Annotated in this window: 91 protein-coding genes, 1 tRNA gene and 2 pseudogenes (2 of these 94 only partly in view); 27 read left to right on the top strand and 67 right to left on the bottom strand. The window is 68.8% G+C overall.

Annotated elements, in window-relative coordinates; all coding sequences use genetic code 11:
• The 4 genes from ABN034_RS15470 to ABN034_RS15485 form a co-directional block, all read right to left on the bottom strand.
• Positions 1-796, bottom strand: the 5' portion of a protein-coding gene (locus ABN034_RS15470) for an N-acyl-D-amino-acid deacylase family protein (protein ID WP_349691704.1). The gene continues 788 nt to the left of window position 1, outside the view; the window shows 796 of its 1584 coding nt (coding positions 1-796); its start codon is at positions 794-796; its stop codon lies off the left edge, out of view.
• Positions 793-1578, bottom strand: coding sequence for an SDR family NAD(P)-dependent oxidoreductase (locus ABN034_RS15475; RefSeq protein WP_349691705.1), 786 nt, complete (start codon positions 1576-1578; stop codon positions 793-795). Before ABN034_RS15475 ends, ABN034_RS15470 begins: the two co-directional genes overlap by 4 nt.
• A 73-nt stretch (positions 1579-1651) precedes the next feature.
• The gene (locus ABN034_RS15480; protein ID WP_349691706.1) at positions 1652-2134 is read right to left on the bottom strand and encodes a pirin family protein; all 483 of its coding nucleotides are present in this window, start codon (positions 2132-2134) and stop codon (positions 1652-1654) included.
• Positions 2101-2367, bottom strand: coding sequence for a cupin domain-containing protein (locus ABN034_RS15485; protein WP_349691707.1), 267 nt, complete (start codon positions 2365-2367; stop codon positions 2101-2103). Before ABN034_RS15485 ends, ABN034_RS15480 begins: the two co-directional genes overlap by 34 nt.
• Before the next feature lie 110 nt (positions 2368-2477).
• On the opposite strand from ABN034_RS15485, the gene ABN034_RS15490 reads away from it, so the two are divergent.
• Together ABN034_RS15490 and ABN034_RS15495 are read left to right on the top strand one after the other, a co-directional pair.
• On the top strand, positions 2478-3401 hold the full coding sequence (locus ABN034_RS15490; RefSeq protein WP_349691708.1) for a phosphotransferase family protein: 924 nt from the start codon (positions 2478-2480) through the stop codon (positions 3399-3401).
• A gap of 27 nt (positions 3402-3428) precedes the next feature.
• The gene (locus ABN034_RS15495; RefSeq protein WP_349691709.1) at positions 3429-4298 is read left to right on the top strand and encodes an alpha/beta fold hydrolase; all 870 of its coding nucleotides are present in this window, start codon (positions 3429-3431) and stop codon (positions 4296-4298) included.
• On the opposite strand, the gene ABN034_RS15500 is transcribed toward ABN034_RS15495, so the two are convergent.
• On the bottom strand, positions 4180-5583 hold the full coding sequence (locus ABN034_RS15500) for an ABC transporter ATP-binding protein (protein ID WP_349691710.1): 1404 nt from the start codon (positions 5581-5583) through the stop codon (positions 4180-4182). The genes ABN034_RS15495 and ABN034_RS15500 overlap by 119 nt on opposite strands.
• Positions 5584-5605: 22 nt before the next feature.
• Entirely contained in the window at positions 5606-6319 is a 714-nt protein-coding gene (locus ABN034_RS15505; RefSeq protein WP_349691711.1) for a Clp protease N-terminal domain-containing protein, read from the bottom strand.
• Positions 6320-6472: 153 nt separating this feature from the next.
• On the opposite strand from ABN034_RS15505, the gene ABN034_RS15510 reads away from it, so the two are divergent.
• The 3 genes from ABN034_RS15510 to ABN034_RS15520 all read left to right on the top strand — a co-directional run bounded on the left by ABN034_RS15510 (position 6473) and on the right by ABN034_RS15520 (position 9293).
• Positions 6473-7267 (top strand): glycerophosphodiester phosphodiesterase family protein, encoded by a 795-nt coding sequence (locus ABN034_RS15510; RefSeq protein ID WP_349691712.1) that lies wholly within the window; start codon positions 6473-6475, stop codon positions 7265-7267.
• A gap of 8 nt (positions 7268-7275) precedes the next feature.
• The gene (locus ABN034_RS15515) at positions 7276-8655 is read left to right on the top strand and encodes an MFS transporter (RefSeq protein ID WP_349691713.1); all 1380 of its coding nucleotides are present in this window, start codon (positions 7276-7278) and stop codon (positions 8653-8655) included.
• Between the two features lie 224 nt (positions 8656-8879).
• Positions 8880-9293: an RNA polymerase-binding protein RbpA gene (locus ABN034_RS15520; RefSeq protein WP_349328580.1), complete on the top strand. Its 414-nt coding sequence runs from the start codon at positions 8880-8882 to the stop codon at positions 9291-9293.
• 85 nt (positions 9294-9378) lie between these two features.
• Here ABN034_RS15520 and ABN034_RS15525 read toward each other — a convergent pair whose 3' ends face one another.
• The 8 genes from ABN034_RS15525 to kdd form a co-directional block, all read right to left on the bottom strand.
• Positions 9379-9876 carry an FxsA family protein gene (locus ABN034_RS15525; RefSeq protein WP_349691714.1) on the bottom strand — a complete coding sequence of 166 codons (498 nt, stop codon included), beginning with the start codon at positions 9874-9876 and terminating at the stop codon, positions 9379-9381.
• Positions 9876-10661, bottom strand: coding sequence for a polyprenol monophosphomannose synthase (locus ABN034_RS15530; RefSeq protein ID WP_349691715.1), 786 nt, complete (start codon positions 10659-10661; stop codon positions 9876-9878). Before ABN034_RS15530 ends, ABN034_RS15525 begins: the two co-directional genes overlap by 1 nt.
• The gene (gene lnt, locus ABN034_RS15535) at positions 10658-12307 is read right to left on the bottom strand and encodes an apolipoprotein N-acyltransferase (protein WP_349691716.1); all 1650 of its coding nucleotides are present in this window, start codon (positions 12305-12307) and stop codon (positions 10658-10660) included. Before lnt ends, ABN034_RS15530 begins: the two co-directional genes overlap by 4 nt.
• A gap of 688 nt (positions 12308-12995) precedes the next feature.
• Positions 12996-13388 (bottom strand): 3-aminobutyryl-CoA ammonia lyase, encoded by a 393-nt coding sequence (gene kal / locus ABN034_RS15540; protein WP_349691717.1) that lies wholly within the window; start codon positions 13386-13388, stop codon positions 12996-12998.
• Positions 13385-14290: a lysine 5,6-aminomutase subunit beta gene (gene kamE / locus ABN034_RS15545; protein ID WP_349691718.1), complete on the bottom strand. Its 906-nt coding sequence runs from the start codon at positions 14288-14290 to the stop codon at positions 13385-13387. Before kamE ends, kal begins: the two co-directional genes overlap by 4 nt.
• Positions 14287-15870, bottom strand: a complete 1584-nt coding sequence (kamD, locus tag ABN034_RS15550) for a lysine 5,6-aminomutase subunit alpha (RefSeq protein ID WP_349691719.1) — start codon at positions 15868-15870, stop codon at positions 14287-14289. The genes kamE and kamD overlap by 4 nt, the downstream gene beginning before the upstream one ends.
• A complete protein-coding gene (locus ABN034_RS15555) occupies positions 15867-17501 on the bottom strand; it encodes an amidohydrolase (RefSeq protein WP_349691720.1) in 1635 nt (544 codons plus the stop codon). Before ABN034_RS15555 ends, kamD begins: the two co-directional genes overlap by 4 nt.
• On the bottom strand, positions 17498-18550 hold the full coding sequence (kdd, locus tag ABN034_RS15560) for an L-erythro-3,5-diaminohexanoate dehydrogenase (RefSeq protein WP_349691721.1): 1053 nt from the start codon (positions 18548-18550) through the stop codon (positions 17498-17500). The genes ABN034_RS15555 and kdd overlap by 4 nt, the downstream gene beginning before the upstream one ends.
• 116 nt (positions 18551-18666) lie before the next feature.
• Here kdd and ABN034_RS15565 point away from each other — a divergent pair, with 116 nt between their 5' ends.
• On the top strand, positions 18667-20097 hold the full coding sequence (locus ABN034_RS15565) for a KamA family radical SAM protein (RefSeq protein WP_349691722.1): 1431 nt from the start codon (positions 18667-18669) through the stop codon (positions 20095-20097).
• Between the two features lie 51 nt (positions 20098-20148).
• Here the strand turns inward: ABN034_RS15565 and ABN034_RS15570 are convergent, their stop codons facing one another.
• From ABN034_RS15570 to ABN034_RS15580, 3 genes are all read right to left on the bottom strand, one after another.
• Positions 20149-21513: a 6-phospho-beta-glucosidase gene (locus ABN034_RS15570; protein WP_349691723.1), complete on the bottom strand. Its 1365-nt coding sequence runs from the start codon at positions 21511-21513 to the stop codon at positions 20149-20151.
• A gap of 151 nt (positions 21514-21664) precedes the next feature.
• Positions 21665-24088, bottom strand: coding sequence for a beta-xylosidase/alpha-l-arabinosidase (locus tag ABN034_RS15575; RefSeq protein ID WP_349691724.1), 2424 nt, complete (start codon positions 24086-24088; stop codon positions 21665-21667).
• 273 nt (positions 24089-24361) lie between these two features.
• Positions 24362-25456 (bottom strand): endo-1,4-beta-xylanase, encoded by a 1095-nt coding sequence (locus ABN034_RS15580; RefSeq protein WP_349691725.1) that lies wholly within the window; start codon positions 25454-25456, stop codon positions 24362-24364.
• A gap of 210 nt (positions 25457-25666) precedes the next feature.
• Here ABN034_RS15580 and ABN034_RS15585 point away from each other — a divergent pair, with 210 nt between their 5' ends.
• The 3 genes from ABN034_RS15585 (at position 25667) to ABN034_RS15595 (ending at position 29386) form a co-directional block, all read left to right on the top strand.
• Positions 25667-26689, top strand: a complete 1023-nt coding sequence (locus ABN034_RS15585; protein ID WP_349328564.1) for a LacI family DNA-binding transcriptional regulator — start codon at positions 25667-25669, stop codon at positions 26687-26689.
• Positions 26690-26832: 143 nt separating this feature from the next.
• Complete coding sequence (locus ABN034_RS15590) at positions 26833-28875, top strand: GTP-binding protein (protein WP_349691726.1); 2043 nt, start codon at positions 26833-26835, stop codon at positions 28873-28875.
• Positions 28876-28963: 88 nt separating this feature from the next.
• Positions 28964-29386, top strand: a complete 423-nt coding sequence (locus ABN034_RS15595) for an acyl-CoA thioesterase (RefSeq protein ID WP_349691727.1) — start codon at positions 28964-28966, stop codon at positions 29384-29386.
• A gap of 113 nt (positions 29387-29499) precedes the next feature.
• Here ABN034_RS15595 and ABN034_RS15600 read toward each other — a convergent pair whose 3' ends face one another.
• From ABN034_RS15600 to ABN034_RS15620, 5 genes are all read right to left on the bottom strand, one after another.
• Positions 29500-30531, bottom strand: coding sequence for a trypsin-like serine peptidase (locus ABN034_RS15600; protein WP_349691728.1), 1032 nt, complete (start codon positions 30529-30531; stop codon positions 29500-29502).
• Positions 30532-30713: 182 nt separating this feature from the next.
• Positions 30714-31721: a non-homologous end-joining DNA ligase gene (ligD, locus tag ABN034_RS15605; RefSeq protein WP_349691729.1), complete on the bottom strand. Its 1008-nt coding sequence runs from the start codon at positions 31719-31721 to the stop codon at positions 30714-30716.
• Between the two features lie 5 nt (positions 31722-31726).
• Positions 31727-32884: a TRM11 family SAM-dependent methyltransferase gene (locus tag ABN034_RS15610; RefSeq protein WP_349691730.1), complete on the bottom strand. Its 1158-nt coding sequence runs from the start codon at positions 32882-32884 to the stop codon at positions 31727-31729.
• Positions 32885-32964: 80 nt separating this feature from the next.
• Positions 32965-33459, bottom strand: coding sequence for an Lrp/AsnC family transcriptional regulator (locus ABN034_RS15615; RefSeq protein WP_502879050.1), 495 nt, complete (start codon positions 33457-33459; stop codon positions 32965-32967).
• A 142-nt stretch (positions 33460-33601) separates the two neighbouring features.
• A complete protein-coding gene (locus tag ABN034_RS15620; protein WP_349691731.1) occupies positions 33602-34726 on the bottom strand; it encodes a M24 family metallopeptidase in 1125 nt (374 codons plus the stop codon).
• A gap of 86 nt (positions 34727-34812) precedes the next feature.
• Between ABN034_RS15620 and ABN034_RS15625 the strand changes: the two genes are divergently transcribed.
• Both ABN034_RS15625 and ABN034_RS15630 read left to right on the top strand, forming a co-directional pair.
• On the top strand, positions 34813-35730 hold the full coding sequence (locus ABN034_RS15625) for a 5'-3' exonuclease (RefSeq protein ID WP_349691793.1): 918 nt from the start codon (positions 34813-34815) through the stop codon (positions 35728-35730).
• A 79-nt stretch (positions 35731-35809) separates the two neighbouring features.
• The gene (locus ABN034_RS15630) at positions 35810-36277 is read left to right on the top strand and encodes a YbaK/EbsC family protein (protein ID WP_349691732.1); all 468 of its coding nucleotides are present in this window, start codon (positions 35810-35812) and stop codon (positions 36275-36277) included.
• Positions 36278-36321: 44 nt separating this feature from the next.
• On the opposite strand, the gene ABN034_RS15635 is transcribed toward ABN034_RS15630, so the two are convergent.
• The 16 genes from ABN034_RS15635 to ABN034_RS15710 form a co-directional block, all read right to left on the bottom strand.
• Positions 36322-39063 carry a DEAD/DEAH box helicase gene (locus ABN034_RS15635; RefSeq protein ID WP_349691733.1) on the bottom strand — a complete coding sequence of 914 codons (2742 nt, stop codon included), beginning with the start codon at positions 39061-39063 and terminating at the stop codon, positions 36322-36324.
• Positions 39064-39147: 84 nt separating this feature from the next.
• Positions 39148-40089 (bottom strand): diacylglycerol kinase, encoded by a 942-nt coding sequence (locus tag ABN034_RS15640; RefSeq protein WP_349691734.1) that lies wholly within the window; start codon positions 40087-40089, stop codon positions 39148-39150.
• Between the two features lie 120 nt (positions 40090-40209).
• The gene (gene tatC, locus ABN034_RS15645) at positions 40210-41085 is read right to left on the bottom strand and encodes a twin-arginine translocase subunit TatC (protein ID WP_349691735.1); all 876 of its coding nucleotides are present in this window, start codon (positions 41083-41085) and stop codon (positions 40210-40212) included.
• A 55-nt stretch (positions 41086-41140) separates the two neighbouring features.
• Complete coding sequence (tatA, locus tag ABN034_RS15650) at positions 41141-41401, bottom strand: twin-arginine translocase TatA/TatE family subunit (protein ID WP_349691736.1); 261 nt, start codon at positions 41399-41401, stop codon at positions 41141-41143.
• 10 nt (positions 41402-41411) lie between these two features.
• Entirely contained in the window at positions 41412-41711 is a 300-nt protein-coding gene (locus ABN034_RS15655) for a hypothetical protein (protein WP_349691737.1), read from the bottom strand.
• Positions 41712-41810: 99 nt separating this feature from the next.
• Complete coding sequence (locus tag ABN034_RS15660) at positions 41811-42809, bottom strand: helix-turn-helix transcriptional regulator (RefSeq protein WP_349691738.1); 999 nt, start codon at positions 42807-42809, stop codon at positions 41811-41813.
• A 46-nt stretch (positions 42810-42855) separates the two neighbouring features.
• Complete coding sequence (locus ABN034_RS15665) at positions 42856-43824, bottom strand: helix-turn-helix transcriptional regulator (RefSeq protein WP_349691739.1); 969 nt, start codon at positions 43822-43824, stop codon at positions 42856-42858.
• Positions 43825-44098: 274 nt separating this feature from the next.
• The gene (locus ABN034_RS15670; protein WP_349691740.1) at positions 44099-45034 is read right to left on the bottom strand and encodes an FKBP-type peptidyl-prolyl cis-trans isomerase; all 936 of its coding nucleotides are present in this window, start codon (positions 45032-45034) and stop codon (positions 44099-44101) included.
• A gap of 150 nt (positions 45035-45184) precedes the next feature.
• A complete protein-coding gene (gene pafA / locus ABN034_RS15675) occupies positions 45185-46546 on the bottom strand; it encodes a Pup--protein ligase (RefSeq protein WP_349328546.1) in 1362 nt (453 codons plus the stop codon).
• Between the two features lie 69 nt (positions 46547-46615).
• The gene (gene prcA / locus ABN034_RS15680; protein WP_349691741.1) at positions 46616-47470 is read right to left on the bottom strand and encodes a proteasome subunit alpha; all 855 of its coding nucleotides are present in this window, start codon (positions 47468-47470) and stop codon (positions 46616-46618) included.
• Positions 47467-48336 (bottom strand): proteasome subunit beta, encoded by an 870-nt coding sequence (prcB, locus tag ABN034_RS15685; protein ID WP_349691742.1) that lies wholly within the window; start codon positions 48334-48336, stop codon positions 47467-47469. Before prcB ends, prcA begins: the two co-directional genes overlap by 4 nt.
• A gap of 219 nt (positions 48337-48555) precedes the next feature.
• Entirely contained in the window at positions 48556-48768 is a 213-nt protein-coding gene (locus ABN034_RS15690; protein ID WP_349328543.1) for a ubiquitin-like protein Pup, read from the bottom strand.
• Between the two features lie 203 nt (positions 48769-48971).
• Complete coding sequence (dop, locus tag ABN034_RS15695; protein WP_349691743.1) at positions 48972-50483, bottom strand: depupylase/deamidase Dop; 1512 nt, start codon at positions 50481-50483, stop codon at positions 48972-48974.
• A gap of 215 nt (positions 50484-50698) precedes the next feature.
• The gene (gene arc, locus ABN034_RS15700; protein WP_349328541.1) at positions 50699-52450 is read right to left on the bottom strand and encodes a proteasome ATPase; all 1752 of its coding nucleotides are present in this window, start codon (positions 52448-52450) and stop codon (positions 50699-50701) included.
• A 198-nt stretch (positions 52451-52648) separates the two neighbouring features.
• Complete coding sequence (locus ABN034_RS15705) at positions 52649-53716, bottom strand: tRNA (adenine-N1)-methyltransferase (RefSeq protein ID WP_349691744.1); 1068 nt, start codon at positions 53714-53716, stop codon at positions 52649-52651.
• Between the two features lie 32 nt (positions 53717-53748).
• Complete coding sequence (locus ABN034_RS15710; RefSeq protein ID WP_349691745.1) at positions 53749-54906, bottom strand: site-2 protease family protein; 1158 nt, start codon at positions 54904-54906, stop codon at positions 53749-53751.
• A 271-nt stretch (positions 54907-55177) separates the two neighbouring features.
• On the opposite strand from ABN034_RS15710, the gene ABN034_RS15715 reads away from it, so the two are divergent.
• From ABN034_RS15715 to ABN034_RS15730, 4 genes are all read left to right on the top strand, one after another.
• Complete coding sequence (locus ABN034_RS15715) at positions 55178-56158, top strand: RecB family exonuclease (protein WP_349691746.1); 981 nt, start codon at positions 55178-55180, stop codon at positions 56156-56158.
• 123 nt (positions 56159-56281) lie between these two features.
• Positions 56282-57520 carry a sensor histidine kinase gene (locus ABN034_RS15720; RefSeq protein WP_349691747.1) on the top strand — a complete coding sequence of 413 codons (1239 nt, stop codon included), beginning with the start codon at positions 56282-56284 and terminating at the stop codon, positions 57518-57520.
• Entirely contained in the window at positions 57517-58218 is a 702-nt protein-coding gene (locus tag ABN034_RS15725; protein WP_349691748.1) for a response regulator, read from the top strand. Before ABN034_RS15720 ends, ABN034_RS15725 begins: the two co-directional genes overlap by 4 nt.
• Before the next feature lie 98 nt (positions 58219-58316).
• Positions 58317-59552 carry an epoxide hydrolase family protein gene (locus tag ABN034_RS15730; RefSeq protein WP_349691749.1) on the top strand — a complete coding sequence of 412 codons (1236 nt, stop codon included), beginning with the start codon at positions 58317-58319 and terminating at the stop codon, positions 59550-59552.
• 71 nt (positions 59553-59623) lie between these two features.
• Here the strand turns inward: ABN034_RS15730 and ABN034_RS15735 are convergent, their stop codons facing one another.
• The 8 genes from ABN034_RS15735 to metH form a co-directional block, all read right to left on the bottom strand.
• Positions 59624-60865 carry an MFS transporter gene (locus tag ABN034_RS15735; protein WP_349691750.1) on the bottom strand — a complete coding sequence of 414 codons (1242 nt, stop codon included), beginning with the start codon at positions 60863-60865 and terminating at the stop codon, positions 59624-59626.
• Between the two features lie 140 nt (positions 60866-61005).
• Complete coding sequence (locus tag ABN034_RS15740; RefSeq protein WP_349691751.1) at positions 61006-62307, bottom strand: ABC transporter ATP-binding protein; 1302 nt, start codon at positions 62305-62307, stop codon at positions 61006-61008.
• Positions 62291-63334, bottom strand: coding sequence for an ABC transporter ATP-binding protein (locus tag ABN034_RS15745; protein WP_349691752.1), 1044 nt, complete (start codon positions 63332-63334; stop codon positions 62291-62293). Before ABN034_RS15745 ends, ABN034_RS15740 begins: the two co-directional genes overlap by 17 nt.
• On the bottom strand, positions 63331-64380 hold the full coding sequence (locus ABN034_RS15750) for an ABC transporter permease (protein ID WP_349691753.1): 1050 nt from the start codon (positions 64378-64380) through the stop codon (positions 63331-63333). Before ABN034_RS15750 ends, ABN034_RS15745 begins: the two co-directional genes overlap by 4 nt.
• 4 nt (positions 64381-64384) lie before the next feature.
• Positions 64385-65413 (bottom strand): ABC transporter permease, encoded by a 1029-nt coding sequence (locus tag ABN034_RS15755; protein WP_349691754.1) that lies wholly within the window; start codon positions 65411-65413, stop codon positions 64385-64387.
• Positions 65414-65544: 131 nt separating this feature from the next.
• Positions 65545-67164: an ABC transporter substrate-binding protein gene (locus ABN034_RS15760; RefSeq protein ID WP_349691755.1), complete on the bottom strand. Its 1620-nt coding sequence runs from the start codon at positions 67162-67164 to the stop codon at positions 65545-65547.
• Positions 67165-67354: 190 nt separating this feature from the next.
• Positions 67355-67951 (bottom strand): TetR/AcrR family transcriptional regulator, encoded by a 597-nt coding sequence (locus tag ABN034_RS15765; protein WP_349691756.1) that lies wholly within the window; start codon positions 67949-67951, stop codon positions 67355-67357.
• A 44-nt stretch (positions 67952-67995) separates the two neighbouring features.
• The gene (gene metH, locus ABN034_RS15770; protein ID WP_349691757.1) at positions 67996-71502 is read right to left on the bottom strand and encodes a methionine synthase; all 3507 of its coding nucleotides are present in this window, start codon (positions 71500-71502) and stop codon (positions 67996-67998) included.
• A gap of 206 nt (positions 71503-71708) precedes the next feature.
• On the opposite strand from metH, the gene ABN034_RS15775 reads away from it, so the two are divergent.
• Positions 71709-72560, top strand: a complete 852-nt coding sequence (locus ABN034_RS15775; RefSeq protein WP_349328526.1) for a PAC2 family protein — start codon at positions 71709-71711, stop codon at positions 72558-72560.
• A gap of 95 nt (positions 72561-72655) precedes the next feature.
• Here ABN034_RS15775 and mshC read toward each other — a convergent pair whose 3' ends face one another.
• The 6 genes from mshC to ABN034_RS15805 form a co-directional block, all read right to left on the bottom strand.
• Positions 72656-73882, bottom strand: coding sequence for a cysteine--1-D-myo-inosityl 2-amino-2-deoxy-alpha-D-glucopyranoside ligase (gene mshC / locus ABN034_RS15780; RefSeq protein ID WP_349691758.1), 1227 nt, complete (start codon positions 73880-73882; stop codon positions 72656-72658).
• A gap of 34 nt (positions 73883-73916) precedes the next feature.
• On the bottom strand, positions 73917-74717 hold the full coding sequence (locus tag ABN034_RS15785; protein WP_349691759.1) for an SCO1664 family protein: 801 nt from the start codon (positions 74715-74717) through the stop codon (positions 73917-73919).
• Positions 74718-74745: 28 nt separating this feature from the next.
• Positions 74746-75318, bottom strand: coding sequence for a DUF3090 family protein (locus ABN034_RS15790; protein ID WP_349328523.1), 573 nt, complete (start codon positions 75316-75318; stop codon positions 74746-74748).
• 99 nt (positions 75319-75417) lie between these two features.
• Positions 75418-76143, bottom strand: a complete 726-nt coding sequence (locus ABN034_RS15795; RefSeq protein WP_349691760.1) for a histidine phosphatase family protein — start codon at positions 76141-76143, stop codon at positions 75418-75420.
• A 31-nt stretch (positions 76144-76174) separates the two neighbouring features.
• Entirely contained in the window at positions 76175-77020 is an 846-nt protein-coding gene (locus ABN034_RS15800; protein ID WP_349328521.1) for an undecaprenyl-diphosphate phosphatase, read from the bottom strand.
• 4 nt (positions 77021-77024) lie between these two features.
• On the bottom strand, positions 77025-78155 hold the full coding sequence (locus ABN034_RS15805) for an LLM class F420-dependent oxidoreductase (RefSeq protein ID WP_349691761.1): 1131 nt from the start codon (positions 78153-78155) through the stop codon (positions 77025-77027).
• 137 nt (positions 78156-78292) lie between these two features.
• On the opposite strand from ABN034_RS15805, the gene ABN034_RS15810 reads away from it, so the two are divergent.
• Both ABN034_RS15810 and ABN034_RS15815 read left to right on the top strand, forming a co-directional pair.
• The gene (locus ABN034_RS15810) at positions 78293-79276 is read left to right on the top strand and encodes an aldo/keto reductase (RefSeq protein WP_349691762.1); all 984 of its coding nucleotides are present in this window, start codon (positions 78293-78295) and stop codon (positions 79274-79276) included.
• A 91-nt stretch (positions 79277-79367) separates the two neighbouring features.
• Positions 79368-79577 (top strand): DUF5703 family protein, encoded by a 210-nt coding sequence (locus ABN034_RS15815; protein ID WP_349328518.1) that lies wholly within the window; start codon positions 79368-79370, stop codon positions 79575-79577.
• Between the two features lie 53 nt (positions 79578-79630).
• Here ABN034_RS15815 and ABN034_RS15820 read toward each other — a convergent pair whose 3' ends face one another.
• The gene (locus ABN034_RS15820) at positions 79631-80986 is read right to left on the bottom strand and encodes a M20/M25/M40 family metallo-hydrolase (RefSeq protein ID WP_349691763.1); all 1356 of its coding nucleotides are present in this window, start codon (positions 80984-80986) and stop codon (positions 79631-79633) included.
• Between the two features lie 158 nt (positions 80987-81144).
• Between ABN034_RS15820 and ABN034_RS15825 the strand changes: the two genes are divergently transcribed.
• The 3 genes from ABN034_RS15825 to ABN034_RS15835 all read left to right on the top strand — a co-directional run bounded on the left by ABN034_RS15825 (position 81145) and on the right by ABN034_RS15835 (position 83270).
• Positions 81145-81229: transfer RNA gene (locus ABN034_RS15825), tRNA-Leu, on the top strand.
• A 365-nt stretch (positions 81230-81594) separates the two neighbouring features.
• The gene (locus ABN034_RS15830) at positions 81595-82359 is read left to right on the top strand and encodes an ATP-binding cassette domain-containing protein (RefSeq protein ID WP_349691764.1); all 765 of its coding nucleotides are present in this window, start codon (positions 81595-81597) and stop codon (positions 82357-82359) included.
• An 11-nt stretch (positions 82360-82370) separates the two neighbouring features.
• On the top strand, positions 82371-83270 hold the full coding sequence (locus ABN034_RS15835) for an ABC transporter permease (RefSeq protein ID WP_349691765.1): 900 nt from the start codon (positions 82371-82373) through the stop codon (positions 83268-83270).
• 135 nt (positions 83271-83405) lie between these two features.
• On the opposite strand, the gene ABN034_RS15840 is transcribed toward ABN034_RS15835, so the two are convergent.
• The 8 genes and pseudogenes from ABN034_RS15840 to ABN034_RS15870 all read right to left on the bottom strand — a co-directional run bounded on the left by ABN034_RS15840 (position 83406) and on the right by ABN034_RS15870 (position 98106).
• The gene (locus ABN034_RS15840; protein ID WP_349691766.1) at positions 83406-84437 is read right to left on the bottom strand and encodes a sugar ABC transporter substrate-binding protein; all 1032 of its coding nucleotides are present in this window, start codon (positions 84435-84437) and stop codon (positions 83406-83408) included.
• A gap of 398 nt (positions 84438-84835) precedes the next feature.
• Positions 84836-90364 (bottom strand): ATP-binding protein, encoded by a 5529-nt coding sequence (locus ABN034_RS15845; RefSeq protein WP_349691767.1) that lies wholly within the window; start codon positions 90362-90364, stop codon positions 84836-84838.
• Between the two features lie 120 nt (positions 90365-90484).
• Positions 90485-92845 carry a protein kinase family protein gene (locus ABN034_RS15850; RefSeq protein WP_349691768.1) on the bottom strand — a complete coding sequence of 787 codons (2361 nt, stop codon included), beginning with the start codon at positions 92843-92845 and terminating at the stop codon, positions 90485-90487.
• Positions 92842-93870, bottom strand: coding sequence for a patatin-like phospholipase family protein (locus ABN034_RS15855; protein ID WP_349691769.1), 1029 nt, complete (start codon positions 93868-93870; stop codon positions 92842-92844). The genes ABN034_RS15850 and ABN034_RS15855 overlap by 4 nt, the downstream gene beginning before the upstream one ends.
• Positions 93871-93900: 30 nt before the next feature.
• The gene (locus ABN034_RS15860; protein ID WP_349691770.1) at positions 93901-95712 is read right to left on the bottom strand and encodes an ABC transporter ATP-binding protein; all 1812 of its coding nucleotides are present in this window, start codon (positions 95710-95712) and stop codon (positions 93901-93903) included.
• A pseudogene (locus ABN034_RS34430) lies at positions 95709-95888 on the bottom strand (hypothetical protein); the annotation flags it as partial. The gene ABN034_RS15860 and the pseudogene ABN034_RS34430, both read right to left, overlap by 4 nt.
• Positions 95889-96035: 147 nt before the next feature.
• Positions 96036-97664, bottom strand: a pseudogene (locus tag ABN034_RS15865) (ATP-binding cassette domain-containing protein); the annotation flags it as partial.
• Between the two features lie 61 nt (positions 97665-97725).
• Positions 97726-98106, bottom strand: a complete 381-nt coding sequence (locus ABN034_RS15870) for a MerR family transcriptional regulator (protein WP_349691772.1) — start codon at positions 98104-98106, stop codon at positions 97726-97728.
• Positions 98107-98170: 64 nt separating this feature from the next.
• Here ABN034_RS15870 and ABN034_RS15875 point away from each other — a divergent pair, with 64 nt between their 5' ends.
• Positions 98171-99403, top strand: a complete 1233-nt coding sequence (locus ABN034_RS15875) for an MFS transporter (RefSeq protein WP_349691773.1) — start codon at positions 98171-98173, stop codon at positions 99401-99403.
• Between the two features lie 54 nt (positions 99404-99457).
• On the opposite strand, the gene ABN034_RS15880 is transcribed toward ABN034_RS15875, so the two are convergent.
• On the bottom strand, positions 99458-100351 hold the full coding sequence (locus ABN034_RS15880) for a pentapeptide repeat-containing protein (protein WP_349691774.1): 894 nt from the start codon (positions 100349-100351) through the stop codon (positions 99458-99460).
• Between the two features lie 46 nt (positions 100352-100397).
• Positions 100398-103511, bottom strand: coding sequence for a discoidin domain-containing protein (locus ABN034_RS15885; protein WP_349691775.1), 3114 nt, complete (start codon positions 103509-103511; stop codon positions 100398-100400).
• Positions 103512-103674: 163 nt separating this feature from the next.
• Between ABN034_RS15885 and ABN034_RS15890 the strand changes: the two genes are divergently transcribed.
• From ABN034_RS15890 to ABN034_RS15900, 3 genes are read left to right on the top strand one after another with little or no spacing between them, the layout of a single operon-like run.
• A complete protein-coding gene (locus ABN034_RS15890) occupies positions 103675-104994 on the top strand; it encodes an ABC transporter substrate-binding protein (RefSeq protein ID WP_349691776.1) in 1320 nt (439 codons plus the stop codon).
• Positions 104995-104998: 4 nt separating this feature from the next.
• Complete coding sequence (locus ABN034_RS15895; RefSeq protein ID WP_349691777.1) at positions 104999-105994, top strand: carbohydrate ABC transporter permease; 996 nt, start codon at positions 104999-105001, stop codon at positions 105992-105994.
• Positions 105991-106914: a carbohydrate ABC transporter permease gene (locus tag ABN034_RS15900; RefSeq protein ID WP_349691778.1), complete on the top strand. Its 924-nt coding sequence runs from the start codon at positions 105991-105993 to the stop codon at positions 106912-106914. The genes ABN034_RS15895 and ABN034_RS15900 overlap by 4 nt, the downstream gene beginning before the upstream one ends.
• A 19-nt stretch (positions 106915-106933) precedes the next feature.
• Here ABN034_RS15900 and ABN034_RS15905 read toward each other — a convergent pair whose 3' ends face one another.
• A complete protein-coding gene (locus tag ABN034_RS15905) occupies positions 106934-107263 on the bottom strand; it encodes a hypothetical protein (RefSeq protein WP_349691779.1) in 330 nt (109 codons plus the stop codon).
• Positions 107260-107502, bottom strand: a complete 243-nt coding sequence (locus ABN034_RS15910; protein ID WP_349691780.1) for a hypothetical protein — start codon at positions 107500-107502, stop codon at positions 107260-107262. The genes ABN034_RS15905 and ABN034_RS15910 overlap by 4 nt, the downstream gene beginning before the upstream one ends.
• Positions 107503-107618: 116 nt before the next feature.
• Here ABN034_RS15910 and eno point away from each other — a divergent pair, with 116 nt between their 5' ends.
• Entirely contained in the window at positions 107619-108962 is a 1344-nt protein-coding gene (gene eno / locus ABN034_RS15915; protein ID WP_349691781.1) for a phosphopyruvate hydratase, read from the top strand.
• On the opposite strand, the gene ABN034_RS15920 is transcribed toward eno, so the two are convergent.
• Positions 108950-109852: a LysR family transcriptional regulator gene (locus ABN034_RS15920; RefSeq protein WP_349691782.1), complete on the bottom strand. Its 903-nt coding sequence runs from the start codon at positions 109850-109852 to the stop codon at positions 108950-108952. The two genes, eno and ABN034_RS15920, sit on opposite strands and share 13 nt — an antisense overlap.
• Before the next feature lie 213 nt (positions 109853-110065).
• Here ABN034_RS15920 and ABN034_RS15925 point away from each other — a divergent pair, with 213 nt between their 5' ends.
• Positions 110066-110989 (top strand): DMT family transporter, encoded by a 924-nt coding sequence (locus ABN034_RS15925; RefSeq protein ID WP_349691783.1) that lies wholly within the window; start codon positions 110066-110068, stop codon positions 110987-110989.
• 62 nt (positions 110990-111051) lie between these two features.
• Here the strand turns inward: ABN034_RS15925 and ABN034_RS15930 are convergent, their stop codons facing one another.
• Positions 111052-115343, bottom strand: partial view of a cation-translocating P-type ATPase gene (locus ABN034_RS15930; RefSeq protein WP_349691784.1) — the 3' portion only. The gene runs 139 nt beyond the window's last position; only the last 4292 of its 4431 coding nucleotides appear in the window; its start codon lies off the right edge, out of view — the gene reads right to left on this strand; its stop codon occupies positions 111052-111054.

Here is a 115343-nt window from a genome sequence, read left to right on the forward strand (position 1 = left end):
CGAGGAGGGGTTCGGCAAGGCCGCGGTAGTGCGACACGTGGACGGGTACGCCGGTCGCCTGGCCGAGGGCTCGTGCCTCCACCATGCCGGGGGCGCGGCCGCCGTCGTAGCTGCGGAGGTGGCTGACGTAGGGGGCGTCGACCGCGGCCGCCGGCCGGCACAGCGCGGTCAGCTCGTCGAGGTCGGCGAAGACACCGGGTACGTACTCCAGGCCCGTCGAGACACCGACGGCACCCTCGTCGAGTCCCTGCTCCACGAGGCGGAGCAGGTCCGCGAGCTTCTCCCCCGCCGGGCGGTCCTCCGCACCCAGAACCTCGTGGCGGACGGTGCCGAGGGGCACGAGGTAGGCGACGTTCAGCGGCGTACGCCGGTCATAGAAGTCCAGCAGCCCGGCGACGGTGCACCCGCCCGCGAGCTCCACCGGTGGCGTGCCGTCCACGGCGGCGAAGTAGCGGGCAACGTAGTCGACCGTGCCGCTCGACGCCGGCGCGAACGAGAGCCCGTCCTGGCCGAGGACCACCGACGTCACGCCCTGGCGGAGCATGGCCTCCTGGACGTCTGCCCGGCCAAGGACGGCGTCGGCGTGGACGTGGGTGTCGACGAACCCGGGCATGAGGAACCTCGCGTGGGCGTCGATCACGCTCGCGGCACTCGCACCGGCAAGGTCGCCGATCGCAGCGACGGTGCCGTCCCGCACGCCGAGGTCGGCGGCATAGGGCGACCCGCCCGTGCCGTCGACGATCGTGCCGCCGGTCAGCAGGATGTCGTAGTCGCGCACGCGGGTTCGCTCGCTCACTCGAACACCTCACGCAGGAAGCCGGTATGGCCGGCGAGGACGCCGCCATCGACGCGGAGCACCGTGCCGGTGACCCAGGCCGCATCGGCGGAGGCGAGGAACGCGATCGCGGCCGCGATGTCCTCCGGCTCGCCGATCCGGCCGAGCGGATAGAGCGAGGTCATCCGTTCCAGGACGCTCGGGTCCTTGGCGAGTCGGCGTTCCCAGATCCTGGTGCGGACGGTCCCGGGGGCCACGAGGTTGAACCGCACTCCCCGTCGGGCGTAGCGCATCGCGAGGTTCTGTGTGAGGCTGACCAGCCCGGCCTTCGCCGCGGAGTAGGCCTCGTTGCCGAAGGCGGCAAGCGCGTTGATCGATCCGACCGAGACGACGGCACCGCCGCCCGGTGCGGCCAGCAGGTGCGGTAGGGCCGCCTGGATGCAGCGGACCGCGCCGCCCAGGGTGGGGTCGACCTGGCGTTGCCACTCTTCCTCGCCGAGATCCTCGAACGCCGTGTCCGTGGCGACACCGACGTTGTTGACGAGGACGTCCAGCCGGCCGAATCGGTCGACGGCGGCGGCGATGGCCGCCTCCACCTGGTCCGGCCGGGCGACGTCGCAGCAAAGTGCGAGGGCCCTTGATCCGTCGCCGGCCAGAGCCGAGGCGACCTTGTCGGCGGCGTCGGCCTCGATGTCGCTGACGACGACCGACGCTCCCTCGCTGGCGAGCCGCTGGGCGGTGGCCCGACCGATGCCGTGCGCCGCGCCGGTGATGAAGGCGACGCGATCCTCGAACCGACGCATCCGTCCCCTTCCACCTCGCCTGACCCGGACCTGACCACGGCGGACCTCGTCGGAGGCTAGCGGACGAATGGTCTCACTGGTCCAGGGCGTCGTCAGCGGCAGTCTGGTGGGGCACCTGATCCGGTTCGACGACACCGAGCCGACCGGCCTGGTAGTCCTCGAACGCCTGAAGGATCTCGGCCTTGGTGTTCATGACGAACGGCCCGTACCGGGCGATCGGCTCGCGGATCGGCAGTCCGCCGATGAGGAGCACCTCCCAGCCCGTACGACCGTGGTAGTCCTGACGGTGCGCCGCCCGGAGGGTCAGTGCGTCGCCTGGGCCGAAGACGGCGAGCTGCCCCTCGTCAACCGGGCGGCTCTCCGGGCCGACGGTGCCGCGACCAGCCAGGACGTACGCCAGGGCGTTGAAGTCGGCCGGCCACGACGTGGTCACCTCGGAGCCGGGCGCCAGGGTGGCGTGGACGTAGCTGATCGGCGTCCAGGTCACGCCCGGGCCCTTGTGGTCACCGAACTCGCCGGCGATCACGCGGAGTCGAAGCCACGGTGTGGGTGCCACGGCGCCCCCTTGGCCTCCCCCGGCCCGTACTCCACCGCTCCCATATGGTCGAGGAGCAGGAACGGATCCGCCAGAGACAGGTCCATACCCGGGAACGGCCGGCGTACGACGAACCCCTCGCCCTCGGTCTGGCGGTGCGCGGTGATGATCTTGCGGACCGCCCGGATCCGCGCCCCGGCCGGCGGCAGGGCCAGTCGCGGAAGGGTCAGGGTGTCAGCGGTGACAGCAGGCATGACCGGGGCTCCTTACCATCGCGTGGCCGATGCGTCCCGATGCGTACGGTGTAGCCGCCCCGGCCGGGGCGATATTCCGAACCGGTCCGTCGGTAGTCTTGCCGGACAGAATGAGTGCTGACCAGCGGCAGGACGGCGCCGCCCCACCGTCCGAGGCGACGCTCCAGTGGGTGCGGGAGGTCGTGGGACCGGGAAGCATCGTCGCGTCCGTACGCCTGATGAGCGTCGATTCGACGACCCTCCATGCCCTGGATGTGATGAGCGCGACCGGCGTCCTGCATCACCTGACGCTCCGGCGATTCCATCACCTCGACCGCCTCCGCAGCGACCCGTGGTATCTCCCTCCGAACGAAGCCACCGTTCTGGGACTTCTGGGCAGCACCGACGTCCCGGCACCTCGCCTGCTCGGCGCGGACACCGGGCCGACCATGTGCGACGTGCCCACCCTGCTGACCACCCGGCTGCCGGGCGTACCTCCCCAGAGCTCGAAGGATCCCGCGGTGCTCGCCGGCCTCGCGGAGACCCTTACCGCCATCCACCGCGTCGACCTGCCGGTCGTGAAGGCACTGCCGCCGTACCGGCCGTACTACGACCCGCAGCTGGACGGGCACCGCCGACCGCCGGTCTGGTCGCGGAATTTCCAGCTGTGGGACCGGGTGTTCGGCGTGCTGGCCAGTGGACCTCCGCCGGCGACGATGGGCTTCATCCATCGCGACTACCACCCTGGGCAGACCCTGTGGGATGGTGAGCGGCTGGTGGGCGTGGTCGACTGGACGACCGGCTGCCTCGGCCCGCGTGGCATCGACCTGGCCCGGATGCGACTGAACCTCGCCGGTCGCTACGGCGCGGAGGTGGCCGACCACTTCCTTTCGACCTACCACGCGGCCGGCGGAGTCGACGGGCACCATCCGTACTGGGACCTCCTCGACGCCGCCGACGGGATCCTCAACCTGCCCGAGCCCACGAACCCCGAGACCCGGATGAAGTACGCCCGCTTCGAAGAATGGGTCGAGCGCACCGTCGCCTACCTGTGAGTTCCGCGTACCTGTCAGCCTGTCGGTATGGATCTCTCACGCACGTTTTGCTGGCGGGGACGCACCATCGCCTGGGACTGCCTCGGTTCGGGCCCGGCGGTCGTGATGTGCCATGGAACTCCGTGGTCGTCGAAACTCTGGGCCCCCTTCGCCCACGCCCTCAGCCGGGAGTTCACGGTCTACCTCTGGGACATGCCCGGCTACGGGCAATCGTCGATGCGGCTGGAGCATGACGTTGACCTCGGAACCCAAGCCGCATTGTTGTCCGATCTTCTGCGGCACTGGGAACTCCAGGCGCCTCACCTGGTCGCTCACGACTACGGCGGCGCGGTGTCGTTGCGGGCGCACCTCGTCCATGCTGCCGCGTTGGCCTCGCTGGCTCTGGTCGATGTCGTCGCGCTGCGACCATGGGGATCGGAGTTCTTCCAGCTCGTCGCGCAGAACGCGGAGATCTTCGCCGCCCAGCCGGACGCCGTCCACCAGGGTGCGCTGGAGGCGTACATCTCCGGCGCCAGCCACCGGGGGCTGACCGCGGAGCAGCTGGACACCCTGACCTCACCCTGGTTGTCGGCCGACGGCAAGCGTGCGTTCTACGGGCAGATCGCCCAGGCTGATGAGCGCTTCACCGACGAGATCCAGGACCGCTACTCCGAGATCGACTTTCCGGTCAAGATCATCTGGGGACGCGAGGACGCCTGGATACCGGTCGACCGGGCGCGGCGACTGGCCCAGCTGATCCCAGACTCGGATCTGGAGATCATCGAGGGAGCAGGGCATCTCATCCAGTACGACGCTCCGGTGCACCTCGCTGTCGCACTGCATCGCTGGCTTGTCGACGTAAGCGGAGCATCTGATCACGCTTTGGACGGAGCCTTAGAGCGCCCGAACATCCCCTGACGTGAGCACCTGGGTCGGAAGGGCCAACGAGTGCCGTCATGGTCCCGGCAGATAGGCCGATACTGACGTCCCGGAGCGCCCAGGACTCGGGCTCGACCGCGCGGGCACCGCTCGCCGGAGCCTCGGGCTCCTCCGAGACCAGTGACTGGACAAGGATGGCGCGCCGTCCCGCGTGCCGGAACCACAGGCCGTCGATCTCCACCGCGCCTTGGACCACGTCAGGCCCGTTCCCTACGTGCGGACGCTCGGTGATCTCGAGCGGTGCGTCGACCACCTCGAAAACCCGCTCGAAGGACACCAGGGCGCTCTGGAGGTTCATGCGGGCCGACGCAAGATCCATCAATGGTGCATACGCACGTTGGGCATAGGCCGCAAGCGCTACGACCGTCCCGATCGTCAGCGGGCCGGACACCGCCAGCAGCGAGCCTGACCAGTAGACAGCCGCGACACCGAGGAACCCGACGAGTGCGACTCCGGTGCCGACGAGGAGCGCCAGCATGTTGACGCGGATGTTGTTGCGCCGAAGCGCCGCCGTCCGCGCCGCGAAGCGCGCCGACTCCCGGTCGTACCCCCCGAACAGCTTTATGAGTAGGGCACCACCCACGTTCAGGCGCTCCGCCGCGAAGGCGTTCATACCGCCGAACAGGTCCATCTGCTCGCGCACCAGCGATCGCATCCGAGGCCCGATCCGCCTCGACGCCACGAGGAACAACGGCATGAGGACCAGCGCGGCCAGCGTGACTTGCCAGCTCAGCACCACCATCGCGCCAAGCGTGAATGCGATGATGAGCACGTCCGCGGCGATCGATCCGACGCTGCCCGTGTAGAGGTGTCCGGTGAACATCTGTTGGGCGTTCAGGACATCGGTGTTGAGCCGGCTCTGCACCGCCCCGGTCTTCGCGTGCACGAAGAACGACAACGGCAGTCGCTGGAGATGGTCGAAGAGCACCTGGCGGAGGTCACGGATGATGTCTGTGCCGATGAGGGTGCCCAGGTAGCCACCAAGGAGGAGCATTCCCGCGGAGGCGAGATACGCGAGGATTGCGAGGCCGACCAGCAGGTTGACCAACGGCACGTCGCGCCGTGGGATGGCCGCGTCGAGAAGTTCCCTGAAGATCAGCGGTGGGATCATGCCCGCGGCCGCCGAGGCGGCGAGCAGGAGTGCGTACGTCCCGAGGCGCCACCGGTACGGTCGGACGAAGCGCATCACCCGCCGGAGCGTGCCCGTGGTGTCGCCTGGCCCGCCCGCCAGGTGGTAGCCGCTCGCGAGCTTGGTGAGGGACATCAGTCGGGACTGCCCTTCAGCCCTACTTCTTCTGGAAGTCGGTCAGCGCCTCGACGACCTTGTTGCGCGCAGCCTCGGCGTCGAGTCCGCGGGCGAGCAGGATCTGCTGGGCGATGGCATCGGGCTGGTCGTACATCGCGAGCAGCAGGTGCTCCGTGCCGATGTAGTTGTGGCCCAGCTTCAGAGCTTCGGCGAGTGAGGCCGCCAGGGCGCCTTTGGCCCGGGGCGTCCACGGCGGATCCATGTCGGTCGAACCCTGTCCGCGGCCGGTGCGAGCGATGATCTCCGCCTCCACGTCGTCGCGGCTGATTCCCGCGTCGAGGAGGAGCTTGCCCGCGATGCCCTCCGGCTCGGCGTAGAACGCCAGGAGCAGGTGTTCGGTGCCGATATAGGAATGACCGAGCGCCACTGCGGCCGGCCGTGTGGCGTCGACTGTCCGTCGAGCCCTGACCGTGAACCGCTCGAACGTCGGAGCGCCCTCGCCGATGAAGAGGTTCGCGCCGGCGAAGCGCTTGTGGACGGCTTGTTTGGTGACGCCGAGGACGTTGCTGATCTCGGTCCACGACCGGCCGCTGCCCCGCGCCCGGTCGACGAAGTGGCCGAGGACCGCGTCTCCTGTCTCGCTGAGTTCGGCCACCACCCCACGGGCGGCGGCGAGTTGGTCGAGCACGTCGTCGCTGGCGGCGTCCGTGCGTACGGTCTCGATGAGTTCGTGGAGGCTGGGTGCAGGCGCCATAGGGTCAACCCTAGGTTGACTCACTCCGGGCGTCAACCTTAGGTTGATGATTGAGTGATCGTGAAACGCTCCGCGCAAAGGGAAACAACCGCGAAACACAACCCGATCTTGAAAGGAGGGACAGGGCGGCGACGAACCGGCATACTTCCGCCCGTGCCAGTGACGCCCCCCCGCCGCCACTACCCGTTTCTCGACCATCCGGGCCCGCTTGCGTTCGCTCACCGTGGCGGCGCGCGCTATGCCCCCAATGTCGGTATCGAGAACTCCATGGCCGCGTTCGCCAACGCCATCGAACTCGGCTACCGGTACCTCGAGACCGACGTCCACGCGACCGCCGACGGAGTCCTCGTCGCCTTCCACGACGACACTCTCGACCGCGTCACGGACCGCGCCGGAAAGATCGCCGACCTTCCGTACGCAGAGGTGGCGAAGGCGCGGATCGGGGGCCGCGAACCCATCCCCACCCTCGAGGAGGTCCTCGGCACCTGGCCCGAGATCCGCGTCAACGTCGACGTCAAGGAGGAGAACGCGATCCGGCCCCTGGCCGAGGCGGTCGTCAAGACGGTCGCCCACGACCGGGTGTGTGTCTCGTCCTTCTCCGGTCACCGCGTCAACGCCGTACACCGCCTGCTGGGCCCCCGCGTCGTGACCGGGATGACCCCGATCGGCGTGGCACTGCTCGCTTTGCCGCTCCCGCACCCCCTCGGCCGGATGCTGATCTCGCGTGCTCCCTGCGTCCAGGTCCCGGTCGGCTACGCCGGCATCCGCCTCGTGACACCTGCCTTCGTCGAGCGCGCACACGCCCTCGGCAAGCAGGTCCACGTCTGGACGATCGACAACGCCGACCAGATGAACGCCCTCCTCGACATCGGCGTCGACGGGCTCATCACCGACCGGATCGACACCTTGCGTGAGGTTCTCACCAGTCGCGGGCAATGGGCGGGATGAGCGATCCCATGACGACCACACCGGTGTCCTACCCGGACGAGGTGGAGCGGCGCCGCGAGCAGCGGGCGTGGTACTTCTACGACTGGGCCAACTCCGCCTACGTCACGACGGTGCTGACGGTGCTGTTCAGCCCGTACCTCGCATCCGTCGCGGAGACCGCCGCCTGTGGCGCCGCCGGCACACCCGAGCGCCCGTGCACGGTGGACCTCCGCCTCCTCGGCATCCCGATTTCGCCCGGGTCGTTACCGCTGTACGTCATCACGGCCACCACGCTGTTGTCCGCCCTGGCGCTCCCGATCGTCGGTGCCATCACTGACCGGTCACACCACAAGAAGCGGATCCTCGGCGCCTTCGCCTGGCTCGGCGCGGGTGCAGCGGCGTCGATGGTGTTCGTCGCCGGTACGAACTGGCAGCTCGGCGTTCTCCTGCTCTTCGTCGGCAACCTCTGTCTCGCCTCGTCGATCGTCGTGTACGACGCGATCCTGTGCGACATCGCCACCCCCGACGAACGCGACCGGGTGTCCTCGCGCGGATGGGCGCTCGGCTACCTCGGGGGCGGTCTGCTCCTCGTGATCAACCTGGCCCTGGTACAAGGACACACGCTTCTCGGGCTCTCCACCACGTCGGCCGTCCGCCTCAGCTTGTTGTCGGCCGGGCTGTGGTGGGCGGGTTTCACCTTCGTACCCTTCCTCCGGTTGCGGGACCGGCCGCCGATCGCGGTCGTTCCCGAACCCGGTGGTGTCGCCCGGCAGAGCCTGGGGCAGCTCTTCACCACCCTGCGCGAGGCGCGGGCCTATCCCATGACGCTGCTGTTCCTCGTGGCGTACCTCTTCTTCAACGACGGCGTCCAGACCGTCATCTACGCGTCGTCCATCTACAGCGCCAGCCAGCTCGGCCTCGGGCAGAGCGTGCTCATCGCCACGATCCTGCTCGTGCAGTTCGTGGCATTCGGTGGGGCGCTGCTGTTCGGGCGCCTGGCCGCCCGCTGGGGCAGCCGTCGTTGCATCCTCGCGGCCCTGTGGGTGTGGGTCGGTGTCGTGGTCGCCGCGTACTTCCTGCCGGTGCGACAGGTCGCCCCCGTACTGGTTCTGGGCGTGTTCATCGGCATCGTGCTCGGCGGCACCCAGGCCCTGTCCCGCTCGCTCTACAGCCAGTTCGTCCCGAAGGGCAGGGAGGCGGAGTACTTCAGCCTGTACCAAGCCGCAGAACGCGGGACCAGCTGGTTCGGCACCCTGGTCTTCGGGCTCGTCCACCAGCTCACCCATTCGTACCGGCCGGCGATCATCGCGCTGGTGTTCTTCTTCGTCGTCGGTTTCGTCCTGCTGCTCCGGGTCGATCCACGGCGGGCGATCAGGGACGCCGGCAACGAACTCCCGAAGGTCATCTGAGGAGAACTCTGCGTGCCGATGTGGGCGTCTTGGGCTAGTCACGCTACGGTCATAGACGCTACTAGCAGTGAGGCACGGGAGACGCTGCGGTTCGCCGGAACAGGAGCGGGGAATCCTGGCCGGGGGCCCAGACGTTATGCCCACTGAGCCCGCAGAGCGATGGAATTGCCGTGCCCTGGCTGCGGCGCTCGGCCCGAACAACGATGGAGGGGGATGGAGAGCTTATGTCGGAGCGTGCACTACGAGGCTCCCGGCTCGGTGCGGCGAGCTATGAGGATGATCGGGAGATTGCCCCAGCGCCACGCCAGCTGGTCGCGTATGACTGCCCACATTCCCACCACTTCGAGTTGCCACTCGCCGCTGACGCCGAGGTCCCTCCGGTGTGGGAGTGCCCACGCTGCGGGGGCGAGGCCATCCGGGTCGACGGTGATCGACCCGAACCCAAGCACGTGAAGCCACCCCGGACGCACTGGGACATGCTGCTCGAACGCCGCAGCATCGACGAGCTCGAGGTTCTTCTGTCCGAGCGGCTCGAACTCCTACGCTCGGGCCAGATCGGGCCCGACCACCTGCACCGGGAAGAAGCCGACAAGTCCTCGAAGCCCAAGGCGCCGCGTCAACGCCGTCGCACCGCCTGACTTGATCCCCTGGTACGAGCCGCGTCGCCTCCGGGTGACGCGGCTCGGCCATGTCCGGCCACGCGTGGAGCTTGGCCCGTCGGTGTCAGCTCCGATCGTCGCGGTCGACGACCTCGCCCGGGATGGTCACTCCCCGGTCCCTCGGCCTCGGCTGCCCGGGTGGATTGTGCATTCCGGGCATCCCACCGAGATGGCCACCGCGTTGCACCTGACGGGCGAGCTGGCGACCCAGGAGCCAGGTGGCCGCTCGTCGGGCGAGTGGGCGGGTGGGCGGCATGATCAGGAAGAGGCCGGCGATGTCGGAGACGAACCCGGGAGTCACCATCAGGACACCGCCCACGAGCACCAGTCCGCCGTCGAGCAGCTCACGGTCGGGAAGCCGGCCGGCCGCCGTCGCGGCCGTCAAGGCCCGCCACACTCGCCGACCTTCCCTGCGGATCAGCCAGGAACCGAGCACGCTGACGGCGATCAGCAGCGCGATCGTCCACCAGGCGCCGATGACCTGGCCGACCTGGATGAGGATGTAGATCTCCAACAGCGGCACGGCGATGAACGCCGCGAGCAGCAGCAGGCGGAGTCGCATCAGATGCCCGCCTTCCGCTTGCCCGAGACCAGCTCTCGGACCTGACGCACGCGGTGCCGGACACCCCACACAGTGACCCGGCGGAACGACTCGACCAAGACATTGCGGTCCATCTTGCTCGTTCCGTACTCACGCTCGCTGAACACGATCGGCACCTCGCTCACCCGGAAGCCGGCCAGGTAGGCCCGCCAGGCCAGATCGATCTGGAAGCAGTAGCCCTGTGACGCGACCTTGTCGAGATCGATTCCCTGCAGCGTAGCTCGGCGGAAGACCCGGAATCCCGACGTCGCGTCGCGGAGCCGCAGTCCCAGCGCCATCCGTGCGTAGACGTTGCCGGACCGCGACAGCAGCTGGCGGCCTCGCGACCAGTTCTCGATCCGGCCGCCCGGCACCCACCGGGACCCGATCACCAGATCGGCCTCGTGCAGTGCCCGTAGCAGGTTCGGAAGCGCCTCGGGGTGATGGGAGCCGTCGGAGTCCATCTCACAGAGCACGTCGTAGCCGTGGTCGAGTCCCCAGCGAAAGCTCTCCAGGTAGGCGATGCCAAGGCCCTCCTTACGGGCACGGTGCAGCACCCGTAGGTGATCATCGGTCTCGGCGAGGCGGTCGGCGAGTTGACCGGTGCCGTCGGGCGAGGCGTCGTCGGCGATCAGCACTTCCACCTCGGGCGCGGCCGCGCGGAGGCGCTTCACCATCCGTTCGAGATTGTCGATCTCGTTGTAGGTCGGCAGGACGACCAGGATCCGACCGAGATCGGTGTACGGCTTGTCCCCCGCGTCGCTCATCGGCCCCCCTCGGCGTCGCCCTCTGAGCCGGCACCGCCGGCTGCCGTTTCCACCCGCCGCGTCCTGCGACTGCGGGCAACGGCGACCACCACGGCCCCAAGGCCGACGATAGCGGCCAGGCGCTCGGGTGCAGGGCCCAAGCGCGCAGCAAGGGTCGGGCTGGTCCGCAGCGGGACCCGCTCGACGTAGGTCTGCCGGGTCGCCTCCCGCGACTTCGCGACCACCGTGCCGTCGGGCGAGATCACCCCGCTGATGCCGCTCGGCGAGGCGACCAGAGTCGCTTTGCCGTATTCGATCGATCGCAGCCGGGTGATCGCGAACTGCTGCTGTGGCTGCCCCGTCCCGAGGTAGGTGGAGTTGTTGGTCTGGACGACCAGCAGCTGGGAGTCGGCCCGCGCGACCTCGCCCACGATTCCGTCGTACGCGATCTCGAAGCAGATCACCTCGGCGATGTCGTAGCCGGCGATCGTCATCAGACCTGGATCGCTGCCGGCGAAGGTGTCGCGGCCGACCATCTGGAGGCGGTCGATGTAGGGCAGGAGGAGCTGACGGAAGGGGATGTACTCCCCGAACGGCACCGGATGCTGCTTGACGTAGGTCTCCCCCGGGCCGGTGTCTGGATCCCACACCACGCCGGTCGTCCGTCGGTAGTCATCGCCCGGTCCATTGAGGATCGCGCCGACGAGGACCGGTACGCCCGCGGCCGCGACGGCCTGCTCCACGATCGCGCCGGTGGTCGGGTCGGCGAAGGGGTCGATGTCGGTGGAGTTCTCCGGCCACACGACAAACTCCGGCTTCGGTACCTTTCCGGCCGCCACGTCGCGCATGAGCTCTTCGGTGGCCGCGAGGTGATTTCGGGTGACCGTGCGAGCCCGGCCGAGGAACTCCATCCCACGCGCCGGCACATTGCCCTGAACGACCGCGACGGTGGCCGTGCCCTGGCCGGAAGTCGGAAGGGGTGCGAGAAGGCCGCCCAGCGCCAACGCCACCACAGCGAGGCCCGCTCCGGCCCGGGTGAGAACCCGGCTCGAGCGCGCCAGGACCGCCCAGGCCAGCAGGTTTCCGGCCAATGCCACGACGAACGACACGAAGGCGACGCCGCCGAGACTCGCATAGGCCGCCATCGGAGTGCTGTCCAGGGCGAACGCCAGACGTCCCCAGGGGAAGCCACCCAGGGGAATGGACCCCCGGGCCAGCTCGACCGCCACCCACAGGGCAGCAACCCACACGGGCCAGCCGCGCAGCCGGGTCACCAGGGCGATGCCGGCACCGAGCGCGGCGACGAAAACCGCCTCGATCAGGCTGAGAGCAACCCATCCGTCGAGGCCGATCACCCGGATCCACTGGAGCAGGACGGCGAAGAATCCCACACCGAACCCGAGACCCACCAGCGCGGCCGGCCGCAACCGGAGCCCCTTGCAGGCCAGCGTGAGTGCGCCCACGGCGAGGGGGGTGATCCACGCCCAGCCGAGCGGCGGGAACGCGACAGCGAGAGCGACACCGGATCCGGTGGCGAGCAGGAAGCGGAGCCAGGTCGGCACCACGGTGGCCGTGTCACTTTGTGGAGTGCTCGCGGCAGCGACCGGAGGTGCGGCGCCACCGCTCGCCGAAGGCTCGACGAGTCCGTCCTCGACCCTCAACGCCACCGTCCCTTTCGTGAGGTGTGCCCGCGGTCCGTACAACGCACGGGTGCACACGCTGGTGCCCGCTCTGGTGACGGTCCGCCGTGACTTCTACGGTCGTCTTGCCCGGGCTCGGCGTCCAATGATCGCACCAACCCGGGAAACCTCGATCAACTGAGGGCGGCGGTGGCGCCCACCTTGGCTCCACACACGCTCTGGTCAGACTCCGGAGCGGTGGAGGGTTCCAGGACGAAAAGTCCACAAAAGACGGAACGGCCCGCTCACCCTTCGGACCGACCCGCGACGCGTAGGCTGCGCGCCATGAGCCGTTGTCTACTGGGCAGCGGACCGTTCCGTGGCCACCCCACCGCACGAGACGGAGGCCCCGAGCATTCACGTGGTACGAGAACTGGCTACGGACTCCTCACGCGAGAGCCAAGGCGACGCCCCGAGCCGAGTTGACCTGCGGTGGACACCATGACGATGGCGAGACCCGCGCCTTGGTGTCAACTGGGGACTGACCTGCACAAATAGCGAATATGTGCAGGTCACGGCCATCTTCTGGCCACCCACACGATGCCGAGATTTTGTGCAATCGACGGCGTGTCGTGGTCCGGCGTGTCGAGGTGCGTACGCCCTTGTGGGTAAGGGCTCCGGGCTTGCTCAACCCTCCGGAAGGTCGACCTTGCGGAGCGTATCGCAGACCTTCCGATCATGGAACCGTCGGGATCACCACGGTCGCGCGGGCGGTGGTCGCGACCAGGGGTTCGTCGAGCAGCTGAGCAGCCGACTCGCTCCGCTCCGGTCGGCCCCGGGCGAGCACCTTCGCCTCCAGCGCGAGGTCGCGGCTACGGGTGCCGACGCGGGTGACGGTGGCCGTGACCTCCAGGACGTCACCAGCCCGGACCGGCGCGAGGAACTGCACGTCGGCGTACGACGCGAGCAGGCCCTCGTCGCCGTCAGTTCGAATGCACACCTCCGTGGCCACGTCGCCGAACAGGCCGAGGACATAGCCGCCCGCGACCAGGCTGCCGGCGTAGTGCGCATCGGCGTACGACACGTACCTGCGGTGCGAGACGGTGAGACCGAGGCGGTGGTCGTTCATGCGGTCCTTTCCCGCTGCTGGGTTCGGTCCTGGGTTCGGTGCTGCTGGGTTCGGTGCTGCTGGGTTCGGTGCTGCTGGGTTCGGTCCTGGGGCGCTGTGGCGGTCACGAGGGCGTGCACCAGGTAGCTCGCCACCTCGCCCGGTGTGGTCCCGCGGCCGAACACCCGGTCGACGCCGAGGTCGGCCGCCATCGACTCGTGGAAGCGGGGACCGCCGACGACGAGCAGCGGGCGTTCGATCTTTGCGTCGCAGGCCTCCCGAAGTGCGGCCGCGAGCTCCTGGGTGCCACGAATGTGGGCGTCCCGCTGCGTCACGACCTGTGAGACGAGAATCGCGTCGGCGTGTTCGGCGCGCGCCCGGGCGACGAGGTCCGGTACCGCGACCTGCGCGCCCAGGTTGATCACCTTGAGCTCGCGGTAGTACTCGAGGCCCTTTTCGCCCGCGAATCCCTTGATGCTGAGGATGGCGTCGATGCCGACGGTGTGCGCGTCCGTGCCGATGCAGGCCCCGACGACGACGAGCCGGCGGCGCAGCCCGCGCCGGATCGCGAGGTTGACCTCCTTGGGCGTGAGGAGTGGGTACTCACGCTCGATCACCTCGACCTGCGAGAGGTCGACGAGATGCCCGACCCGACCGTAGACGATGAAGAACGTGAAGGAAGGGCCGTCGCCTGCGCCGATGGCCTTCGCGTGGACGACCATGGCGGGGTCGAGGCCCATCTTCGCCGCCAGCTGCAGGGCCGCTCCCTCGGCCCGTCGGTCGTGCGGGATCGGCAGCGTGAACGACACCTGCACCATCCCGTCGCCGGTGGTGTCACCGTAGGGCCGGACGATCGTCCCGGCGCTGTGGTGGTTCATGACCTCACTGCCCCCGGTGAGGGGGCCCACTTCGTCCCGGATCACTGGTCCTCCTCGAGGATCTCCGCGGCCGGGTTGTAGTAGTCCGGCGCCTTCGCGGCCACCCCGTCGAGGCCCCTGCCACCGTCGGCCGGCCGGCGCATCAGGCCGAACGTGCCGTCGGCGATGGCGTCGAGCAGGCCGCCCGACCCGTGGGCACAGATCCGTTCGAGCAGGTCGATCGCCTCGGCGAGCACCTGCCGGGCCCGTTGCGCGAGGAACCCGTCGGGCGCCGGACGGAAGTCCTCGTGCAGGTTGCCGCACGCGTTGAGTACGTAGCGGACGTTCTGCAGCGCGAGATCGCGGTCGGACAGCCACGGCGTCACGACGGCCTCGGTCATCATGCCGACAAGGAGGATCTGCTGCCCGGTCAGCACACCGGCGAGGTTGAAGAACGCGTCCAGCAGATAGCCCCGGAACACGTCGCCGTTCATGTGCCGGGTCGGCGGCATCCACTTCAGCGGCGCCTTCGGGAACAGCTCCCTCGCCAGCAACGCATGCGCCAGCTCGAGCCGGAACGACTCGGGCCGCGCCGGATCGATCTCGAACGCATGACCCAACCCGAGTTGACCGTCGACGAGACCGGCCTCCTTCGCGAAGTACTCGTTCAGCAGCTGCGACACCGTGACGGTGTGCGCGTGCTCGACCGCGTCGGCATTCGTGAGGTAGTTGTCCTCGCCGGTGTTGATGACGATGCCCGCTCGCGCGTGGACCTGACGGCTGAAGCGCTGGTCGACGAAGGTCCGGATCGGGTTGATGTCGCGGAAGAGGATGCCGTACATCGAGTCGTTCAGCATCATGTCGAGGCGTTCGAGTCCCGCGAGGGTGGCGATCTCGGGCATGCAGAGGCCGCTCGCGTAGTTGGTCAGCCGGACGTATCGGCGCAGTTCCCTGCTCACCTCGTCGAGGGCCGTACGCATCAGCCGGAAGTTCTCCTGCGTGGCGTACGTTCCGGCGAAGCCTTCCCGGGTGGCCCCCTCGGGCACGTAGTCGAGCAACGACTGCCCGGTGGATCGGATCACCGCCACGATGTCGGCGCCCTCGCGGGCCGCCGCCTGGGCCTGCGGGATGTCCTCGTAGATGTCGCCGGTCGCGACGATGAGGTAGATCCACGGACGCTGGGGCGGGTCGCCGAGGCGGGTGATGAGCCGGTCGCGTTCCCTGCGGCGGGTGTCGATCTTCCGGACGCCGGCAGCGGTAGCCCGACGCGCGGAGCGCGCTGCCTTGCGTGCGGCCGCACCTTCGGGGATCCGGAAGCTCACGGAGCCGGCAGCGGCCTTCTGGGCGAGGCCCGGGAGATCGTCGGCGGCGCCGCGGGCCATTGCGTCCCACACCGGCAGGGCGGCGCCGTGCTCGAGGCCTACGTCGTTGCGTACGGCGTCGACGAGGCGGTTGACCCAGGGCGTCCCGTCGGGGTCGGCACCCTGCAGTCCCGCGAGGCGCAGCACCGCGCGTTCGACGGAGACGGTCGTGTGGGCCTTCGCCAGGGTGACGATCGGCCGCCCGGCCCGGCGGGCGAGTGTGCGCGCCTTGCGGACCGTCGCGGGATCGAGGTCGAGGTGGCGCCGGAACGCAGTCGTGCTCATCGGGAGTCCCTCCCGCGAGCTGCATGGGTGTCTTCACCGCGATGCGCTTGGGTGGCAGGGCCAGGGAGGTCGGCGGTGTCGTGGACGGTCCGGCCGGTGACGACGGTACGCAGGCAGCGAGGGGTGGGACCGCCTGGACCGAGGTCGGGAAGCCCGGGTCCCTCGACGTCCCAGACCGCGAAGGTGGCGGGCGCACCGGCCCGCAGCTCACCGCTCTCGGCCCGACCTGCGGCGTACCACCCACCACGGGTGTGGGCGGCGAACGCCTCGCCGACCGACAGGCGGGCGGCTTCGTTGTGGTGGGACGCGGCCGCACGCACACCGCCCCATGGGTCGAACGGCGTGACCGGCGAGTCGGATCCGAACGCCAGCGTCACGCCGGCCCGCCGGAAGGTCGACCACGGGTTGGTCGTCAGCGCCCGCGTGGGACCCAGGCGGGTGGCGTACATACCGCTCCTCCCACCCCACTCCGCGTCGAACGCCGGCTGGCCGCTCACCACGACGCCGTACGCCGCGAGCAGGCCGACCAGCGCGGGGTCGATCAGTTCCACGTGTTCGAGCCGGTGCCGCGATCGGATGAGTTCCTCCGTGCCGACGGCCTTCTCGGCCAACTGAAGCCCCTCGACGACCGCTGCGGTGGCGGCGTCACCGATGCAGTGGAACCCGCCCTGCAGGCCGGCACGCGTGCAGGCGACCAGATGGTCGGCAATGTCTTCGGCGTCGAGATAGCGGTGGCCCGCATGGCCCGCCTTGTCGTCGTACGCCGCATCCAGTGCGGCCGTGCGTGATCCGAACGCACCGTCGGCGCACAGGTCGCCCGCGGCACCCGCACAACCCAGGGCTCGCGCGCGTTCGACACCCCCGGCGGACTCGTGCTCGCCCCAGTACCGCACGACCTCCACGCCGGGACGCAACGTCGCCAGCTCCTCGATGAGCAGGAGATCGTCGGCCGCATTGACGTGCGGAGCCGCCATCTCGTGGACGCAGCCGATGCCGGCCGCCGCGGCAGCGGCGAGTGCGGCCTCGATCGCCTCGCGGCGTCGTGCCCTCGTGACAAGGGACTGGGCGGCGTCCCGGGCCCGGTGATGGGCGTCCCTCTCGACCCGGCCCGTTCCATCCCACCCGGCCGCGCGGGTCATCGCCGGATCCCGGGCGGCGAGCGCGCCGGAGACCAGTCCGGAGTGGACGTCGACCCGCGCGAGATAGACCGCACGCCCTGGGGCCGACCGGTCCAGCTCCTCCCCCGACGGTAGGCGCGGATCGGCCCACGACGTCTCGTCCCACCCGAAACCGAGGACGACCGGGCTGGAGTCCTTCCTGGCATGAGCCGACAGCGCGTCGAGCAGGTCGTTCCGTCCGGTCACGCAGGACAGGTCGAGCCCGTCCAGCCTGAGTCCGGTTTGCGACAGGTGGACGTGCGCGTCGACGAAGGCCGGTGTGACCAGCCGACCGGCCAGGTCGACGATCTCGTCGGCGCCGTCGAGATAGGGCGCGAGCCCAATGTCCGGGCCGGCGTAGACGATCCGGCCGTGCTCGACGCACAGCGCGGTCGCTCCCTTGACCGGGGACAGGACCGGGCCGCGGCGGAAGATGATTTTTCGCCCAGCAGCCTCGGGGTTCGTGGCAGTCATGCGCCCATCCTCGCCTCGAAGAGCGTCCGTACGCCGGATTCGGCACGGACCAGGCTGAGCGCATACTCCGCGTGGCCGGGCACGTAACCGTTGCCGATCAGCATGGTGACGTCCGCCGCCAGCCCTTCGGCGCCCAGGGCCGCGGCACTGAACGACGTCGCCATCGAGAAGAAGACCACGGTCCCACCGGCGGCCGTGGCGAGGATCGCACCGCCTTCGCACCCGGGGACGTCGACGCAGACGACCGTGACGTCGGCGGGCCCACCGGCCTTCGCGACGGCGTCGGACAGGGCCACCGGGTCGCGGGCGTCGGCGAGGACGACCGTGTCGGCGAGACCGGCATCTTCGAGGGCGTATGCCTCGGCATCGATCGGTACGACACCGATCGTGCGGGCCGCGCCGGCCCGCCGAGCCGCCGCGAGCGCCAGTGAGCCCGACTTGCCGGCCGCACCGATGACGCTCACCGTGGGCGAGGCGTAGCCCGCGACCACCCGCGCGGTGAGTGCGGGAGCGCCGCAGACGTCCATGACGGCAAGTGCCAACTGGGCCGGCAGGTCGTCAGGCAGCTTCGCCGCGATCGAACGCCCGAACAGGATCGCGTACCCCTCGCACGGCACCTGCTCGCTGCCGCCGTCCCACCGCGCGAGGTCGTCGGAGATGACCAGCGGTGTGAGGGTCAGTGAGACCAGCGTCGCGATCCTGTCACCGGGTCGGAGTCCCAGCGGGGAGTCCGATCCCACCTCCTCGACCGTGCCGACCAGCATTCCGCCGGAGCCGGTGACCGGGTTCTGCATCTTCCCGCGCTCCCGGACGATCTCCAGCACTGCACGACGCACGGCGTCGCCGTCTCCGCCGTGGGCCTCCCGGAGCTGGCGGAAGGAGGCCGCATCGAGATTGAGCCGGTCGACCCGCACGCGCACCTCGTCGGGCCAGAGCTCGGCCTGCGTGTCCAGGCGTGTGGCCGCCTGCGGGAGGACTCCGGACGGTTCAAGCACCCGGTGGAGCCCGACCGGGGATCCGGCGCGGCGGGAAGGTGTCAGCACGGGCACCGTGACCTCCCGGAGATCCTTTGGACTATGGTGGCAACCACAGAAAATCTTTCTGTAACGTGTAGATCTGACGGTACGACATTCATGATCTGGCGGTCCAGGTCGGAGGTGTTCCTGTGGCGGAGATACCCCAGGGTCAGCCGTACGACTACCGCTTCCGCCCTCTGTGCGAGCCCGACTGGCACCGTCTCCCCGGATGGCGGGACGTCGATGTCGCGGAGTGGGAGTCCGCCCAGTGGCAGCGGGCACACTGCGTCAAGAACCTCAAGCAGCTCCGCGCCGTCATGGGTGATCGCCTCGACGACGCGTTCTACGCCGACCTCGAGCGCGACCAAGCCGAGCGGGCCACGATGTCGATGCTGCTGCCGCCGCAGATGCTCAACACGATGGTCCCGGACGAAGTGCCCTCAACCGGGGCGTTCTACGCGGACCCGCTCCGGCGGTACATGCTGCCCGTCTTCTCCGACCGGCGTACCGACTGGCCGTCGCATCCCCGTGCGACGCGCGACTCGCTGCACGAGCACGAGATGTGGGTGGCCGAAGGGCTGACCCACCGCTACCCGACCAAGGTGCTGGCCGAGATCCTGCCGACCTGTCCGCAGTACTGCGGCCACTGCACCCGGATGGATCTCGTGGGCAACTCCACGGCACAGGTGGACAAGCTGAAGTTCGGCCTCAAGCCGCAGAACCGGCTCGACGCGATGCTCGACTACCTCCGGACACATCCGGGCGTCCGGGACGTCGTCGTCTCCGGCGGAGATGTCGCCAACATGCCCTGGCCCCGGCTGGAGGCGTTCGTCGCGGCGCTGCTCGAGATCGAGAACATCCGCGACATCCGGCTCGCCACCAAGGCGTTGATGGGGCTGCCCCAGCACTGGCTGCAGGACGACATCCGTGCGGGCATGGAGCGGCTGGCGGCGATCGCGAACGCGCGCGGGGTGATGATCGCGATCCACACCCACGTGAACGCCGCGCAGTCGGTGACCCCGCTGGTCGCCCGGGCGGCGAAGGCGATGCTCGCCACCGGCATCCGCGACGTCCGCAACCAGGGTGTGCTCATGCGTGGTGTCAACGACTCGCAGGAGCAGCTGCTCGACCTGTGCTTCGCACTGCTCGACGGTGCGACGATCACGCCGTACTACTTCTACATGTGCGACATGATCCCGTTCAGCGAGCACTGGCGGGTGTCGGTGCGCGAGGCGCAGGCGTTGCAGCACGGGATCCTCGGCTACCTGCCCGGATTCGCGACACCGCGGATCGTGTGCGACGTGCCGTACGTCGGCAAGCGGTGGGTCCACCAGGTCGCGGCGTACGACGAGAGGCTCGGGATCAGCTACTGGCGCAAGAACTATCGCACCGGCATCGAACACGCCGGCGACGACGCGCTCCAGCGGACCTATGAGTACTACGACCCGATCGACACCCTGCCGGCAGAGGGTCAGGCCTGGTGGCACGAGCACGCGGGCGACCATCTGGCCGCGGCGGAGCAGCGAGCCGCCGACTCACGCGCCGCTTCCACACGTCAACTCCTCCTTGACGCCCCCTGACATCCGCGCCACCCTGCCCCCGGCCGCGCAGCCGGGCCGAGGAGCCCGAGCTCAGGCCTGGCCGAGGAGGCGGGCGATCTCGGGGAACGCCTTGGCGTAGCCGCGGAGCAGATCACGGGCGACGGTGACCGAGTCCACGAGTGGATGCAGGGCGAACGCCTTCCACGCGGCATCTGGTGAGCCGGTCGTCGCGGCTTCGATGGTGAGCCGTTCGACCGCCTTGACCTGCTGGATGAGTCCACACTGGTGCATGTCGGGCGGGGATGCTGGCAGCGGATGTGCGCCGCTCGCGTCGACCCGCGCAGGAACTTCGATGACGGCATCATCGTCGAGACCGGCGAGCGTCGATCCGTTGCGTACGTCGAGGATCATGGTCGACGGCTCGTCCCGGGCGAGTGCGGCCATCACGGCGAGAGCCACGCCTTCGTAGCCGGAGGGCGGTCGGGTCTCAACGTCTCCTGGCGCGGGCGTCGGTGCTTCGCGGGTTCCGTGCTTGGCCTCGGCCATGTAGAGGGCTTCGCGTTCGGCGATCGTCCGCCGCCACAGGTCCAGTGCCCGATCCGGCTCTCGCCCCGCCTCGGTGTAGAACTCCGCCTGCTGCCGGGCGAGAAACTCCCCCCGCGTCGACGGCTGGTCCACGATCGACCGGATTGCTTCGCGGGTGAACGAGTAGTAGTAGAGGTACTCGTTCGGGATGGCACCAAGTGTGCGCAGCCAGTCCGGCCCGAAGAGGGCACCCTCCTCGAGCGCCGACAGTGCCCGTTCGTCGCCAAGCAGGTCCGGCAACCGGTCCCGGCCGTCGCCGTCGCGCAGCCCGCGCAGCCAGCCCAGGTGGTTGAGCCCCACGTAGTCGGCGTGGACGTTCGACGTGTCGAGCCCCAGAGAGGCAGCGCAGCGGTACACGAGGTTGCCGGGCGTGTCGCAGATCCCGACGACCCGCTCCCCCAGGACGGCCTGCATCGCCTCGGTGATCATGCCGGCCGGGTTGGTGAAGTTGATGACGTACGCCAGCGGTGCCACCGCCCGGACCCGCTCGGCGATGCGTACCGCCTCAGGAATCGTCCGCAGCCCGTAGGCGACGCCACCGGGACCGGTCGTCTCCTGGCCGAGCACACCGAGGTCCAGGGCGATGCGTTCGTCCCGGATTCGCCCGGCCAGGCCACCGACCCGGATCGCGGAGAAGACGAACGCCGCACCTTCGAGGGCGGGGTCGAGATCGGTGGTCAGCTTCACCCGCGGTGGGTCCGCGTGCGAGGCGCCGAGCCGGGCAAGGACCGCGCCGATGACGGACAGGCGCTGCGCGGAAGGGTCATAGAGCGCCACCTCGTCGACCCGGGGTGTGCCGGTGTCACGCAGCAGGGCACCGTAGACGAGCGGTACGCGGAATCCCCCGCCGCCGAGAATGGCCAACTTCACGATGCGTGTCCCTCCCGTCAGGTGCCGGTGCTTTCGCATCGTTCCACGAGGCACGAACCCCTCGACGGGCGGCGGCAGAGTCTGATTTCGTCCTACCGGAACGAGTTCGGACCTCCGGCGTCCGGCAACCACCCGGAGCTGACGGGCGCCGTCAAGTAGCGTCGACCGGAGCGGTGAGGGAGACCTCGCTGAAGGAGACCTCTGCGCAGAGGTGCCGGTGATGATCGACGATCCGCTCGTCGCCGGTGAGAGTGACCGGGACGACCAGCTCAGGCACCGAGCTCGACCGGCTGAGGCGGAGTTCGAGGTCCCCCGGCTCCACCACGCGCCGCAGGTCCCGCCCGGTGAACGCACTCAGGTCCGCATGGACCCCGAACACCACCCGCCGGGCACCCCCCGGCTCGAGCGGTACCCGGGCATAGCCCACCAGGCGTACGACCGGGCGGGTCACCTGCGCGACGGGATCGTGGAGGTACAGCTGGACGACATCCGTACCCTCGCGGTCTCCGGTGTTCTCGACGACGAGCGACACCGACACGCACCCGTCGGTTGGCATGCGTAGGCGCCCATCGGCGGCGACGCTCGCCTCGCCGACCCGCAGGTCGCTCCATCGGAACCGGGTGTAGGAGAGGCCGTGCCCGAACGGATAGAGCGGCGTGGGATCGAGGTTGCTCACCTTGGTCCGACGGCCGAGCTTCGGCGCGAGATAGGTCGTGGGCTGGCCGCCCTGCGTCCGTGGAACGCTCACCGGCAGGCGCCCGGACGGACACACCCGACCGGACAGGACGCCGGCGACGGCAGCCCCGCCTTCGGCACCGGGGAAGAACGCCTGGACGACGGCGGCGGCCCGGTCGGCGAAGGCACCGAGTGCGTACGGACGGCCGGCCAGGACCACGACGACCACCGGAGTCGCCGTGGCGAGCAGAGCCTCCAGCAGCTCCGCCTGGACGCCTGGCAGCCGGAGATCCTCGGCGTCGCAGCCTTCCCCTGAGGTGCCACGCCCGAACAGTCCTGCCCGGTCGCCGACGACCGCGACGCACACGTCGGCACGGCTGGCCACTTCCACCGCCGCGGCGATCCCACTCACGTCGGGGTCGGAGACAGTGCATCCGGCCATGTGATCCACCGTGGCCCGCGGCAGCTCCTTCCGGATCGCGTCGAGGACGGACGGGATCTCGACGCCCAGCGACAGGTCCGGGTGCTTGGACCCCACGTGCGAGGGGAACGAGTAGCAACCGACCATCGCCATCGGATCGGCCGCGAGTGGGCCGACCAGTGCGAGCCTCGGCTCGGGTGGGAGCGGCAACGTACCTGAGTTCGCGAGCAGCACCACCGACTCCTCGGCGAGGGTCCGCGCTGTCGCCCGCGCTTCGGGAGGATCGAGATCGATGTCGTCGGGGTTTGCCGGCGGGACGGGATCCCAGTCCGCGTCGAGCAGACCGAGTTCACACTTCTGCCGCAGGACGCGGGCCGCGGCGAGGTCGACGAGCTCCTCGCGGACCTCGCCGGAGCGGACCGCATCGAGCAGCGGCTCGCGGTAGCAGCGGACGGTCGGCAGCTCCACGTCCACACCCGCCGCGAGCGCAAGGCCCGCCGCCTCGGCCGGGGACCTCGCGACGCCGTGGAGGAGTTCCAGGAACGAGACACCGAAGTAGTCCGCCACGACAGTGCCGTCGAAACCCCATGTCGTGCGGAGCAAGTCGGTGAGCAGGCTCGCGTCGGCCGCCGACGGCACACCGTCGATCTCGGTGTAGGAGTGCATGACCGACCTGACTCCGCCGTCGCGTACGGCCATCTCGAACGGCACGAGCAGGTCGTCGGCCAACTCGCGGGGGCCGGCCGCGACGGGGCCGAAGTTGCGGCCGGCCTTCGATGCCGAGTAGCCGACGAAGTGCTTCAACGTCGCGATGATGCCGGTGGACTGCAGGCCCCGGACATAGGCGGTGCCGATGGTGCCGACGAGGTAGGGATCCTCGCCGATGGTCTCCTCCGTCCGACCCCAGCGCGGGTCCCGCGTCACGTCGAGAACGGGTGCGAGCCCCTGGTGCACTCCGACGCTGCGCATGGCTGCACCGATCTCGGTCGCCATCCTCTCGACCAAGGCAGGGTCGAAACTCGCTCCCCAGGCCAGAGCTGTCGGGTAGACGGTCGCGCCCCAGGTCATGAAGCCGGCGAGGCACTCCTCGTGGGCGACCGCCGGGATCCGGAACCGACCTGCCGCCATGATCTCGTGTTGCGTGGCGGCCAGCGACCGAGCGCCGATGGCGGGTGCGATGGGAGCGGTGCCGAACGGGCGCGTGAGCTGGCCGAGGCCGGCGGCGATCAACTCCCGTAGGTCGAGGTCCGGATCGGCGAGGTCGTGCTGGTGGGGAGCTACCCCGCCGCCCGAAGCGTCGGCACCGACCCAGACTCCGTAGAGCTGGGCGACCTTCTCCTCGAGTGTCATCCGGGCCAGCAGGTCAGCCACCCGCGCAGGTACCGGCCGGGCAGGATCCTGCCACGTCGGCACGTCCGTACCGGGTGGCCGGCCGTCGCGGCCGGCGACGTCCTGGGCTGGCGGGTCGTCGATCGGCATCGGTCTTCGTCCTCCGTCGTGTCGACCACGTGCAGGTGTCGGCCTTGCTCCAGTGGTGGCTCGCGGCTCTCACCGCACTCCACCGCAACGATCGACGATATTGCAGGCATCCTTCCGGAAGGCTCGCACTCGTGTCGAGTGGCCACCACCTGGCCGTCAGCGGGAGGTGCTGGTGTCACCACTCACACCAGCACCTCCCGCCTGGGCCGAGAGCAGGTTGTCGAGCCCGAAAATTTCGTTCTCAGGCTCGTCACTGTCCGGCAGCGGCCGTCGCTACCGTCCGGCTCGCGCGAGGTCATCCTGGACGGCGTAGTACGCCGGCTTGGGCTGGAAGTCCTCGGCCAGGAGGTTCGCCGCGCCCTGGCCGGTGAAAGTGCCCGGAACCCAGGAGTACTTGTCGGTGAATCCCCAGACGGTGAACGACCTGCAACGCTTGGCCATCAGGCAGCCCTGGACCAACGTGCTGTAGCCACGTGCCTGCGCGGCCAGCTTGTCCTCATCGGGCGGCATGATCATCCGGACATCTGCCTCGGTGACCGCCGTCTCCAGGCCGAGTGCCTCGAAGCGCTTCATGTTGTCGGCCACCGCACTCGCGGGCCAGAAGCCGAACTGCACACCGAGGTGGCCCTGGATTCCGAAGCCGTGCACCGGCACGTCATCGGCGAGTAGCTGCTTGACCAGGGCGTAGTACGCATCGGCCTTGGCGTTCGGACCCTCGACGTTGTAGTCGTTCAGGTAGAGGGCGGCGTCCGGGTCGGCCTTGCGAGCCCACCGGAACGCGTCCGCGATGTAGCTCGGACCCAGGTTCTGCAGCCAGATCGTGTTGCGCAGGTTGCCGCTGTCGTCGATGACCTCGTTGGCGACATCCCACTGGTGGATCTTGCCCTTGAAGTGGCGCATCACCGTGAAGATGTGGTTCTTCAGGAGCTGCCGAAGCTCGTCCGGTGTGATCTCACCGGAGGCGACTCCGTTGGTAAGCCAGGTGGGCAGCTGGTTGTGCCAGATGAGCGTGTGCCCGCGCACCTTCTGGCCGTTCTCGTTGGCTACGCGCACGAGCTGATCGGCCGGACCCCAGTTGTAGACCCCTCGTTGCGGCTCGAGGAGCTGCCACTTCATGACGTTCTCGGCCGTGACGCTCGAGAACTCCTGGCCGATGAGCTCACGGTAGGTCGTGTCGTTGTTGTACGCGTCCATGTTGACCGCGGTACCGAACGCGATCCCGGCTTTGGCTGCCAGGACGCGCAACGGCTGATCCGTCGACGTGTTCTCGCTGGTTGGTTCATCCTCAGCCGACGCGGTCGACGTGCCGATCGTGATGAGGACCGCTGCGGCGACAATGCCCGCTACAGCTGTTCGGGTCACCTTCATCAGGAGATCTCCCGTCACAGTGATGTATTTCCGGAAAGCTTCCGTAAGATGCCGTGAACGGTAAAGACGCCCAGAAGTAACGTCAAGCCTGTGGATCAGGCAGGATGACGGCAGCTGCCGAGGGAACGTCTAGTCGGGGCGGTCCCGCAAACTTTCAGTCGTCTCCCGTCCGCAGTCCCGATCGCCGACCTCCGAACGAAGGAGAAGCTCGTGGCCGCTGACACCGGATCCCGCGTCACCATCACCGCGATCGCCCGCGAGGCCGGTGTCTCGGTGCCCACCGTTTCCCGAGTCGTCAACGGACGTTCTGACGTGTCCCCACAGACACGCGAACGAGTCGAGGAACTCCTCCGCCGGCGCGGGTACCGCCGCCGCCAACCCCGACCGCGCGATCACGCGAGCCTGATCGACCTGGTCTTCGACGACCTCGACAGCCCGTGGGCCGTCGAGATCATCCGCGGCATCGAGGATGTCGCGCACACGTCACACATCGGGACCGTGATCTCGGCGATCCACGGCAAGGCCGCATCGGCGCGTCAGTGGATGCAGAACGTCCGGACCCGGGCCACCGACGGCGTGATCCTCGTCGGTTCCGGCCTGGAGGCGCCGCTGCAGGCGGAGCTGGACCGGCTCGACGTCCCGACCGTCATGGTCGACACGGCGGGGGTACCGCCTCTGGAGGTACCGACCATCGGTGCCACCAACTGGGCGGGCGGGCTCGCCGCCACCGAGCACCTCCTCGCGCTCGGTCACGAACGGATCGGCTTCATCGCCGGACCGCCCCGGCTGCGGTGCAGCCGCGCACGGTTGGACGGTTACCGCGCCGGACTCGCTGCGGCCGAGCTTTCGGCGGATGACGAGTTGGTCTGGCAGGGCGACTTCTATCCACAGTCCGGCTTCGAGGCCGGCAACGCTCTACTTGATCACAAGGCGCGGCCGTCGGCCATCTTCGCCTCCAACGACCAGATGGCCTTCGGGCTCTACGAAGCGATCCGGCAACGCGGCCTCCGGGTTCCCGACGACATCAGTGTCGTCGGCTTCGACGACCTGCCCGAGGCCCGCTGGTCCTCGCCACCGCTGACGACCGTACGCCAGCCGCTGTCCGAGATGGGCACCCTCGCGGCACGCACCGTCCTCCGTCTTGCGAGGGGTGAGCAGATAGAGAACCCGCGGATCGAGCTCGCGACGGATCTGGTCATCCGCAACAGCACCGCGCAGCCGGCGGCTGCCTGAGCCCCTGACAAACCGGTTGCCTGCCCTGACGGCGGTCTGCTTCACTCCCGGCAAGAGTTGACTCTCCAAGGAGCGTGAAATGCGTCGTTCGTCTGTGTCCATCCAGAAGGGTTCTGTCACCTATCTCGAGGACATGACGCGTCGTGAGCACGTTGAACTTGGGGATCCTGGCGCATGTTGACGCCGGTAAGACCAGCCTGACAGAGCGGTTGCTCTTCGCCGCCGGTGTCATCGACGAGGTCGGTCGAGTCGACGACGGCAGTACGCAAACCGACTCCCTTGCACTGGAACGCCAGCGCGGCATCACCATCAAGTCCGCGGTGGTGTCGTTCGTTCTCGACGATGTCACGGTCAACCTGATCGACACGCCCGGACACCCGGACTTCATCGCCGAGGTGGAACGGGTCCTGTGCGCGCTCGACGGCGCCGTGCTGGTGATCTCTGCCGTCGAGGGGGTGCAGGCGCAGACCCGCGTGTTGATGCGGACTCTTCAGCGGCTGCGGATCCCGACCCTCATCTTCGTCAACAAGATCGACCGCGACGGCGCCAGGTACGAAGGGGTGCTGAAGGACATCGCGGCAAAGCTCACGCCGTCGATCATCGCGATGGGTTCGGCCGACGACCTCGGCACACGTTCCGGCCGTTTCACGGCGTACGGGTCGACGGATCCGGTCTTCACCGCGGGGTTGGTCGAGCTGCTCGCCGACCACGACGACGCCTTCCTGGCCGCCTACGTGGCCGACGAGTCGGCCGTGTCGTACTCCCACCTTCGTCGGGAGCTTGCGGCGCAGACGAGCCGATGCGTGGTGCATCCGGTCTACTTCGGCTCGGCGATCACCGGTGCCGGTATGGACCCGCTGATCTCGGGCCTGACCGAGTTGCTGCCCGCGTCCGACGGTGGGGCTGACGGCCCTGCTTCCGGCACGGTGTTCAAGGTCGAACGCGGTCCCGCCGGGGAGAAGATCGCCTACGTACGCATGTTCGCAGGAACGCTGCGTACCCGCGATCGCCTGCACTTCGGCGATGATCGCAAGGGAAAGGTCACCCGAATCAGCGTTTTCGAGCACGGCGCGGCCACCTCGCGGAGTTCGGTGGCCGCCGGGCAGATCGCCAAGCTCTGGGGCCTTGCCGAGGTCCGGATCGGTGACGACGTCGGCTCCTCGTCCGCAGCCTCGGACCCGACCTCGAAAGCCACCTCGGAACCGACCCCGGAGGCGACCGAGACCGCCGTCGGCCGTCGTTCCGCGAACGGCGGGGGCTACTTCTCGCCGCCCACGCTGGAATCGGTGGTGTCGGCATCCCGACCTGCTGACAAGGGCGTCTTGCATGCCGCACTCACCGAACTGGCCGAGCAGGATCCGTTGATCAACCTGCGACAGGACGACATCCGCCAGGAGATCCATGTCTCGCTCTACGGCGAGGTGCAGAAGGAGGTCATCCAGGCCACACTGGCGGGTGACTACGGTGTCGACGTCACCTTCCGTGAGACCACCACGATCTGCATCGAACGCCCCGTCGGCACCGGCGCCGCCGCTGAGTTCATGGGCCAGGAGACCAACCCGTTCCGCGCCACGGTCGGGTTGCGGGTCGAGCCGGCGCCGGTCGGGACCGGCGTGGAGTTCCGGCTGGGGATCGAGCTCGGTTCCCTGCCGTTCTCCTTCCTGCGCGCGGTCGAGGAGACCGTGCGCGAGACGCTGCTGCAAGGAATCCACGGTTGGCAGGTCACGGACTGCACGGTCACCATCACGCACTCCGGCTACACGCCACCGCCGCCGTACGGCTGGAGCAAGGCGTCGAGTTCTGCCGGCGACTTCCGCCGGCTGACCCCACTGGTTCTGATGAGCGCGCTGCAGCAGGCTGGAACGCAGGTGTTCGAACCGATGCACCACTTTCGCCTCGAGTTTCCCGCCGACGCGCTCGGATCGATCCTGCCCAACCTCGCGAGGATGCGTGCCGCGCCGCACTCGCCCTCGACGCGGGGCTCCGCATCAGTGCTGGAGGGTGAGATCCCGGCGGCCCAGGTACATGAGCTGCAGCAGCGGCTGCCAGCTCTCACCCGTGGTGAGGGTGTCCTCGAGTGCGCCTTCGACCGGTACGAACCCGTCCGCGGGCCTGTGCCGGCCCGCCCTCGGACCGACCACAATCCGCTCAACCGCAAGGAGTACCTGCAGAACATCGGGCGATGAGCGAGGACACCAACGGCGGGCCGTCAGTGGAGCACAGAGTCCAGGGCTGAGAGGTGTTCGCCAGCGGGCGAGCGGCATGATGAAGGGCATGACGGAGGCGTTTGCGGTGCCCATCACCGTCCGAGGGTACGAGCTGGACACGCAGGGACATCTGAACCAGGCCGAGTATCTCCACTACGCCGAGCACGCCCGCTGGGAGTTCCTGCGTTCGATGGGGATTCAGCAGGACAAGCTGCTGGCAACCGGAGTCGGTCCGGTCACGATGGAGACCACGATCCGCTTCCTGCGCGAGTTGCGTGGTGGAGACCTGGTGGACGTGACGTGTGCGTTCGAGTGGGGAGCGGGAAAGTCGTTCCGGCTCGTTCAGCGGTTCGTCCTGAGCGATGGCACGCTGGCGGCCGAGCTGACGGCGGTGTGCGGCCTGCTCGACCTGGCGGAGCGGCGGTTGGTCCCCGATCCGAGGGCGCGGTTGAGCGCGCTGGCCGACAACCCGGACCCGCTCGACGGCTGACCGGTCCCGCATCGCCAGCCGTTACCGACTGAGGCGGCCAGCACCGCCGGGAGCGTCGAAGGGTGTCGTGGTCCGCAGACCACGACACCCTCAGATCGCTGCGAGCCCCACCCTCACCGGGCGGCGGCCGCGTTGTAGAGCGCCTGCGCCTCGCTACCGAAGTAGGGCCCGAACATCACGTCCGGCAGGAAGACGTAGCCGAAACTGTTGACGGAGTTCTGTACCCCGGCACCGGATGCCTCGTCGAACTGCAGGAACCACGGTCCTCCGCTCGAGCCCCCGGTCATGTCGCAGTTGAGACCGTGGTCGGTACTGAAGAGCGGGTCGTCGAACGTCGTGCCGCTGCAGTAGATGAGGCTCTCGCCGTCGTACGGATCGGCGGCCGGGTAGCCGAAGCTGTACATCGTCTGGCCGCGGTCCTGGTTGAACGCGATGCCCTGGCCGCCCACGGCATCGGTGAGACGTCGACCGTTCAACGGGTCGACGACAGCGGCACCCACGTCATAGCTCAGGTCCTCACTCGCCTCCCACTGCGATGTGGTCAGCGTCGTGTTGGCCGTCCACGTCCCGTGCGGGCGGTCGCCGTCGTCGTAGCCGGGTACGAAGACCCAGGAGGTGTGCCAGGTCCCTTCGTACTTCACGCAGTGGCCGGCAGTGATGACAACGCTCCTGTTCCCGCTCGTGACTGCGTCGCCGGAGCACGAGGCGTCAGCGCCGTTGAAGTTGAAGAACACCCGGCCCGCGGTCTTGGTGACAGCGCCGCCCCCCGACCACGCGCCACCGGTCTCCGGAAGCGCCAACGGGATCAGGTCGGACACTGCTTGCCTGGTGGGCTGGATGAGTGCGGGCAACCCGCGCTTGACAGTGCTCGCCGGTGACGCGAGCGCCGTGGTGCGGTCGAGCAGTCGGTGCATGGGTGTCGCCGAGCGCATCCGCTGTTCGCTCCAGGACGCCTGGGCGTCCTGCCGCGCCGAGGCGTCGACCCGGTGGACCGCCACCTGGTCGGAGTCCGTCGCCTGGAACTGCTGCGAGGCGACGCCTGAGGCGGCTGCCGCTGGCACCAACAGGCCCACGCCGACGAGCGCCGCCGCGAGCAGGCTGGTGAGACTGAGGACGATCGTTGATCGAGATCGACGAAGTCGCATGATGGGCCTCGCTTCTGGCATGAACCGTCGGGATCTTCGGGTGCCCCGTGCCAAACGAAAGTATCTGCCCCAGATGTCAGGGACGTGACGATTGCCAGGGTTAGGGCAAAAGTTACGACTCCGGCGAGAACGGGTGCCAGGCCTTGGCACGTTGTGCGACCAGTGCCGGGGCGACCGAGAGGTCAGGACTCCCGCACGACGTCCCGGGGATCCCGGTCGTCGCGGAGCCCACGCCAGGAGGGATGCCAGAGCCGGCCGTCGCGGGTCCACTGTGCGAACGCCACCTCGCCGACCAGCACCGGCTCGACCCACCGCGCGTCCCTGGCATCGGCGGCCGGCACGGACTCGTCGAACGGTGAAGCGTCGCGCGCCAGCGGGGCAAGGCGTTCCGTGAGCGCCTTCAGGCGTGCCTGCGTGAACCCGGTACCCACCCTGCCGGCATAGACCAGGCGGTCGCCCTCGTAGACCCCGCACAGCAGGGACCCGAAGGTGCCGGCCCGAGAGCCCGCTCCGATCCGCCAGCCGCCGATCACGACGTCCTGGGTGCGTACGTGCTTGATCTTGATCCACGCGGGGCTGCGACGTCCCGGTTCGTACGCCCAGTCCAGGCGTTTCGCGACGATCCCCTCCAACTGCTGCCGGTGACTCGTCTCCAGTGCTGCCGCACCCATCCCCTCGAACGCCGGCGGCACCTGCCAGGCAGGTGCGGGAAGGGCGAGGTCGCGCAGGAGTGCCCTGCGCACGTGGTACGGCTCGCCGACGAGCGAACGCCCTCGGAGGTAGAGCAGGTCGAAGACGAGGTAGCAGACCGGCGCGGTCCCGGCCTGTCTCGTCGGGCCGGCCTGTCGTGACCGCCCGCGCGGCGGGCCGTGCATGCGCGACTGCAGTCGTTCGAAGCTCGGCCTGCCCTGGTCGTCGAACGCGACGACCTCACCGTCGACGACCAGGCCCTCCGCGCCCGCTACCTCGTCCATGGTGGCCCCGGAGAGTTCGGGGTAGGTGGAGGTGAAGTCGCGCCCCGAGCGCCCGAGCAGGACCACCTGGTCACGGGCGGCGTAGGCAACCGTGCGTACGCCGTCCCATTTCATCTCGAACGCCCAACGCTCCTGGTCGGCCGGCGGTGGCATCGTGCCCGGTGTGGCCAGCATGGGGGCGATGTAGGGCAACCCCAGCACCTCGGCGGCAGTCACTGAGGTCACCGCCGGTCGTAGACCCAGATGGCCGTCCGCGCACCGAGCAGCCTGAGGTCGTACCGGTCGCGGAACCGCAGCGCGGACGGCACGCTCGCCTTCGGGATGTCCGGCGCCAGCAGGACGATCCGCCCGCCGGCACGGGTGACCCGGGCCATCTCGGTGAGGACGTCGCGCAGCCATGCCCGTGGCTCGCCCTGCACGGTGTACTGCCGCCCGAACGGAAGGTTCGACACGCACCCGTCGACCGACGTGTCGTCGAGGTCCAGCTCCCGGGCGTCTCCGTCAGCCACGACCACCGCCCGCCCGTCGCGGTCGTCACGGACGTTGCGGCGGGTGGCCGAGGCGGCGCTGGGGTCGATGTCGCGGCCCTGCACGCTCCATCCGGCCGCCTTCGCCTCGGCGAGGATCGTGCCGGAGCCACAGCACGGGTCGAGCAACGTGCCCTGTCCGGCGGTTTCCGGTGGCGTGCCGGCGAGCCCGACCATCGCCGCGGCGACCGTGGGACGCAGGGCACCCGTCCGCTCGGTGGCCCGTCCGCCGTGCTGGCGAAGCTGGGCGGTCGTGAGGCGTACACCGGCGACGAAGCGTCCGCGGGTGTACTCCACGGTCCACAGCTCCACCTGGGCCGGATCGGCGGTGCGCCATCGGGGTTCGGCCGCGGCCACTGCATCGCTGAGTGCACGGCGCAGCTGGGTGCGCTGCCACGTGCGCTCCTCGAGGACACGGACCACGACCCGATAGGTCAGCGGGCCGCGTTTGCCCTTCCCCCGCGTCGAACGTGCCTCCCCCTGGCTACGCCAGAGCTGGACACCGTTGTCGAGCCGGGATGTATGAAGTAGCCGCCGCGCGATCCAGGGCGGTCGATCCCCCTCCGAACGCAACGTCCGCCCGAACTCGGCGAACACGTCCTCCACGCTCGCGAGGCGAAGCAGGCGCCGTTCGGCGCCGGAGGCGACCTCGCAGAGCAGGACATCGGAGCGCCCGTCGTTGCCGACGTCGGTGACGCGTACGCCGGTCAGCCCGGCGAGTTCGCGCCTGACGAGTGGCGCGAGGCCGGGAACCGCGAGTACGAACATCCGCCGCGTCGAGTCGGCCGTCCTGCGGGGAACCCGGCCCGCCCGCTCGGCCCGGTTGGCTGGGGGTGCCGGTCGATGCGCCATAGCGTCGCCAGCCTAGAGGACTTCCGTGCACCGGCCGCGCGGGCGTGCAGGTGTACCGGCGTGTGGGTCCCGGATCAGCCTCAGACGGCAGGCGGTCGCTGTTCGTACGGCGTCGACAGGACGACGATCGACCGGGTGGAGACGTTGGCCTTGGCGCGAATCCTCGCGAGGAGCTCTTCGAGCGCGCTTGGGCTCGCGACGCGCACCTTGAGCATGTAGTTCTCGTCGCCAGCGACCGAATGGCAGTCTTCGATCTCTGGCACGTCGATCAGTAGGTCCGGTGAATCGTCGGGCTGGCTCGGGTCGATCGGCCGGATCGAGATGAACGCCGTGAGCGGCAGACCCAGGGCTTCGTAGTCGACGACAGCGGCGTATCCCTTGATGACGCCCCGCTGCTCCAGCCGGCGTACGCGCTGGTGGACGGCGGAGGTGGACAGGCCCGTCACCTTGCCCAGGTCGGTGTAAGACATCCGGCCATGGGAGGCGAGCAGCCGGACGATCTGCTGATCGATCTGCTCCACGCCGCACACCGTACCGCGCCAGGAACCCCCACCCTGCAGCCTGCCCGTGATCATGATCGTGATCATGGAGGATTTGTCAGCGTATCCACCGCTTTCCTTCATGATCAGAAGGCGAGGCGCTCGGCGGCACGTCGGCCCCTGTGGCGTCGCGGGTATTCACCACCGAAGAGGCACACACACGGTCCGGCGGGTACGTTCAGGCGTCGATGACCTCGAGCTCGCGGGGACGCAGGTTGAGCGAGTCGTACCCGTCGTCCGTCACCACCACGATGTCCTCGATCCGCGCACCGTGCCGCCGCTCGAGGTAGATCCCCGGCTCCACCGAAAACGCCATCCCCGGCTCCAGGACGACCGTGTTGCCGGCAACGATGTAGGGGTCCTCGTGGCCCTGCATCCCGATGCCATGCCCCGTCCGATGGATGAACGCAGAACCGTAGCCGGCCGCTGTGATGATGTCGCGCGCCACGACGTCGACAGACTCGGCGGTGACGCCGGGCCGGACGTGGGCGCACGCAGCCGCCTGGGCACGTTGCAGGACGTCGTAGTAGTCCCGGAACTCCTCGGGCGCCTCTCCTCCGGCGATGTAGGTGCGCGTCTCGTCAGAGCAGTAACCGGCCTGCGTGGTCCCACCGATGTCGACCACCACGGGGTCGCCGCGCTCGATCACCCGGTCGGAGAGCTCGTGGTGTGGTGATGCGCTGTTGGGCCCACTGCCGACGATGACGAAGTCGACCTGGACGTGGCCCTCGGCGAGGATCGCATCATAGATGTCGCGGCCGACCTGGCGTTCGGTACGTCCCGGGCGCAGCCACTCCGCGATCCGGGCGTGAACCCGGTCGATCGCGGCACCTGCCGCTCGCAGCGCCTCGACCTCTGCAGCCGATTTGCGCATCCGCAGCTCGCGCAGAATCTCGCCGGCGAGCGACTGTTCGACTCCAGGGAGCGCGACGCGGAACGCGAGTACCTTCTCCGCCCACATGTGGTCATCCACGGCGACCCGGTTGACGCCCGGCAGCAGCTTGGCCACCAGGGCGTAGGCATCCTCGGTCTCCTGCCAGGGCACGAGGTCGAGGCCGAGATCAGAGGCGCTCGAGGCCTCTGCCGCCGGGTGTTCGAGGGCAGGGACGACGAGCGTGGGCGTGCCTTCGACGGGCAGGACAAGGCAGGTGAGCCGCTCGAGAGCCTTCGCGTCGTAGCCGGTCAGGTAGCGCAGATCCGGGCCCGGTGAGATGAGGAGCGCGTCGACGCCGGCCGACGCGGCCGCGCCGCGGGCGCGGGAGAGCCGGGCTTCGAGGTCGGCTGCAGGTGGAGTCACAGTCACCCCGTCACTGTAGAACGTCGGCAGGTCATGCCACGATCTGACACGTGACGAACTCCCGTACCTCCGGTTCCGGCTCGGCGCGCCTGATGTTGCTCGACACGGCTGCGCTGTATTTCCGCGCGTTCTTCGGCGTACCCGACTCGGTGCGGGCACCCGACGGCACACCGGTCAACGCCGTCCGCGGCCTGCTCGACTTCATCACCCGGCTGGTCGGCGACCACCGTCCGACCCACCTCGTCGCCTGCTGGGACGACGACTGGCGCCCAGCCTGGCGGGTCGATCTGGTGCCGACGTACAAGTCCCACCGGGTCGCGGAGATCGTGCCCGGCGGGCCTGACGTCGAGGAGGCACCCGACGCCCTGGAGACACAGGTGCCGATCATCCGCGAGGTCCTCGCGGCGCTCGGGATCGCCGTCGTCGGTGCGCCCGAGTGCGAGGCCGACGACGTGATCGGAACGCTGGTCGCCCGGGCGAGGATGCCGGTCGACGTCGTGACCGGCGACCGCGACCTGTTCCAACTCGTCGACGATGCGCGTGGGGTGCGCGTCCTCTACACCGCACGCGGCATGAGCAGACTGGAGCTCGTCGACGAGGCGTGGGTGGAGAAGAAGTACGGCATTCCAGGCCGGTTGTACGCCGACTTCGCGGTCCTGCGCGGCGACCCGTCCGACGGGCTGCCGGGACTTCCCGGCGTGGGCGACAAGACCGCGGCGTCCCTGGTCAAGGGCTACGGCGACCTCGACGCGATCATCGCCGCGGCGGCTGACGACTCAGGTCCGATGGCGCCAGGTGTACGCCTGAAGATCCGGGAGGCGGCTGGCTATCTCGAGGCTGCTCGGAAGGTGGTCGTGGTCGCTCCCGACGCCGCCATGCCGGACTTCCCCGACCCGGTGCTCCCCTCCGAGCCGGTCGACCCGGCCGCGTGGGCCGACCTCCGCGAGCGATGGGGGCTTGGCTCGTCAGCGGAGCGGGTGGTGACCGCGCTCGCCCAGTCGGCCAGTTGAACGAGCAGCATCCGGGTGGCCCGGTGGGCCCCCTGAAACTGGCGTGCCGGACGGCACCTGCTGGCGCTAGGTTGCGGACATGAGTGCAGAATCCGACCGCGTCGCCATCGCCCTGCAAGAGCTGGGTGCGGCGGGTCGCGTACACACGTTCTCCCAGGAGGTCCCCACCGCCGCCGCCGCTGCCGCCCTGCTCGGCTGCGAGGTCGGCGCGATCGCCAACAGCCTGGTATTCGCGGCTGGTGACGAACCCCTGCTGGTGTTGACCAGTGGCGCTCATCGCGTGGACACGAAGTGGCTGGCCCGGTCGCTCGACGTCCCGAAGATCAGCCGGGCGACGCCCGAGTTCGTCCTCGCGGCGACAGGACAGCGCGTGGGCGGCGTGGCACCGGTGGGCCACCCCGCCCCCATCCGCACGTTGGTCGACGTCTGGCTCGGGAAGTACGACGTCGTCTGGGCGGGCGCCGGCGACCACCTGAGCATGTTCCCCACCAGCTTCGACGAGCTCCTACGGCTGACCGGCGGGCAAGCCACGGAGGTCTGTCCGTAGCTCCGCACGTCAACAGCTCGGCCACTCCCAGGGCGAATGCGAACTTAGGGTGAGTCGGAGCCGACCGACGCGTACGCCACAACCCCCCTGCGGAGTGCGCCGACGCTGGCGCGGGCGGTCGGACGCAGCGGACCCTCCCCCGCCGCGTCGGCGATCTGGTCGGCGAGGTCGAGGATCTGCTTGACCCAGCGGACGAAGTCGCCAGCTGCCAGGCCGGACTCGTCCAGGACGTCGGTGAGCGACGCACCGGAGGCCCACCGGTAGGCCGCCCAGGCGAAGCCCAGGTCGGGTTCGCGCAGGAAGTCCAGCCGGAAGTCGGACTCGAGGGCATCGAGGTCGCCCCAGATACGAACGAGGGTGCCCAGCGCCTCCCGAGCCGTACCACCGGGCAGCTTGGGCGGGCCGACGTCGTCCGGGGACCGCGATTCGTAGACCAGGGCCGAGAGGCACGCCGCCAGCTCGGCGGGGTTCAGATCGTCCCAGGTTCCCTGGCGTAGGCACTCGGCGGCCACGAGGTCGAGCTCGCTGTAGATCCGGGCCAACCGGTCGCCGGCCGGCGTGGTGCGGTCGTCTTCGAGGTAGGACAGCTCGTCCAGGACCTCGCAGACCCGGTCGAACTGGCGCGCGATCGTGTTGGACCGCTGTTCCACCCGGCGCTTCAGACCCTCGGTCTCGCGTTCGAGGCGGATGAACCGCTCCGCCCAGCGGGCGTGGTCTTCGCGGTCGGCGCAGCCGTGGCAGGGGTGGGCCCTCATCGACCTTCGCAGCTGATGCAGCGTTGAGTCATCGTCGGCCGGAGACCCGGTACGGCGAGCGACGCCCACCTCGTCTGGAGCCTTTTGCCGCAACGTGGAGGCCAGGTCACGCCGGTGCTGGGCGCTGCGAGGATTGAACGAACGGGGCACCCGCATCCGGGTGAGCGACTCCACCGGCAGTGGGAAGTCGACGAGTGAGAGCCGCCGAACCCTCCGATCTGCGGTCAGAACGGTGGGCCGTGGACCGTCACCACCGGCGGCGTGCCCGGGATCGAGGACGACGGCCACCCCAGCGCGTCGGCCGGCCGGGACCGAGATGATGTCGCCGGGGCGAAGTCGGCCGAGCGAGTCCACGACCTCCGCACGCTGGTCGGCCTTGCGCCGGCGGGCCAGCGAGTTCTCCCGGTCCTTGATCGCCCTGCGGATCGCGGCGTACTCCAAGAAGTCGCCCTGATCGCACTGCATCGCCTCGCGATAGCCGTCGAGCGCCTCCTCGTTGCGGCGTACCTGGCGGGCGAGCCCGACGACTGCACGGTCGGCCTGGAACTGTGCGAACGACGACTCGAGCAGCTCCCGGGCACGCTCCCGGCCGACCTGCCGGACGAGGTTGACCGCCATGTTGTACGACGGCCGGAAGCTCGACCGCAGCGGATAGGTACGGGTCGACGCGAGTCCGGCGACGCTCGCGGGCTCGAGGTCGGGCTGCCAGAGCACGACGGCGTGCCCTTCGACATCGATGCCGCGACGGCCTGCCCGCCCGGTCAGCTGGGTGTACTCCCCCGGAGTGATGTCGGCGTGGCTCTGGCCGTTCCACTTCACCAGGCGTTCGAGTACGACCGACCTGGCGGGCATGTTGATGCCGAGGGCGAGGGTCTCGGTGGCGAAGACGAGTTTCACCAGCCCTCGGGCGAACAGCACCTCCACACATTCCTTGAACGTCGGCAGCATTCCGGCGTGGTGTGCTGCGAGGCCACGGGCGAGGCCGTCGAGCCACTCGGCGTAGCCGAGAACCGCGAGGTCCTCCTGGGGAAGGTCGGCGCATCGCGCTTCGACGTAGCTCCTGATCTCGTCGGCCTCGTCAGGTGTGGTGAGCCGGATGCCGGCGTAGAGGCACTGGAGAACCGCGGCGTCGCAACCCTGCCGGCTGAAGATGAACATGATCGCCGGGAGGAGCCCCTCCGCCTCGAGGTTCTCGGCGACCTGGTGGCGCGTCGGGGTGAACGCGATCCGGCTGCCCCCTCGCGTTCCCCGCCCACCACCCCTTCCCCGCGGGCCGCGATCGTCGCGGCGGGAGAACCGCCAGTGGTCACGGATGACCCTGGCCAGCTGCGGATTGACCTGCGGCCGGGCATCGGGCTTGCCGGTGTCGGCGAACAGGTCGTACATCCGGCGGCCGACCATGACGTGCTGGAACAGCGGCACCGGTCGGCGTTCCTCGACGACGATCTCGGTGTCGCCGCGTACGGTGGCGAGCCACTCGCCGAACTCCTCGGCGTTCGAGACCGTCGCGGACAACGACACGACCTGTACCGACTCCGGCAGGTGGATGATCACCTCTTCCCAGGTGGCTCCACGGAAGGGATCGGCGAGGTAGTGCACCTCGTCCATGACGACGTAGGACAGTCCGGTGAGCGTGGACGACCCGGCGTAGAGCATGTTGCGCAACACTTCGGTCGTCATGACGACCACCGGTGCCTCACCGTTGATCGTGTTGTCGCCGGTGAGCAGACCCACCCGCTCGGGTCCGTACCGGTTGACCAGCTCGGTGTACTTCTGGTTCGACAGCGCCTTGATCGGCGTCGTGTAGAAGCACTTGCGACCGGATTCCAGGGCGAGGTGAATGGCGAACTCGCCCACCACCGTCTTGCCCGAGCCGGTAGGGGCGGCCACGAGGACGCCCTTGCCGGCCTCGAGCGCCTGACATGCGGTGACCTGGAACGGGTCGAATGTGAAGGTGTAGAGCTGTCGAAACGACCGGACTTGCGGGCTGTCGGCGCGGAATCGGGCATACCGCTCCGCCGGGGAGCTCATGCCCTAAAGGCTACGGCCCCCTTCGCCGACGGGCCCAGGGCGTCCCCGAAACGCCGCGCGGCCACCCGAGGGCTGCGGTGCGCGTCAGCGGGGCGGTGGGGCGAAGACCGTCAGTGCACCGGGAACGCACTCGACGGTCACGGGGAGCGGCCCCATCCGTTCACCGTCGGCGAACGACACCAGGTCCGCCGAGGCCAGGCTCAACCGCTTGGCGCGGTACACCGTCACCGCAGGGTGGCCGACGTGGGTGCCCTTGGCGAGCTTGGGAAAGACGCGCACCAGATCGCGGCGGGGCACCGCACCCACAACGGTGATGTCGAGGAGACCGTCGGTGGGATCGGCACCTTCACAGATGCGGAGCCCGCCGCCGTAGGAGTTGGTGACTCCCGCCGCGACAAGCAGCGCGTCGATGTTCTCGGCCTCGCCGTCGAACTCGAGCCCGAAGTGCTGCGGCCTGAACGCGCCCAACTCGGCAATCGTCGCGAGGTCGTAGCGGAGCCGCCCATGCGGCCAGGTCATCCGGTTGACGCGTTCGGCGACCCGCGAGTCGAAGCCCGCGCAGAGGACCGTCGCGAACCAGCCGGACGCACTGTGCCTGGCAGCGGGGTGGCTGGCATCGTCTGCCGGTTCCGCATCCACTCTCACTACTCGGCCGAGGTCCTGGGACCGGGTGTGGCCGGCCACCACGATGTCGGCCGCTGCCAGCGGGTCACGGACGGGAATGCCGAGGCTCCGGGCCAGGTCGTTGCCGGTGCCGGCGGGGATCACCGCGAGTGGTGTGTCGGTCTCGGCCACCGCGTCGAGGGCGAGATGGATCATCCCGTCACCGCCGATGATCACCAGGCCGTCGACTCCGCGGGCGACAGCGCGCCGGGCGAGGTCAACCGACTCGGCGGCGTCGCGGCCGGCCTCCCACCGCGCGTTGAGCCCTGCCTCACGCAGCCGCTCGGTGACCGGATCAGCCAGTCGGGCACCTCGCCCACGACCGGAGGTGGGGTTGACGAGAACGACGATCTCACGATCCACGCGGCGAGCGTAGCGTGATCGGCTGGGTGCTGGTGATGCAGTCCGGACAAGCGTCACCCGATGGTTGTCGTCGACCTACGACAATCCCGACGTTCCGACGTTCAGGCCTGGCTGGCGCGGTCAGTCGTCGTCGAGCCGGCCGGCGCGTTCGATCGCGTCGATGTCGATGCCCTGCGCGATGAGCCTCGCCCTTCGCCGTCGCTCGATGAAGCGTGCGATCAGCTCCGAGGCCAGGAAGAGGATCGTCATCGGGGTGGCGAGTAGAAGCATGGTGATCGGGTCCGTCGAGGGCGTCGCGACCGCGGCGAACACGAAGATCCCGAAGATGATCCACGCGCGAGCCTTGCTGAGCCGGGCAACGGTGAGGACGCCGACGAGGTTCAGCATCACGACGAAGATCGGGATCTCGAACGCCAGCCCGAAGACGAGCAACAGCCTGATAACGAACGACAGGTACCGATCCACGGTCGGCAGGTTCAGCACGTCGACAGGCGTGAAATCGATCAGGACGTTCAGCCCTTTGGGCATGGCGAGATAACCGACCACGATACCGGTGATGAACAACGGCGCCGCGGTGCCCACGAACACCATGGTCCACTTGCGTTCGTTCCTGTGCAGCCCAGGAACGATGAACGCCCAGATCTGATAGAGCCAGACAGGCGTCGTCGCGACCAGCCCGGCGATGAGCGAGATCTTGAGCTGCATCATGAGCGGACCGGCGACATCGTTGAAGGTGAGGCTCGCGTTGATCTTCTCGCCAGCCGGGCGCGACTCGTTGATCCTGTCGATTGCGTCTCGGAGCGGATCCGCGAGCAGGTGGAAGAGCTCTTCGTAGAAGAACCAGCCCACGATCGCACCGAGGACGATCGCACCGACCGCCTTCATGAGGCGCGAACGCAACTCGCGAAGGTGCTCGACGAGCGTCATCCGCCCTTCGGGGTCAGGCTCCGGCTTGGGGGTACGCCAACCCCGCAGCCGGCCGAGAGAGAGGCTCACGACACCCCCAGGTAGGCCCGGCGCAGCTCAGAGTGATGCGGTGGAGGTGACGCTGTCACCGCGTGGTGCGTTCGGAGTCCTCGACCGGCTGGGCGGCGGCCTGGCCAGTACCGTTCGCGCTGGCCGCGTTCGCAGTCTGGTCGATCGGCTGCGGGGGCGCGTCGGCCTGCGGCTTGTCCTCGTCGCGGATCTCCTTCTTGAAGATCTTCAACGCCTGACCGAGACCCTTGGCGGTCTGCGGCAGCCGGGTCGCACCGAAGAGCAGCACGAGGACGACTCCGATGATGATGAGTTCGGTGGGTCCAAGGTTTGGCATGACGGGCCTCTCAGTCGGCAGTTCTCGATCGATGGTACGCCCTGTTCCCCGCCGAGGGTCCAGGCACGGGTCTCCTGCCCTGACCGTCCCCGGCAGGCTCGCGCGAGACCTCGCCCGCGGCAGCCGGCGACCCGTCTTCGTCGTCGGCTTCGAGCTCACCGTCGGCCGGGTAGGCAGCCTGCAGCTTACGCTCGGACTCCTCGAGCTCGAGGATCAGCGCCTTTGCCCGCCGCCAGAACCACAACCCGAGCAGGGCGTAGAAAATCACAGCGAATAGGGCAATACCCCCGAACAGCCACACCCACTTCACCTGCTGCACCCTAGCGGGCGGTGCGGCGCGACGCACCGCCCGGTGGCCGGTCCCTTACCCGCCCGGCTCTACCCCTCCGGCGCCTCACCAGGTCTCCGTTCAGGTCGTCTCGTACGCCGCCAGAGCCTCCACGGCGTCCGCGCGGACAGCTTCGGCCAGGTCAGCCGGCTCCACGATCCTGGCCGCGCCGCCGAGGCGCAGCGCCAGGCGGCGGAGCCAGCCCGGATCGGCCACCCGCAACCGGACCCGCAGCGAACCGTCCGCGGCCTCGGTCACCTCTTCGCACGGGTAGTACTCCGAGACCCAGGCGGCCTGCGGGTCCAGCTCGATCGTGGCGAGCGCATCGTCGGGCGAGGGTTGGAACAGCCCGGCGGACAGGTCACGGGGCCGGGCCTGCGGCGGGGGTGCCGCCACGGCGTCGAGCAGGTCCACGCTCGCCACCCGGTCGAGCCGGAAGAGACGGACGTCCTCCGCCCGGTGACACCAGCCCTCGAGATAGGTCCACCCGTCCGAGAGGACAAGACGCATCGGGTCGACGTCGCGCTCCGTGGTCTCGTCGCGGGTGGGCACCCAGTAACGCAGGTGAAGGCGTCGCCGCTGCTCGAGGCCCTGCCGTACGGTGGCACGGACCTGCGGGTCCTCCCAGGTGTCCACGCGTACGGCCACCTTGTCGACCGCTCCGGTCGCCTGGCCCGCGGCTTCCTCCAGTCGGGTGATCACGCGGTCGATGAGCTCGCGTTCGGTCACCTGGCCGGTCTCGCGGAGCACCCGCAACGCGACCAGCAGCCCCAGCGCCTCGTCGGTGGACAGGCGCAGCGGCCGAGCGAGGAAGTCGGCGTTGGACACATGGATGACGCCCTCTCCTTCCACCGTGTCCATGTCGACCTCGATGTAGTCGCCCGGCATCATGCCCGGGAGCCCACAGAACCACAGCACGCCGAGGTCGGCGACGAGTTGCTTCTCGGTGATGCCGAAAACGCGAGCCACGTCGGCGACCCGGGCGCCGGGATGGGCGAGGAGATACGGCAGCAGGGCAAGCAGCCGGCGTACCTGCTCCTTCGCCCCGCCACCGGACGAGCGGGTGGATGCGTACGTCACCGGACCACCTGGTTCCCTCGGGTCGGGCAGTGCACCTGCGTCTCGCTCATCGCACGACCTCCACCAGCAGGCCCTTCAGATGCCGGATCACGGCCTCGCGGACGTCGGGCGGGTCCAACGCCACCACGTCGGCGGCATATCCCGCGATCTCGTCCGCCAGTGCCCCCAGGTCGTGGAACGCCACCTCGGCGACATCCCATCCCGGAGCGTCGGGAGTGATCGACGACGCCCGTCGGCGGAGCCCGTTGCCGGCACCGGAACGAACTCTGACCCGAGCCGTACGGCGATGGTCCTCAGGGGACGAGAGCCGGGCGGCCTCGGCGCGGATGTCGACGCCCTCCGGGACGCTGAACGCCCGCGGGCCACTCATGACCTGGACGCTGCCGACGATCCGGGAGAGCCGGAACATCCGGGTCGCACCGCGGTCCTGGTCGTGGCCTACGACGTACCAGCGCCCTCGCCAGTTGAGGATCCCCCACGGTTCGAACAGCCGGTGCTGAGGACCGGCGGCACCTGGCCGGCGATAGTCGAACGACACCACGGTGCGCGCCTGCACGGCTCGCCACAACGGCTCGAACGCCGGCTCGCCGGCCGGTAGCCGGGGCTCCAGCGCCGCCAGCGGCGTCGTGTCGGTGTCGAGCCCATCGGCACCGAGCTTCAGGACCGCCCTCGAGGTGGCCTCCGCGAGGCTGGCGTGCTGCCAGACCCGCGCCGCCAGACCGAGGACCGCCGCCTCCTGGGCCGTGAAGGTCAGCGGCGGAAGCTCGAACTCGCTTCGCCGGATCCGGTAACCCACCTCGTCGTCGAAGCCGGAGGCCACCGAGCCGATCTCGATCGGGATGCCGAGGTCGCGAAGCTCTTCCTTGTCGCGCTCGAACATCTTCTCGAACGCCTCAGGCGCCTGCTCGCGGTAGTCCTCCACGAGCTGGCGGAGCTTTGCCTTGGGCACGAAGTGCCGCGAGACGAGCAGGCAGATGACAAGGTTCATCAGCCGCTCGGACTTGCGGGGCGTCATGCGCGCTCACCCCCCTTCGATGCGGCCGGCCGGCGTTCGGTGTGGGGTCCGGCCCCCAACGAGCTCCGCTCGTCGAAGCCCGCCCCCACTACCGCCCAGTCGAACACATTAGCGACCACCTGGGCGACGGTACCGCACCCAGGTGATCGACAGTGGTGGGAGTGGCGGGTGAATTCGCGTGTCCTTGCCGACTTTCACCCGCGCCGGCAAGGACCGACTCTCGAAGGCCCGATCCTCGCGCTGTCCGATCGTCACGAGGCCTGGCGCCTGCGGCCTACGTGGGGCCGAGGATGTCGACAACGAAGACCACGGTGTCGGTCTTCTTCACGTCCGTGTTCTGCAGGTCACGGCCGAAACCCTTGTCCGGGGGGACGACCAGGAGGACGCGACTACCCGCCGTCTGGCCGACAAGACCCTCGCGGAGACCGGTGACCGTGGTCTGGCCGAGCGGAAGGTTTTCGTACTGGCCGCGCTTCCAGGAGGAGTCGAACTCCTTGCCGGTACGCCAGTTGACCGCGGTGTAGTGGAAGTTGACGGTCGTCTTCGCGTCGACCTTCGGCCCGTCGCCGGTGATGAGTGGCTGGGCGGTCAGCTTCGTCGGGGCCTTGGCGCCCTTGGGCACAGTGACCGACTCCGGGACTCCCTTGTCGGTCACCTTGACCGTCGGGAGGCCTTCCGGCGGCGACACCGCCTCGCCCTTCGCCAGCGGCAGCGGGGTGTAGGCGTCCTTCACGTCGATGACGAACACGAGCGAGTCCGTGCCCTTGATGCCGGCGTTGGGCTGGCCCTGCTGGCCGTAACCGTCCTTGGGCGGCATGGTCACGAGCACCCGGTCGCCGACCGACTTGCCGACCAGACCGTTGAAGAAGCCGTTGATCAGCCGGCCCTTCTGCAGGCCGAAGGTCACCGACTGGCCCTGCTTCCAGGACGAGTCGAACTCCTTGCTGTCACGACCGTTGACGCCCACGTAGTCGACGATCACCTCCTGGCCCTCGGTGACCTTGCTCCCCTTGCCTTCCTTGAGCACCTTCGACTGGGTCTTGGTCGTCTTGAACGGTTTCTCGAACGTCACCGAAGGTTTCTTGCCAGCTTCGCCCTCGACGCTCACGAGGTCGATGCCCTTGGGGGCGGCCTCGGGTGAGGAAGCACAGGCTGCTGCCACAACGACCAGGAAGGACGTCAACACAAGGGCAAGGAAACGATGACGCACGAGTGACACCTCAAGTGGACGGAGACAGGGACGAGGGACGGACAACGGCTCACCCTAGACCCCGAAACTGAGAACAGCCGGGGCACCCCGTTACGCCGGTGACAACCCGCGCAGCGGACCTGGGTCAGGCGCTGACAGATACCTACCCACCTACATGCTCTGGATAAGTTTCTCGACGCGTTCGTCAACACTGCGGAACGGGTCTTTGCACAAAACGGTGCGTTGCGCCTGATCGTTCAGTTTCAGATGCACCCAGTCGACGGTGAAGTCGCGCCGACGCTCCTGAGCGCGCTTGATGAACTCGCCACGCAGCCGCGCCCGGGTCGTCTGCGGCGGGACCGACTTCGCCTCGAACACCTCGAGGTCGCTGGTCAGCCGCGTCACGGCGCCCCGGCGTTCGAGCAGGTAGTAGAGGCCGCGGTCGCGGTGGATGTCGTGGTAGGCAAGGTCGAGTTGAGCGACCCGCGGGCTGTTGAGCGACAGCCCGTGCTTCTCGCGGTACTGGGAGATCAGGCGGTATTTCACCACCCAGTCGATCTCGCGGTCGACCAGCGTCAGGTCACCGGAGTCGACCGCCTTCAACGTGCGTTCCCACAGGTCGAGCACGCGGGTGACGGTCGGCGTGGCGAGTTCGCGGCGTTCGACGAAGTCGCGCGCCTTGGTGAAGTACTCCTCCTGGATCTCCAGGGCGCTCGCCTCACGGCCGTTCGCCAGGCGGACCTTGCGACGACCGGTGATGTCGTGCGAAATCTCGCGGATCGCACGGATCGGGTTCTCCAGTGTCAGGTCGCGAAGGACCAGCCCGGACTCCACCATGCGGAGCACCAGGTCGGTGGCGCCGAGCTTCAGCAGCGTCGTCGCCTCACACATGTTCGAGTCACCGACGATCACGTGCAGCCGCCGGTAGCGCTCGGCGTCGGCGTGCGGCTCGTCGCGGGTGTTGATGATCGGGCGGGACCGCGTGGTCGCCGACGAGACGCCCTCCCAGATGTGCTCAGCCCGCTGGCTGACCGCGTAGACCGCACCACGAGGGGTCTGCAGCACCTTGCCGGCGCCGCAGACGATCTGCCGGGAGACGAGGAAGGGGATCAACACGTCGGCAAGACGGGAGAACTCGCCGTGTCTGCTGACGAGGTAGTTTTCGTGGCAGCCATAGGAATTGCCGGCCGAGTCGGTGTTGTTCTTGAAGAGGTAGACATCGCCGGCGATGCCCTCTTCGCGCAACCGACGCTCCGCATCGACCAGGAGCCCTTCGAGGATCCGCTCCCCCGCCTTGTCGTGCGTCACCAGGTCGGTGATGGAGTCACACTCGGGGGTGGCGTACTCAGGATGGCTTCCCACGTCGAGATAGAGCCGTGCACCGTTGCGGAGAAAGACGTTGCTGCTCCGCCCCCACGACACCACCCGACGAAACAGGTAACGGGCCACCTCGTCGGGCGAAAGCCGGCGCTGGCCTCGAAACGTGCAGGTAACGCCGTACTCGTTCTCGAGGCCGAAGATGCGCCGATCCATGGTCACCACACTATGTCGTCGGGGCGCGTGGGGCGGCTGCTGCGCGAAGTCCGCCCGGTCACGATGCGGCTACGGGCCGGCGTTGCCACCACCGCCTCCACCAGTGGGTGGCTCGTCGGCGGGAGGCACTGTTCCGCCACCTTGGTCGGAGCTGGCGCCGCCGGTCTCGGTTCCCTGCCCGGAGGCGGTGTCTGACGCGCCGTTACCTGTGGACCCGGTCGTCGTTGGACGGGCCGCGAGAAGGCGCTCGAGCGCGGGTCCGACCAGCCGCCGGAACTTCCGCTTCTGGGGACGGGCGCGATCGAGGACGGCCACCTCGAGCTGGTTGGCGTCGAGTGTGCGTGGGCCGTCGCCGTCGTGACCGAGCGCGTCGACCCCGACCGCCAGGGCGGCCCCGAGCGACGCCCCGGGCTGGTAGTGCTGCTCGAGATGGGCGCCGATCTGCTCGGCCGAACCGCCCATGACGGCATAGCCGTGCTCGTCGTCGACGGACCCGTCGTAGGTGAGGCGGTAGATCTGGTCACCCTCGGCGGACTCCCCGACCTCGGCGACGAACAGCTCCACTTCGTAGGGCTTCTCGCCGACGCTGGAGAAGATCCCGCCGAGGACCTGCGCGTAGAAGTTCGCGAGCCCCCGCGCGGTGACGTCGCGCCGGTCGTAGGTGTAGCCGCGGACGTCGGCACTGCGCAGGCCGGCGACGCGGAGGTTCTCGAACTCGTTGTAACGCCCCACCGCGGCGAACGCGATCCGGTCGTAGATCTCGCTGATCTTGTGCAGGGCCCGGGAGCGGTTCTCGGCGACGAGGACGATCCCGTTGTCGTACTGCAGGACAGCGACACCACGACCGCGGGCGATGTTCTTCCGGGCGAAGTCCGCCCGGTCCTTCATCTGCTGTTCGGGCGAGACGTAGAACGGCATCGTCATGATGCGTCACCGCTTTCCTGCACCTGGCGGCCGGCGACCGGCCCGTCCGGCCGGCGCGACCGGCCCTCGAGCATCCGGTCGACGTGGCCGGCGACGTCCTCGTCACTGATCCAGTCGAAGCCCTCGTCACTGACGGCGGCGACCAAGGGGTAGATCTTGCGCATGACGTCGGGCCCGCCGGTCGCCGAGTCGTCGTCGGCCGCGTCGTAGAGCGCCTCGAGGCACGCCCGGACAGCCGAGTCGCGATCAGCGTCTTCTCGGTAGAGCTTCTTCAGCGCCCCACGCGCGAACAGCGAACCGGAGCCGATCGAGTGGAAGTCCCGCTCCTTGTAGCGCCCGCCGGTGACGTCGTAGGAAAAGATCCGGCCGCTGTTCGTCTCCAGATCGAAGCCGGCGAACAACGGGACGACTGCCAGCCCCTGCATCGCCATACCGAGGTTGGAACGCAACAGCATGCCGAGCTTGTTGGCCTTTCCCTCCATCGACAGGACGGTCAACTCGAGCTTTTCGTAATGCTCGAGCTCGACCTGGAAGAGTCGGATCAACTCCGCACCGATGCCCGCGCTGCCGGCGTAGCCGACGACGGAGTACTCATCGGCCTGGAAGACCTTCTCCGCCTCACGAACCGCGATCAGGTTGCCCGCGGTCGCCCGCCGGTCGCCGGCCATCACGACGCCGCCGGCGTAGGACGAGGCCACGATGGTGGTGCCGTGCGGGATGTCGTCTCCGGCATGGACCTCCGGCGTGCCACCGCGGCCAGGCATGAGCTCAGGTGCGTACGAACTGAGGAAGTCGACGAACGACGAACTCCCTGGGGTCAGGAAGGCAGCAGCCAGACGCCCGGCGTCTGCTCGATCGGTGCCCACACATCTCCTTCCAGATAGAACGCGGCCCGGCGCAAGATCGCCGGGTCAGCATGAAACTTACCGAGGGCACGGCGACCGGTGCCCCCGAGGAGGCCCGATCCGTGCCGGGTGCTGTGGATGGTGTCCAGTCGCGGCGGTGCTGGCTTCGCCTCACCGCGACTGGATGACGGGTCGAGGCGACCTCAGGTGGACGCCCGGAGGAAGCCCGGACAATACCCCCTATTGTCCGCCTTTCTGGACAAAAGACCGGACGAAGTCCTCGGCGTTCTCCTCGAGCACCTCGTCGATCTCGTCGAGGATCGAGTCGACATCCTCGTCGATCTGGTCCTTGCGCTCCTGGGTCGCCTCGTCTGGCTGGACTTCGGTGACGTCCTCTTCGTCGGAGGACTTTCGGGTCGTCCTGTGCTGCTGTCCGCCACTGTCTGGTGCCATGGTGACCACACCCTCCCCGAGCCGCTCCCACACCGGGCCGCGGTCGTCTGCCTACTAGGACCCTACAAGCGCATACCGACGTCAGGCAGGTACCCGGTGGACACAGATCGATACCCCTTGCCCGGATCCTGCCAGGCGTACGGGCAGATGCGCCGATGGAAGCGGAAACAGCCTGGCCGCCGGGTGGCTTCGACCCGCCGGTACTAGCCGCCGGTGATCGCCTTGACCAGATCCTCGGCCGTACGGCAACGGTCGAGCAGGTCACCTACATGGGCCTTCGTGCCACGCAACGGCTCCAGGGTGGGTACCCGCTGCAGTGACTCGTGGTCGGGCAGGTCGAAGATCACCGAGTCCCACGATGCGGCCGCTACGTGCTCGGCGTACTGCCCGAGGCAACGTCCGCGGAAATAGGCCCGGGTGTCCTCCGGAGGGTCCTGCACCGCTGCCACGATGTCGGCCTCGGTCAGGAGTCGTTCCATCCGTCCGCGCTCGACGAACCGGGGGTAGAGGCCGCGCTCGGGGCGGAGGTCGGCGTACTGCAGGTCGACCAGTTGGAGCTTGGGGTGGCTCCAGTCCAGGCCGTCGCGCTCGCGGTACTGCTGCAGGACCGACAGCTTGGCCACCCAGTCGAGCTCCCGGTCAAGCGTCATCGGGTCGGTCTCCAGCCGGGTGAGTACCGACTCCCACCGGTCGAGCACGTCGCGGGTCTGCGGATCGGTGTCGGCACCGGTGCGGTCCTCGACGTACTTGCGGGCGTTCTCGAGATACTCCATCTGCAGTTGGATCGCGGTGAGCTTGCGTCCGCTCTTCATGGTCAGCAGGTGCTTGAGGCTCGGGTCGTGGGAGACCTCGTGCAGCGAGGTGACCGGGTGCTCGAGGGTGAGGTCGACGGTGAGGAAGTCGTCCTCGATCATCGACAGCACCAGAGCGGTCGTGCCGGCCTTGAGGTACGTGGCGATCTCGGAGAGATTGGCATCGCCGATGATGACGTGGAGCCGGCGGTACTTGTCGGCGTCGGCATGGGGCTCGTCGCGGGTGTTGATGATCGGCCGCTTGAGGGTTGTCTCGAGACCGACCTCGACCTCGAAGAAGTCGGCGCGCTGGCTCAGCTGGAAGCCGTGCCTGCTGCCGTCCTGGCCGAGGCCGACCCGGCCGGCGCCACACACGACCTGCCGGGTGACGAAGAACGGTGTCAGGTTGCGCACGATGTCTGCGAACGCCGTGGATCGCGACATCAGATAGTTTTCGTGGCAGCCGTAGGACGCGCCCTTGTTGTCGGTGTTGTTCTTGTACAACAGGATCGTGGTCGACAGCGGCGGCTCGGTCGCCCGGCGGGAGGCCTCGAGCATGACCCGCTCCCCCGCCTTGTCCCACAGAACGAGATCGCGGGGGTTGGTCACCTCAGGCGAGGAATACTCCGGGTGCGCGTGGTCGACATAAAGACGGGCGCCGTTGGTGAGGATCGCGTTGGCGAGGCCGACCTCCTCGTCGGTGAGCGAGCCCTCGTCGGCCAGTTCGCGCGCCAAGTCGAAGCCGCGCGCGTCGCGGAGCGGGTTCTCCTCCTCGAAGTCCCAACGCGCCCGCCGGGACCGGATGACCTTGCCGGCGTAGGCGTTGACCACCTGTGACGACGAGAGCATCGGGTTGACGGTGGGCTGGCCAGCGACCGAGATGCCGTATTCGGTCTCGATGCCCATAACCCGGTGCACGCTCATGTGTCGAGGCTACCCGGCCACAGTGCGCGACCACCGGCGCATCCGTACGCCGACTGAAGATCGCGTCCGGTCGTTACCAGGCCCGGGACACTACTGCTGGCACTTCGCCGAATCCGAGGGGTCGGTGACGGACCGAACCGCAGAAACACGTCGGGCCCGTGAGAACGCCGTGACGCGTCCGCACAGGCCCGACGAAAGGTTCGCCAGAGACCGATCTACAGATACTGGCCCGTGTTGGCGACCGTGTCGATCGAACGACCGGCCTCGGATCCTTCCTTGCCCTGGATGAGGGTACGGATGAAGACGATCCGCTCGCCCTTCTTGCCCGAGATCCGCGCCCAGTCGTCTGGGTTGGTGGTGTTGGGCAGGTCCTCGTTCTCCTTGAACTCGTCGACGCAGGCCTGCAGGAGGTGCTGGATCCGGATCCCCTTCTGCTGCAGCTCGAGGAAGTCCTTGATCGCCATCTTCTTGGCCCGGTTGACGATGTTCTCGATCATGGCGCCGGAGTTGAAGTCCTTGAAGTACAGGACCTCCTTGTCGCCGTTCGCGTAGGTGACCTCGAGGAACCGGTTGTCCTCGAGTTCTGCATACATCCTTTCGACGGCACGCTGGATCATGCCCTGGGTGCAGGCCGCCGGGTTGCCACCGAACTCCCCCACGTCGTCGGGGTGCAACGGCAGCCCTGGCGTGAGGTACTTGGCGAAGATGTCGCGCGCGGCCTCTGCGTCCGGGCGCTCGATCTTGATCTTGACGTCGAGCCGGCCCGGCCGCAGGATCGCCGGGTCGATCATGTCCTCGCGGTTGGAGGCGCCGATGACGATGACGTTCTCCAGCCCTTCGACACCGTCGATCTCGCTCAGCAGCTGCGGGACGATGGTGTTCTCCACATCGGAGCTCACACCGGAACCGCGGGTGCGGAACAGCGAGTCCATCTCGTCGAAGAACACGATCACCGGCGTGCCCTCGCTGGCCTTCTCCCGCGCCCGTTGGAACACGAGGCGGATGTGCCGCTCGGTCTCACCGACGTACTTGTTGAGCAGCTCGGGGCCCTTGATGTTGAGGAAGTAGCTCTTGCCCTCGGTCTTGGCGTCACGGACGGCCACCTGCTTGGCGAGCGAGTTGGCCACCGCCTTCGCGATGAGGGTCTTGCCGCATCCTGGCGGGCCGTAGAGCAGCACGCCCTTGGGTGCCTTGAGCTCGTGCTCCTTGAACAGGTCGGCATGGAGGTACGGAAGCTCGACGGCATCGCGGATCTGCTCGATCTGGCCGCGGAGTCCGCCGATGTCTTCGTACTGGATGTCGGGGACCTCTTCGAGGATCAGCTCCTCGACCTCGGTCTTGGGGATGCGCTCGTAGACGTATCCGGAACGCGGCTCGAACAACAGCGAGTCGCCGGCCCGGATGGGGGTGTCGCGCAGCGGCTCGGCGAGCCGGGCGATGCGTTCGTCGTCGGTGTGACCGATGACGAGGGCGCGTTCGCCGTCCTCGAGCAGCTCCTTGAGCATGACGACCTCGCCGACCTGCTCGTAGCTGAGCGCGCGGACGACGTTGAACGACTCGTTGAGCATGACCTCCTGGCCGGGGCGCAGCTTGTCGAGGTCGATGCTGGGGCTCACGGTGACGCGGAGCTTCCGGCCACCGGTGTAGACGTCGACACTGTCGTCGTCGTTGGGGCTGATGAAGATCCCGAAGCTCGCGGGCGGCTGGGCGAGCCGGTCGACTTCTTCCTTCAGCGTGACGATCTGTTCCCGGGCCTCGCGAAGCGTCGCGGCCAGACGTTCGTTCTGGGCCGTGACGTTGGCGAGCATGGCTTGGGCCTCGGCGAGCCGCTGCTCCAGCTGGCGGCTCTCCCTCGGCTGCTCCGCGAGGCGACGCCGAAGGGCGGCAACCTCCTCCTCGAGGTAGGTAATCTGGCTGGCGAGCTCGTCCGGCGAGCGCGCCGCACGTCGGTCATCGTGTGCAGGCACGTCCCTCACCTCCCCAGTCCGGTGGCCATGGGCGTCCATGGTCCAAGTCTCGCCGGTGGTTCAACGCCGAACCACCGCGCCGACTTCATTGACCCTATATCCGGGGTGCCGACAGGTCATGCCCGTCGGGGTCTAGGTCATGATCCGATGGCGAATTGTGGCCGTTCAGCGGGTGGCGAAACACCTCTGTCACATGCCCTATGGCCGTTTGCTCCCGGGATCCACCTCAGTGCTGGCGTCGGGACCTCCCGCGTCCTCACCGGGTCGATCCTCACCGACTCGATCCTCACCGACTCGATCCTCACCGACTCGATCCTCACCGGTGGGCCGGGGTCCGGCGTAGTCCTCACCGTACGCCCCTGGCGCGGGACGCCGCCTCCGGCGCGGAACGGTCACGCCGGGCGCGAGACGTCGCGTGGTCACCAGGAACCCGGTGTGCCCGATCATCCGGTGGTCAGGTCGGACGGAGAGCCCCTCGACATGCCAGGTACGCAGCAGAGTCTCGCTGGCGGACGGCTCGGTGAAGCCGCCATGGGCACGCGCAGTCTCCACCACACGGGCGAGCTGCGTCGTCGTCGCGACGTAGCAACACAACACACCACCGGGCCGGAGCGTGCCAGCCGCCCACGTGAGGCACTCCCACGGGGCTACCAGGTCCAGGACGATCCGGTCGGCGGGAGGGGTGGTCGGCGCGTCCACGACGTCGCCGACGGTGAGGTCCCAGGTGGCTTGCGGCCCGCCCAGGAACCGTTCGACGTTGCGGCGGGCGATCGCGGCGAAATCCTCCCGACGTTCGTACGACGAAACTCGCCCGTCCGGACCCACCGCCCGCAGTAGTGCGCAGGTGAGGGCACCCGAACCCGCTCCGGCCTCGATGACGCGGGCGCCTGGGAAGATGTCGGCCTGTATCAGGATCTGTGCGGCGTCCTTGGGATAGACGACTGTCGCGCCGCGGGGCATGGAGAGTACGTAGTCGGCAAGTAGGGGACGCAGCGCGAGGTAGGGCACGCCGCCGGTCGACTTCACGACGACCCCCTCGGGCTGGCCGATCAGCTCGTCCAGGGCAAGCCCTCCGCGGTGGGTGTGGAAGACCTTTCCGGGCTCCAGCGTCACGAGGTGGCGGCGACCCTTCTGGTCCTCCAGGCGCACCTGGTCGCCGGCCTCGAGGAGGCGGCCGGTGGAGGCATCCGGGTCAGGCACGGCGGCCGTCTCAGGGGCCTTCGGACGGGACGAGGTCTCTGGATCGGCAGGGTCGTTCGACGGCATGGCGGGCAAGCGTAGTCAGAGCTGTGCCGGTCTCAGGCGCGGGCCAGCGCGGCGTCGACGTCGGCGGTGGACAGGACGCCGTAGATGCCCCCGTCGGGCTCGACGAGGAGGTACTCGGTCGCGGGCATGCCACCCATGGCGCGGACCAGCTCCTCGCCGCGGAGTTCCACACTGAGCACCAGCGCGGGCTCGAGCCGACGGGCGACGTCACCGATCGAGATCCACGGCCGCCGGTGCTCGGGAGTGGCGAGAACGGCGGCTTCACTGACCAGTCCGGTCGGCTTGCCTTCGCTGTCGACCACGACGAGTGAACCCGCGTGCGAGTCCTGCGCCCGCCGGATCGCCTCCGACAGCGGCAGCTCGGACGGAACCGGGACGCCACGGCGGGCCAGATCCCGGGCATGCAGTGCGGGCAGCTTGCCGCGGATCCGCGCCGACATCAGTGCCTGGGTGGATCCGGCCCACAGGAACATCGCCAGGATGACGCTCCACACGATGGTCACCGGGTCCGGCCCTCCGCCGGCGCCCGCGAGGTAGATCCAGGGCAGGGCGAGGACGAGCACGGCGACGGCCCGCCCGGCCCAGCCGGCGACCTTGGTGCCCAGGTGCGGGCGCTTCGTCACGGCCCACACGCCGGCCCGCAGCATCCGGCCGCCGTCGAGCGGGAGGCCCGGCAGAAGGTTGAAGAGCCCCACGAGCAGGTTGGCCCAGGCCAGCTGGAAGAGCGCGAGCTCGAGCAACGGAGGCTCGGCCACCTGGGTCACGGCGAGCCCGAACGCACCGCCGAGAGCGAGGGAGGTCAACGGTCCCACCACGGCGACCGCGAACTCGCGCCATGGCGACTCAGGCTCCCGCTCGATCTCGGAAAGGCCACCGAGGAACTGCAGCGTGATCGCCCGGACGGGGAGGCCGAACCTCTTCGCGACGAGGACGTGGGCGATCTCGTGGACCAGCACCGACGCGTAGAGCAGGACGGCGAAGCCGAACGCGGCGACGAACGACCACTGGCCGAGGCCCGGCACCTGCTGGTCGATCCACGGACGGAAGAGGAACGCGATGAGCAGCGCGACGAAGACCCAGGAAACGTTGACATAGATGGGTACGCCGACGACCCGCGCGATCTGCAGCGCACCCGGGCGCCGCCGCGGCTCGCGGTCCTTGTCGCGCGAGCCCAGCTGCTGACTCACCATCGGCCCCCGTCCACTCCACCTGGTCGGCGCGTCCACGCCGGGTTGTCGGGATGTCCCGCGGCCCTCTTCCCTTCATCCTGCGCCATCGGCTGACTCATGCCTGCTCTCATCGGAAGGTCAAGGCGTTCGTTTCGCGAACGAGCAGGTCATGGCGGGATGTTCCCGGTGGTACGTTTCGCGCTGCTCGTACGGGCCACGCTATCGCTCCGGACGGCGAGCCGGCGGGGCGCATCCCGGGCGATGTCGATGGCCTGCCCTACGCTGAAGGACCATGATCGCAGGAGAGTCGAGCCCCGGACTGAGCACCGTCGCGGATACCTCGCCGAGTGTCGATACCGGCGCCGGTCCGCGCACCGACAGCGATCCGGACCCCTCGCCGCCCCCGCTCGGCGTTTTGTCCCCTTCGCGGGCGAGCGACTTCCTCACCTGCCCGCTGCGCTACCGGTTCCGGGTGATCGACCGGATCCCGGAGCGACCGAGCCCGGAGGCTGCCCGCGGCACCGTCGTCCATTCCGTGCTGGAGCGGTTGTTCGACCTGCCGGCGGAAAACCGCACGATCGAGCAGGCCAGCACCCTGGTCGAACCGCAGTGGTCCGCCCTTGTCGAGGCCGAACCCGACCTCGCTGAGCTCTTCGGGGGTCCCGACGGCGAGATGGTGCCCGATCGGCTCGACGAGTTCTTCACCGAGGCCCGTGGGCTGCTCGACCGCTACTTCACACTGGAGGACCCCACCCGCCTCGAACCCGTCGAGCGCGAGATGTACGTCGAGTGCCGGCTCGAGTCCGGACTCATGCTGCGCGGATACGTCGACCGGCTCGACGAGGCGCCCGATGGCGCGTTGCGGGTGGTCGACTACAAGACAGGCAAGGCACCGGGACCGGGTTACGAGCAGCGCGCGATGTTCCAGATGCGGTTCTATGCGCTGGTTTTGTGGCGGCTGCGCGGGGTCGTGCCCAGGCTGCTCCAGTTGGTCTATCTGGGCAGCGGCGACGTTCTCCGGTATGCGCCGGACGAGCACGACCTGCGTGCGACCGAGCGGAAGCTGGGGGCGTTGTGGGCGGCGATCGAGCGCGCTCGCACGACCGGCGAGTGGAAGCCGAGCCCCGGCCCACTCTGCAACTGGTGCGACCACAAGGTCCGCTGTCCCGCCTGGGGAGGCACCCTTCCCCCGCTCCCGTCCACCGATGACACCGCAACCGACGCCAACGGGTCCGAGGCCCCCTCACCCCATACCTCGCTGGTCGATCTCTGAGGGCGTGGCGGTCGATCCGCGGCTGATGGACACGGTGCGTCCACCCTCCGGTGGAGGGCAGCTGTACCGATCTCGGTAGATGGGAGGAGAGGACGGGCCGACCGGACCCTTACCCTCAAGACCGTGCAGTACCGCACCGGGGTCCTGGAGTGGATCCGGACTCACCCTCGCCACTTCGACGCGACCATCGCGGTCGTGCTTCTCGTGGCGAACCTCGCCGGCATGAGCAGCCGCGGCTATGCCGGCATGACCTTCCGCGAGCCGGATCTTGCAAGCTTCGTCCTCAATGTCCTGTGCGCGGCTCCGTTGGCCTTTCGCCGGCAGAGTCCGGTCCTGGTGGCGATCGTCTCGATCACGTCGTACATGGCGTTGGGATTCTTCGACTACAACTCGTTCGGCGGCTCGGTGGCGATGCCGATCGCGATCTACACCCTGGGTACGAGCGCCGCGACCGTCCCCGGGCTGGCGATCACTCTCGCCAGCGGGACTGCGTCGGTGGTCTATCTCGCGGTCAACCGCGAGCAGTTGGCAGCCGCCGGGGTCGAGCCGAACGTCTGGTACTTCGGATCCCAGTTCGTGATCACCACCGGGCTCTGGATCATCGGCCGGACTGTGCGAGCTCGCCGTCTCTATCTCAATGACCTCGAGGACCGTGCGGACCGGCTGGAACGTACGGCCACCGCGGAGCTCCGTGCGGCGCTCGCCGAGGAGCGGACCCGGATGGCGCGCGAGCTCCATGACGTCGTCGCGCATCACGTCAGCGTGATGACTGTCCAGGCCGCAGCCGCCCGTCGGATGATCGACCGATCGCCCGAACGCAGTGCCGAGGCGATGCTGGCCGTGGAGGAGACCGGCCGCGCCGCCCTCGTCGAGATGCGGCGCATCGTGGGCGCCTTGCGCAGCGTCGATGCCGATGAGGCCGCGGCGGGCGGCCAGCCCGACCTCACCCCGCAGTCGGGGGTTGCGGAGTTGGAACCGCTCGTGACTCGCGCCAAGGAGGCCGGGCTCGAGGTCGATCTCACCGTCGTCGGCGAGCCACGGCAGCTGCCGTCCGGTGTCGACCTCGCGATCTTCCGGGTGGTGCAGGAGTCCCTGACCAATACGCTCACCCATGCCGGGCCCACGCGTGCCGCGGTCCTCCTGCGCTATGAACCCGATGCGGTCGTGGTCGGGGTGACCGACGACGGTGTCAGGCGTCGGGGCGGGTCGGCGCGGGCGATACCGTCGGACCGGCCGGGACACGGCCTGGTGGGTATGCGCGAACGCGTCACCCTCAACGGAGGAACCCTGCGGACCGGGCCGCGTTCGGTCGGTGGCTTCGAAGTGCAGGCCCGACTTCCCCTGGAGGAGGCCAGCCAGTGAGCCTGCCGGAAGAACGCCGCCCTGACAGCCCGACACGGGTGTTGCTGGTCGACGACCAGCCGCTGCTACGCACCGGGTTCCGGATGATTCTCGAGTCCGAGCCCGACATCGCGGTTGTCGGCGAGGCGGGTGACGGGGAGAAGGGGGTCGACGAGGCCCGCGTTCTCCAGCCTGACGTCGTGTTGATGGACATTCGGATGCCGCGGATGGACGGCGTGGAAGCGACCCGGACCATCACCGGGGCTGATCGGGCGAGCCGGGTCAAGGTGCTGATACTCACGACGTTCGACCTCGACGAGTACATCGTCGAGGGGCTGCGTGCCGGCGCCTCGGGCTTCCTGCTCAAGGACGTCCCGCCGGAGGAACTGGTAGCGGCGATCCGGATCGTGGCGCGTGGCGACGCCGTGGTCGCACCTACGGTGACGCGTCGGTTGCTCGACAAGTTCGCGGAGAACGTCGCCCCGGGCGACAAGCAGTCCGAAGCCCTGCTGGAGCGACTGACCGACCGCGAGCAGGGGGTGCTCCGCCTCATGTCCCGGGGAATGTCGAACGCCGAGATCGCCCACGAGCTGTACGTCTCCGAGACCACGATCAAGACCCATGTCGGGAACGTGCTGGGCAAGCTCGGCCTCCGCGACCGGGTGCAGGCCGTGGTCTTCGCGTACGAAAGTGGCCTCATCCGTCCTGGCGCCCGGTAGGCCCGCTGGACCGCTCAGGTCGACGACGACCCGCCGATTCCACGCGCTCGAAGTCGCCGCTCAGACCCCGCTTCCCCGACCCAGTAAGGAACCACGCCATGACCACCCCGCACGCTTTCCCGCTGGAGCCCACCCCCATCCATGTGCCCGACGAGGTCCTCGATGACCTGCGCGCCCGTCTCGCACTGACCCGGCCACCGCTGGACGAGGGGAATGAGGACTGGTCCTACGGCGTACCGGACAAGTATCTCCGTGACCTGGTCGCCTACTGGCGGGGTGCCTACGACTGGCGAAAGGCCGAGTCCGCCATCAACGCCTACGAGCACTACCAGGTGAGCGTCGCCGGAGTCCCAGTGCACTTCATGCGCAAGCCTGGCCGCGGCCCTCGCCCGATCCCGTTGATCCTCACCCACGGCTGGCCGTGGACGTTCTGGCACTGGTCGAAGGTGATCGACCCGCTCGCCGACCCGGCCGCGTTCGGCGGTGACCCCGCCGACGCGTTCGACGTCATCGCGCCGTCCATGCCCGGCTTCGGTTTCCCGGGGCCGCTCACCGGCTTCTCGGACGTCAACTTCTGGAAGGTCTCCGACCTCTGGCACACCCTGATGACCGAGACCCTGGGATTTGAGAAGTACGCCGCGGGGGGCTGCGACATCGGCGGGATCGTCTCCAGCCAACTCGGCCACAAGTACGCCGACGAGCTGTACGGCATCCACATCGGTTCCGGGCTGCCGCTCGACTTCTTCACCGGCGCCCGCGCCTGGGACTTCGCCCGGAACCGGCCCCTCACCGACGACCAGCCCGCCGACGTCCGCGCCCGCATCATCGACCTGGACCGCCGCTTCGCGTCCCATCTCACCGTGCACATGCTGGACGGCGCCACCCTGGCCCACGCACTCAGCGACTCACCCGCCGGACTGCTCGCCTGGCTGCTGGAGCGTTGGAACGCCTGGAGCGACAACGGCGGCGACGTCGAGTCCGTCTTCACCAAAGACGACCTGCTCACCCACGCCACGATCTACTGGGTGAACAACTCCATCGCCACGTCGATGCGGTACTACGCCAACGCCAACCGCTATCCCTGGACCCCCGCCCACGACCGCGCCCCGGCTGTGGAGGCCCCGGTCGGCCTCACCTTCGTCACGTACGAGAACCCGCCCGGCATCCACACCGCCACCGAGCGCGTACGAGCATTCAAGACCGGCCCACAAGCCGATTGGTTCAACCACGTCAACGTCAACGCCCACGACCATGGCGGCCACTTCATCCCCTGGGAGAACCCCGACGCCTGGGTGAGCGACCTGCGCCGCACCTTTCACGGCCGCAGACCCTGAACGACCCTGCGGACTGTCTGGTTCGCCTTCGCCTCGGCTTCCCCCGACCTACTTTGCGGCTGGTGTCTGAGCTAGGACTCCCGGGCCGGCGCCGGGTGGCCGCGGCGGAGCACGGCGAGAACCACCAGCGGCGTGGTGGCGAGCAGCCCTGCGAGCACCGCGAGGACGGAGTAGCTGCCGCCGGCGAAGATCGCGCCAGCGGACAGGCTCGCGAAGGCCCCTGACCCCCACACGATGGCGTCGACGAGTCCCTGCAGTTGGGTCCGCACGTCCTCGGGCAGATCGCGACTCAGCAGCGCACTCCCGCCGACGAAACAGAGGTTCCAGCCGTACCCCAGCAGGAACAATGCGAGTGGGAGTCCGACCGTGTGTGACGTCGGCGCAGCGGTCGCCAGGGCGGCTGATGCGATGAGCACTCCCGCACCACAGGAGATCGTCATCCGGCCGCCGAGGCGGTCGGCGAGCCGGCCGGACAGCGGCGAGAGGGCGAACATCCCCACCAGATGGGCCGACAGGACCCAGCCGACCACGCCCAGGCCGTGTCCGTGTTCGTGGAGTTGCAGCGGGGTCATGGTCATCACCGCCACCATGGCGAGTTGCGCAGCCACCATCCCGCTCAGCGCGATCCTGACGGTCGGCAGCCGGAGCGCCCGGCCGATGCCGCGCTCGAAAAGCCGCGTTGCGCCCTGCGGTCGCTGCGGTCGCGACCGCGGAAGCATGAGATTGACCGCGGCGGCGACGCCGGTCGCCAGCATGGCCAGCAGATAGGTCCCCGTGTACGGCGGGAGTCCGGCCCGCTCGGAGAGGCCCGCGGCCGGAGCGATCATGCTCGGCCCCAGGACGGCACCGATCGTTCCGCCCCAGACGACCAGGCTCAGGACGAAGCCCTTTCGATCGGGTGGGTAGAAGTCCGCCGCGGCGTACCGGGAGAGTTGAGCGCTGCTGTTGCCGACACCGAGAAGAACGATGCCGACGGTGAGCAGCAGCACACCGCCACGGAGGACAGCGACCGTGGCGAGCGCCCCACCGAACGCGGCGAGGACATAGCCCAGGAGGACCCCGGCACGCCGGCCGCGGTTGCGCATCAGGGTCGCCGAGCCCAACGCACCGAGCGCGGTCCCCACCACGCCGGCGGCGGTGGGCACTCCGCTCCAGGCGCGACCAGCGATGTCCGACGCAATCAGCGTGGCGACGGCACTCGCCGGGACCAACGCGATGTTCATCAGCGCGACCCCGACGATCAGCGCCCCGGTCGCACGTCGGCGGGAACCGACCGTGATGACGGACGGAGCTGAGCTCTGGGTCTGGGCCATGGTCTCGAATGCTAACCAGGCCCACCCACACCGCTCAGCACCTCGTTGGCCGGTTCACGGGTGAGGACGGACGTCAGCAGCGTAGATCACCACCGGACCGCCCCTGCCTGACCGACGCCGCGCAGGATGCTCCTCCGGGATCAGTACAGGTGGCACGCCACGTCGACGTTGCCCGTCCGACGCAGGTGCGGGTCCTCGCCGGGGTGGAAGTCCACGGCCAGCGTGCCCTCATCCGCCTCGACCCGCGCGACGCCCCGCCACAGCGGCTCCTCCGGATCGTTCGCCCGAACGCGTTCCACCAGGGCCGTCAGGTCGGCCTGCCCACGACCCCGACCGGGGGTGAGACGCGCCCGATGCGCGGCGACCTCCAGGCTGTCGAGGTTGCCGATCGCCGCGCGCTCGGCGGTGTAGGTCTCCTCGTCGAGGTCCAGCCAGTGCTGTTCGAGCAGTGCCCGCAGGTCGCGGGTCTCCCAGCCACACTTCTCGAACGCCACCGGGCATCGCGGATGGAACGCACAACCGAGTGGCGGCGCCGCGGCGTCGGGGATCTCGCCCCGGGGAAGGTCGCGGGGGATGGACTGGCTCGGGTCAGGTTCGGGGACCGCGCGGAGTAGCGCCTTGGTGTAGGGATGTTTCGGATCGGCGAAGATCTCCTCGACCGCGCCGATCTCGACGATCCGGCCGAGATACATGATCGCCACCCGGTCACAGAAGAACTTCGCTGTCGCCAGGTCGTGGGTGATGTAGACGTAGGTGAGGTCGAGGTCCCGCTTGAGGTCGAGCATCAGCTCGAGAATCTTCGCGCGCACACTCATGTCCAGCATCGAGACCGGCTCGTCGGCGACGAGCAACTCGGGACCGAGGATGATGGCACGGGCCAGGACGGCTCGCTGCTTCTGACCACCAGACAGGTCGCTCGGGTACTTGTGGAGGAACCTCTCGACGGGTGCGAGCCCGACGCGTTCGAGAGCCTCGACCACCTTCGCCCGACGTTCGCTCCGGGACGCCGCGAGCCGGTGGATCTGCAGCGGGTGCCCCACCGCGGTCTCGATGTCCATGGAGGGGTTCAACGCCGCACTCGGGTCCTGGAACACCATCTGCAGCTGCCGCCGCATCGGGCGGAGCTGACGTTCGGACAACCTGCCGAGCTCACGGTCGCGGTAGTGGATCTCTCCCCCGGTGGGACGAACCAGCCCGAGTAGCGCTCGGCCGAGCGTCGTCTTACCGCTGCCGGACTCTCCCACCAGGCCGAGCACCTCGCCCTTGTGGAGTTGGAACGTCACACCGTCGACGGCCCTGACCACACCGGAGCCCGCGCCGACGAGCCGGCCGAGCGAGCTGCCCCGCAGGTCGTAGTGGACCTCGAGGTCGCGGACGTCGAGCATCGTCCCGCCGCCGGCCGGCGGAGCAGGCAGGCGAGGTGCGTCAGGCTTCGTCGGCAACGCTGATCTCCTCCCGCACCAGGGGTTGGGTCCCGCCGTCCGGCACCTTCTCGGCGGGTCCGTGCAGCCAGCACGCGACTCTCGAGCCCACCGGCGTCCGCACCTCCTCGGGCTCCTGGTCCCGGCACATCCGCATAGCGTCGGGGCAGCGCGGATGGAACCGGCAGCCCGTCGGTGGATCCACGCAGTCCGGCGGCGCACCGGGAATGTAGTGCAGTCCGGTCGTACGCAGGGAGATCGTCGAACGCAGGAGCTCCCGGGTGTAGGGATGCCGCGGCGTGGTGAACACCTCCCGGGCGTCACCCTCCTCGGCCAACTTGCCGGCGTACATCACGGCAACGCGGTCGCAGGCCTCGGCGACGATGCCGAGGTTGTGGGTGATGAGCAGCAGCGCGGTGTCGAAGTTGCGGCGCAGGTCGGCGAGGATTCCGATGATCTGTGCCTCGACGAGGACGTCGAGTGCGGTGGTCGGCTCGTCGGCGACCACGAAGGCCGGGCGCAGGACCAGTGCCAGGGCGATCATGATCCGTTGCCGCATCCCGCCGGAGAACTCGTGCGGGTAGGAGCGGTAACGCGTCGGCGGGATGCCCATCCGGCGCAGCGTGTCGATCGACCGCTTCCGGATCTCGTCGCGGCTGATCCGCGGGGCGTGGGTTCGCAGGGTCTCCTCGAAGTGCTCCGATATCCGCATCAGGGGATTCAGTCGGGTCAGCGGCTCCTGGAAGATCATGCCGAGCTCGGGCCCGCGCAGGCTTTCCAGCTCGCGACGTCCGGTCGTCAGCAGGTCCTGCCCGCGGAACCGGATCTCGCCGTCGCAGGCGGCACTCTCGGGGAGCAGGCCGAGCAGCGCCCGGCCGATCGTCGACTTGCCGCAGCCGGACTCGCCGACGAGCCCGAGCGTCTCCCCCGGCCGCAGGTCGAAGGACACTCCGTCGACGGCCCGCACCGGACCACGGTCCGTGCCGTACCACACCCGCATGTCGCGGACATCGAGCACGGGTTCGGCGCCACCACCTGTCGCCGTCACGCCGCGCCTCCCTTCCTCGCATCCGCATCGGAGGGCTCCACTTCCGCCCCGGCCGCCTGCCGCGGGGGCAGGACCACGGGAAGCAGGCGCCGGACGCGAAGCGTCGGGTTCAGAGTCTCGTTCAGCCCCTCGCCGACCAGGGTGAGTGCCATGACGAGTAGGACGATCGCCGTTCCCGGGAAGACCGCCGTCCACCAGATCCCCGACGTGGCGTCGTCGATGGCACGGTTGAGGTCATATCCCCACTCGGCGGCCTCCGTCGGTTGGATGCCGTAACCCAGGAATCCCAACGCGGCAAGGGTTCCCACCGCGTCCGCGGCATTGAGGGTCGCGATGACGGGAACGCTCTGCACGACGTTGGTGAACAGGTAGCGGGACATGATGACGTGCGGCGGCGCGCCCAGCGCCCGGGCCGCTTCCACGTAGGTCGCCTGCTTCGCACTCACCGTGCTGTTGCGTACGACCCGGAAGTACTGCGGGATGTAGACGGCCGTGATGGCGACGGCCGCGGTGGTCACTCCCCCGCCGAGCTTGTCCGCGAGCAGGAACGCCACGACGATCGCCAGCAGGAGGTAAGGGAAGCAGAACAGCGCGTCCATCACCAGGACGAGGATCCGGTCGAGCCAGCCGCCGACGAAACCGGACACCAGGCCGAGCACCACCCCGATGGCGATCGTCAACACCAGCGAGAGGACGACGACCTTCAGCTCCGTCCGGGCGCCCCACACGACGCGGGAGAACACGTCGAACGTCTGGACGCTCGTGCCGAACAAGTGCTCACCCGACGGCGCCTCCTGCTTGGGGAACCGTTCCCCGTCGGCGCCTGCCACCTGATCGAACCGGAACGGTGCGATCAGCGGCGCGAACACCGCCAGCACCACCATCAGGCCGGTGACGAAGGTCCCGGCGACCAACATGCCGCGGGCGATTCCCGCCGACTGGCGGTAGGGGGTCGCGATGACGAACGCGGTCCGGGACAGCAGGTTCCGCCGTCCACCGGAGTCACGTAGTGGCTCGCCTGCCTGCACGGTAGGGGTGATGGCCATCGGCTCAGTACCTCACCCTCGGGTCGATGAACGCGTTGACGACATCGATGACCACGCTGATCCCCACCACCAGCAAGGCGAAGACGGTCATGATGCCCTGGACGGCGACGTAGTCGCGGGCGTTGATGTAGCGGACCAGCTCCGAGCCGATCCCAGGCCAGCTGAACGTCGTCTCGGTGAGGATCGCCCCACCAAGCAGCAGCGCGACCTGCAGCCCGAGGACGGTGATGAAGGGCACCATCGCATTGCGGAACGCATGGTGGAGGACGACCCGCCGCTCCGCGATGCCACGTGCCCTCGCCGCCTCCACGTAGTCGTCGCGCAGCGTCTGCGCGACATTGACCCGGATCAGGCGTACGAAGACACCCATCAGCAGAAGTCCGAGCGTCACGGCCGGTAAGACGATGTGGAGGAGCCCGTCGACAAATGCCTCCGAGTCACCGGCCAGAGCCGCGTCGAGGAGGAAGATGTTCGTCACCGGTTCGATCGTCGCCTGTGCCAGCGGACCGGCCTGGCGCCCGGACGGCAACAACCCCAGCTTCCCCGTGAACACGATGATGGCGACGATCCCGACGAAGAACACCGGTGCGGCATAGGTGAGGATCCCGAAGAGGCGGATCACCACGTCCAGCCAGGAGTTCCGATAGCGGGCGGCCAGCAGGCCGAGCGGGATGCCGACCACGAGCGCGAAGAGTACGGCCGCGACGGTGAGGCTCAACGTGGCCGCGCCGTTGACCAGCAGGATGGTGCTGACGGCCCGGTTGTCGCTCACCGTCGTGCCGAAGTCGCCTTGCAGGACCTGGCTGATGTAGTCGGCGTACTGGACGATGAGCGGCCGGTCGTATCCGGCGGCCTCGCGACGGCGGGCAAGCTCCTCAGGAGGGAGGCGACCGCCCAACGCCGCCGAGATCGGGTCACCCGGCGCCACCCGCAACAGCAGGAACACCATCGTCAACAGCACCAGCACGTTGGGGATCACCAGGAGCAGGCGTACGACGAGGTAGTTCCGCAGGGAGCCCGATCGGGCCGCCATCGTCATGCCACCTTTCTCGTCAGCAGGAGCGATCTCGTCTGCTGTGGCCTCAGTTGCCCAGCACCGGGCACACCGAGGGCTCCATCACCGAAGTGCCGAGACACGTGGTGACGGAGCCCAGGGTGAGCCGACTACTCGGCCTTGCTCGTGTCGACCAGCCAGAACCGGAAGGTGTAGAGCGGGTCGAACGTGTCCTCGACACCGGTGACACCGTCACGGACAGCGGCGATCATGCTGTCCTGCCAGAGCGGGATCACCGGTGCGTCCTCGGCGGCGATGGTCTGCAGTTCCTTGAACAGCGCCTCGCGTTCGGTCTGGTCGGCGGTGGACTTCTCCTGTGTCAGCAGGTCGTCCACCTTCGGGTTGGAGTAGCCGTAGCCGTCGCCGATGAAGTTCTCCGTGGCGTAGAACGGCGAGAGGTAGTTGTCGGTGTCAGGGAAGTCCGGGTACCAGCCCAGCTGCCAGCCGTCGTAGGCGCCGGCGGCGTAGTCGGTCTTGTACTGCTCCCAGGCCGCCGACTTCAGCGAGATCTCGAACAGTCCGCCGGCTTCGAGCTGTCGCTCGATCTCGGAGAACATGTCCGCCGATGCCTCGCCGTAGTGGTCCGGGCTGTACCACAGCGTCGCCTTGACCGGAGTCGTCGCACCGGCGTCCTCGAGCAGGCTCTTGGCCTTGGCGGCATCGGGCTCCTCGCCGAACGAGGTCTTGAACGCCTCGTCGTGTCCGGGCAGCCCCTCGGGGACCATCGTGTAGAGCGGGGTCACAGTGTCGTTGTAGACCTGCGTGGCGATGGTCTGCCGGTCGAGCAGGGCCGCGGCCGCCTGGCGTACTTCCTTCTTGGCGAACGGGCCCTTCTTGGTGTTGAAGGTGAGGTACTGGATTCCCGTGCCGTCGCCCTTCACGACACTGACGCCCTTGTCGGCGCCGTTGGTCTCCAGGTCCTTCAGCAGGGTCGGGGCGAGTGACCGGTAGGCCACCTGCACCTCATTACTCTCGACCGCGCTCTTGAGGCTCGCTTCGTCCTTGTAGATCTGGACGAGGACCTTGCCGTTGGCGAGCTTCTTGTCGCCGGAGTAGTTCTCGTTGGGTTCGAGGACGATCTGCTGCGAGGGGTCGAACTTCGTGACCTTGTAGACGCCCGAGCCGATGATGGTGTCGTTGCCCATCTCCTGCAGCTTGTCGCCGGGGTACTTCTCGTCCGGCACGATCGACGCGGCGCCGGTGGTCAGCCGGAACGGCCAGGTGGAGTCGGCGAACTTGAGGTGGAACACCACGGTCTGCGGGTCCTTGACCTCGGTCGAGTCGAGCTGGTCGGCGAAGATGCTCGACGGGCCGTTGGGATCGGCGATCTTCAGCATCCGGTCGAAGGTGAACTTCACGTCCTCGGCGGTCAGTGGGCTGCCATCGGAGAAGGTGAGGTCCTTCTTCAGCGTGCAGGTGTAGGTCTTCGGATCACTGAAGTCGCATTTCTGCGCCGCGTCCGGCTCTGGTGTCGTCCCGCCCGGAGGAATGGACAGGAGGGTTTGCGCGGTGTTGTAGAGGATTTCCCAACCCGGGTTGTCGTACGAACCCGCCGGGTCGACCGTGCCGAAGGCATCGGTTGTCCCAAACACCAAGGGGGCTTTGTCTTCGGCCGACTCGCTGCCTGAATCGGTGCCCCCGTCGTCGCCACCACCACACGCGGCAAGGGCGAGCAGCAGGGTGCTGCCCGCCGCCAGCGCCTTGACCCTACGGCTGGTGCTTGGTCGCATATTCCACCTCAGTCGTCAACGGATTGGCCGGGTTGCGGTCCGCCCCGCACGATAGCTGTACGTGGCCGGGACCGGAATGTCCGGACCGTGCGGGCAGAGTCGCAATTGGGCAACGAATCGCGGCGGACCGCTGCCGAGGGCCGCCATCCTGCGCAACGGCTCCGCAGCGCAGTCGTGTAGTCGCTGACCGCTATCGGTTGGTGCTGAGGGCGCGGACGACCAGCTCCACCAGCTGCCGCACCCTGGACTGCCTGACGACCGCCGCGGCGGACTCCCGCTCGATGCCGGTCACGGCGTCGAGGAGGATGACCGCCACGTCATGTGCGGTGATCCCCACCCCGTCGAAGTCGAGCCCCTCGGTCGCCGTGGCGAGCAACTCCTCCACGATCGCGACCAACCGCAGGTGGAACGACGCCATGAGGTCGCCGGCCACGCTCGCGGTCTCCGCCAGCAGCTCACGGTGGGCCTCGTCGTCCCCGCCGAGCTGGCCGACCAGGTCGAGCCGCACCATGAGGATGGCTGACAACCGCTCGCCCACCGGGGCGGCCGACCCGCGGGCGCGCTCGGCACCGGTGAGGGCGGAATCGAGCAGGCGTACGCCCATCGCCCGGAAGACCTCCTCCTTGCCGGTGAAGTACTGGTACAACGCAGGACGGGACAACCGTGCCGTCCGGGCGATCGTGTCCATGGACGTACGCCGATAGCCGTAGCGGGCGAAGCAGCGGAGAGCGGAGTCGAGGATCTGCTCCCGTCGGGCGGTGGCGACAGAGCCGTGGGGCGCGGACACAGCTGACAATCCTGGCACAAAGTGTCAGCTTGTTGCATCAGGGCTCAGGTGTTGAAGTAGTTGGCCTCAGGGTGGTGGACGACGATCGCGTCGGTCGACTGCTCGGGATCGAGTTGGAACTCCTCCGACAAGCTGACGCCGATCCGCACCGGCCCGAGCAGGTCGACGATCTTCGCTCGGTCCTCCAGATCCGGACACGCGCCGTAGCCAAGGGAGAAGCGCGCCCCCCGATAGCCGAGCTTGTGGATCATCTCCTGCACGTCGTCGCGCTTGTCCTCCTCGGCGTAGCCGAGTTCGCTCCGGATCCGCGCGTGCCAGTACTCCGCCAGGGCCTCGGCGAGCTGCACGGACAGCCCATGCAACTCGAGGTACTCGCGGTAGTGGTTGGCCTCGAACAGCTTCGCCGTCTCCTCGCTGATCCGCGAGCCGATGGTCACCACGGTGAAGCCGACGACGTCCCGCTCTCCCGACTCCTCCGGACGGAAGTAGTCCGCCAGGCACAGGTGCCGGTCCCTGCGCTGCCGCGGAAAGGTGAACCGGCAACGCTCGGACCCGTCGTCGTCGAAGACCACCAGGTCGTCACCCTTGCTCGCGCAGGGGTAGTAGCCGTAGACGACCGCCGCCTCGAGCAGGTTGTCGGTCTGGACGCGGTCCAGCAGGGCGCGCATCCGGGGACGACCTTCGGTCTCCACCAGTTCGTCGTAGGACAGGCCATCCTTGCCACGGCCGGGCTTGAGGCCCCACTGGCCGAGGAAGAGGGCACGTTCGTCGATCATCGAGGCGTAGTCGGCGAGCGGGATGCCCTTCACCACCCGGTCCCCCCAGAACGGCGGAACCGGCACCGGGTTGCTCACCGAGACATCGGAGCGGGCCGGCATCTCCTCTGGCGGCGTCTCCTTCAACTGCCCGCTCCTGACCCGTCGCTGCCGAAGGGCCGGGAGAGCCGCGCCGGGGACGCCGCGCTTGACGCCCATCACGGCGTCCATCAGGCGCAGCCCTTCGAAGGCGTCGCGGGCATAGCGGACCTCACCGTCGTACATGCCGGCGAGGTCCTCCTCGACGTAGGCCCGGGTCAGCGCGGCACCACCCAGCAGCACCGGCCAGTCGTCACCCCTACCCCGAGTGTTGATCTCCTGGAGGTTCTCCTTCATGATCACCGTGCTCTTCACGAGCAGGCCGGACATCCCGATCGCGTCCGCGCGGTGTTCCTCCGCGGCGTCGAGGATGTGGTTGATCGGCTGCTTGATACCGAGGTTGACCACGGTGTAGCCGTTGTTGGTGAGGATGATGTCGACGAGGTTCTTGCCGATGTCATGGACATCACCCTTGACGGTGGCGAGCACGATAGTGCCCTTGCCTTCGTCGTCGGTCTTCTCCATGTGGGGTTCGAGAAACGCGACAGCTGCCTTCATGACCTCTGCCGACTGGAGGACGAACGGCAGCTGCATCTCGCCCTTGCCGAACAGCTCGCCGACGACCTTCATGCCGGCGAGCAACTCGTCGTTGACGATCTCCAGGGCGGCGCGACCACTGTCAAGTGCGGCTTGCAGGTCGTCTTCGAGGCCGTTCGCCTCACCGTCGATGATGCGCCGCTGCAGCCGTTCGCCGAGCGGCAGGGAGGCGAGTTCCTCGGCCCGGCTCGCCTTGGCGTCCGACGCCTTCACGCCGGAGAAGAGCTCCAGCAGCTTCTGCAGTGGGTCGTAACCCTCGGAGCGCTTGTCGTAGACGAGGTCGAGAGCGACCTGACGTTGCTCTTCAGGGATCCGGGAGATGGGAAGGATCTTGCTCGCGTGCACGATCGCGGAGTCGAGCCCGGCCTTCACACACTCGTGCAGGAAGACCGAGTTGAGCACCTGGCGAGCCGCGGCGTTGAGTCCGAACGAGATGTTGGACAGGCCGAGCACGGTCTGCACGTCAGGGTGCGCCTCCTTCAGCCGACGGATCGCCTCTATGGTCTCGATGCCGTCCTTGCGACTGTCCTCCTGCCCGGTGGCCAGGGTGAACGTCAGGCAGTCGACGAGGATGTCACTCTCGGCCATCCCCCACTTCTGCGTGAGTGTCTCGATCAGCCGCTCGGCGATGGCGAGCTTCGTGTCCGCCGTGCGGGCCTGTCCCTCCTCGTCGATCGTCAGGGCCACGACGGCGGCACCGTGCTCCCGCACCAGCGGCATGACCTGCGCGAACCGGCTCTCCGGGCCCTCACCGTCTTCGAAGTTGACCGAGTTGATCGCGCAGCGGCCGCCGAACATCTCCAGGCCGGCCTCGATCACCGCGGGCTCGGTGGAGTCGAGCATGATCGGCAGGGTCGACGCCGTGGCGAGCCGCGCTCCGGCCTGGCGCATGTCGGCCACGCCGTCGCGTCCCACGTAGTCGACGCAGAGGTCGAGCACGTGGGAACCGTCGCGGATCTGTGCCCGGGCGATGTCGACACAGTCGTCCCAGCGGCCGTCGATCATCGCCTCGCGGAACGCCTTGCTGCCGTTGGCGTTCGTACGTTCACCGATCGCGAGGTAGGACGTGTCCTGGCTGAACGGCACGTGCTGGTAGAGGCTCGACATCCCCGGCTCGGACCGTGGTTCGCGAGACGTCACCGCTCTTCCTCGGACCCGCTCGACGAGCTGGCGGATGTGCTCCGGCGTCGTACCGCAGCAGCCGCCCACGAGGGCCAGTCCGTAGTCCTTCGTGAACTGTTCGTGGGCGTCGGCGAGTTCGGGCGCCGTCAGCGGGTACGCCGCACCGTCGGCGGTGAGCTCGGGTAGTCCGGCGTTGGGCATGCAGGACAAGGGAGTCCGGGCGTGTTGGGCGAGGTAGCGCAGGTGCTCGCTCATCTCCGCCGGCCCGGTCGCACAGTTGAGGCCGATCACGTCGATGCCCAGCGGTTCCAACGCGGTCAGGGCCGCGCCGATCTCGGAGCCGAGGAGCATGGCGCCGGTCGTCTCGACGGTCACCGAGACGATGATCGGTACGTCGACCGCTTCGTCGGCACGAGCGGAGGCCGCCGCGATGGCCCGCTTCGCACCAAGGATCGCCGCCTTGGCCTGCAGGAGGTCCTGGCACGTCTCCACGATCAACGCGTCGGCACCGCCGTCGATCAGGCCGGCGGCGTTCTGCTGGTAGGCGTCACGCAGCGTGGCGAACGCCACATGCCCCAGGCTCGGGAGCTTGGTGCCGGGTCCGAGCGAGCCGAGCACCCACCGGGGGTACTCCGGCGTCGCGTGTGCGTCCGCTGACTCCCGGGCCAGCCGGGCGCCGGCCTGGGAAAGTTCGTACGTACGGTGCGGGATGTCGTATTCGTTCAGAGCGGCGAAGTTGGCACCGAACGTGTTGGTCTCCACACAGTCAGCACCTGCAGAGAAGTACGCGTCATGGACGGATCGGACGATGTCGGGTCGGGTGACGTTCAGGATCTCGTTGCAGCCCTCGAGCCCTTCGAAGTCGTCCAGGGTGGGCTCATGGGCCTGCAACATCGTGCCCATCGCGCCATCCGCCACAAGGACGCGTTCTGCGAGCGCCAGGCGGAAAGGGCGGATACTGCGGGCGGTGCCGGTCACCAGGAAGCTCCTCGGGGTGCGGGGACGAAAATCTTCAGCGCACCCAGCGGGTCCACCTTCTGGACCGCTCTCTTGCGCTCCGAGACGAGTGTCCAGTTCCGGGTACGGCAGGTTGCGGCCGGCGGCACAGGGCGTACACGTAGGCTTGCGGAGGTGGCACGCGGTCGAGCGGGCGAGGGCGCCCGGCGCGGAGGAGGACGATCTACGTGACCGAGCTCGAAGGCTCGCTCCAGCTGCAGGATCCTGTCTTGCTCGCCGCCTTCGAGGGATGGAACGACGCCGCCGACGCCGCGAGTGCCACCCTCGACCATCTCGCGAGGGTGTGGAAGGCACGGACCATCGCCACGCTCGACGCCGACGACTACTACGACTTCCAGGTCAACCGGCCGACGGTCCACCTCGACAACGGCGTACGCACCATCACCTGGCCGACCACGCGCGTCCTCGTGGCCACGCCGCCTGACGCGCCGCGTGACCTGGTCCTCGTCCGCGGTATCGAGCCGAACATGCGGTGGCGGCAGTTCTGCGACGAGATCCTGGCAGTCGCGGACACGGTGGGGGTCGAGATGTGTGTCCTCCTCGGCGCTCTGCTGGCCGACAGCCCGCACACCCGCCCCATTCCGGTCACCGCCAGCGCCACCGATCCCGAGTTGGCCGACGCGCTTGGGCTCACGATCTCGAAGTACGAGGGTCCGACCGGCGTCCTTGGCGTCCTCCAGGACGGTTGCCTGCGTGCGTCCATGCCGGCGGTGTCGTTCTGGGCAGCGGTACCGCACTATGTCGCACAGCCACCGTGCCCCAAGGCGACGCTTGCCCTCCTGCGCAAGGTGGAGGACCTCCTCGACGTGGCGGTGCCCCTCGGTGACCTGCCCGAAGATGCCCGGGCGTGGGAACGCGGAGTCGACGACCTCGCCCGTGATGACACCGAGGTGTCGGAGTACGTCCGCTCGTTGGAGCAGGCCCGCGACGCCGCCGACCTGCCGGAGGCCACCGGCGAGGCGATCGCCAAGGAGTTCGAACGGTACCTGCGCCGCCGCCCCGAACGCGGCGCCGAGTAGGCCCGGATCCACGGCACAGGCCGGATCCGCAGCCCACTCCGCGGACACGCAGGTACGCCGGTCCCGCCGGGCTCGCCGGGCTCGCCGGGCTCGGGTCAGAGCCGCACGCCCAGAAGGGCATCCACAGCGTCCCGGACGAGATCCGGCGCCCCGGTGTCAGGGCCGGCGTCGGCCAGGGTGGCGTCGGCCCACGCGTCGACCACGGCGAGAGCGGCCGGCGCGTCAAGGTCGGCCGCCAACGCCTCGCGGAGCCCATCCACCACCTTGCCGGCGTCGGCGCCGCTCGCCCGGTCCACCGCGGTCCGCCACCGGTCGAGGCGTTGCTCGGCCGCGCTCAGTCCCTCGGGAGTCCACTCCCAGTCGTCGCGGTAGTGGTGGGACAGAACGGTGAGCCGGATCGCCATCGGGTCGACGCCTTCGGCCCGCAGCCGCGAGGAGAACACGAGGTTTCCCTTGGACTTCGACATCTTCTCGCCGTCGAGCCCGACCATGCCCTGGTAGGCGTACACCTGGGCGAAGGGCACACGGCCCGTGAGCACCTGGGCCTCAGAGGCGCACATCTCATGGTGCGGGAAGATCAGGTCGGAGCCACCGCCCTGGACGTCGAAGCCCGTCCCCAGGTGCTCCAGCGCGATGGCCGCGCATTCGACGTGCCAGCCCGGTCGCCCGCGGCCCAGACCGGAGTCCCACGCCGGTTCGCCCGGGCGTTCGTGGCGCCAGAGCAGGCAGTCGAGAGGATCACGCTTGCCGGGCCGATCCGGATCGCCACCCCGCTCGGCCGAGAGCGAACGCATCTCCTCGCGCGAAAGGTGCGACACCTGACCGAACCTCGGGTCGGCGCCCACCTCGAAGTAGAGGTCTCCGTCCACGTCGTAGGCCACGCCACTGTCCCGCAGCCGTTCGACGGTGGCCGCCACGAGAGGGATCGACTCCACCGCGCCGACGAACTCCGCCGGCGGGATCACCCGGAGCGCCGTCAGGTCCTCGCGGAACAGGTCCGTCTGCCGGGCGGCAAGGTCCCGCCAGTCCTCGCCGGTCTGTTCCGCACGTTCGAGCAGGGGATCGTCGATGTCGGTGACGTTCTGGACGTATCTGACCGTGAGACCCGCGTCGCGCCAGGCCCGCCCCAGCAGGTCGAACGCGACGTAGGTGGCGGTGTGACCGACGTGGGTGGAGTCGTACGGCGTGATGCCGCAGACGTACATCCGCGCTCGGTCGCCGCTGGCGCTGATCCGCCGCTCGCCGCTCCCCTGGTCGTGGAGGAGCGGAATCTGACCCGCTCCAGGTAGTCGACGCACCTCCGGCGCGGCCCAGGCCTTCATGAGATCCGAGCCTAGCGGTCGCTGCCAAGTCGGCTCAGAACACCGGCCAGGGGACGGACGGCCACCCGTCGCCGGGTTGGGGCAGGCGACCCTGCCGGTGCAGCCGGGCCAGCCGGGCCCGAAGGGCGGCGATCTCGTGGGCCTCCAGGAGCTCTGACAGGGAGCGACCCACCTGCCCGTCGAGTTCGCAGCCGAGGCGTTCGAGAACGTCGAGATCGGCCTGAGGCAGTGGCTCGCCCGCCCACCCCCACAGCACCGTGCGCAGCTTGTCGTCCTCGTGGAAACACAGACCGTGGTCGATACCGAACACGTGCCCGTCCTCGGCCAGCAGGACGTGCCCGCCCTTGCGGTCGGCGTTGTTGACGATCGTGTCGACGATCGCGATCCGCCGGAGCTGGTCGTGGTCGGCGTGGATGAGGAGTACTTCGTCGCCGTCGCCGTCGTACGCCTCCAGCACCGTCCTCCAGCCGTCGGGGACCGCTCCGCGGGGGACGATGTCGACCACGCCATGGTCAGGGTCGTGCTCGATCCACAGCTGGCACATGCCCTCGCCGAACGGCCCGTCCCGCAGCACGGTGGGTGGCACGAGGTCCCAGCCGGAGGCGGCCGAGAAGAGGTAGGTCGCCACCTCGCGGCGCGCCAGGCTGCCGTGGGCGAAATCCCAGAGCGGACGCTCACCACGGACAGGTTTGTAGACCCCCGCGACCGTGACGCCGTCAAGGCTGATCGAGCAGTAGAACGTCGCATTGGACGCCGACACCAGCCGACCCTCGACCTCGATCCGGCCACGACGAAGCAACTGGAGGGTGTCGGTGCTCTCTGGCAGGAGGTCCACGTCGGTCAGTCCGGATCCGGTCCGCGTTTCAGGCCGAACGCCGGAAGCCGTTGAGCCGCGGGCACAGATGGCCCTCGGGGTCGAGCGGGTTGCCGCAGAACGGGCACGGCGGCCGGCCCTGCGACACCACGGCCATCGCCCGCTGGACGAACGCCCGAGCCTGCGCACCGGTGATGCGTACGACAAGGGTCTCGGGGCCTTCGGCCTCCGGCTCCTCGTCGACCGGGGGCGGCGGGTCGGCCTCCTCCTCGGTCACTTCGTACGCCTCGATGATGACGCGTTCCTGCTCGCTGTCCCAGGCCAGACGCAGGGTGCCCACCCGGAACTCCTCGACGATCGGTTGCTCCAACGGCTCGTCATCAGACAGCTCCTGCGGGGCGACCGCCGGGATGACGGCGCTGCCACCGGTGAGGCGCAGGACCTCGTCCAGCATCGCGTCGACGCGCTCGGCGAGGACGGTGACCTGTTCCTTCTCCACCGCGACGGTGGTGAGGAGGTCCTCCGAACGCGCCTGCAGGAAGAAGGTCCGTTGGCCGGGCTGTCCGACGGTGCCGGCGACGAACCGATGAGGAGCGTCGTGAAGGTGAACGACACGGGCCATACCTAGAAACCCTACGCGGTTCGTGTGTCGACCGTGTTCAGGGTCTACGCAGTCGAGTCAGCGGCCACGCCGTTGCCCGAAATCGCGGGCGTCCGCCCGTCAGCTGCCGCCACTTCCCGCGCCACCACCGACGGCCGCGTCGCTGTCGCCCGCCCCGCGTCGGGAGCGACGCCGGCGACGACGCGGAGGCACCAGTGCGGCAAGGTCACTTCCGGTGTCGTTGACGCGGACGACGAAGGTCTGGAGTGGCGCATAACGTACGACGCTGACCGAACAGGGATCGATCACGATCCGCTGGAACTGGTCGAGATGGACGCCCAACGCATCGGCGACGATCGCCTTGATCACGTCGCCGTGGCTCACCGCCACCCAGATGGCGTCGGGACCGTGCTCGGCTTCGATCCGGGCGTCCCATTCCCGCACTGCGGACACCGCGCGGTCGGCCATCGAACGCAGCGATTCGCCCCCCTCGCCCGGGAACGTCACACCACTCGGGTGCTGCTGGACGACCTTCCACAGCGGGTCCTTCGCCAACTTCTTCAGCGGCTGCCCCTGCCAGTCGCCGTAGCGGACCTCGCCCAGGCGCTCGTCGACGACCGCCTCCGGGCGCCCGTCCAGCGCGGTCACGGCCTCGGCGGTCTGTTGGCAGCGATCGAGAGGGCTCGTGACAAGGCCTCTCACGGGGATCGTCCCGAACCGGCCGCCGAGATTCTCAGCCTGCTTGCGTCCGACGTCGTCGAGGCCGACGCCGGCGGTCCAGCCGGCGAGGACACCGTCGGCGTTGGCTTGGGTGCGTCCGTGCCGGACGAGGAACAACGTGGCCATGACTCCCGAGCCTACGAGGTCGCTGCGCCGATCAGCCGTACGGCATGAGGACGCCGAACGCCAGCAGGGTGAGCACCCCGGCGCCGAGCAGCGCTCGGTAGACCACGAACGGCCGGAAGTCGTGGGTGGAGATGTAGCGCATGAGGAACGCGATCACGAAGTAGCCGACCGCGAAGCTGACCACGGTCGCCAGGATCGTCGGACCCCACGCCGGCGCCGTCTCGCCGCCGATGTCGAGGACCTCGAGGAACCCGGAGGCGAAGACCGCGGGGATCGCGAGCAGGAAGGAGTATTTCAGCGCGGCCTCCCGGGTGAAGCCCATGAGCAGCCCGGCCGTGATCGTGCCGCCGGACCGGGAGACGCCGGGGATCAGCGCCAGCGCCTGTGCGCACCCGAAGAGAAGGGCCTGCGGGAACGTCAGCCGGGTCAGCGGCTTGCGGTTGGCGGCCTTGGCGTCCACGATCCCGAGAATGAGGCCGAACGCGATCAACGTGATCCCGACATAGACCAGGGACCGCAACGCCGTCTCGATGGTGTCCTGGAACAGATAGCCCATGATCCCGATCGGCAGCGTGCCGACGATGATGTACCACCCCATCCGGGCGTCGGGGTGCCGTCGCAGCGCCGGCTGGAACAGCGCCACGGTCCAGGTGCGGATGATCGCCCAGATCTCCCGGCGGAAGTAGACGACGACGGCGGTCTCCGTGCCGAGTTGGATCACCGCCGTGAACGCCGCACCTGGGTCGCCCCAACCGGGCACCAACGCGCCGGCGATCCGAAGGTGCGCGCTCGACGAGATCGGCAGGAACTCAGTCAGCCCCTGCAGGAGCCCGAAGACCAGGGCGCCCAGCCAGCCGACCGTGTGGACCTGTTCCACGCTCTTACTCCCCCACGCCGGATGCCACCAGGGCGCCGGCCATCGTCTGCAGTGTGGTGATCCGCTGCTCGACGGTCGCGCCGAACGGCAGGACGGACAGTGTGCTCACACCTGCCTCGGCGTAGCGGCGGAGGCGCGCCGCGATCCGCTCGGCGGGACCCAGGAGTGAGGTGTCGTCGACGAAGGCGAGCGGTACCGCGGCCGCCGCGTCACGATGCTGGCGGGCGAGGTACAGGTCTTGTACCCGGGCCGCCTCCTTTTCGTAACCCATGCGTACGGCCAGGGCGTTGTAGAAGTTCTTGTCACGGCTTCCCATGCCGCCGAGGTAGAGCGCGGCGTAGTGGCGCACCGGGTCCGCGCACGCTGCCACGTCGTCGCCGACGACGGCTGGTACGCAGGCCACGACGTCGAACTGCTCGGTGTCGTCGCGCCCGCCCCGGGTCCGGCCCGTACGAATGTGGGTCAACGACTCCGGAAGGTGGTCCGGTGCGACGAAAACGCCCAGCCACCCGTCGGCGATCTCTCCGGCGAGCGCCAGATTGGCCGGGCCCACGGCCGCGAGGTAGAGCGGGATACGGTCACGCACCGGCCGGACCGACAGGCGCAGCGCCTTCCCCGGACCATCCGGCAGTGGCAGGGTGAAGTACTCGCCGGTCCGGTCGAGCCGCTCCCGGTCAAGGACCGTCCGGACGACCTCGACGTACTCCCGCGTGCGGTGGAGGGGCTTTCCGAACCGGACGCCGTACCACCCTTCGGAGACCTGCGGACCCGAGACGCCCAGCCCCAGCCGGAGCCTGCCGTGGGACAGCGCGTCGAGGGTCACGGCCGTCATCGCGGTCATCGCCGGAGTGCGGGCCGGGATCTGGAAGACCGCGGAGCCGACGTCCATCCGCGCCGTGCGCGCCGCCACGGTGGCGAGGATCGTCGCCGCGTCGAAGCCGTAGGCCTCGGCCGCCCAGCAGACGGCGTAGCCGAGCCGGTCCGCCTCCTCCGCGAGTGCCAGGTTGGCCGTCAGGTCAGCCGTGTCCCAGGCGCTGAGGGTCACTCCCAGACGCACGAAGGGTCCCTCCTTGTCCCGGTTGGACGTACGCAGGATCCTGCTCTCCGCGTGCTGCATGATCCTGGCGAGCGGCACGGTCCGGCGAGCCTACTTGTCGCTGCTGGGGGCCGCGCCGGCAGTGCGGGTCGACTAATGTCCCATACGCACTGCCGCCGGAACGGTCCCGCCGGCTCGGGGCGGCTGGCGTGTCGGGGACTGATTGGGGATCGTCGATGGAGCAGCGGTACCTCGGGCGGACCGGACTCAGGGTCTCCCGGCTCGCGCTCGGCACCATGACCTGGGGTCGCGACACCGACCGGCACGAGGCCCGCGACCAGCTGACGGCGTTCGTCGAGGCCGGCGGGACACTCGTCGACACGGCGGCCACCTACGCCGATGGTGACAGTGAACGGGTGCTCGGCACCCTGATCGGTGACCTGGTCCAGCGCGAGGAGCTGGTCCTGGCGACGAAGGCTGGTGTCTCCCAGCACACCGGCCAGCGACTCGTCGACGCCTCCAGGCGTACCCTCCTCGACGAGCTCGACGGCTCGCTGCGACGGCTCGAGGTCGACACCATCGACCTGTGGCAGGTCCACGCGTGGAGCGACGCCGCTCCGCTCGAGGAAACACTTGCCGCGCTGGACTTCGCGGTCTCCAGCGGGCGGGTCCGCTACGTCGGGGTGTCCAACTACACCGGGTGGCAGACCGGTGTCGCCGCGAGCCACCAGACCTCCTGGCCGGGGCGCTCACCCTTGGCATCGACCCAGGTGGAGTACTCCCTGCTCCAGCGGGGCATCGAACGCGAGGTCCTGCCCGCCGCGCGGGCGCTCGGCCTCGGCGTCCTCCCCTGGTCACCGCTCGGCAGGGGGGTGCTGACCGGGAAGTACCGCACCGGGACGCCCGCGGACTCCCGGGCCGCCTCCCCGCACTTCGAACGTTTCGTCGGCGTCTACCTCGACAAGCGCGGACACCGCGTCGTCGACGCGGTGTGCCGGGCGGCCGACGGGCTCGGACTGGCGCCGCTCGAGGTGGCTCTGGCGTGGGTCAGGGACCGGCCTGGCGTCACCGCGCCCGTGGTCGGCGCCCGGACGGCCGCCCAGCTGCGGGGCTCGTTGACTGTGGAGGACGTCGAACTCCCCACGGAGATCGTCGCCGCGTTGGACGACGTGTCGGAGATACCGCTCGGCTATCCCGAACGGACGATGTCCGAGCGGTGACCCCCGCCGCACCGGTGGCCGCAGACTGCTGCCACCCGGCTGTGCCGGTGTCGGTCCGCCACATGTCCGAATCGCGTGCCACCATGGAGCGATGGCGGAGTACGAAACGCATCAGCTGAAGCTGCCGCGCACGCTCTCCCGACGAGTGGTGCGGCAGTTGCTTGTTGAACGCGCGGAGTACGGCGGCTGGGAGCTGGCACGGGTGCGGGTCTATCCCGACGGCCGGCGCACCGTCACCCTCCGGCGCCGGATCATCAGGGTCCACAAGACCCTGCCCACGGGGGCGACCGCGGTCGCCTGACCTCGTGGCGTGTCCGGCCGCTGCGCCTGTCCGGCTGCCGGTCGGTGACAGGCTCAGGCGAGGTCGAGGAACCGGTCGAGGACGCGCGCACCGAACTCCAGCGACTCGGTGGGGACGCGTTCGTCCACGCCGTGGAACATACCGACGAAGTCGAGGTCCGGCGGCAGCCGTAGCGGCGCGAAACCGAAGCAGCGGATGCCGAGCCGGTCCCACGCCTTGGCATCCGTACCGCCCGACATGAGGTAGGGCACCGCGCGTGCCGCCGGGTCCTCCGCCGCGAGCGAGGTCTTCATCGCCTCGACCAGGGCGCCCGCGAACTCTGTCTCAGGCGCACTGTCGAAGTTGATCATCTCCCGGGTGACGTGGTCGCCGATCAGCTCGTCGATGGTGTCGAGGAACTCCTCCTGCGCCCCGGGGACGAACCTCCCGTCGACCGTCGCCGTGGCCTCTCCGGGTATGACGTTGGCCTTGTACCCAGCGTCGAGCATCGTCGGGTTGGCCGTGTTCCGCAGCGTCGCGCCGATCATCCGCGCGACGGTGCCGAGCCGCGACAGCGCCGCCTCGACGTCGTCGGTGTCCGGGTCGAGGTCGATCCCGAGCGCGTCCGAGATCTCACTCAGAAACGCCCGCGCGCTCGGTGTGATCCGGGTCGGGAACTCGTGGCGACCGATCCGGGCGACCGCCTCGGCGACTTCGGTCACGGCGTTGTGGTCGTTACGCATCGACCCGTGCCCGGCCGTGCCCCTGGCCCGCAGGCGCATCCAGGCCATGCCCTTCTCGGCCGTCTGGATGAGGTAGAGACGAAGATCGTCGCGCACCGTCAGGGAGAAGCCGCCGACCTCGCCGATCGCCTCGGTACATCCGTCGAGGAGGTGCGGGTGGTGTTCGACCAGCCAGTGGGCGCCTTTGTGGCCGCCGGCCTCCTCGTCTGCCGTGAACGCCAGGACGATCGGCCGACGCGGTGGCCGGTTGGTAAGCGCCCTGGCCCGCAGTACCGACAGGACCATTGCGTCGAAGTCCTTCATGTCGACCGCGCCCCGGCCCCACAGGCAGCCGTCGCGGATCTCCCCCGCGAGCGGGTCCACGCTCCAGTCCGCCGCCATCGCCGGCACCACGTCGAGGTGGCCGTGCACGAGCAGCGGCGACGCGGTGGGGTCGGCACCCTCCCAGCGGGCGACCAGAGTGGTACGGCCCGGCTCGGATTCGTACAACTCGGGCTCCAGGCCGGCCTCGGCGACCTTGGCCGCGACGTACTCGGCGGCCTTGCGCTCCCCCGGCCCATCGTCGTTGCCGAAGTTCGTGGTGTCGATGCGGATCAGGTCGCGGCAGAGTTGCACGACCTCGGCATCGGGGCCGGGTCCGCGGCCGAGGTTCTGGCCGGACGGGGTGACTGTCGGCTCGTCGGTCATACGTCACATCCTGCCGCGTACGGCTGGCGACGTCGCCGGTTGGGCCCGGTGACTTCGCTCCCAGCCGGGGAGCGATGGCAGGGCCTCCTGTCGTACGGTGCCTTCCGGACAGTTTGCTACAGTGAGCGCCGCGCACCGCGGCAGGTGGGTGCGACCTTGTCCGGGTGGCGGAATTTGGTAGACGCGCTAGCTTGAGGTGCTAGTGCCCGCAAGGGCATGGGGGTTCGAGTCCCCCCTCGGACACGACCACTACGCCCATCGGTGGCGTGGGTGGAGTCGGCTCCGGCTTCCAGGGCCGCGCGACGGCTGGCTGGTGTCCCCCGGCTGAGCGCCTTGATGATTTCTTCCGCGAAGATCGTAGTTCGCCATCGACGGATATCACCGCGGACCCAGCGCAATTTCATGTCTGAACTTGACGAACAAAATCTTGAAGTCAACGCATTTAGGCGCCCGCCTAGAACGTCGGCCACTTCCCGCGACCAATCAGCGAGAGTCTTGCCGACGCCACGATGGTGAGGGCGAAGGTGCCGTTGCTGTCCTCCATTTCCTGAGCGTTAACATTGAACCTTGATTGCGCGTCGATCACGATCGAGCCCTGAGAGCTGGATATGTACGCGAATCCGCCCCTAGTCGAACTTGTCGACATCTGGAAGAACTTCGGCGCGGTTCAGGCGCTACGAGGCGTCAGCTTGAACGTCAGGCCCGGCGAGACCCACGCACTCGTTGGCGACAACGGTGCTGGCAAGACGGTCCTGATGAAGATATTGGCGGGTGTTTATCAGCCGGATTCCGGAACGATCGCTGTCGATGGTTCGGTGAGGCACTTCTCGTCGCCGCGTGAGTCTCGTCAACATGGCATCGAGATGATCTATCAGGACTTTGCGCTGGCCGAGAACCTCGACGTTCGGTCCAACATCTTCCTCGGGCGGGAGGTGCGAAGGAAAACAATCGGCAAGCTTCTTCGCATTCTGGACCGCCCATACATGGACAAGGAGGCATGTCGGGTCCTGGCCTCGCTCGACGTCGAACTTGATCCGCGCCTCAAGGTCAGCCACCTATCTGGCGGTCAACGTCAAGTTGTCGCCATCGGGCGTGCGCTTGCCTTCAACGCCAGGCTCGTGATCATGGATGAGCCAACAGCGAACTTGGCCGTCGGAAAGGTCAAGAAGCTGTTCGAATTGACCAGACGGCTACACGATCTAGGAATTGCAGTGATCGTCGTGTCCCACAGGATAGACGAGACCTTATGTGTAGCTGATCGCCTCACCGTCCTTCGCCAGGGTCAAGTAATCGGGCGATTTCGATCGGGCCAGCTGTCCGAGGCACGAATCAGCCATCTCATCTCCAGCGGCCTGTCGGACCTCGGCGGGTGACGGTACGGCTGATGACACGGACCGGCCTGCGCGAGTTCCTGGATTCGAGGCGCACCAGCCGCCCGGCCCGTCTGCGGCTGCGAATCAAGAACCTGGCCGGCGACTACGGCACCTTTGGACCGCTGTTCGTCCTGATCCTGGCGATCGCCGCCTTCTCGGTGGTGAACCCACGCTTTCTGTCGGCCTCGAACCTGTCGCTGGTGCTGGGTCAGGTGACGGTGATCGCAGTGTTGGCTCTCGGTCAGACCTTGATCATCCTGACCGCCGGTATCGATCTGTCGGTAGGTGGAATCGCGGTCTTTTCGTCGATCTTGATGGCGAATCTTGCCGTCGGTGCCGGGCTGCCGGGTGGGCTCGCACTGGTCGTCGGATTCACCCTCGGCGCCGCCATGGGTGCGGTGAACGGTGCGCTGGTCACAAAGATAGGACTGCCGCCGTTCATCGTGACCCTGGGGACACTGAGCATCTTCTTCTCCCTCAATTTCGTGGTGTCCGAAGGCGCCACCGTCCGGGGCGCCGACATGCCGCCGATCATGACCTGGACCGGAATCACGTTCGCCGTCGGCGATTTCCGGATCACGTACGGCTCCATCATCATGCTGGCGTTGTTCGCGTACTTTGCGTACGCCCTCGGTCAGACGTCCTGGGGCAAGCACATCTATGCCTCTGGAGACAACGATGAGGCAGCGCGTTTGGTCGGGATTCGCACGGGTCGGGTGTTGTTCTCGGTCTACACCGTGGCAGGGCTGCTGTATGCCATCGGTGCGTGGATCCTGATTGGAAGGCTGGCCTCGGCGAGTCCGAACATCGGCGTCGAGTACGCCCTCGACTCGATCACCGCGGTTGTCCTGGGTGGCACCGCCTTTTCGGTGGCCGTGGTGGTGTGCTCGGCACGTTGGTCGGTGCCTTGATCGTCGGTGTGTTTCGGAACGGACTGCAGATCTCCGGTGTCCAGGTGGTCTGGCAGGGCTTCGCCATCGGCCTCATGGTGCTTGTCGGTGTCGCCGTCGACCAGTGGATCAGGAAGGTGAGGGCGTAGTGACCTGTCAGCCCCAGCAGTTTTGCTTGCCCCAGGCCGAGCCCTTAGACGCAAGGCCGTCCTGAGGCTCGTCGGTGATGAGTTTGGTGCCGGTGTTGACGAAGGCTTTGCCCTCGGTCACAGCAGGCATGGTGCCGTCCTTGGCGAACTCGGCGAGCGCCTCCACACCGAGTGTGGCCATCTTCAGTGGGAACTGCATGGAGGTGGCGCCGATGATGCCCGCCTCGACGTTGTCCACGCCAGGACAGCCGCCATCGACGGAGACGATGACGACGTCCCTCTCCCTGTCCGCAGCCTTGAGCGCTTGGTACGCACCAGCGGCGGCCGGCTCGTTGATCGTGTAGACAAGGTTGATCGAGGGATCCTTCTGTAGCAAGTTCTCCATCGCCGTGCGGCCGCCTTCCTCCGCGCCGTCGGTCACGTCGTGCCCGACAATCCTCGGGTCGTCCTCGTCACCGATCCTGGTCTTGTCCTCGACGTCGATTCCGAATCCCTCCAGGAATCCCTGGTCGCGCTGGACGTCAACGGAGACCTGATTGGGATTGAGGTCCAGCATGGCAATCCTCGCGTGCCTGCCCTCATCGTCGAACTTCGCCCTCGCCCATTGACCAATGAGCGAGCCGGCCTTGTAGTTGTCGGTCGCGAACGTTGCGTCAACGGCGTCGGCTGGGTCGGTCGGAGTGTCGAGGGCGATGACGAGCAGGCCCTGCTGGCGAGCCCTGTCGATGGCCGGAACGATCGCCTTGGAGTCGTTCGGCGTGATCAGGAATCCTTTGGCACCGGCCGAGATGAGGTTCTCGATCGCCTGAACCTGGCTCTCGTTGTCGCCATCCTGGCGACCGGCGAATGTCTGCAGGGTGACTCCCTGCTCGCGTGCAGCCCTCTGAGCGCCCTGCTTCATCTGGACGAAGAACGGATTGGTGTCGGTCTTGGTGATCAGGCCGATGATGACCTCGTCGTCCGAGCCGCGTCCGTCATTGGCACCACAAGCGCCCAGGGTCAAAATGGTCGAGAACGCCAGGATGGCGGAAACCACCATGGCCGCAATTGTCGGGCCTCGCCACCGCTTCCTGTCCTTACCGTTGCGTGTTCGGCGCATCAGACCCTCCGCGCATCTCACCGTGGCTTCGACGTCTGACCCGCCACAGGTGACAAGGGCGCCGTGCAGGTATCGACGACGTCCTCACGCTTCACTATCGCACGCCGCAGTCCATCGAGGCTTCCACACTGACTGGATAGGGCGATAGTCATTGAGCTATCCGGAAAGCGCCCAGTCCTCGCAAACTCTGCAGGCGATCTTCACCCAACGCGAACGGTACGAAGTCAGACTCGATGGACATCGGGGGTTATTGAATTCGCGATACTAACGATCCGGATAGCACGAATGAAGCCCATGGCATCCGCGGGTAGAAGGGCCGGGCAACCTTTCTCGCGCTCTCAGCCGAGGGCGGCGAGGCCACGCTCGATCGCCTCGATGAGCCGGGGGCGCAGCTCGTTCGCCCTGATCACCGCGTCGACCGAGCCGACGTCCACGGCCCGCTGGATGCTGTGCACCCGGTCGAACCCCGCCGCGACCTCGCCGAGTTTCTCGGCCCGGACCGCCGTACGTACCTCGACCAGCTCGGTGGCCAGTGCGGCCCGCTCCGCCCCGCTCGCCTCGGCCACCCGCTTGGCCAGCGTCGAAACGCGCGGGTCGGCCGACGTACGTGCGTCCACCTCACCGGCGAACACCACCGCGGCCGCCGGCGCACCGCCGATCACGGACGCGAACGAACCCTCCACCGCCAGAACCGTGATGCGTGCGTTCAGCGCCTTGGAGAAGACCACGAACGCCCCACCGTGGTAGCGCGACACCACGCAGAACACGATCGGGCCGTCGAAGTTGACGATCGCGCGGCCGATCTCCGCGCCGTACTCGAGCTGAAGGTTCCGCATGGAGTCCGGTGAGCCGTCGAAGCCGGACAGGTTCGCCAGCACGACCAGCGGCCGGTTTCCGCTCGCCGCATTGATCGCTCTGGCCACCTTCTTCGACGAGCGCGGGAACAGCGTGCCCGAGGTGTAGGTGTCCGGCCCGTCGGTGGGTGGGAAACCCCGGCGCGGTACGGATTTGGACTCGATTCCGAGCAGACAGACGGGGTATCCGCCGAGTCTCGCGTCCTGGACGACGGCGGTGTCCGCGTCGGCCATCCCGGCCCAGCGCTCCAGCACCGGGTGGTCCTGGTCGGTCACGGACCGCATCATCGTGCGGATGTCGAAGGGCTTCTTGCGGTCCGGGTTCGTCGCGGCGGAGAAGATGTCGCCGACCGTGTGGAAATCACTGCCCGGTGCGTTGTGCGGGTAGGTCGTGACGTCCCGGTCGAGCGGATCGGTCGTCTCTGCCCGCCGCGGCCCGGACTCACCCGGGACGACGTACGTATGGTCGTAGTGCGCCATCAGCACGTCCCGGGCACTCTTCAGATCCGGGGCCCAGTACTGCGCCTGCCCGTTCGGGCCCATCACCCTGTCGTAGCCCCCGATGCCGAAGTTGTCCTCAGCGGAGACGCCGCCGGAGAAGTCCAACGACTGCTTGCCGGTGAGCACCATCGCGCTGTCCGGCGTCATCACCAGGATGCCCTTGGTGTGCATCAACATCGTCGCCTCGGCGTTCCAGTACGGCTGCGCACCGACGTTGATGCCGGCGACGACGACGTTGATCTCGCCTCCTGCCTGGGTGAACTCGACGATCCGTTTCAGCGCCCTGGCGATCCAGTCCATGTTCTCGGTGCCGGAGTCCATCGAGATCCGGGCACCGGCGGACAGCGCGAACCAGTCGACCGGCACACGCATCCGTTCGGCCAGGTCGAGTGCCGCGATGATCCGCGAGCACTCCGCCTCCGCCACCGCGCCGAGCGCCTTCGTCGGGTCGCCGCTCAGCACCACGCGGGTGATGCCCTCCGGGTAGCGCAGGGTCGGCGTACTGACCACTCCGGCGATCAGCCCCGCCTTGTTGAGACCGCGCGGCCGGTCGACTGGTACGAGCGTTCCAGCGTCGTCCAGGTCGTACTCGATGACCGAGCCGCCAGGACCGGCGATCATGTCGGTCAACTCGTACGGATAGACCATGTTGCGGCGACGTGAGCGCAGCACCTTCTGGGCGTAGTCGTCGAGCGGCTTGAGCGGCTCGGTCGCGGGTGCCTCGACAGAGGTGACAACGCCGGCACCCGGCTGGTAAGAGAACCGTGCGACGACCGGCGCCGCGGCACCGTCCGGCGCCCTGACCCGTCCCTCTGCCCGCACTTCCTCGATGCCAGCACCGGCGGTGAGCGGCGTGATGTTGGCCTGCAGAGCGGTCAGTTCGTCGACCTGGGCGTCGACGATCGGCCAGATGTGCACCCAGACGTGGTTCATGTCCAGGCGTGCGCCGGCCGTACCGCGCGCGCTGCGCGCCCGGCGAATCCCCTCCAGACAGTTCGCGATCGCACGCTCCACGTGCGGTAGGGAGGTCACCTGGCCGTCGTCGTCCCGGACGACGGCGAACTGGCGGACCTGGGCGAGCGCGACCAGCCGCTGGTCGGCGTCGTTCTCCCGCGCCACGCAGTGGTAGAGCAGCACGTCCTCGGGTGCGTCCAGCCGGGTGATCCGGAAGTCGCGGAGTCGCCACAGGTTCAGCCGCCGCCCCACCATGGGGTGGACACCACGGATGTTGTCGTCTTCGGCGACCGAGGTGCCGGCCGGCCGGTAGGTGAAGTACTCCACCGGCTGGTGGCCGCTCCGTGCGATGGCGAGGGTGACCCGGCGCACCCGCCGGGCGACCGGCAAAGCGGCGACGAGGCCGCGGAACACGTCCGAGGCGTCCTGCGGCCCCTCCGGAGTGTCCGGCCCGAAGAGGTACAGGTCGGCCACCGCCTCGTGCCCGGGCGGTCGGGCGGCGATCTGCGCGGTGAGCGCGCGGACCAGGCCGCTGTCCGGATCGGCGAGCTCGTCGATCGTGCCGACCGTGCTGACCAGGTGGGTCGGCCTGTCATCGACCGAGTAGTCGGCCGTCGCGAAGGGTCGCCCATCGACGGCGGACTCGCCCAGGTCGTGCAGCTCGTACTCGCGGTAGTGGCGGCGGATCAGCACCTCGAGCATCGGCTCGCGCTCGGTGCTCATGGACGCATTCCCCACCCCACGCTCCAACCGTTGCGCCAGGAACCGGGCGATCTGCTCCGGGATGGCAGCGAGCGCCTCGATCCGCTGCCGGCGGTCCGGCGCATCCGGATTCGCCGCGAGCGACGCGACCTCGGTGCCGACGCCGGCAAGCACTTCGGCCCTCGCCTCGTCCACCAACGGCTGGTCGAACCAGCGGAAGCGAACGCTGCGGGCCAGGTCGCCGACGACGGGGAAGCGCAGCTGGGTGGCGAGCACCAGACGGTCCAGCACGTCGTGCACCGCCTCGTCCAGCGGTGCGACCGGCCGAGGTTCGGCGATCCAGCACTGCAGCAACGCGGTGACCAACAGCACGTCCGGGATCGACCGCTGCTGCGCGAGGAAGATGCGGAACACCGCCTCCTCCAACTCGGCGCTGCGTTCCAGATCGCAGACGCCGTAGTGGCCGAGCACCCGGGCGAGTCGGATACGGAACTCCTCCGGTAGGCCGCCGCGCTCCGGATCAAGGCTCTGCAGGTAGGTGTGGAAATGCTCGCGGGGACTGTGCACCCGGTTCTCGGTGTTGATCTCCTCACCTGCGGGTCGGTTGCGGCTCAGCTCGGCGAAGTCGGAGAACACCTGCAGCAGCTCGATCTCCGCAGGCACCGGAGCCCCACCCGCAGCCGCCAACTCGGCCCGGGCCTCCAGGTAGCCGGACAGCATCTCGCCCTCGTCCCGAGGGTCGATGTCGAAACCGAGCAACATGCTGCGCAGATCGTCCAGACCGCGCTCGGCCCGCTCCGAAGCGGACAGCTCCCGAGCGCCGTCCGGCAGGTCGACCCCGACCCCGCTGTCCGCCGTGGCGTCGGCCTCCCCGCTCCCCTCGGCGACCGGCTCCAGCCGGACCAGCGGTGCGCTGGTCTCCACCTGGCTGCCGGTGGAGACCAACAGCTCGCGCACAGTGGCCTTGAACGGCGCATACAGCACCGTCTCCATCTTCATGCTCTCCAGCACGAGCACCGGCGCACCGGCGTCCACCACACTGCCCGGTTGCACGGGCGTCGCGACCACCAGGGCCGGCGCGGGCGAGCGCATGACCCCACCCTCGTCACGACTCACCCGGTGGGTGACGCCGTCCACCTCGACCAGGTGCACCGGACCGTGCGTGGCGGTGACCAGCCGGAAGCGCTGGCCGCCGATGACCAGCTGACCGGTGTAGCTGCCCAGCCGCTCCAGCTCGCCGTAGACCACGCGCAGGTCGTCACCGCTTCCGACGCCGACCCTGTACCGGCCAGGGCCGATCCGCGCGACCGTCACCCGGTACCGGACCCCGCGCAGTTTGAGGTCGATCGCCCGGCCCACCTGGTGCTGCACCTGCGGCCTGCCACCGTGCGCGGTCTCCAGCAGCCGAAGCCGCTCGACCCGCTCGGCGTCCTCGTACCCCTCGATCGCCGCCGCGACCAGCGCGACGCCGGAGTGCCGGTGCGAGACGAGTCGATCCTCACGACGGACGCGGTCGATCCAGCCGGTGTCCGCGCTGGCGTCGATCACCTCAGGTTGGTCCAGCAGTTCGAGGAGGAAGCTCTTGTTGGTGACGCCGCCCTCGATGATCACCGTGGTCGCCGCGACCGCCCGTCGCATCCGGGCGAACGACTCCTCCCGGGTCCGGCCGTACGTGATGATCTTCGCGATCATCGGGTCGAAGTCGGACGGGATGGTGTCGCCCTCACTGACGCCGGTGTCGACCCGCACACCGGGCCCGGCCGGCAGGTCGAGCAGCACGATCCGGCCAGGCGACGGGGCGAAGTCGCGATCCGGGTCTTCCGCGTACAGCCGGGCCTCGACGGCGTGCCCGGTCTCGGTCGGTCTGTCGCCTTCCAGCCGGCCGCCGGCGGCTATGCGCAGCTGCGCCTTCACCAGGTCGAGGTCGATGGTCATCTCGGTGATCGGGTGCTCCACCTGCAGCCGGGTGTTCACCTCGAGGAAGGCGAAGGCCCTGTCGCCCGGGTGGTACAAGAACTCGACTGTTCCGGCGCCGCAGTAGCCGACCGCCAGCGCGAGCCGCTCGGCCGAGGTCTTGAGCTCCTCGACCTGCCCCGCGGACAGCAAGGGGCAGGCGGACTCCTCGATCACCTTCTGGTTCCTGCGCTGCACCGAGCAGTCCCGCACACCGACCGCCCAGGCGCTGCCCTGACCGTCGCCGAGCACCTGCACCTCCACGTGGCGGGCACCGGTCACCAGCCGCTCGAGATACACCACGCCGCTGCCGAAGGCGCGCGTCGCCTCGTCACGGGTGCGGTCGTAGAACTCCTTGAGCTCGTCGGCCGACGTGATCAGGCGGATGCCACGGCCGCCGCCGCCCGCGGCCGCCTTGAGCATCACGGGGTAGCCGATCTTCTCGGCCGCCGCGAGCGCGGCGTCCAGCGACTCGACCGGGCCTCCGCTCCACTGTGCGACCGATACCCCGGCCTCCTCCGCGAGGAGCTTGGAGCCGATCTTGTCGCCCAGCTTCCTCATCGCCTCCGGCGACGGCCCGATGAACGTCACGCCGAGCCGGTCACACAGTTCAGCGAACGCCGGATCCTCGGCGACGAAGCCCCAACCGACCCATGCGGCGTCCGCCTTCGTCTCGCGCAGCGCGCGTTCGAGCACCGCGTGGTCGAGGTACGGTCGCGCCGAGGCGGGCCCCAGCGAGTAGGCGAGGTCGGCCTCCCGCACGAATGTCGCCCTCCGCTCGCCGTCGGTGTGGAGGGCGACCGTCTCGATCGGCCCGCCGCCCTCGGCGTTGAGCTCTCGGACGGCGTTGATCAGCCGCATTGCGGCCTCGCCCCGATTCACCACTGCGATACGCCTGAACACCCGACCGGCCTCCTGACTCCACCGAGCACGCCGCGGCGCCGGATCGCCGCCACCACGGGCACAGGCTTTCAGCCCGCGAGCATTACCGTCGAGTCAACCCCCCGGTCGCGGCCACGATGATCATGGATATCTGGCGGAGCGGAGACGTTCGGCCGTGATGCAGGCCCGGGCCAGGCCGGCCCTGATGTCGGGGCCCTGGAAGCCGCATTTCACCACATAGAGCTGAACGACGTTCACGAACGCGATGCCGACGATGTAGACCATCGTGTCCCTGGCGGCGCCGACGACGAGCAGCCCGGCGATGATCCAGAGTGTCAGCGCGTAGAACGTGTTGCCCGGAATCCACGAGGCGTACGTAGCGATGCCCGACACCCGTCGCGGCACGGTGGAGAGCCCGTGGTCACGGCCCCGGGACAGGGCGGTCCGCGCGAACTGTGAGCTGGCCCAGTTCGCGAGCGTCACGAGGGACATCGCGGCCGCGACGAAGAGCGGCCACCACCGTGGCTGGACGAGGAACGGCGGCAGGATCGTCACGAGCGGAAGGACCGTCCAGCTGCGCATCGCCAACTCCGCAAGGATCGCCTGGACCGTCAGCGAACCCGACCGCCACCCGGTCACCAGCGGGGTGACTCCCGCGAACAGGCTCTGGTAGTACTTCACGCCCACCAGCGTGAAGCTGAGCCCGAGCACCCCGAGCCAGACGCTTCCCACGCCCCGGGGTAGCGCGTAGTCGTCGGCGCGGAGCTGGTCGAGCAGTGGAAGCTCGTCCGAGGAGGCGCCGAACAGCTTCTGCAGCACGACGATGATCTGGTTGTCCCAGTCCAGTCCGGCGCCGCGCAGCGTCCACATGAGGACGACCGCCGACGTGATCGCGCAACATGCCGCCGACATCGTCGACCAGCCGAGCAGCCAGCGCACCCGCATGTTGCGGGTCGGGTTGCGGTAGAGGCTCTGCCGCCGCCGAACCAGCCAGAGCCGGCGCTGCCGGCTGAGCGCACCCGACAGCGGCTGGAACACGCCCGCGATCTCGTGCCACCACAGGGAGTTCCGGGCCCCGCCCTGTTCGGCACGTTCGGCCCAGACCGCCTCGAGTTCCTCTCCGAAGTAGTCGCGCAGGTCCTCATAGATCGACGTCGAATCCTCGCCACGTGTGCCGAAGATGAGCAGCCGCCGCCCGGGATCGCGGTCGGTGAGGTCCTCGATGAACCGGGCGATCAGCGGTGCCTCGGCGTAGAAGATCCCGGGAACAGTTCCGTCGAGCTCGAGGCGGCCAGCCCCCAACAGGATCAGCAGCTGGCCGAACGAGAAAAGGTCGGACGGGAGGTAGCCGGCGGCATCGGCCTTGCCGTCGGCCGCACCGGACCGGATCTCGGGCGCCACGTACGCCGCGTCCACGCCGACGTGCCCCGGCATGTTGTGCAGGTAGAGGTAGTTGACCCCGAGGTCGATCAGCTTGAGAGTTTCCCGGTCCTCGTTCGGGTCGGGCACAACGATGATGTTCGAGGGCGAGAGGTCGCAGTGGCGCAGGCCGCAGCGTTCGAGCTCCGCCAGGGCGAGGAACAACTCGTGCCCGAACTTCTCGACGAGGTCCAGGCGCAGACGTGGATGCACCGGTGCCGCCCCGTCGCCGGTCGCGTCGGTGGGGAAGAACGCGTCGAGCACGCCCGGCCGGCGCTGCTCGGCCTCGGCTTCGAGGCGCTCGGCGAGGGTCTGGCCTGGCACGAAGTCCATCAGGATCCAGCTCGTCGTACTCGCCCAGACCCACACCAGGTGGTCCACCTCGGTGTTCGGCAGCGCGTAGGTCTCGGCGTACGCCTCCGTCGCCCGGCCGAGCGTGGGAATCCGCAGGAAGGGATGGATGATGCACTTGAGGGCGAAGGGCCTCAGCTGTCCGTGCGCACGGCGACGTGGTGTCCCGGTGAGGATGAACGACGTCGTGCCATGCCGGTGGAACCCGAGTGTCGAGAAGTCGAGGTTCTCCCATTCGCGGACCGCCGCCTGGTCCGAGCCCTCATCGGGTGCGTAGAGCGTCCGCAGCGCCTCCCGCACCGCCGGCTCGCCGACGAGGGCCCGACACACGCGGTCGCAGTCGTGGGCCGGGGCTCCGCGCAGCCGTTCGCCCATGTCATGGTCGAGGGACCGGCGTTGCTCGGAATGCCGCAGCGACACCAGCGTGAGGAGGAGGACACCCAGGTAGCCGGAGAGGCTTCCCGCCGCGGGCTCGTCCGGCGCCGGCTCGTCCGGCGCCGACTCTTCCGCCGCACGGTGCGCCAGGCACCACGCTTCGAGACCCGCGATCGCGGTGTCCCAGGACGACTCGTACTGTGCCGCGAACGTTCCGCTGTCCATGGGCAGGTCGCGCAGGAGCGTGCGCCAGTGGTCGACGGTCCACTCCGTCAACGGATGGCCTCGCCGGAGTCTCCCGCCGGGCGACGCGACGGCCTCCACCGCCGCCAGCACAGTCCGGACGTCGGGGGTCATGAGCGCTCCCCGCGGTTGACCCGCGTGAACCTCGGCACCGTCCGGAAAGCCCCCGCACGCAGGGCGTCCACGTCGCCGTGGTCGAGAACGCAGTGTGCCAGTTCGTACGCCGATCGCGCCGCGAGAATGAGTCGACCTGGATCCCGTTCCAGCGGCCGGATCTGCACCGCGTCAGGAAGAGGCGCGATGTCGAGGATGTGCGGCGGACCATTCGCCGTGCGGCTCGCCACCGACAGCCGGGCACGGTCGCGCTGGTAGCCCCGGATGGCCAGGTGGTACGCCTTGCTCAGTCCGGGCCGGATCCTGTCCAGGTGCCAGCCACTCACGAGCTGGACGAGTGAGGGGGTCACCCGTCCAGGGCCGAGCGGGCGGGTGCTGAGGGACAGAATGTGCGTACAGCCGTCGTCCTCGGCCAGCCGGAACGGATGGGTGGTGAGGATGGCACCGTCGATCGCCCGCTGGCCGTGGAACTCGGCCGTCCCGCGCACGGCGACCGGCAGCCACGCACTGGCCCGCAGCGCGAGCCGCAGGTCCTCTGCCGAGCTGAACGACGAGACGGTGTGGGTCCGGATCTCGTCCACGAGCGAGATCGCCACGTGCAAAGGGATCTCGGAGCTCAGGACTGCATCGGCGTCGAGCGGGCGGAGCTTCCCGACCACCTCGTCGAAGGCGTAGTCGAGGTCGACGACGTTGCCTGAGAACCCGCGCCGGAGGTCGATGAAGTGGCCGGTGGTCAGGTCGTCCCAGTAGATCGGGAGCTGCCGCCAGCTGTCGCCGGCGTAGGAGTACGCACCGTTCAGCGCGCCCGAGGACGAACCGTAGATCGCGTCGAAGGAGTCGTGCAGGCCGAGGTCGTCCAGAGCCGTCAGCATCGCGCCGGAGACGACACCGCGCATGCCGCCGCCCTGGATCGCCAGGCCTACCTTGTGCGGGTCCTCCCGGCGACCCGGGCGGTCCTTGCGCGACCGGCGTGCGTCGAGGACCCGCAGCACGGGATGGTCAGGCGTCCAGTACTTCCCACCCATGGTGTCGGTCCCCCCGCGTGCAGAAGATCATCATCGATAGGCGGAAGCTTGCAGGTCGAAGAGCTCTGCGTACAACCCTTTGCGGCTGATCAGCTCGCTGTGGTCGCCGATTTCTGCGACGCGCCCGTCGGCGAGCACGATGATGACATCGGCCATGGTCACGGTCGAGAACCGGTGGGTGACCAGGACCGTGATCCCGCCCGCGTCGCCGGTGTCGGCCGCCGCCGCGGCGAACGACTGGAAAAGTTCATGCTCTGCCTGGGCGTCCAGAGCGGCCGTCGGCTCGTCGAGCACCAGCAGCAGCGGATGCGCACGCATCATCGACCGGGCCAGCGCGATCCGCTGCCACTGCCCCCCGGACAGGTCGGTGCCGCCCTCCCAGTCCGCGCCGAGCTGGGTCTCCGGGCCCTTCGGCAGGCCGGTGACGATCTGGTCCGCCCCCGCGCGCTGGGCGGCGGAGAGGACCTGCGCCTCGTTGACGATGTCCTCGACCTTGCCCATGCCGATCGACTCGCGGGCCAGGAACTCGAAGCGGCAGTAGTCCTGGAACGCCCCCGACGCCTGACTTCGCCACTCCCCCACGTCGATGGTGGCCAGGTCGGTCTCGTCGAGGAGAATCCGACCCGACGTGGGCGCGTAGTAGCCCAACAGCAGCTTCACCAGTGAGCTCTTGCCGGCGCCGTTCTCGCCGACCAATGCCACGACAGCACCGGAGGGCAGCTCCAACGACACGTCGTGGAGGACCGGCCTCTCGGTGCCCGGATAGCGGAACGACAGTTCTTCGAGCCGAATGGCCTTGGCGATCCGGGTTGGAGCGGGGTGGGGGTCGTCGCTCGCGCGGGCGCCGAGTTCGTTTCGTTCGTACGCCGTGAGCCAGTCCATCCGCGCGGCGACAATGAAGATGCCGGCGAGGAACTTCGTTCCGTCCACCAGCCCGGAGATGAAGCCGTGCGCCTGCCCGGCCAGGACCACGGTGAGCGCCACATCTCCTGCACTCAGCTCGCCGCTGGTCGCCCGGTTGATCACCAGCAGGACCGCGCCGAAGTACCCGACCGCGAAGAGGAGGTTGCCGGCAGCCCCCAGCAGGGTCGAGCGGAGGTACGCCGATCCCTGGATCCGGTCGGCCGACGTGACGAGCCGGCGGTGCCGGTCACGCCACTCGTCGCCGAGTCCGAACAGCCGGGTCTCGCGGGCGACCGGCAACTGCGACGCCATGCCGACGATCCGGTGGGCCATGCGTTCGGACTCGGCGGACTCCTCCGACGCGTTCTTCGTGAGCGTGTTGGAGAATCCGGCGGCGAGGAACGACGGCACCGCGAACAGCGGCAGCAGCAACAGCAGGGGTGTCTGGGCGGCAAGCAGCGCGCACACGACGACGACTTGGCAGACCTGGCCGAACATGTTCAACGCGGCGAGCAACCCGGAGCCGAGCTCGCCCGCGTTGTCGCGCAGCTGCTGCACCTCGTCGAGATGGTCCGGGCGTTCGTAGTGTTCGACGCCAGGCAACCGGACCAGCATCTCCGCGACCCGGCGCTGGACCAGGGCGTTGACCTTCTTGTCGATCGTGTAGCTGAGGTACACCTCGAGCTTCAGGGAACCCGCGGCGGCCAGCACGGCGAAGCCGGCGAACACGGCAGCCCACGCCACCATGGCCGTCTGCCCGCGCAGCGCGGCGTCCACGAGCAGCTTCGTCGCGACCGCGCCCGCGGCCGGCGAGAGGTAGTAGGTGGGCATCGTCAGACACAGCAGGAACGCCCCCACCGGATCCGCTCGGAACGCCAACGACACCATCAGCCACAGGGCGCGCAGCGTGAACGGACGCCTGTCCCGCGGGCCGGTCACCCGGCGAACCTCGCCGCCTGGAGGTGGAACAGCTCGGCGTACCTGCCACCGGCGGCAACCAGGTCGTCATGCGTACCGTCCTCGATCAGCCGGCCGGCGTCCAGGACACAGATCCGGTCGGCCTGGCGGACGGTCGAGAAGCGGTGCGAGATCACCACCGTGGTCACCTCGTCCGTGTGGTCAGGTCCCTGCTCGTCCGGGGAGACCTCCTGGAACTCATGCCGGCGCTGGTCGTCCAAGGGGCCCACGCGCTGGAACCCCCGCAGGATGCGCTCATTGAGGTCGGCTTCGGCACGGACGTCGAGGTTGGCCGCCGGCTCGTCCAGGACGAGCAACGTCGCGTCGGCGTCCGCGGCGAGCAGGGCTCGGCCGAGAGCCACCCGCTGCCACTGACCGCCGGACAGGTCGGTCCCGTCGGTGAACTCGCGGCTCAGCACGGTGTCCCATCCCGCCGGCAACGTGCTGAGCAGGTCGCCGGCACCCGCGCGCTCGGCGGCGTCCTCGATCCGGTCGGTGGACGCGGTCAGGTCACCGAACCCGACGTTGTCCCGGGCGCTGGCCGGGTAGCGGGCGAAGTCGGAGAAGATCGCGGCGACCTTGCGCTGCCAGCGGCTCGGTTGCACGCCGCTCAAGTCCGTGCCGCCAACTGTGATCCTGCCCTTCGTCGGTTCGTAGAAGCGGCACAGCAGCTTGACCAGGGTGGTCTTCCCGGCGCCGTTGAGGCCGACGATGGCGGCGGACGTCCCGGCCGGAATGGTGAGACTGAGGTCGTGCAGCACATCGACGTCAGCGCCCGGATAGCGGAAGCTCACGTTCTCCAGCCGGATGTCTCCAAGGGGAGGTTGTTCCGAGCCTGACGATGGAGTCTCGGCCGCCCCTTGGACCGGAGCGGCCTGCTCGCGGATCTTCCTCTCCAGGTCGAGCAACGACCGGACCGGTTGAGTGCACAGCGTCAGGTTGATGACCGCCTGGCCGCCGGGACCGAACTGTGCCAGGGGCGCCAGGACCGCCTGCGCCGCGACCGTCGCGGCCGCCAGACCGAGCTCACCACGACCCAGCTCCAGCGCCGCCCAGGCGAAGCCTCCGGCCGTCACGACGCACAGCGCAATGACGGAGAGGACGACGGACGGCGTGACCCGGGCGATGTTCTTCAGGTCGAGGGCGAGTACGCGTCGTAGCCGCGTCTCCCAGCGGTCGAGAGCCCAGGACGCGAAGCCGAACAGCCGCATCTCCTTCGCGCTGGGCGGCGACACCGCGACATCCCGTTCGTACTCCAGACGACGGAACTCCGTCTCGCCGCTCGACTGCGAGAACCCGAGAATCATGTCCAGGCTGTTCCGGAGTACGGAGTACTGCGCCCAGCAGGCGGCGGCCGCCAGCAACAGTCCGAGCCACCACTGCAGCCAGATCACCACACCGAACGCAAGTACAAGGCCCAGCCCGCCGGAGGCGAGGTTGCGGAGTGCGGCGGGCGTCTTCGCCGGCCGCCACCAGCCCGCTCCCAGACCGTCGGCGACCTCCGCTGCCAGGTCCCGGATACGGGAGTCCTCCAGATGCGCGATCCCTGACGGTGCCTGGAGCAGGACCAGGACGCGGTCGTCCAGGTGATGGTTGAGCAGTCGGCCAAGGCGCCAGTCGGCGAGGGCAGCCACCGACGCGAGAGCCTGTTGGACGACGTAGATCCCGGCGACCAACGCCAGGGCGGATGCCCAGTCGCTGTCCTGACCCCCTACCAGGGTGGGGATCTGGGCGACGAGGTGGCCGACTGCCAGCATGAAGCCGAATCCCAGCAGGGGTTCGACGACGCTGGCGACTGCGACGGCAATGGTCAGCCGAAGGCTGACACGAGGCAACATCGCGACGGTGGCCGCCACGACCGAACGACGCACCCGCTGGTCCCCCTCGTTGTCGACCCCGCTGATGTCCGGATGGGACCCGGAGGTCGAGAGCATAGGGGCAGGCGCCGCGAGATGTCATTACGCTGCGCGGCCTCGACACCCGGCGGACCCTCACTCATCCCGTCACGTCCGGGCGGACCTCGCTGCGTACCGCGTCGATGTAGTCCGCGATGGCGTCCCGGTTGCGGGTCAGACACGTGATGCGCTGGGTCATGCGGTCGCGTTCGTGTTCCAGAGTGGCGATCATCTCCGGTGTCGCGTCGGAGAAGTAGATGACCCGCGGCTTGTCGAGGCAGGGGAGGATCTGCTTGATGATGCGGGTCGGCAGCCCGGCATCGAGCAAGCCCCTGATCTGCAGGACCCGGTCCACGTTGTACTCGTCGTAGTCCCGGTAACCGTTAGGGGATCGACGCGCGACGATCAGGCGCTGCTCCTCGTAGTAGCGCAGCAGTCGGCGGGATGTGCCGGTGCGGTCCGACAGCTCCCCGATTCGCACGTGATCGACCTCACACCATGTCGCTTGACCTTCACATCGATGTGACCGTTTGACGATACCAAGCGTGCGAAACCACGCGACCCGATCAGCCGGCTCCGACGCCCTAACCGACAACCAGCGACTGCCGCTGCGAGCGCTGATGGCGCTGTCCACGGCCGCTTTCCTCACGGTCCTCACCGAGGCCCTCCCTGCCGGCGTCCTGCCGGGAATGAGCGCCGACCTCGCCGTCAGCGAGGCAACGACCGGGCAGTTGGTGACGATCTACGCCATCGGAACTGCCACCACGGCGATCCCGCTGTCCGCGGCGACAGCAGGGTGGCGGCGAAAGCACCTGTTGCTGACCGGCGTCGCGGGGTTCGCCGTTGCCAACACCGTCACAGCAGCCTCGGCCCACTTCCCGCTGACCATGGCGTCCCGGTTCGTCGCCGGGGTTGCCGCGGGGCTGGTGTGGGCGCTTCTGGTCGGGTACGCCCGGCGCATGGCACCTGCGTCACTGCAGGGCAAGGCGATCGCGATCGTCATGGCCGGAATCCCCACCGCACTGTCGCTGGGAGTGCCGGCAGGGACCTTCCTCGGCGGCGCGTTCGGCTGGCGGGTGACGTTCTCCCTGATGAGCGTGCTCGCCATCGCCCTCGTCGGATGGATCGTGGCCGCGGTCCCGGACTACCCCGGCCAGCGGTCGGGTGGCCGAAGGCCGGTCCTCCGTGTGCTCAGCATCGAGGGTGTGGCACCGGTTCTGTTCGTCACCGGGGTGTTCGTCCTGGCCCACACCATCCTCTACACCTACATCGCGACGTTCCTCGGCCAGGTCGGCATGGGAGACGCGATCGACGTGGTGCTGTTGGCATTCGGCGTCACCTCCATGCTGAGCATCTGGATCGTCGGCGCGCACATCGATCGGCGGCTGCGAACCCTCAGCATCGCCAGCACCATCCTGGTCGCCGTGGCGGCCGCCATTCTGGCCGTGCTCGCCGACGCTCCCGCCCTCGTCTACGTCGCGGTGACGCTGTGGGGACTCGGGTGGGGAGGCGTACCCACTCTCCTGCAGACCGCCGCGGCTGATGCCGGCGGCGACGCGGCCGACGACGCCCAGGCCATGCTCGTCACCTTGTGGAACGCGGCCATGGCAGCCGGCGGCGTTGCCGGCGGGATCCTGCTCGACCACCTCGGCCCCGGCAGCTTTCCCTGGACTGTGCTCGTCCTCCTCGCGCCGGTGCTCGTCGTCGTGGTCGCCGCACGCACCCACGGCTTCGCCGCTGTCGCGCCGAGGCGCACCGATGCTCCAGGACGTCCGTGATCCGTCGCCTCTCAGCGACCGCCGGGAGGCGCGGCCAGCTTCGTGGGTCGTGCACTATGTCGTGGAGTTGGTCTGTCCGGATCGGCCACCCCGTGAGTACGCGTCGCCCGACCCGGTCCAGTGCCGTGGCCGGGTCAGCTGCGCCGGCGGTCTGGTGGCCACATCGCCCCTGGCCGCTTCGAGCTGGGGCTGGGTGAGGAAGATGGCGCCGGCGAGGTCGGCACCGGCAAGGTCCGCGCCCCGCAGGTCTGTCCCGAGGAGGTCGGCACCACGCAGGTCGGCACCACGCAGGTCGGCGGCGATCAGGAACGCCCCGCGCAGGTCGGCACCACGCAGGTCGGCACCACGAAACTCCTTGCCGATGAGGTCAGCACCCGCATGGTCGGGTGTCGATCGGCCCGCCTCGGCGCGCACCAGTGCGCTCGTCCGCCGGAGCAGGTTGGCGATGCCCCGCCTGTGTTCGGCGCCGTTCAACGCGACAAGGTCGTCGGGTTCGCCGCGGGTCAGGCGTTCGGTCTCGTCGAGGGCGGCACCCAGCTCGCCATGCAATCCCCGAGCGGCGTCCAGCGTGAGCGCTTCGGACAGGTACCACAGCAGCTCGTGGAGCTGCCGCATGATCGGGAACACCTCGAACATCCGGCCGGCGATCGCCGGTGTCCGGCGCCAGTCCCCGCCGCCGAAGCTGACCTGGGTGACGTGCTGCCCGGCGCCGAAGCAGTCATAGACCGTGCACCCTGGGAAACCCTTGTCCCGCAGCTGCTCGTGGATGCCGCACCGGAAGTCGGTGCGAAGGTTCGGACACGGCTTCCCGGCGTCCTTGTCGATCGCGAAGTCCGACGAAGCTGCGAAGGCCGGCACGACGCAGCAGAGCCCCACACAGCGTGCGCAGTCCGCGCGCAGCCGGCGACGGCGTTCGTCGGGTGTCGCGGAACGGAGTTCTTCGGGCAATTCGTACGGACCCTGACGGATCGGAGACGTTGGTACCCGAGCGAGCCTACCCGGGCGCGACCGCCAGCTCCGCGAGGCCGGCGTCGCCGGATCGCCACGCGCCGACCCTCACCGACGCGTACCTGGCCTGCGCTCCCTCGGTGAAGGGCTGCCAGTTCACTCCGTCAACCGAAACCTCCACGGCGTAGGCCGGAACCCGGCCCGACGTCCAGCGCGGAGTGACCGCGGCGACGCGCCGCTCCGCCGCGAGGTTCACCACGATCCGGCGATCGGATCCGCCCGGGACCCATGCCGTCTTCGGATCGGCGTCCACCGCCCGGTCGGGGTCGCTCATCCCCACCGGCAACGGCGAGGCCGGGTAGGTGATCCGGTCACGGGCGAGGTCTGTCGTCGGCGTCGGCACGCCCTTCGCGAAGGACACCGGGACCGTCTGTCCCGGAGCGACCGCGACCGTGTGGGCCTCGCCGGTGGCGACCGACTCGAGGCGTACGGCCGAGTCAGTGGCACCACCACGGATCCGGACGGTCTGCGAGTCGGCCACCTCGATCGTCAGGCCCGTGAGGGACCGCTCGCTGGTCACCTGGAAACGAGGCGGCTCGACGGCGGCGGCTCCGGCGCCGAGCGAGACGGCGTAGGTAAGGCCGCCATCGGAGATCTGTTGGCTTCCCCGGTAGACGAGGCGCACTGACCCAGCCTGCGGCACCGTCAACTCCGCCTTGTCAAGCGCGGTGTCGCCCAGGTTGAACAGCGACAGGTACTTCCCGCTCAGGGCGGCACGCAGCCCCGCCGGACCGCCAGCCGGCTGCGGAAGGCGCGCCAGCTGTGCGGTCTCCGCGGGCTTCTGCGCCGGATAACCACGCACCACCATGGCGGCCGCACCGCTCGCCGGGCCCTGCGACAGCGCGATCGACTCGGCCGCGACACCGATGGGGTTCTCCGAACCCTTGACCACGAACCCGGCACGACCGTCGACGTTGAGCCAGTCACCGCTGAGCTTCCTCCACCGCGGGACGCTAGCGACCGTCGTCCAGGTCTCACCGTCAGACGACGCCTCGATCCGGTAGTTGAACGGCCAGGCGTCCTGCTGCCAGTGGATCTTCACCTGGTCGACGTCGACCTCGGAGCCCAGGTCGACCGCCCACCACGCCTTCATCGTCGGACGCTCCGCGGCGGAGTTCGCCCATCTGGTCGCCCGGTCGCCATCCACGGCCATCACCGGCGCGCTGGACTCACCGAAGAACGACGAGGCCGTCGCCGGCTTTGTCAAGGCGAGGTTGACATCGCTACCGGGCCCGTACGCCTCGAACTCGTACATCGAGTAGCCCCACTGCGACTGTGCCTGTACGCCGACCATGCGCAGGTGTCGCGCCTTCGTCGCGGGGAAGTCCAGCGTCTCCGTGCCGCCCCGGCCGTACCCGTCCGGCTCGAGCGTCACCTTCTGCGTCGCCGTCGTGAACGTCCGGTCGCCGTCGAGCCCTGCCATGCCCGGCATGTCGAGGTTGAACAGCCGCAGGTATCCCTCGTCGTCGCCGGTTCCGGTCGTGGCGTAGACAACCGAGCCGTCCGGAAGGGTCGTGTAGCCGGCGTAGGACGCCCCGCGCCGGACCACCGTGGCGCTCGCGTCCACACCGTCGCGGACGGCCGTGTAGCTCTGGGACGTGAAGGAGTCCGCCGTGGCCACCGACGGCAGGAACGCCGGCGACTTGCTGGCCGGGTTGACGAACCAGTCGTCGTGGTTCGGCAGGAACGCGAACTTCGTGTAGGCGGGCTTGGTCACCCCGATCGCAAGCGATCGCCCGGTCTGGTGCGCGACATGGCCCGGGACGGGGCCGAAGTCGGTGACACCCGACGCCCGCGCGAAGTACTCCCGCTCGCTCACCGGCTCCACGTCACCGGCCAACTGGTCCCGCCAGTAGTGCAGCAGATAGGCGTAGGCGACCTCCGCGCGTGCCTCCGTCTCGTACTTCGTGCCCTCCCTGGACTTGACGAGCCGACCCGCGGGCTCCCACGCCACGTAGGGCTTCAGCTTCTCGGCGAGCATCCGCTCGGTCCGGGCGGCCATCGGGTCACCCGTTACCATCGCGCGGTACGTCAACGGCAGCAGGTTTCTCCCGTAGATGTGCTGGCGGTCGCCGATCATGTGCTCGGCGGGCACCCCGGCGTCGGTCCCGAGCCGGTTGAGTACGCCGGTCACTTCGTCGTTGTTCGGCAGCGTCAGCTGACTCTGCGGGATCGGGCGGCCGGTCAGCAGATAGCGCGGGACGTTCCGGCCGGGAATACCGCTGGCCGCCTGGTAGATCCCGTTCCACGTGTCGTGGTTCTCCGAGACGTAGGTGTCGAACACGTTCTGCGCGGTGTTCCACTCCGAGATCGGCCGGCCACCGACGAGCGCCGGGTTCGCCTGGTCGGCGACCGGCAGGCCCGGCATGTTCAGCGTCCAGCGGTCGAGCCACTCCCGCCATCTCGGCGCGGCGGGATCGTCCGGCAGGTAGGCGTCCGCCGCCGACAGCATCATCGTGCGGGCACCCATCTCCTCCATCTTGGTGTCCTTGACGTAGCCGCCGGTGAGACCGTTCGTCGTCCCTCCTTCACGGCTGGGGTCAGTGGGATTCGCGCCGACGTCGGCGAGGTAGTTCGCCTCGCCGCGCGTCATCGTGTCGACGTTCGCCCGGGTCGTGTCGTCGAGGTCGTCCCACATCAGATGCGCGGCGTCGACGAGGTAGGACTCCATCGTGGCGTCCCAGTAGATCTTCGCGCCCCAGGTGCCCCCCGCCGGGTCGACGAACCTGTTGCGCGCAACGGCTTTGGCGATGCTGGCCACGGTGTGGTGGTGCAAGGTGGCCTTGTCGACACCCGCGACGTTCTCGTCGTAGGTGCCGAACTTCAGCAGGATCGCGTTGCCGAGGGTGCCGATGACATCCCAGTTCTCGATGCCGTACGAACCCAGTGCGGGATCCCAGGTGCTCTCCTGGAAGCGGGTGTTCTCGAGCAACAGGCGGTAGTAGGACCTCGCCAGCGCGTCCTCGGAACCGGCCGGGAGCGCGGACGCCGACGGAACCGCTTCCGGCGCGGGTGCACCGGTGGCCGGGCCGGCCAGGGTGGCGATCCCGGCAAGGCCGGCCAGCAGGGACACGAGGACAGCACGCACCCGACGCGACACAGGGCACCTCCGGGCACACCGACGGCAGGCAGGTTCGTGGAGTCTAGTTGATTAGTACGATTTATCGAAGATCACCAAGAGCTTGCATAATCGTGAAATATGATTTAATCTCCGCCGGCAGACGCTCCAGCTGGTCGTCCATCCCGCTGATCAGGAGGACCGGATGGCATCCGCCACCACCCCCCACCGCCGCGCGCTCGCGCTGATGTGCGCCGGCCTACTCGCCACCCTCTCGATCGCCACCGCGTGCGGGTCGTCCGACCCGGCCGAGTCCTCCGACGGTCCGGTGACCCTCACCATGACCGCCTGGGGCGGTGACGTCGACAAGAAGGTCTACGAAGAGCGCCTCGCCATGGCGCACAAGAAGTACCCCAACATCAAGGTGAACCTGCAGATGTCGCCTGGTGGTGAGGAGTACTCCCAGAAGGTCTCCACCGCCATCGCCGGCGGCAAGGGCCCTGACATCCTCGAACTCGCCGAACACGTGCCTGCCTTCGCGAGCAAGAACCAGATCCTCCCCCTCGACGAGCACCTCGAGTCGAGCAAGCTCGATCTCACGACGACGTTCGGGGAGACGACCGCGAAGATCTTCTCCTACGAGGGGCAGCAGTACGCCGTGCCCGACCGGTCCGGCGCGATGGTGCTCTACTACAACAAGAAGATGTTCGACGACGCCGGCGTCGACTACCCCACCGCCGACTGGACCTGGGACGACCTGCTCGCCGCGTCGCAGAAGCTCACGATCCGCGAAGGTGGCGAGGTCAAGCAGTGGGGATTCGCCACGATCTCGTGGTGGCCCTACTGGATGAGCTTCATGTACCAGAACGGCGGCCAGGTGCTCGACGCCTCCGGCAAACCGGTCATCAACAGCCCGGAGAACGTCGAGGCGATGCAGTGGTACAACGACCTCGCCTGGAAGCACAAGGTCTCCCCCACCCCGCGCGACTTCGCCAACTACGGCGAGGGTGTCGGACCTGACCAGCTCTTCGCCCAGGGCAAGCTCGCCATGGAGATCACCGGGTTCTGGAACATCGCCGCCGCCAACAGCGTCGAGGGTCTCGACTGGGACATCTCCCCGCTCTGGCAGGGCAAGCAACCGGCGACGAGTGCCTTCTTCAACGGGCTCGCCATCTCCGGCACCTCCGAGCACCCCGACGAGGCATGGAAGGTGATCGAGTTCATGGCCAGCGAAGAGGGCCAGCGACCGATCATCGACAACGCCGAGGACGCACCGGCCAACGTCCAGGTGCAGCAGAGCGACGCGTTCCTCTCCCCGAAATGGGCGACCCGCGAGGTCAACATGGGCGCGTTCGCCGAGTCCTCCGACGCGGTCTTCGTACCGCCCCTCACCCCGCAGTGGAACGAGATGCTCAAGGTGTGCACCGACAACATCGACCTGATGATGAACAACAAGGTCACGCCACAGGAGGCGCTCGACACCATCCAGGAGCGGCTCGACCAGGTAATGAGCCAGGGCGATTAGGACGGTGAACGCCCAGACCGAGCAGCCGACCGCCGCACCACGTGCCCTTCCGGCACGCCGTGCGGCGGTCCGCGGCCGGCGTCCCCGGCGACCGGGCGACCGGCCCTGGTGGACGCAGGGGCGGCGCGAGGCCCTGTGGTTCTACCTCATGGCCTCGCCGTGGATCGTCGGATTCGTCGTGTTCCTCGCCGGCCCGATGGTCGCGTCGCTCTACCTCAGCATGACCGACTACGACCTGCTCACGCCTCCTGAGTGGGTTGGCCTGGACAACTACATCCGCATGTTCGGCGAGGATCCACTGTTCTGGAAGGTGCTGCGCAACACCGCCTTCTACACGTTCCTCTCCGTGCCCGTGTCGACCGTGCTGTCGGTCGCGCTCGCGGCCCTGCTGCACAAGCCGCTTCCTGGCATGCGGTTCTACCGCACAATCGTCTACCTGCCGGCGCTCGTGCCCCTGGTGGCGAGCGCGATGCTGTTCACCTGGGTCCTCGCGCCGGACGCCGGGCTCATCAACCGCGGGCTCGGACTGCTCGGCATCGAGGGCCCTGCCTGGCTGCTCAGCGAGACGTGGGTCATCCCGGCTCTCATCCTCATGTCGATCTGGAGCGTCGGCACCGGCGTCGTACTCCTGCTCGCCGGCATGCAAGGCATCCCGCCCGAGCTGATCGAGGCCGCCACCATCGACGGCGCCAGCCCGCGCCAGCGGTTCTTCCGGATCGTCCTGCCGATGCTGTCGCCCGTCATCCTCTTCAACGTCGTGATGGGTCTGATCGGCGCGTTCCAGGTGTTCAGCCAGGTCTACATCCTCACCGGTGGCGGGCCGAACAACGCGAGCCAGATGCTCGTGCCGTACGTCTTCGAGGAGGGCTTCCAGAACTACCGGATGGGCTACGCCTCCGCGCTGTCCTGGCTGCTGTTCGCCGTCATCATGATCTGCACCGCGGTCGTCTTCCGGTCGTCGTCGCGCTGGGTGTTCTACGAGTCGGAGGTTGCCCGATGAGCACGCCGGTCGACGATGCGGTGACGCGCCAGGACGCGCCCGACGGTGGGCTGCGCCGGAGCCAGGCGGTGGGGACGCGCCGCGGACGCGACGCCACCGTGTCCTACGGCGTCCTCACCGTGGTGTCGGCGGTCCTCGCCGCGCCGTTCGTCTTCATGGTCTCGATCGCGCTGTCCAGCGACGCGACCGTGCAGAAGGTGTCGTTCACGCTGATTCCGCGCGAGTTCCAGTTCGACAACTTCGTCCGGGTGCTGAGCTCGGATGCGCACATGGCGCGCTGGATCCTCAACAGTCTCATCATCGTGACCTTCGCCTGTCTCGGACAGATGTTCGTGAGCGCGATGGTGGCGTACGCCTTCGCCCGGTTGCGGGCGCCCGGGCGCTCGGCGCTCTTCGTCGTTCTCCTGTCGACGATGATGGTGCCGGTCGAGGTGACGATCATCCCGCAGTTCGTACTCTTCCGGGAGCTCGACTGGATCGACACGCTGTGGCCGTTGATCGTGCCGAACCTCTTCGGCGGTGCGTACAACATCTTCCTGATGCGGCAGTTCGTCACCCGGATCCCGCGCGAGCTCGACGAGGCTGCCCAGGTCGACGGGCTCGGCTACTTCGGCATCTTCGCCAGGATCGTGCTACCGCTGATGAAACCGGTGGTGGTCGCCGTCGGCGTGTTCAGCTTCTCGTTCTCCTGGGGCTGGTTCTTCGGGCCGCTCATCTACCTCAACACCGAGACGAAGTATCCGCTCGCGCTCGGCGTGCAGTTCCTCTCCGGGACCTCCACGAATGCCCAGACTCCGCCGTACAACCTCGTCATGGTGGGTGCGCTCCTCCTCACCGTACCGATGGTGGCGGTCTACTTCTTCAGCCAGAAGTACATCTACCAGGTCAACCTCGGCGCGGGCAGCGCGGGAATTCGCTGAGACTCATGGCGGGGCCTCGTCACCTGCCTCGGACGATGGAGACGAGGCCGCCGACCATGTGAGCACACTGCGCCGGGGTGAGGGACCCGAAGTACTCCCCGAGCATCTCCAGCGGAAGCCACACCACCCGATCGGCGAGGACGACGCCGTAGTCGGTCTCGATCGCATACGCCGTGGCGCGGTAGCGCGTTCCGGTCTCGATCTCGGCGACGAGCACGGTCGGCCCCGCCGCGGCGTTGTAGGTGTCCGCGGACACCACGGCGTAGAGCTCCCGCTCTCCGGTGAGCGGCGACTTGTCGGAGATGTAGACGCTGCCCTGACGGGGATGCTCGGATTCCGGTCCGGTCAACGAGTGGACTGCTTCCAAGTGGTCAGGGCGTCGCGCCGGGCGGTGGCGCGGCGCCGCAAGGTGTGCGGATCATCGCTGCTCTCGAGCATCGCCACGTGCTCGGCGGCATCGCGGCGGGCGAGCTCGACTCGCAGCGCCTCGTCGATCCACCTCGACAGGGAGGTTCCGGCACGCTTGGCGTGTGCGGCGGCACGGGCGTGGGTGTCGTCTGGCAGGGAGATGCCCAACTTCACGGTCATACCTGCAGTCTGACCGATGGTACGACCGAAGCGGAAGAGGGCCAGCCGGGACGTGGACAGAGACTTCCGTCCCGACCCCGATCACGGCACCCTGAGCCGCGACGAGAGGACACCCTGTGACCGGAAGTCGTTCCACCGAGATTGCCGACGTCGTGGCCTGGGAGGCACTGGACTCCAGGGGAAGGCCGACGGTCGCCTGCCGGGTCCACCTCGCCGGCGGTGCCGTCGGCCGGGCCATCGTCCCGTCCGGCGCGTCGACCGGCAGCCACGAAGCCGTCGAGCGCCGGGACGGTGGAACGCGGTACGGCGGGTGGGGTGTGCGCGGCGCGGTCGAGGCCGTCCGCGCCGAACTCCGGCCGGCGGTCATCGGACTCGACGCGACCTGCCAGGTCGACGTCGACCGTCGACTGGAAGAGGTCGACGGAACGCCTGACCTTCGCCGTGCCGGCGCCAACGCTGTCCTGGCGGTCTCGCTGGCGACCGCGATCGCCGGTGCACGGGCGCTCGGCCAGCCGCTGTGGAAATCCCTCGCCGGGCCGACTCCGCTGGCCGGGGAGCCGACGGCCGGGGAGCCGAGGGAACCGGTCCTGCTGCCGATGCCGATGGTCAACATCCTTTCTGGCGGCGCCCACGCCGCCCGGGCGATCGACATCCAGGACGTCCTGGCCGTGCCGGTGGGTGCCGGCACCTTCGCGTACGGACTCGAACTCGTGGAGCGGGTGCGCGCCGCGACCGCAGCGCTCCTCGACTCGCGCGGCGACGGCACGGGCCTCGTGGCCGACGAAGGCGGCCTTGCCGCGCCGCTTCCCACCAACGAGGCCGCACTTGCGCTCGTCACGGACGGTATCGAAGCCGCGGGCCTGACGCCCGGACACGACGTCGCACTCGCCGTCGACCTGGCAGCGAGCCAGTTCGGCACCGCCGACGGGACGTACCACCTGCGGTGTGAGGACCGAATCCTCGACCGGGACGGCTGGCTCGCGGAGGTCGGGCGCTGGTGCGAGAGGTATCCGATCGTGTCGCTCGAGGACGTCCTGAACGAAGACGACTGGGAGGGCTGGACACTCGCGGCTCGTACCTTGCCCGAGGACTGCCAACTCCTGGGCGACGACCTGTTCGCGACGCATCTCGATCGGGTCGAGAAGGGTATCGCCTGCCAGGCGGCCAATGCCGTGCTCGTCAAGCCCAACCAGGCCGGGACGTTGACCCGGGCGCAACGCGTCCTTCGCCGGGCCCAGCAGGCCGGCCTCGCGACGGTGGTCAGCGCCCGCTCAGGCGACACCGAGGACACCTGGCTCGCCGACCTTGCGGTGGGATGGCGATCAGGACAGATCAAGGTCGGTTCGACGACCCGCTCGGAGCGGACCGCGAAGTGGAACCGGCTGCTCGAGCTCGAACACGACCTGGGCGAGGCCGCCGTAGTCGCCCACCGGGGCGTCCTGCGTGGTCAGGCGTACTGAACCGATCTGACGCCGACCTGGTCGAGCAGCAGGTCGACGAACCGACGCGCGGCGGGATTGTCGCGCAACGACTCACGGACCCGCACCGCGATATGGCGTGTCGGGCTCGGGTCGACGATCGGAACCGCGACGAGTCCGGTCGGCAGTGTCCCGATACCCAGGCGCGGCACCACGGTGATCCCGATGCCAGCGGCGACGAACGAGATGGCCGTCGGGTAGTCAGGGGTCTCGACCTGGAATCCTGGGCTGAAGCCGACGGAGGTGCATGCGTCGAGCACCACCTGCCGGCACGGCCCTCGGCCGTAGTCGTTGTCCACCCAGGCATCGTCGGCAAGCTCTCTCAGGGGGACAGCATCCCGGGCGGCCAGCCGATGACTCGAGGGCAGCACCACCAGGTACGGGTCGTCGAGCACGGGGCGCACGTCGTAGCCCCGCGGTGGGCCTGAGGCAGAGTCCCGGACGAAGATCTCCAGGTCAGGTGTGGCGTGATGGTCGTCGACCAGCTCGATGAGCCGCAGGTCGACGCGCAGCTCGGGGAACTCGCGGGTGAGCGTCGCGACCACCGGAGGTATCCAGGCCGCGCCCGCGGAGGCGAAGTAGTTCACCGCGAGACTCCCCACGCGACCCTCGCGCAGGTCGGCGACCATCGACTCGAGGGCGGCCAACCGTTCGAGTACGGCGGCCGCCTCATCGGCCAGAAGCCGTCCTGTCACCGTGGGAGTGATGCCTCGACCGTCGCGTTCGAGCAGCCGGAGACCCGTCTCGCGCTGGAGGACACCGAGATGTTGGCTGATCGCCGAAGGTGTGTATCCGAGGTTCGCCGCGGCCCGATTGACCGAGCCGGAGGCCACAACCGCCCTGAAGATGCGCAGTCGATGAGCGTCGAGCATGGACTGACTGTACAGCGTTACTGAACAGACATGTAGCAACGTTCGCTTGTGCTGTCGAGTGTGGCGGGTGAGGATGAACCGCGTAGGAGCTCCTGGCGACGGTCCTGACAGCGTGGTTCACGCACGTGCTGCTCCCCCGCCGTCACTTCGGCCGGGTCCGACGTCCGCACGACCTACTCTCCGCACAAGGCGTACGACATCGCAGGAGGCACGGTGCCCGGCAACACCGACGGCGGCATGGTCACGACGTCGACGCGCGCTCCGGTCCCTTCCTCCGCGACTCGGCACCGCGCGGTGGTCGCTGCGCTGGTCACCGTTCTGCTGTGGGCCTCGGCCTTCGTCGGGATCCGGATGATCGGAACGGCCTACTCCCCCGGTGCGCTCGCCTTCGGGCGGATCGCGGTGGGCGCACTGGTGCTCGGCGCGTTCGCGTGGCGTTGTCGATCCCCGCTGCCTCGTGGCGGCGCCTTCGCGCTCGTCATCGGGTACGGAGTCATCTGGTTCGCCGGTTACACCGCGGTGCTCAACCTGGCCGAACGCCATCTCGACGCCGGCACGGCCGCGCTGCTGGTCAACGTGGCACCGATCCTGGTCGCGGTCTTCGCGGGGCTCTTCCTCGGAGAGGGATTCGCCCGACCCCTTGTGATCGGAATCGCGATCGCCTTCCTCGGCGTCGTGGTGATCGCACTCGGCGGTTCCGGGGGCGAGTCGGTGAACGATGGCATCGGCATCGTGCTCGGCCTCGTCACCGCGCTGCTCTACGCCGCCGGGGTCCTCATGCAGAAGGTCGCTCTGCGCCGGGTCGACACGCTGACCGCCACCTTCCTCGGTTGCGCCACCGGGGCGGTCGTGCTACTGCCTTTCGCACCACAGTTCGTGGCCCAGAGCATGGCGGCGCCCACCAGCGCGATCGCGGCGGTCGTCTACCTGGGGGTGTTTCCCACCGCCATCGCCTTCAGTACCTGGGCTTACGCCCTCGCGCGTACCGACGCCGGACGGATGACCGCCACGACACTGACCGTGCCCGCGATCGCGATCGTGCTCTCCTGGCTGCTGCTCGGCGAGCTGCCGACCGTGCTCGGGATGGTGGGCGGGGCACTGTGCCTGCTCGGCGTGGCCATCAGCCGTCGCCGCTGAGACCGCTCGCTCGAGTGGCTGCCCGACCGGCCGCTCCAGCGCTCGCCCCGTCAGCGCGGTCGTCATGGCACGGGATCCGTGCGGACCTTCCGCCTGACCAGTCGAGCGAGGGCGCCCACAGCGGGCACCGCAACCGCGGCGGCCGTACCCAGACCGGCCGATGTGAGTGCCGTCGCCCATCCCACCGGACCGAGCGGTCGGCAGCCGAAGAAGTGGCTGACTCCCGGGGTCTGGACGACCGCCGCCAGCGCCGCGCCCGAGGCCGCACTCGCGCCGACGACCAGCGGGCTCCGCCAGCCCGTGGCGACCGTCTGCCCGAGCTGCGTACCGACCAGCGCGACGAGCGACACGGTGCTCGCCCGGGCCTGCGTTCCGGTCGCCCGAGCGACCAGCCACGCCCCCGTCGCGGACGCCGCGGTGAGCCCGGCACGGAGCAGGATGTCGCGGGTGAGCGCGGTACCAAGCGAGGCATCCGGGCCTTCGCGCAGCAGGGCCTCCGGTGTGGTGTGGGTGGGCGGGCGGACCGCGAGAGCCAGGGCCGGCAGAATGTCGGTGAACAGGTTGACGAGCAGCAGCTGCCGCGCGTTGAGTGGCGATCCGCCCGGTGCCAGGAGGCCGGCGCCCAGGGTGAAGGCGATCTCACCGAGGTTCCCTCCGACGAGGAGCGCCACCGACTCCCGCACCGACGCCCACATCGCCCTCCCCTCGACGATCGCGTCGGTGATGGTCTCGATCCGGTCGTCGGTCACCACGACGTCGGCGGCTTCGCGGGCGGCGTTCGTCCCGTACTTGCCGAGCGCGATGCCCGCGTCGGCGAGCCGGATCGCCGGCGCGTCGTTCGTACCGTCTCCGACCATGGCGACGGTGCTGCCACACGCCTGGTACGCCCCCACGATGCGGACCTTGTGCGCGGGAGTCACCCGGGCGAAGACCGACACCTTCGGCAGGTTCGTCCGCAGTTCGGCGTCACTCATCAGGTCGAGCTCGCCGCCGGTGAGTACGCGCCGACCGTCGAGGATCCCGAGCTCGGCCGCGATCGACTCCGCGGTCGTGGGGTGGTCGCCGGTGAGCATTCCGACGCTCACCCCGGCACTCCGCAGGGTGGACACGGCGTCCGCTGCCGTCGGGCGTACCTGGTCGGCGAGGGCGAGCAGACCGAGGAACTCCAGGCGTTCGACCCGGTCTTCGGTGAGGTCCTGCCGACTGGAAGCGGCGCGTTGGGCGACCGCGAGCACGCGGTAGCCGTCGCGGGCGAGCCGGTCCACCTCTGTCTCGATGGCGTCGAGCGCGGCGGCGTCGAGCGGATCCACCGCGCCGCTCCGGCGCCATGACACGCAGCACGGCAGGACCTGTTCCGGTGCGCCCTTGACGACCAGCGCCATCCCGGTGGCGGTTCGCCCCAGGGCGGCGTGGTAGCCCCGGCCGGACTCGAACGGTACGTCGTCGACGAGTTCCCACCCGGCGTCGTCTCCGGGAGCGAGTCCGCCGTGGCGGGCAAGCACGCCTACCTGCGCCGCTGCGTCGACGACCGCGCGGTCGGTGGGATGCGGCTGCGCCCTGCCGTTGACCCGCTCCGGACTCGCCCGGAGACCGGCCGCGAGGATCGCCCGTCTGTACGGGTCCAGTGCATCGACCGGAGCGTCCCGTACGCCGTCGGAGACCCGACGCAGCCGGATCCGGCCCTCGGTGAGGGTCCCCGTCTTGTCGAGCAGCAGCATGTCGACCCGGCCGAGCGTCTCGATCGTCGGCGGGTTCCTGACCAGCGCGTTACGCGACGACAGGCGCCTCGCCGCGGCGAGCTGGGCGACCGTGGCGACAACCGGCAACCCTTCCGGTACGGCGGCGACGGCCAGGCTGACCGCGGTGCCGAGACTCTGCTCCAGCGGCCGCCCACGCAGGAGCCCGAGGCCGACCAGGCCGGCTGCACTGCCGAGCGCCACCGGGACCGTCGCGCGTACCAGCTTCGTCAACCGCGCCTGAACGCCGCCCTCCGGCCGCTGTCCGCTGGCGGCCGCCGCACTTTTGCCCGCCTCTGTCGCCGAGCCGGTCGCGACGACGACAGCCGCCGCCTGTCCCGCCGCGACCACGGTCCCCGCGTACAGCATGCACGTGCGATCGGCGATGTGCCCCGCCATGCACGGCGCCGGCGACTTGACGACGAGCTGGGACTCCCCGGTGAGGCTCGACTCGTCGGCCTCCAGGGCGCTCGACTCGACGATCCGGCAGTCGGCGGGAACCGCGTCACCGGCCTGGAGCAGAACGATGTCCCCCACGACGACGGTGTCGGGAGGCACGTCGAGCTCCTTCCCGTTCCGGCGGACGCGGACCGTTGCGGCACTGGCCTCCTCGAGCCGGCGGATCGCCCGATGCGTTCCGACCCGTTGGACGCCCCCGACCAGGGCGTTCAACGCCATCACTGCACCGATCAGTCCGGCGTCGGACACCGAACCGCTCGCGGCCGCGATTCCCGCCCCGGCGGCGAGCGTCGGCGTCAGCGGATTCGCCAGCTCATCCAGGCACGCCCGCGCCAGACCCGGCTCCTCCTGATCGCGGACGTCATGTCGGGAGCTCAGCCGGTCGGCGGCCGCGGCGGGCGAGAGCCCTTCAGGCGAGCTGTCCACCCGCCCGAGTACGGCGTCCACCGTCAGGGCATGCCAGTCAGTGACATCGGCGGGCACGGGCGCGGGCCGCCGGGCGAAGATGTGGGCCGCCCACGTACCCATGACGAATCCGGCCCCGGACGCGACATTGACGGCCAGGGTGGCCCGCTCGGTCGCTCCCGCCCGGGGTCCCATCAGGGCCAGCAGACCGGCCGTCACCGAGCCGTAGGTCGCGAGCAGAGCAGCACGTTGGGAGACGCCCCGCGCGACACCGATTGCGTCGAGAACGAAACACGCCTCGCTCAACCCCGGCCCGCACAGCAGGTCCGCTCCCCAAGGCGGCTGCCGGTCCGGTTCGAGGACACCGATCCCGCAGTCCGCAGCCACGAGCGCCGCCCCCGGGCCAGGTGCGACCAGCGCGACGACCCGCCCCTCGGCCTGCAGTGCGCGGACGGCGGCAGGTAGCCGGCTTCCCGACGACACCACCCGGTCGACCGCGAAGCGGCGAGCCAGGCCGCTTCCCCTCCCCGCGATCACCAGCTCGCCCGCCGACCGGGCGGCCGTGACCAACGCGTCGGCCAACGGGGACACCTCGGGTTCGGCGGCAATGACCGCGACCAGCCGGTTCTTCCTGACGAGGCCGAGGACGACCGCCCCACGCCTGCGTACCTGCCGGACCGCGGCCGCCGCCACCTCGGCCTCCTGGGGAGCCACCGTCGCGAGGGGACCGAGGATCCACTCGCCCTGCCGGCGTACGGCGCCCGGGTCGCCCGGGTCGACCATGGCGTCGACCCGGGCCCGAAACCTCGCCGCCATGGCCGAGGCGTTCGGGTCCTCGCCGTTCGGGTCCTGGCCTTTCGGGTCTGCCTGGTCCTCCAGCCGTACGACGGGACCGCAGGCGTACCTCCCGGTGAGCAGTACGCGGGAGTCGACCACCACGGTGTCCACCCGGTCGAGCCGGCGCAGGACGCTGCTGTCGAACGGCACCACGCCCCGGTCGGCGAGGACCCGACCGACGTGGGCGGCGAACGCCTCCCTGGCGACGGTGGTCGCCTTGGGCATCGCCGACACAAGGATCGACAAGGGCCGCCGAAGGCCACCGCTGACCAGGCACGCCATGGACGCGCCCACGAGACCGGCCAGTCCGGCGCGGTCCTCGTGGCGCTCCACCGATCCTGGGGGCATCGCGACCCGGGCCCGAACCTCCACCGCAGCCGTGCGGTGGTCACCCGGTCGCGCGGAAAGGTCGGGCTCCCGCTCCGTCCAGACTCGGCGGCGCGCAGCGGCCTCACGCGCCAGCGACAGCCTGGTCGCCGCGTCGACGATCAGACCCACCGGACTCTGTGCGAAGCCCTGGGCCACCGCTCCGGTCAGGACCAGGGTCAGACCGGCTGCGGACGGGCCGAGCACCGACTCGATGGCCCGCCGGACCCGGGGTGTAGACGCGACGAGTGTGGGCAGGACGGCGATCTCCGCCGGGAGGCGCGGAGCCCGTACGAACCGCCCGAGTACACCGACACCAAGACCGGCCAGATCGGTGGCGAAGGCCACAAGCTGGCGTCGCTCCGCCTCGTGGTCGGCGGGATGCACCGGCCGGTCGGGAAATCCCACGTCACCCAGCCCGTGCCGATCCTCCACCTCCTCGATCGTCGCGACCAGGCCGGCAATGTCGGCCGCATCTCCCGTGCAGGCGGCGATGACCCGACCGAGCACGGCGTTCACGGCCACCCAGCTCACTCCCGGGCGACGGACCA

The organism is Actinopolymorpha sp. B11F2, from assembly GCF_040195635.1.
Lineage (GTDB): Bacteria > Actinomycetota > Actinomycetes > Propionibacteriales > Actinopolymorphaceae > Thermasporomyces.

Excerpts from the sequence above, each read along its gene's own strand:
- ABN034_RS15515 (WP_349691713.1), top strand. The coding sequence starts at position 7,276 with ATGACGACCACACCGGTGTCCTACCCGGACGAGGTGGAGCGGCGCCGC.
- prcA (WP_349691741.1), bottom strand. The coding sequence starts at position 47,470 with ATGACGATGCCGTTCTACGTCTCGCCCGAACAGCAGATGAAGGACCGG.
- ABN034_RS15595 (WP_349691727.1), top strand. The coding sequence starts at position 28,964 with ATGACGGAGGCGTTTGCGGTGCCCATCACCGTCCGAGGGTACGAGCTG.
- mshC (WP_349691758.1), bottom strand. The coding sequence starts at position 73,882 with ATGAAGGCCTGGGCCGCGCCGGAGGTGCGTCGACTACCTGGAGCGGGT.
- kal (WP_349691717.1), bottom strand. The coding sequence starts at position 13,388 with ATGAACGACCACCGCCTCGGTCTCACCGTCTCGCACCGCAGGTACGTG.
- ABN034_RS15705 (WP_349691744.1), bottom strand. The coding sequence starts at position 53,716 with ATGCCGTCGAACGACCCTGCCGATCCAGAGACCTCGTCCCGTCCGAAG.
- ABN034_RS15730 (WP_349691749.1), top strand. The coding sequence starts at position 58,317 with ATGACCACCCCGCACGCTTTCCCGCTGGAGCCCACCCCCATCCATGTG.
- dop (WP_349691743.1), bottom strand. The coding sequence starts at position 50,483 with ATGAGCGTGCACCGGGTTATGGGCATCGAGACCGAATACGGCATCTCG.
- ABN034_RS15790 (WP_349328523.1), bottom strand. The coding sequence starts at position 75,318 with ATGGCCCGTGTCGTTCACCTTCACGACGCTCCTCATCGGTTCGTCGCC.
- ABN034_RS15610 (WP_349691730.1), bottom strand. The coding sequence starts at position 32,884 with ATGGCGCATCGACCGGCACCCCCAGCCAACCGGGCCGAGCGGGCGGGC.
- ABN034_RS15490 (WP_349691708.1), top strand. The coding sequence starts at position 2,478 with ATGAGTGCTGACCAGCGGCAGGACGGCGCCGCCCCACCGTCCGAGGCG.
- ABN034_RS15715 (WP_349691746.1), top strand. The coding sequence starts at position 55,178 with ATGATCGCAGGAGAGTCGAGCCCCGGACTGAGCACCGTCGCGGATACC.
- ABN034_RS15505 (WP_349691711.1), bottom strand. The coding sequence starts at position 6,319 with ATGGCGCCTGCACCCAGCCTCCACGAACTCATCGAGACCGTACGCACG.
- pafA (WP_349328546.1), bottom strand. The coding sequence starts at position 46,546 with ATGGATCGGCGCATCTTCGGCCTCGAGAACGAGTACGGCGTTACCTGC.
- ABN034_RS15600 (WP_349691728.1), bottom strand. The coding sequence starts at position 30,531 with ATGCGACTTCGTCGATCTCGATCAACGATCGTCCTCAGTCTCACCAGC.
- ABN034_RS15820 (WP_349691763.1), bottom strand. The coding sequence starts at position 80,986 with ATGACCGACGAGCCGACAGTCACCCCGTCCGGCCAGAACCTCGGCCGC.
- ABN034_RS15810 (WP_349691762.1), top strand. The coding sequence starts at position 78,293 with ATGGAGCAGCGGTACCTCGGGCGGACCGGACTCAGGGTCTCCCGGCTC.
- ABN034_RS15495 (WP_349691709.1), top strand. The coding sequence starts at position 3,429 with ATGGATCTCTCACGCACGTTTTGCTGGCGGGGACGCACCATCGCCTGG.
- ABN034_RS15575 (WP_349691724.1), bottom strand. The coding sequence starts at position 24,088 with ATGCCGATCGACGACCCGCCAGCCCAGGACGTCGCCGGCCGCGACGGC.
- ABN034_RS15555 (WP_349691720.1), bottom strand. The coding sequence starts at position 17,501 with ATGACTGCCACGAACCCCGAGGCTGCTGGGCGAAAAATCATCTTCCGC.
- ABN034_RS15855 (WP_349691769.1), bottom strand. The coding sequence starts at position 93,870 with ATGGGTGGGAAGTACTGGACGCCTGACCATCCCGTGCTGCGGGTCCTC.
- ABN034_RS15750 (WP_349691753.1), bottom strand. The coding sequence starts at position 64,380 with ATGGCCATCACCCCTACCGTGCAGGCAGGCGAGCCACTACGTGACTCC.
- ABN034_RS15920 (WP_349691782.1), bottom strand. The coding sequence starts at position 109,852 with ATGCTCGACGCTCATCGACTGCGCATCTTCAGGGCGGTTGTGGCCTCC.
- kamD (WP_349691719.1), bottom strand. The coding sequence starts at position 15,870 with ATGAGCACGACTGCGTTCCGGCGCCACCTCGACCTCGATCCCGCGACG.
- ABN034_RS15530 (WP_349691715.1), bottom strand. The coding sequence starts at position 10,661 with ATGAGCGACGCGGGGGACAAGCCGTACACCGATCTCGGTCGGATCCTG.
- ABN034_RS15815 (WP_349328518.1), top strand. The coding sequence starts at position 79,368 with ATGGCGGAGTACGAAACGCATCAGCTGAAGCTGCCGCGCACGCTCTCC.
- ABN034_RS15850 (WP_349691768.1), bottom strand. The coding sequence starts at position 92,845 with ATGACCCCCGACGTCCGGACTGTGCTGGCGGCGGTGGAGGCCGTCGCG.
- ABN034_RS15710 (WP_349691745.1), bottom strand. The coding sequence starts at position 54,906 with ATGGTGAGTCAGCAGCTGGGCTCGCGCGACAAGGACCGCGAGCCGCGG.
- ABN034_RS15690 (WP_349328543.1), bottom strand. The coding sequence starts at position 48,768 with ATGGCACCAGACAGTGGCGGACAGCAGCACAGGACGACCCGAAAGTCC.
- ABN034_RS15755 (WP_349691754.1), bottom strand. The coding sequence starts at position 65,413 with ATGGCGGCCCGATCGGGCTCCCTGCGGAACTACCTCGTCGTACGCCTG.
- ABN034_RS15625 (WP_349691793.1), top strand. The coding sequence starts at position 34,813 with ATGTTGCTCGACACGGCTGCGCTGTATTTCCGCGCGTTCTTCGGCGTA.
- ABN034_RS15580 (WP_349691725.1), bottom strand. The coding sequence starts at position 25,456 with ATGAAGGTGACCCGAACAGCTGTAGCGGGCATTGTCGCCGCAGCGGTC.
- ABN034_RS15900 (WP_349691778.1), top strand. The coding sequence starts at position 105,991 with ATGAGCACGCCGGTCGACGATGCGGTGACGCGCCAGGACGCGCCCGAC.
- ABN034_RS15630 (WP_349691732.1), top strand. The coding sequence starts at position 35,810 with ATGAGTGCAGAATCCGACCGCGTCGCCATCGCCCTGCAAGAGCTGGGT.
- ABN034_RS15890 (WP_349691776.1), top strand. The coding sequence starts at position 103,675 with ATGGCATCCGCCACCACCCCCCACCGCCGCGCGCTCGCGCTGATGTGC.
- ABN034_RS15835 (WP_349691765.1), top strand. The coding sequence starts at position 82,371 with ATGACACGGACCGGCCTGCGCGAGTTCCTGGATTCGAGGCGCACCAGC.
- ABN034_RS15910 (WP_349691780.1), bottom strand. The coding sequence starts at position 107,502 with ATGACCGTGAAGTTGGGCATCTCCCTGCCAGACGACACCCACGCCCGT.
- ABN034_RS15795 (WP_349691760.1), bottom strand. The coding sequence starts at position 76,143 with ATGGCCACGTTGTTCCTCGTCCGGCACGGACGCACCCAAGCCAACGCC.
- ABN034_RS15735 (WP_349691750.1), bottom strand. The coding sequence starts at position 60,865 with ATGGCCCAGACCCAGAGCTCAGCTCCGTCCGTCATCACGGTCGGTTCC.
- ABN034_RS15840 (WP_349691766.1), bottom strand. The coding sequence starts at position 84,437 with ATGGTGGTTTCCGCCATCCTGGCGTTCTCGACCATTTTGACCCTGGGC.
- tatA (WP_349691736.1), bottom strand. The coding sequence starts at position 41,401 with ATGCCAAACCTTGGACCCACCGAACTCATCATCATCGGAGTCGTCCTC.
- ABN034_RS15475 (WP_349691705.1), bottom strand. The coding sequence starts at position 1,578 with ATGCGTCGGTTCGAGGATCGCGTCGCCTTCATCACCGGCGCGGCGCAC.
- ABN034_RS15520 (WP_349328580.1), top strand. The coding sequence starts at position 8,880 with ATGTCGGAGCGTGCACTACGAGGCTCCCGGCTCGGTGCGGCGAGCTAT.
- ABN034_RS15635 (WP_349691733.1), bottom strand. The coding sequence starts at position 39,063 with ATGAGCTCCCCGGCGGAGCGGTATGCCCGATTCCGCGCCGACAGCCCG.
- ABN034_RS15485 (WP_349691707.1), bottom strand. The coding sequence starts at position 2,367 with ATGCCTGCTGTCACCGCTGACACCCTGACCCTTCCGCGACTGGCCCTG.
- ABN034_RS15830 (WP_349691764.1), top strand. The coding sequence starts at position 81,595 with ATGTACGCGAATCCGCCCCTAGTCGAACTTGTCGACATCTGGAAGAAC.
- ABN034_RS15525 (WP_349691714.1), bottom strand. The coding sequence starts at position 9,876 with ATGCGACTCCGCCTGCTGCTGCTCGCGGCGTTCATCGCCGTGCCGCTG.
- ABN034_RS15665 (WP_349691739.1), bottom strand. The coding sequence starts at position 43,824 with ATGACGCCCCGCAAGTCCGAGCGGCTGATGAACCTTGTCATCTGCCTG.
- ABN034_RS15500 (WP_349691710.1), bottom strand. The coding sequence starts at position 5,583 with ATGTCCCTCACCAAGCTCGCGAGCGGCTACCACCTGGCGGGCGGGCCA.
- ABN034_RS15615 (WP_502879050.1), bottom strand. The coding sequence starts at position 33,459 with ATGATCACGGGCAGGCTGCAGGGTGGGGGTTCCTGGCGCGGTACGGTG.
- ABN034_RS15760 (WP_349691755.1), bottom strand. The coding sequence starts at position 67,164 with ATGCGACCAAGCACCAGCCGTAGGGTCAAGGCGCTGGCGGCGGGCAGC.